General features: G+C 38.3%; 78 protein-coding genes, 3 tRNA genes, 5 pseudogenes and 1 riboswitch. Of the genes and pseudogenes, 20 read left to right on the top strand and 66 right to left on the bottom strand.

What is annotated here, in order from left to right; genetic code table 11:
* The 5 genes and pseudogenes from B7695_RS03605 to B7695_RS03580 all read right to left on the bottom strand — a co-directional run.
* Positions 1-398, bottom strand: a pseudogene (locus B7695_RS03605) (Rpn family recombination-promoting nuclease/putative transposase); the annotation flags it as partial.
* Between the two features lie 7 nt (positions 399-405).
* On the bottom strand, positions 406-1,392 hold the full coding sequence (locus B7695_RS03600; protein WP_084889739.1) for an Rpn family recombination-promoting nuclease/putative transposase: 987 nt from the start codon (positions 1,390-1,392) through the stop codon (positions 406-408).
* Between the two features lie 100 nt (positions 1,393-1,492).
* A complete protein-coding gene (locus B7695_RS03595; protein ID WP_084889737.1) occupies positions 1,493-3,181 on the bottom strand; it encodes an alpha-L-fucosidase in 1,689 nt (562 codons plus the stop codon).
* Between the two features lies 1 nt (position 3,182).
* On the bottom strand, positions 3,183-6,971 hold the full coding sequence (locus tag B7695_RS03590; RefSeq protein ID WP_084889735.1) for a glycoside hydrolase family 2 TIM barrel-domain containing protein: 3,789 nt from the start codon (positions 6,969-6,971) through the stop codon (positions 3,183-3,185).
* 523 nt (positions 6,972-7,494) lie between these two features.
* Positions 7,495-12,165, bottom strand: a complete 4,671-nt coding sequence (locus tag B7695_RS03580) for a ZmpA/ZmpB/ZmpC family metallo-endopeptidase (RefSeq protein WP_084889733.1) — start codon at positions 12,163-12,165, stop codon at positions 7,495-7,497.
* A gap of 202 nt (positions 12,166-12,367) precedes the next feature.
* Here B7695_RS03580 and B7695_RS11620 point away from each other — a divergent pair, with 202 nt between their 5' ends.
* Complete coding sequence (locus B7695_RS11620) at positions 12,368-12,493, top strand: hypothetical protein (RefSeq protein ID WP_257994389.1); 126 nt, start codon at positions 12,368-12,370, stop codon at positions 12,491-12,493.
* Positions 12,494-12,519: 26 nt separating this feature from the next.
* Here the strand turns inward: B7695_RS11620 and B7695_RS03570 are convergent, their stop codons facing one another.
* Positions 12,520-13,404 (bottom strand): SPFH domain-containing protein, encoded by an 885-nt coding sequence (locus tag B7695_RS03570; RefSeq protein ID WP_004235732.1) that lies wholly within the window; start codon positions 13,402-13,404, stop codon positions 12,520-12,522.
* A gap of 258 nt (positions 13,405-13,662) precedes the next feature.
* Here B7695_RS03570 and B7695_RS03565 point away from each other — a divergent pair, with 258 nt between their 5' ends.
* Positions 13,663-14,520 (top strand): 5'-nucleotidase, lipoprotein e(P4) family, encoded by an 858-nt coding sequence (locus B7695_RS03565; RefSeq protein ID WP_142358854.1) that lies wholly within the window; start codon positions 13,663-13,665, stop codon positions 14,518-14,520.
* Positions 14,521-15,494: 974 nt separating this feature from the next.
* Here the strand turns inward: B7695_RS03565 and adcA are convergent.
* The 16 genes and pseudogenes from adcA to B7695_RS03480 form a co-directional block, all read right to left on the bottom strand.
* Positions 15,495-17,000: a zinc ABC transporter substrate-binding lipoprotein AdcA gene (gene adcA, locus B7695_RS03560; protein ID WP_084889731.1), complete on the bottom strand. Its 1,506-nt coding sequence runs from the start codon at positions 16,998-17,000 to the stop codon at positions 15,495-15,497.
* Between the two features lie 9 nt (positions 17,001-17,009).
* Positions 17,010-17,816, bottom strand: coding sequence for a metal ABC transporter permease (locus B7695_RS03555; RefSeq protein ID WP_000950038.1), 807 nt, complete (start codon positions 17,814-17,816; stop codon positions 17,010-17,012).
* Positions 17,809-18,513 carry a metal ABC transporter ATP-binding protein gene (locus tag B7695_RS03550; RefSeq protein WP_084889729.1) on the bottom strand — a complete coding sequence of 235 codons (705 nt, stop codon included), beginning with the start codon at positions 18,511-18,513 and terminating at the stop codon, positions 17,809-17,811. The genes B7695_RS03555 and B7695_RS03550 overlap by 8 nt, the downstream gene beginning before the upstream one ends.
* Positions 18,513-18,953, bottom strand: coding sequence for a zinc-dependent transcriptional regulator AdcR (adcR, locus tag B7695_RS03545; RefSeq protein ID WP_001249308.1), 441 nt, complete (start codon positions 18,951-18,953; stop codon positions 18,513-18,515). Before adcR ends, B7695_RS03550 begins: the two co-directional genes overlap by 1 nt.
* 149 nt (positions 18,954-19,102) lie before the next feature.
* Positions 19,103-20,371: a D-alanyl-lipoteichoic acid biosynthesis protein DltD gene (gene dltD / locus B7695_RS03540; protein WP_084889727.1), complete on the bottom strand. Its 1,269-nt coding sequence runs from the start codon at positions 20,369-20,371 to the stop codon at positions 19,103-19,105.
* Positions 20,364-20,603: a D-alanine--poly(phosphoribitol) ligase subunit DltC gene (gene dltC / locus B7695_RS03535; protein ID WP_000351967.1), complete on the bottom strand. Its 240-nt coding sequence runs from the start codon at positions 20,601-20,603 to the stop codon at positions 20,364-20,366. The genes dltD and dltC overlap by 8 nt, the downstream gene beginning before the upstream one ends.
* Positions 20,604-20,616: 13 nt before the next feature.
* Positions 20,617-21,861, bottom strand: coding sequence for a D-alanyl-lipoteichoic acid biosynthesis protein DltB (gene dltB / locus B7695_RS03530; RefSeq protein ID WP_084889725.1), 1,245 nt, complete (start codon positions 21,859-21,861; stop codon positions 20,617-20,619).
* Positions 21,858-23,408: a D-alanine--poly(phosphoribitol) ligase subunit DltA gene (gene dltA, locus B7695_RS03525; protein WP_084889723.1), complete on the bottom strand. Its 1,551-nt coding sequence runs from the start codon at positions 23,406-23,408 to the stop codon at positions 21,858-21,860. The genes dltB and dltA overlap by 4 nt, the downstream gene beginning before the upstream one ends.
* Before the next feature lie 20 nt (positions 23,409-23,428).
* The gene (locus B7695_RS03520; protein WP_000813667.1) at positions 23,429-23,560 is read right to left on the bottom strand and encodes a teichoic acid D-Ala incorporation-associated protein DltX; all 132 of its coding nucleotides are present in this window, start codon (positions 23,558-23,560) and stop codon (positions 23,429-23,431) included.
* Positions 23,561-23,870: 310 nt separating this feature from the next.
* Complete coding sequence (locus tag B7695_RS03515; protein WP_084889721.1) at positions 23,871-25,049, bottom strand: ryptide export MFS transporter; 1,179 nt, start codon at positions 25,047-25,049, stop codon at positions 23,871-23,873.
* Positions 25,050-25,260: 211 nt separating this feature from the next.
* Positions 25,261-26,838, bottom strand: a complete 1,578-nt coding sequence (locus B7695_RS03510) for an ATP-binding cassette domain-containing protein (protein ID WP_084889719.1) — start codon at positions 26,836-26,838, stop codon at positions 25,261-25,263.
* A gap of 356 nt (positions 26,839-27,194) precedes the next feature.
* Positions 27,195-28,058, bottom strand: coding sequence for a helix-turn-helix domain-containing protein (locus B7695_RS03505; protein WP_084889717.1), 864 nt, complete (start codon positions 28,056-28,058; stop codon positions 27,195-27,197).
* 468 nt (positions 28,059-28,526) lie between these two features.
* On the bottom strand, positions 28,527-29,231 hold the full coding sequence (locus B7695_RS03495) for an MIP/aquaporin family protein (protein ID WP_016398345.1): 705 nt from the start codon (positions 29,229-29,231) through the stop codon (positions 28,527-28,529).
* A 69-nt stretch (positions 29,232-29,300) separates the two neighbouring features.
* On the bottom strand, positions 29,301-31,127 hold the full coding sequence (gene glpO / locus B7695_RS03490) for a type 1 glycerol-3-phosphate oxidase (protein ID WP_084889716.1): 1,827 nt from the start codon (positions 31,125-31,127) through the stop codon (positions 29,301-29,303).
* A 41-nt stretch (positions 31,128-31,168) separates the two neighbouring features.
* Positions 31,169-32,677 carry a glycerol kinase GlpK gene (gene glpK / locus B7695_RS03485; RefSeq protein ID WP_084889714.1) on the bottom strand — a complete coding sequence of 503 codons (1,509 nt, stop codon included), beginning with the start codon at positions 32,675-32,677 and terminating at the stop codon, positions 31,169-31,171.
* Between the two features lie 159 nt (positions 32,678-32,836).
* Positions 32,837-34,263, bottom strand: a pseudogene (locus tag B7695_RS03480) (helix-turn-helix domain-containing protein).
* A gap of 164 nt (positions 34,264-34,427) precedes the next feature.
* On the opposite strand from B7695_RS03480, the gene hslO reads away from it, so the two are divergent.
* The 3 genes and pseudogenes from hslO (at position 34,428) to B7695_RS03465 (ending at position 36,820) form a co-directional block, all read left to right on the top strand.
* Positions 34,428-35,300: an Hsp33 family molecular chaperone HslO gene (gene hslO, locus B7695_RS03475; protein WP_000357838.1), complete on the top strand. Its 873-nt coding sequence runs from the start codon at positions 34,428-34,430 to the stop codon at positions 35,298-35,300.
* Positions 35,287-36,267 carry a tRNA dihydrouridine synthase DusB gene (dusB, locus tag B7695_RS03470; RefSeq protein ID WP_192855723.1) on the top strand — a complete coding sequence of 327 codons (981 nt, stop codon included), beginning with the start codon at positions 35,287-35,289 and terminating at the stop codon, positions 36,265-36,267. The genes hslO and dusB overlap by 14 nt, the downstream gene beginning before the upstream one ends.
* 1 nt (position 36,268) lies before the next feature.
* Positions 36,269-36,820, top strand: a pseudogene (locus B7695_RS03465) (cysteine hydrolase family protein).
* Here B7695_RS03465 and B7695_RS11390 read toward each other — a convergent pair.
* From B7695_RS11390 to B7695_RS03430, 7 genes are all read right to left on the bottom strand, one after another.
* Positions 36,775-37,095: a hypothetical protein gene (locus B7695_RS11390; RefSeq protein ID WP_239822262.1), complete on the bottom strand. Its 321-nt coding sequence runs from the start codon at positions 37,093-37,095 to the stop codon at positions 36,775-36,777. The pseudogene B7695_RS03465 and the gene B7695_RS11390 overlap by 46 nt on opposite strands.
* Before the next feature lie 67 nt (positions 37,096-37,162).
* The gene (locus B7695_RS03455) at positions 37,163-39,430 is read right to left on the bottom strand and encodes an ABC transporter permease (RefSeq protein WP_084889710.1); all 2,268 of its coding nucleotides are present in this window, start codon (positions 39,428-39,430) and stop codon (positions 37,163-37,165) included.
* Positions 39,427-40,104 (bottom strand): ABC transporter ATP-binding protein, encoded by a 678-nt coding sequence (locus B7695_RS03450; protein ID WP_084889708.1) that lies wholly within the window; start codon positions 40,102-40,104, stop codon positions 39,427-39,429. The genes B7695_RS03455 and B7695_RS03450 overlap by 4 nt, the downstream gene beginning before the upstream one ends.
* Positions 40,105-40,112: 8 nt before the next feature.
* A complete protein-coding gene (locus B7695_RS03445; RefSeq protein WP_049521398.1) occupies positions 40,113-40,889 on the bottom strand; it encodes an AAA family ATPase in 777 nt (258 codons plus the stop codon).
* Positions 40,889-41,815 carry an AvrD family protein gene (locus B7695_RS03440; protein WP_084889706.1) on the bottom strand — a complete coding sequence of 309 codons (927 nt, stop codon included), beginning with the start codon at positions 41,813-41,815 and terminating at the stop codon, positions 40,889-40,891. Before B7695_RS03440 ends, B7695_RS03445 begins: the two co-directional genes overlap by 1 nt.
* A 170-nt stretch (positions 41,816-41,985) precedes the next feature.
* Positions 41,986-42,591: a response regulator transcription factor gene (locus B7695_RS03435; RefSeq protein WP_033689555.1), complete on the bottom strand. Its 606-nt coding sequence runs from the start codon at positions 42,589-42,591 to the stop codon at positions 41,986-41,988.
* On the bottom strand, positions 42,569-44,329 hold the full coding sequence (locus tag B7695_RS03430; protein ID WP_084889704.1) for a sensor histidine kinase: 1,761 nt from the start codon (positions 44,327-44,329) through the stop codon (positions 42,569-42,571). Before B7695_RS03430 ends, B7695_RS03435 begins: the two co-directional genes overlap by 23 nt.
* Positions 44,330-44,458: 129 nt before the next feature.
* Here B7695_RS03430 and B7695_RS03425 point away from each other — a divergent pair.
* A pseudogene (locus B7695_RS03425) lies at positions 44,459-44,686 on the top strand (tRNA dihydrouridine synthase DusB); the annotation flags it as partial.
* 70 nt (positions 44,687-44,756) lie between these two features.
* Here B7695_RS03425 and B7695_RS03420 read toward each other — a convergent pair.
* Entirely contained in the window at positions 44,757-45,440 is a 684-nt protein-coding gene (locus tag B7695_RS03420; protein WP_084889700.1) for a hypothetical protein, read from the bottom strand.
* 278 nt (positions 45,441-45,718) lie between these two features.
* On the opposite strand from B7695_RS03420, the gene B7695_RS03415 reads away from it, so the two are divergent.
* The gene (locus tag B7695_RS03415; RefSeq protein WP_084889698.1) at positions 45,719-45,949 is read left to right on the top strand and encodes a hypothetical protein; all 231 of its coding nucleotides are present in this window, start codon (positions 45,719-45,721) and stop codon (positions 45,947-45,949) included.
* Between the two features lie 70 nt (positions 45,950-46,019).
* On the opposite strand, the gene B7695_RS03410 is transcribed toward B7695_RS03415, so the two are convergent.
* The 14 genes from B7695_RS03410 to B7695_RS03345 form a co-directional block, all read right to left on the bottom strand.
* Positions 46,020-48,452 carry an ATP-dependent Clp protease ATP-binding subunit gene (locus B7695_RS03410; protein WP_084889696.1) on the bottom strand — a complete coding sequence of 811 codons (2,433 nt, stop codon included), beginning with the start codon at positions 48,450-48,452 and terminating at the stop codon, positions 46,020-46,022.
* A gap of 1 nt (position 48,453) precedes the next feature.
* Positions 48,454-48,912: a CtsR family transcriptional regulator gene (locus B7695_RS03405; RefSeq protein ID WP_001211275.1), complete on the bottom strand. Its 459-nt coding sequence runs from the start codon at positions 48,910-48,912 to the stop codon at positions 48,454-48,456.
* Between the two features lie 118 nt (positions 48,913-49,030).
* Complete coding sequence (locus B7695_RS03400; protein ID WP_084889694.1) at positions 49,031-49,759, bottom strand: ABC transporter ATP-binding protein; 729 nt, start codon at positions 49,757-49,759, stop codon at positions 49,031-49,033.
* The gene (locus B7695_RS03395) at positions 49,759-50,766 is read right to left on the bottom strand and encodes an ABC transporter substrate-binding protein (protein ID WP_061864811.1); all 1,008 of its coding nucleotides are present in this window, start codon (positions 50,764-50,766) and stop codon (positions 49,759-49,761) included. The genes B7695_RS03400 and B7695_RS03395 overlap by 1 nt, the downstream gene beginning before the upstream one ends.
* Positions 50,767-50,803: 37 nt before the next feature.
* Positions 50,804-51,562, bottom strand: a complete 759-nt coding sequence (locus B7695_RS03390; protein WP_192855722.1) for an ABC transporter permease — start codon at positions 51,560-51,562, stop codon at positions 50,804-50,806.
* Positions 51,525-51,815, bottom strand: a complete 291-nt coding sequence (locus B7695_RS03385; RefSeq protein ID WP_042901884.1) for a thiamine-binding protein — start codon at positions 51,813-51,815, stop codon at positions 51,525-51,527. The genes B7695_RS03390 and B7695_RS03385 overlap by 38 nt, the downstream gene beginning before the upstream one ends.
* A gap of 70 nt (positions 51,816-51,885) precedes the next feature.
* A riboswitch (TPP riboswitch) is annotated at positions 51,886-51,988 on the bottom strand.
* An 82-nt stretch (positions 51,989-52,070) separates the two neighbouring features.
* Positions 52,071-53,183, bottom strand: coding sequence for a choline binding-anchored murein hydrolase CbpD (gene cbpD, locus B7695_RS03380; RefSeq protein ID WP_084889690.1), 1,113 nt, complete (start codon positions 53,181-53,183; stop codon positions 52,071-52,073).
* A gap of 192 nt (positions 53,184-53,375) precedes the next feature.
* Complete coding sequence (locus B7695_RS03375) at positions 53,376-53,642, bottom strand: Veg family protein (protein WP_000128619.1); 267 nt, start codon at positions 53,640-53,642, stop codon at positions 53,376-53,378.
* Positions 53,639-54,997, bottom strand: a complete 1,359-nt coding sequence (dnaB, locus tag B7695_RS03370) for a replicative DNA helicase (RefSeq protein ID WP_084889688.1) — start codon at positions 54,995-54,997, stop codon at positions 53,639-53,641. The genes B7695_RS03375 and dnaB overlap by 4 nt, the downstream gene beginning before the upstream one ends.
* Positions 54,998-55,040: 43 nt before the next feature.
* Positions 55,041-55,493, bottom strand: a complete 453-nt coding sequence (rplI, locus tag B7695_RS03365) for a 50S ribosomal protein L9 (protein WP_000864213.1) — start codon at positions 55,491-55,493, stop codon at positions 55,041-55,043.
* Positions 55,490-57,463: a DHH family phosphoesterase gene (locus B7695_RS03360; RefSeq protein WP_084889686.1), complete on the bottom strand. Its 1,974-nt coding sequence runs from the start codon at positions 57,461-57,463 to the stop codon at positions 55,490-55,492. Before B7695_RS03360 ends, rplI begins: the two co-directional genes overlap by 4 nt.
* A 135-nt stretch (positions 57,464-57,598) precedes the next feature.
* Positions 57,599-58,147 carry a ribosome hibernation-promoting factor, HPF/YfiA family gene (gene hpf / locus B7695_RS03355; RefSeq protein WP_084889684.1) on the bottom strand — a complete coding sequence of 183 codons (549 nt, stop codon included), beginning with the start codon at positions 58,145-58,147 and terminating at the stop codon, positions 57,599-57,601.
* Between the two features lie 79 nt (positions 58,148-58,226).
* Positions 58,227-58,889 (bottom strand): ComF family protein, encoded by a 663-nt coding sequence (locus B7695_RS03350; protein ID WP_084889682.1) that lies wholly within the window; start codon positions 58,887-58,889, stop codon positions 58,227-58,229.
* The gene (locus B7695_RS03345) at positions 58,886-60,184 is read right to left on the bottom strand and encodes an ATP-dependent helicase ComFA (RefSeq protein ID WP_084889681.1); all 1,299 of its coding nucleotides are present in this window, start codon (positions 60,182-60,184) and stop codon (positions 58,886-58,888) included. Before B7695_RS03345 ends, B7695_RS03350 begins: the two co-directional genes overlap by 4 nt.
* A 56-nt stretch (positions 60,185-60,240) precedes the next feature.
* Between B7695_RS03345 and B7695_RS03340 the strand changes: the two genes are divergently transcribed.
* The 3 genes and pseudogenes from B7695_RS03340 (at position 60,241) to cysK (ending at position 62,088) form a co-directional block, all read left to right on the top strand.
* Positions 60,241-60,876 carry a YigZ family protein gene (locus B7695_RS03340; RefSeq protein WP_084889680.1) on the top strand — a complete coding sequence of 212 codons (636 nt, stop codon included), beginning with the start codon at positions 60,241-60,243 and terminating at the stop codon, positions 60,874-60,876.
* A 93-nt stretch (positions 60,877-60,969) separates the two neighbouring features.
* Positions 60,970-61,065: pseudogene (locus B7695_RS11775) on the top strand (PH domain-containing protein); the annotation flags it as partial.
* Positions 61,066-61,161: 96 nt separating this feature from the next.
* Positions 61,162-62,088, top strand: coding sequence for a cysteine synthase A (gene cysK / locus B7695_RS03335; protein WP_084889679.1), 927 nt, complete (start codon positions 61,162-61,164; stop codon positions 62,086-62,088).
* 121 nt (positions 62,089-62,209) lie between these two features.
* Here cysK and tsf read toward each other — a convergent pair whose 3' ends face one another.
* The 12 genes from tsf to yfmF all read right to left on the bottom strand — a co-directional run bounded on the left by tsf (position 62,210) and on the right by yfmF (position 73,392).
* Positions 62,210-63,250, bottom strand: a complete 1,041-nt coding sequence (tsf, locus tag B7695_RS03330) for a translation elongation factor Ts (protein WP_050391223.1) — start codon at positions 63,248-63,250, stop codon at positions 62,210-62,212.
* Positions 63,251-63,328: 78 nt separating this feature from the next.
* Positions 63,329-64,108: a 30S ribosomal protein S2 gene (rpsB, locus tag B7695_RS03325; RefSeq protein WP_000268466.1), complete on the bottom strand. Its 780-nt coding sequence runs from the start codon at positions 64,106-64,108 to the stop codon at positions 63,329-63,331.
* A gap of 225 nt (positions 64,109-64,333) precedes the next feature.
* On the bottom strand, positions 64,334-65,521 hold the full coding sequence (gene pcsB, locus B7695_RS03320) for a peptidoglycan hydrolase PcsB (RefSeq protein ID WP_084889678.1): 1,188 nt from the start codon (positions 65,519-65,521) through the stop codon (positions 64,334-64,336).
* Positions 65,522-65,614: 93 nt separating this feature from the next.
* On the bottom strand, positions 65,615-66,109 hold the full coding sequence (gene mreD / locus B7695_RS03315; RefSeq protein WP_084889745.1) for a rod shape-determining protein MreD: 495 nt from the start codon (positions 66,107-66,109) through the stop codon (positions 65,615-65,617).
* Complete coding sequence (gene mreC, locus B7695_RS03310) at positions 66,109-66,927, bottom strand: rod shape-determining protein MreC (protein ID WP_084889677.1); 819 nt, start codon at positions 66,925-66,927, stop codon at positions 66,109-66,111. Before mreC ends, mreD begins: the two co-directional genes overlap by 1 nt.
* Positions 66,928-66,986: 59 nt before the next feature.
* Positions 66,987-67,781 carry an energy-coupling factor transporter transmembrane component T family protein gene (locus tag B7695_RS03305; protein WP_084889676.1) on the bottom strand — a complete coding sequence of 265 codons (795 nt, stop codon included), beginning with the start codon at positions 67,779-67,781 and terminating at the stop codon, positions 66,987-66,989.
* On the bottom strand, positions 67,774-68,613 hold the full coding sequence (locus B7695_RS03300; RefSeq protein ID WP_084889675.1) for an energy-coupling factor transporter ATPase: 840 nt from the start codon (positions 68,611-68,613) through the stop codon (positions 67,774-67,776). Before B7695_RS03300 ends, B7695_RS03305 begins: the two co-directional genes overlap by 8 nt.
* On the bottom strand, positions 68,598-69,425 hold the full coding sequence (locus B7695_RS03295; protein ID WP_084889674.1) for an energy-coupling factor ABC transporter ATP-binding protein: 828 nt from the start codon (positions 69,423-69,425) through the stop codon (positions 68,598-68,600). Before B7695_RS03295 ends, B7695_RS03300 begins: the two co-directional genes overlap by 16 nt.
* A complete protein-coding gene (gene pgsA / locus B7695_RS03290) occupies positions 69,422-69,967 on the bottom strand; it encodes a CDP-diacylglycerol--glycerol-3-phosphate 3-phosphatidyltransferase (protein ID WP_084889673.1) in 546 nt (181 codons plus the stop codon). The genes B7695_RS03295 and pgsA overlap by 4 nt, the downstream gene beginning before the upstream one ends.
* A 10-nt stretch (positions 69,968-69,977) precedes the next feature.
* A complete protein-coding gene (rodZ, locus tag B7695_RS03285) occupies positions 69,978-70,820 on the bottom strand; it encodes a cytoskeleton protein RodZ (protein ID WP_192855721.1) in 843 nt (280 codons plus the stop codon).
* 41 nt (positions 70,821-70,861) lie between these two features.
* Positions 70,862-72,145, bottom strand: coding sequence for an EF-P 5-aminopentanol modification-associated protein YfmH (gene yfmH, locus B7695_RS03280; RefSeq protein ID WP_084889671.1), 1,284 nt, complete (start codon positions 72,143-72,145; stop codon positions 70,862-70,864).
* The gene (yfmF, locus tag B7695_RS03275; RefSeq protein WP_084889670.1) at positions 72,142-73,392 is read right to left on the bottom strand and encodes an EF-P 5-aminopentanol modification-associated protein YfmF; all 1,251 of its coding nucleotides are present in this window, start codon (positions 73,390-73,392) and stop codon (positions 72,142-72,144) included. The genes yfmH and yfmF overlap by 4 nt, the downstream gene beginning before the upstream one ends.
* 158 nt (positions 73,393-73,550) lie before the next feature.
* On the opposite strand from yfmF, the gene yaaA reads away from it, so the two are divergent.
* Both yaaA and recF read left to right on the top strand, forming a co-directional pair.
* Complete coding sequence (gene yaaA, locus B7695_RS03270; RefSeq protein ID WP_061425833.1) at positions 73,551-73,919, top strand: S4 domain-containing protein YaaA; 369 nt, start codon at positions 73,551-73,553, stop codon at positions 73,917-73,919.
* 2 nt (positions 73,920-73,921) lie between these two features.
* On the top strand, positions 73,922-75,019 hold the full coding sequence (gene recF / locus B7695_RS03265; protein ID WP_084889669.1) for a DNA replication/repair protein RecF: 1,098 nt from the start codon (positions 73,922-73,924) through the stop codon (positions 75,017-75,019).
* Positions 75,020-75,067: 48 nt separating this feature from the next.
* Here recF and guaB read toward each other — a convergent pair whose 3' ends face one another.
* Both guaB and trpS read right to left on the bottom strand, forming a co-directional pair.
* Positions 75,068-76,546: an IMP dehydrogenase gene (gene guaB, locus B7695_RS03260; RefSeq protein WP_084889668.1), complete on the bottom strand. Its 1,479-nt coding sequence runs from the start codon at positions 76,544-76,546 to the stop codon at positions 75,068-75,070.
* Between the two features lie 151 nt (positions 76,547-76,697).
* The gene (gene trpS, locus B7695_RS03255; protein WP_000165457.1) at positions 76,698-77,723 is read right to left on the bottom strand and encodes a tryptophan--tRNA ligase; all 1,026 of its coding nucleotides are present in this window, start codon (positions 77,721-77,723) and stop codon (positions 76,698-76,700) included.
* Positions 77,724-77,928: 205 nt separating this feature from the next.
* On the opposite strand from trpS, the gene B7695_RS03250 reads away from it, so the two are divergent.
* Positions 77,929-79,551, top strand: coding sequence for an ATP-binding cassette domain-containing protein (locus B7695_RS03250; RefSeq protein ID WP_061425837.1), 1,623 nt, complete (start codon positions 77,929-77,931; stop codon positions 79,549-79,551).
* Positions 79,552-79,610: 59 nt separating this feature from the next.
* Positions 79,611-82,154 carry a YfhO family protein gene (locus B7695_RS03245; RefSeq protein ID WP_084889667.1) on the top strand — a complete coding sequence of 848 codons (2,544 nt, stop codon included), beginning with the start codon at positions 79,611-79,613 and terminating at the stop codon, positions 82,152-82,154.
* A 28-nt stretch (positions 82,155-82,182) separates the two neighbouring features.
* On the opposite strand, the gene B7695_RS03240 is transcribed toward B7695_RS03245, so the two are convergent.
* A complete protein-coding gene (locus tag B7695_RS03240; RefSeq protein WP_084889666.1) occupies positions 82,183-84,825 on the bottom strand; it encodes a YhgE/Pip domain-containing protein in 2,643 nt (880 codons plus the stop codon).
* Between the two features lie 127 nt (positions 84,826-84,952).
* Between B7695_RS03240 and B7695_RS03235 the strand changes: the two genes are divergently transcribed.
* A complete protein-coding gene (locus tag B7695_RS03235) occupies positions 84,953-85,495 on the top strand; it encodes a TetR/AcrR family transcriptional regulator (protein ID WP_084889665.1) in 543 nt (180 codons plus the stop codon).
* A 40-nt stretch (positions 85,496-85,535) separates the two neighbouring features.
* On the opposite strand, the gene B7695_RS03230 is transcribed toward B7695_RS03235, so the two are convergent.
* The 7 genes from B7695_RS03230 to rlmH all read right to left on the bottom strand — a co-directional run bounded on the left by B7695_RS03230 (position 85,536) and on the right by rlmH (position 88,720).
* A tRNA-Asn gene (locus B7695_RS03230) sits at positions 85,536-85,609 on the bottom strand.
* A gap of 5 nt (positions 85,610-85,614) precedes the next feature.
* Positions 85,615-85,686: transfer RNA gene (locus B7695_RS03225), tRNA-Glu, on the bottom strand.
* 51 nt (positions 85,687-85,737) lie between these two features.
* Entirely contained in the window at positions 85,738-86,490 is a 753-nt protein-coding gene (gene comE / locus B7695_RS03220) for a competence system response regulator transcription factor ComE (RefSeq protein ID WP_000866069.1), read from the bottom strand.
* A complete protein-coding gene (comD, locus tag B7695_RS03215) occupies positions 86,487-87,812 on the bottom strand; it encodes a competence system sensor histidine kinase ComD (protein ID WP_084889664.1) in 1,326 nt (441 codons plus the stop codon). The genes comE and comD overlap by 4 nt, the downstream gene beginning before the upstream one ends.
* Before the next feature lie 20 nt (positions 87,813-87,832).
* Positions 87,833-87,958, bottom strand: a complete 126-nt coding sequence (gene comC / locus B7695_RS03210; protein WP_084889663.1) for a competence-stimulating peptide ComC — start codon at positions 87,956-87,958, stop codon at positions 87,833-87,835.
* 165 nt (positions 87,959-88,123) lie between these two features.
* Positions 88,124-88,197, bottom strand: a tRNA-Arg gene (locus tag B7695_RS03205).
* Positions 88,198-88,240: 43 nt separating this feature from the next.
* Entirely contained in the window at positions 88,241-88,720 is a 480-nt protein-coding gene (rlmH, locus tag B7695_RS03200; protein WP_084889662.1) for a 23S rRNA (pseudouridine(1915)-N(3))-methyltransferase RlmH, read from the bottom strand.
* Positions 88,721-88,902: 182 nt separating this feature from the next.
* Here rlmH and htrA point away from each other — a divergent pair, with 182 nt between their 5' ends.
* The 5 genes from htrA to B7695_RS03175 all read left to right on the top strand — a co-directional run bounded on the left by htrA (position 88,903) and on the right by B7695_RS03175 (position 94,046).
* A complete protein-coding gene (htrA, locus tag B7695_RS03195) occupies positions 88,903-90,084 on the top strand; it encodes a serine protease HtrA (protein ID WP_084889661.1) in 1,182 nt (393 codons plus the stop codon).
* A 57-nt stretch (positions 90,085-90,141) separates the two neighbouring features.
* Positions 90,142-90,900, top strand: coding sequence for a ParB/RepB/Spo0J family partition protein (locus tag B7695_RS03190; protein WP_084889660.1), 759 nt, complete (start codon positions 90,142-90,144; stop codon positions 90,898-90,900).
* Positions 90,901-91,116: 216 nt separating this feature from the next.
* A complete protein-coding gene (dnaA, locus tag B7695_RS03185; RefSeq protein ID WP_084889659.1) occupies positions 91,117-92,478 on the top strand; it encodes a chromosomal replication initiator protein DnaA in 1,362 nt (453 codons plus the stop codon).
* 157 nt (positions 92,479-92,635) lie between these two features.
* A complete protein-coding gene (gene dnaN / locus B7695_RS03180) occupies positions 92,636-93,772 on the top strand; it encodes a DNA polymerase III subunit beta (RefSeq protein ID WP_084889743.1) in 1,137 nt (378 codons plus the stop codon).
* 64 nt (positions 93,773-93,836) lie between these two features.
* Positions 93,837-94,046, top strand: coding sequence for a DUF951 domain-containing protein (locus tag B7695_RS03175; RefSeq protein WP_084889658.1), 210 nt, complete (start codon positions 93,837-93,839; stop codon positions 94,044-94,046).
* Positions 94,047-94,123: the final 77 nt, after the last annotated feature.

Below are 94,123 nucleotides of genomic sequence, written 5' to 3'. Positions count from 1 at the left end.
TCAGCGACGGTCATTCCCAATTGTTCACTTGCAACCTCAGCTGTCAGAAGGCCTTGACGGACTAGATTTACTAAACCTACTTTTAATCCCTGTTCAATGCCTTCTTCTCGTCCTTGTTCACGACCCTCTGCACGACCACGTTCAAGACCACGCTCTAAACCTTGTTCAATACCTTCAGCCCTAGCTGTTTCCAGGGCATAATCATGTGCTAACAAGGCTTGTTCTTCGCGCATACGTAGTTGACTAAACATTTTCCTGTCCTCCTCGGACCAGCTCTTGTAGTCTAGCAGTTGGTCTGCCTGGCTGATGGCTCGCTCGGGCTGTTGGGTAAAGGGTTTATTCCCAAAAAACTCCAACCACGGCTTGCGAATCTCATCTTTGCTGGTTTCTCTGTATTTTTAGGTCTTATTTATGATGGTTTTTCAATAGCTCCTCAAACTCAGCGACGGTCATTCCTAATTGTTCACTTGCAACCTCAGCTGTCAGAAGGCCTTGACGGACTAGATTTACTAGCATAGACAAACTTCCTTCAACTTTTCCTCGTTCAAGTCCACGCTCTAAACCTTGTTCAATACCTTCTTCTCGTCCTTGTTCACGACCCTCTGCACGACCACGTTCAAGACCACGTTCTAAGCCTTTTTCTTCAGCTTGTTCCAAGGCATAGTCATGCGCTAATAAGGCTTGTTCTTCTCGCATACGTAGTTGACTAAACATTTTCCTGTCCTCCTCGGACCAGCTCTTGTAGTCTAGCAGTTGGTCTGCCTGGCTGATGGCTCGCTCGGGTTGTTGGGTAAAGGGTTTATTCCCAAAAAACTCCAACCACGGCTTGCGAACCTCGTCTTTGCTGGTTTCTCTGTATTTTTTTAGTTCTAAGAAAGCCATCTTTACTAGATGATTTTCTTGTCCATTGTTTGTAATTGTTAAAGCCTCACCTGTCGTGTCCTCGCGCATGCTAAAGCTGTGAAAAGCTAGGTCATCTGAGAAATAATTGCTGTCCACAATTGCAATAGCATAAACTGGTGCGATGTGTTTGTAACTCTGGTGGGTGTCACCTTCACGTTGACGAATTTTTTCAAGATTCTGATTGACCTGACTGCACAAATAAGCCCATAAACGATTAATGAAAAAATTCTGATGATGCACCTGAATCTCAATAATTACTTGCGTGCCATTGTCCAACTCCGCCAAGACATCAATACTTGTATAGAAATCCTGCGCTGAGTACGGCAGGGAAGGCAAGACGTGAATGTTACTTCCCTCCAAAATCGTCACATTTGTTGCTGGTAAGTCCAGCATATCGCGAATAAATTGACAAGTGATTTCTGGATTGCTAAAGATTTTCTTAGCAACCAAGTCATTGGTTGGGCTGATGCCCGGATGTCTTAAAGTCATCCATTTCCTCCTTCTATTATACCATAGTTTTAAATCTAATTTTGCTAGATTCGATGGTTCTATCTATTTATTCGAAAAGGAAATGAGTTGTGAAGATATTTTATCTCGTTTCAACTAAAATATGAGCTTGATCAACCAGTTGTCCATCAACAGTCAGATTCAGATAGAAATCCAAGGTCTTATCAGCAGCAAAATACAGGGTTGGTATGCTCAAGTCTTTTTTGCTTTCCCCTGCTTGGAATTGAAGGACTTGAATCTCGTCCTGATAGGCGACACCATGGACACCTGTCCCCGGTTGAATCGAAATCTTAGCTTCCAAAGGAGTATGACTTTCGCTACGTTCAATCCTAAAATGAAGAGTCTCTCCCTTTGCCACAGATAGGCTTTTTTCTGCAAATGCTAGTCCCTGAACAACTTCTTTTTGTGATAAGCTAGGAGTTTTATAGAGGGAAATCTTGGTCAATACAGGCATAGATTGTGCCTCTGTAATTATCACGCGCACCTTCTGTGCCTCTACTAGCGGACCTCGCAGGAGGCACTTATGACCGACTGTAAAGCCCATGCCAAATTCCTGCCAGACACCATCCACCTCTACTTGCACATGAAAAGCAGCGATTCGTTGCCCTAGCTTCAAATCTTCTCTTAACTCAATGACATCGAAAGTTTTAGGCGCTCCTAAGTCGAATTCTAGCTGGATGGGCAAGTCTGCATCGCTTGCCCATGAACTAGTCTCAAGACCGTCTGTCAAATGGCGACAGGCAAAGTCTGCGGAAAGAGCAGGACCAGATACCTTAGCTCCCAGAGCCAAATCTTCTTTATAAAGCTCATTGCGATAGGCCGTAAATTCATAGAGGCGTTCAATATCCTTTGCATCAAATAGCCCAGCTTGATTCGGCGGAATATTGAGCAAGAGTGGAGTTCCCCGGCCCACCGAGTGAAAGTAGATTTCGACCAACTCCTCAAGAGACTTAGGATCCTGCTCTTCATGGTAAAACCAACCCGGCCGGATGGAAACATCTGCCTCTCCGATCGAAAAAATCGTGCCCGAGGGATCTCCGTGCTGAAGATAGTCCAGCTCTGCTTCTGTTCCTAGTTTGTCAGGATCCACCTTTTGCCACAGTAGATCACCTGCATACCCTCGTTCATTACCAATCCAGCGTATACTGGTTCCTTCTGTTGAAAAAATTAAGCAATCTCCCTGCAGGTCACGAATGGTTTCAAACCATTTCTCAAATTCATAATTGACCTTTTGAGCGCCCTCTCCTCTAGCACCATCCAGCCAGACCTCAGCAAATTTCCCTCCATTTCCATAGGCAGGATTTGATAAAATCTCCTTCAATTGAGCCAGATAATAGGCATTGTAGTCCGCTTCTCGCTCCACATGATAGAGGGGACTGTGGGCATCCCACGGCGATAGGTAGACCCCTATATCCATATCAAACTCTGTGGCAGCTTGGGATACTTCAAGGAGCAAGTCCCCCTCTCCATTCCTCCAAGGACTAGCCTTAACCGAATAATCTGTATGAGCCGTCGGATAGAGGACAAAGCCATCGTGATGCTTGACCACCAAAATCAACTTCTGAAAGCCCGTCTCCTTGAGCACACGCACCCACTCACGCGCGTCTAACTGTGTCGGGTTAAAGCGTTCAGGATCCTCCTGACCTGTCCCCCATTCCTGATCATAAAAGGTATTAGGTCCAAAATGGATAAAGGCTGCTAGTTCATCCTCTAAATACGCTAGCTGGGCCTGACTAGGCAAGGGCCCATGCGGTTTTATTTCTCTTACCATACTACTTCCTATCTACATTTTTCTTAACTTTTTTGGCATGTACTTGCAATTCTGTTAACGCTAGGGGACTGGTCAAGCCTTCAAATCGAAGACGAAGAGCATAAGTTTCCACCTTGTCAAATTCAAAATGAAGCTCTTCATCCTTGTCGCTTGAAACTTTTCGGATAGCTGATACAGGGCGCCAATTCTTTTCTTGTTTGAGAGCAGAATCCTTATCCAAATGGTTGGGAGTCCGAGGCAAGCTAGGCTCATTCCCCACATAATAATCAATAAAGGTAGGATCCACCGCCACGTAGTCTTGATTTTCAACATAATACAAGGTCACATTATCCACAAATCGAGGTTTTAAAATCCCTGCATCTCCAAAAAGAATGCCGACGCTGGCTTGCTCTGACTTAGCAATCCATGTATTGGCTGTTGATTTCTTCCGAGCAATAACCTTGTCATTGAGGTAAGAGACTGGGTGATTCGTTTCTGAGTGGGAAGCAAAGACCAGAGGCAGGTTGGATCCTGTCCACTGATTGGAAATGACTTCCCCATCTACACTTGCATCTGTCACATGAATGGTGACTGTGGCTGGCAACTCACAGCCCGCTACTTGCCCTGTGAGCACACATTCTCCTACCTGAGCATAGACTTGAGGTTCGAGTTCATCCCAAGTAACCTTAGCCGTATCTCGTCTGCCATCTGATAAGACTAGCTTAACTCGATCTGGTAAGTGTGGAGCTTCCTTGACAAGTGTCCAAACCCTTTCAGGCTCAAGAGCGCAAATCCCTTGGACACAAATCTGAGCAGAAGCCTTTATATCCAGCCCCTCAAGATGACCAGATACCGTAAATTCATGAAAGCTTTCCAGATCTTCTTCCGAGATTGCCTCCCAAACAACCTTTACTCGTTTTGCACTACCGGACTCATAGTCCACCAAAACTGAAGATGGCAGCTGTGGATAAGTTCCCTTAGCTGTATACAAGCGAAGTGGTCGTACAGAAACTGCTTGCCCTAGTGAGGTATTTTCTGCCACCTGCAAATGAGTTTGATAGGTTTTCCCTTGATAAATAGCACTGATAACCAAGTCGCCTGCAGACAAGCAATGAAGCACTCCCTGCTTAATAATGGCGTGGGCACTACCACTCGTCTCCCAAATTACTTCACTATTCCCCACCTTGTTCACAGGGTTATCCACAATTTGTGGATAAAGTCCAATAGCTGGGGAATCTCCTTCTTGTAATCCGGCCTGCTTGTCCACTCGAATCTCAAATAAGCGCTTATTTTTTACTGGCTGGCAAGCCAAAGCCTCTCCCACTAAGAGATCAAAACTTGCTGGCTCTAGCCCTCTGGCACTAGCCTTTACTCTGACTAGACCTACCTGCTCCAAGCTCTGAACTAAGAGGACACCTCTGCCATGAAAGGCTTTCCGCTTAAACCGACCATTTTTCTGGGCTTGGTAACGTTCACGACTGGCCTGCCTGCCATTATCCACACCCACAATACGAGCAGGGCCCTCAATTTTAAAATGAATCTGATTGGAAGCAGTCGGCACCCAATTTCCATCCTTGTCCAATACATCAAAATAGAGATAAAGGAGGTCTTGTCCATCTGGTTCCAGTTGTGTTTTCTCGGCATGTAGCCCGATTTGAACTGGCTTACCTGCAGTCACCACCCTATCTTCTGCCACAATCTGACCTTGACGGTCATAGGCCACAGCACGCAATTCTCCTGGTTGATAAGGCAAACGCCATTCGAGATAAAGTTGGTCAGAAGCTTCTCCCTCTTGGTATTTTCTACCATCTGAAGTCCATTTTTCCTGAAAAGTCTTTCTCCCCTGAGATTTTCCATTGAGAAATAACTCTACAGAACTAGAATTTGAATACACTCGAACAGGGATATCCCCATACTTATCCACAACTTGTTGATAACTCTGGTGGATTTGCCAATTCCAATGGGGCAGGATATGAACCATAGGATGCTGATCTAGTTCCAACCACTGACTTTGATAGAAATAATAGTCATTTTTAGGAATCCCTGCCGTGTCCACAATCCCAAAATAGGAACTCTTGACGGGCGTGTCATTTTGATTGTGCCAAGGAGTTGGCTCACCGATATAGTCCACTCCTGTCCAGATAAACTGACCTGCATAGTCTAGCCGATTTCGATCTGCTATCCAAGAAGCCGTCGCCGTCTTCCCCCAAGGAACCCGATCATTGCCATAGTCCGACTGTTCAAAATTCCGCACGCGACGATTATCTCCAACCCATTCCTTATCTGGTCGAAAATAGCTGTCACGCGTCCGTGTAGCTGATGAGGTTTCAGATCCATAAAGTCGCCACTTGGGATGTCTTTTTCGAATCCCATCAATATTATCTTCCGAGTAATTCAAACCCACCACATCCAACAAATCAGCTATCTTTTCATGACCTCCAGAACCATCTCCGAAGCGGAACTGATCCATTCCCATGGTCACAAAACGGCTATCATCAACCTCCTTAACCCTTTCTAGCAAGCGTTTGATCGTCTTCAATGAATGAGCATCTCCATTTGCTTCACTGACTTCATTTCCCAAGGACCACATAAAAATTGCTGGATTGTTCTTGCCACGCTCAATCATGGTACGTAAATCGTAATCTGACCAGAAATCGCCTTCCCTCGCTTCTGGATGAGTTGCTTCTTCCTCAAAAAAGCGACCATAGTCATATTCTTTCTTGACCCCATACCAGGTATCAAAGGCTTCTTCTTGGATGAGTAGGCCCATTCTGGCAGCCAGATCCAGCAAGATACTACTAGCTGGATTATGGGTAATTCGGATAGCATTGACCCCCATTTCCTTCATCTGGCGCAAGCGTCTCTCGGCAGCTGACCTATTTTCCACAGCTCCCAGCGCTCCGTAGTCATGGTGGAGACAAACCCCATGAATCTTCAACCAGCGACCATTTAGAAAGAAGCCATTATCCGCTTGCCAATCCATATAGCGGTAACCAAAGGTCTCCTCTTCTTCATCAACCAAGACGCCATTTTTATAAAGACGAGTCTTCAATTGGTAAAGGCAAGGATGATCAATATCCCAAAGCAAAGGTTGGAAAATTGATATGGCTTGTTGGAAAGAATATTTGTCCCCAGACTCAATTACTACAGAGTCTATCGCCTGCCAGTCTGACAGCTGTTGTCCATCATACCAGATACTCTGTTCCAAATACACCGACACGGACTGAGGCCCATCATTTGAAACCTTGCTTTCAAGCTGGGTTTCCACCCATCCATCTCTTTGTTCCTCGAGCTTGGGACTTTCTATCTTAATCCCATATAAATCTATATGAACTGCATCTGTAATCAATAATTTTACTTCTCGGTAAATACCGCTACCAGAGTACCAACGACTGCTAGGTTGCTGATTCTCCACAAAAACCGCAAGCTGGTTGGCCGTCCCATCGTTTCTTAGATAAGGAGTGATATCATAAGAAAAGGGTGTATAGCCATTGGGATAATAGCCCAGCACTTGCCCGTTGATATAGACTTGGGCATTCATGTAAACTCCATCAAACAACAAACGCACCGATACAAGACTGGCATCTTCTTCCAAGTAAAACTGCGTCCGGTACCAAGCCTGACCCCCGTTTAACTGACCACCCTCATTTTGCGCTGGCGAATACTGGTCAAAATCATTGTAAATACTCCAGTCATGTGGCACTTGAATAGCCTGCCAATTTTCCCTCTGAAAATTCGACGCCAAGGTCTCTTCTTTCCCCACCTCTTGGCTAAAAAACCAGTGATTTCGTAAAACTTCTTCTCTTCTCATACAAACATTCCTCTTTAAACGACTCGCTTTACTTGACTATAGCATAAAACAAAAGCGCTTTCAAGACTTCTTCCATCACTCCCTAAATCCTCAGAAAAGATTCTATAATTTGTGGAGGAGTCTGAAAATCACTCCATGTTCATATAAACTGTCATTTTCAAGAAACAAGGTCATACTCTTCGAAAATCTCTTCAAACCACGTCAGCGTCGCCTTACCGTAGGTATGGTTACTGACTTCGTCAGTTTTATCTACTACCTCAAAACCATGTTTTGAGCTGACTTCGTCAGTTTCATCTACAACCTCAAAACAGTGTTTTGAGCTGACTTCGTCAGTCTTATCTACAACCTCAAAACGGTGTTTTGAGCTGACTTCGTCAGTTTTATCTGCAACCTCAAAGCTGTACTTTGAGCAACCTGCGGCTCGCTTCCTAGTTTACTTTTTGATTTTCATTGAGTAGCAAATCTGACAAGAACCAAAAAACACCCCTCTGAATGTTCATTCCAGAGAGATGTTCCTTTTGTCTTAGCTATTGTAAATCGATTGTCTAAAGTCATCTGAATCTTTGAGATAAGCTTTATAAATCGCTTTTTTCAGTTTTTGAACTGGAGTTTCGATAAAGGTATAGGTGCGCGCAGTTGTTTTGCCTGCCTTAATCTGTTTCAACTCCTCTTGGACAGCTTTCTGCATCAAGTCGCTTAACTTCTGACTTGTCAGCCTTACTTCCTGACCTTCATATTGGATTGTCAAAGGTTTCAATTGATCAATCTTAGCTACCCTTTCCTTAAACTGTGCTTTTTTGAACTCAGCATAGCTCTTACCATTCAAAATGTTATTGAAAATGTAAGTATCAGACAAAGGCTTGTTTTCAGCCTCTGCTGCTTCTTTAAACTGATTTGACACATAAGGAACAAATCCTTCATAGTAGCCCAAAGTAGCCATCAATTCAAAGGCTTGTTTTCTAAAGGTGATATCCCCACTCATACCAGAGTCATTTTGACTAACACCATAAATGGTATCAAACATATCCACTAAATAATATCCATTTGCTGCAATTTTACCTTTATCTGAAAAACCAGCAATGATATAACGATTGACCAGGATATGATTGTCAATCAAACTATCAATATCTGTCAATTTTTTGGCATCTTCTAAGGTCAGAGCTTGAATCTCCTCACTCTTATGAGTTGGTTTAACTGATGGATTACGGTAATCTACCCAAGTTCTAGGACCTGTTGAAGTGATTGGCATTATTTTTTTGAAATAACTCATCTTGTCTTCTGCAGATAAGTTTCTACTTGCCTCTGCTTCTAGATAATCTAGAGTATAAAGAACATCAAAACTTCCCTTCATATAAGATTTCAAATCTTCTGCCGTTTTAAATCGATCAGGTGTTTTATTGTAAAATCCATTCTTATCACTCTCATCATATACAAAGTTGAGATTGAAATAAGTATCCTTTTCTGGATTATAGGAGTTTTCAAAAATACCACGCGCATAAAACTCTGCTCCTGTACCATCTCGACGACCGTGATTATTAAACAAGACAGTTCTATCTAGTAAGTGCGTCATTTCATGAGAATAAGTCGCTGAACCTCTATCATCCAAAACCCTATCTATAAAGTAACGGACACCTAATCCATTGGCTTCAGCTCCCACCTTACTTACTGGAGAATAGTAATTCATAGGAGTCATAAATTGGTCGACCCCCTTATCAGCTCCACTACCAGTAGCTGGTGACCAAGTGCTATCAATCTGGGCATTCGGATTACTTGTATATTTCTTCATCGTATCAATAATCAAGCGATTTGTCAGCAACTTATCACGATTTTCCGGTTTTGTTATACGATAAAGAGTATCAACATAGTTAGCTTGTTGTACAGCGGCTTTTTCAATTAAAGACTTGACTCTAGCAAGTTCAGCCTGATACTTAGTTGGATTAGACTGGGCAAGAGAAGTATCTATATAGGAACCAATATTACCATAAGTAATCGTCGCCATATTACTAATCACGTAAACATTTGGTTCTTTCACATTCAAAAGTCCCAAAATAGCAGCCATATTAGCCTCTTGTTTACGAGGATCCTTTTCCCCAGCTGTCAACTTGCTATACAGCCCGACATGCGCTGAAGGATTTTCCTTAGATGATTTTTCAACAATCATAGCTTGGCTAGATTTTTTAAGCCAAGTATCCTCATCATCTGACGTAAAGAGTTGGCGATTGCTGTCTAAAAATTCCTTCAAGCTAGCCTTACCTGTAATGGTAGATAAATACTTTGTAAATGTTTGAGGACTATTGGTCAACTTCATCTCTTCATAAGACATGGATCCTAATTTTTTCAAACTATCCAAGGCAGTCATTGTCTTATTGCCAAATGAACTTGGATTAAAGGCCAGAATATCACGAATATTCGTGTCCCCAAATTGAATATTATAAAAACGATTGATATAAGACAGTCCCAACAAGATCTGCTCTTTGTATTGCTCAAGCTCTTGTTTGACCTTACTGCGATTTTCAGGGGTATCTCCTATAATTCCCAAAGTATGCGAGGCAATCTTTTTAAAACTTGACTCAGCTTGCGTCTTCGTCTGATCAAAGCTTTCTTGAATTGACAGTTTTTGAAGATACTCTGTACGCAACATATCTTTGACTTCTTGGTCAGTGATATTTGGGTGTGTTTTTCTGAGCGCAATTCTCTTTGTTATAATATCTCGAGGATCATAGACAGGCTCCAACTGTTCTTTTAGTTTACTGTCATGTAAGAAGTCTACTGATCTCGCGCTTGTGGTAAGAGCAGACACATCCACAGCATCTTCTCTCTCACTATTAGCCGGAAGTAAGTGTGGTTTATCCTCCTGACTACCAACTAAAATAACTCTCGATTTCATTGGTTTTGTTATTTGACTCACTTCTTGAGGATTAACCAATTCGCCAGTTTGTTCATTGATAGCGTATGTTCTGGTAAGTGTATTCTCACCAACTTCTCCTTCAGAGGCTACCTTTTCTATATTTTTAGTAAGAGAAGAATCCTCTCTTCGCTCCTCAGTAACAGCAATCGGTTGTATTACTTTTTCCACATTACCAACTTGAATCACTTTATCGACTGCTGGATTTACTTGTCTAGTAGTGTCAGATACCGTCACCTGACCTGTTGCCTTATCTAATTGATAAGTCGTCCTAGTTTCCACCGAACCATCACGCCCTGCAACCGCTACTTTCTCTTGTCTGAACTCCAAAGCAGGATTCACCTGGTAGATCGTTTTATGAGATAGGACAGTAGTTTCAACACTCGGTTTAGTTCCAACTTCTACAACTTGATCAACTTTGTTAGCTACTATTTTGACAGTTTTATTCTCAGAAATATTTCCACTTGCTTGATCTTTAGTATAGGTAGTAGTAACTTGTTCTTGTCCCTCAACACCCGGAATTTTTACTCTTGTAACGCCGTGGTCTAGTTCCTCATTCTTTTCATAAACGGTTTCATAAGGAACAGCTTTGGTCTCCACTTTGGTCTGAGGAAGTTGAGTGTCTTCTTTATACTCTGGGAGAGACTCCTGTATCTCAGGCTCACCGGAAACGCCACCTTCATAAGACGGAAGGGACGGCTCTACCAAAGGCTCACCCGAAACACCACCTTCATAAGAGGGAAGGGACGGTTCCACCAAGGATTCACCAGAAACACCGCCTTCATAAGACGGAAGAGATGGCTCTACCAAAGGATCGCCGGAAACACCGCCTTCATAAGAGGGAAGCACTGGTTCTACCAAGGACTCACCGGAAACACCGCCTTCATAAGAGGGAAGGGACGGTTCCACCAAGGATTCACCAGAAACACCGCCTTCATAAGAGGGAAGCACTGGTTCTACCAAGGACTCACCGGAAACGCCACCTTCATAAGACGGAAGGGACGGCTCTACCAAAGGCACACCCGAAACACCACCTTCATAAGAGGGAAGGGACGGTTCCACCAAGGATTCACCGGAAACACCACCCTCATAAGAAGGAAGGGACGGTTCCACCAAGGATTCGCCAAAAACATCGCCTTCATAAGATGGAAGCGCTGGTTCTACCAAAGATTCACCAGAGACGCCGCCTTCATAAGAGGGGAGAGTTGGTTGGACTTCCGGGGCTAGGCTTATGCCATTTTCTTGAGGTTCCTTCTCTTTTGTCCCGACCAGAATCACCTGAGTAACTGGTTCACGAAGCACTTCTCTCCCTACTTCATTGCGCGTAACCACACCATCAATAATCCTTACTTCTGTTAAGATTCGTTCTTGTCCCTTGGCACCTTCTATAGAAATTCTTTTTTCTCCCTTAGCCAGAGTTGGATCAGACTGCAATTGAGTTTCAAACTCTATCTCCCCTACCCTAACTTCCAGTTCTGGCTTGTCTTCAATAACAGTTTTCATTCCTTCATCTGGTACTTTTTTAGACTCAATACTCATACTTTTTTCAGGAGTTGGATTTAAAACAGGCTCAACTGCGTAAGATGGTTGAGGAGATTGCACAAGATCTTTAGTCGAGCTAAAATGAGATGCCAACTGTGGTACAATCTTCTTAGATTGAGGTTCTGAACTTTCCTCCTTTTGAGATAATACTGGCGACTCTACCTTATCAACAGAAAGTTCCTTGCTACCACTATCTCTTACCAAATAATATCCCGTAAATTCATATCCTTGGACTCTTTCAGGGCTTGGTAGAAACTGACCTTCTACTCTCTTAACAAGGGCTGGTTGCAATTCTACCAGATTTTCTAAAGCAGAGATGGATGCTCCCCAACCACCAACAGCAAAGACGCTCACAAGGAAGTAAGACGCTCCCTTTTTTCTCTTGATTAAAGTGAAGGAAAGCAATAATAATCCTGCTCCCAAGATAAACATCCCATCATTAGAAAACAGACCTGTTTCTGGTAATCTTGTAGCCAATTTTCGATAGACAAAATAGTATTCTTTTCCCTCTTTTACCTCAATCTTATTTTCTTCAAACCATTGCAACTCAGATTTCAGCTTTTCAGGTAAATCCTGCTCATCCAAGTAATGACTTGAAATTAGTGTTGAAGTCGTTTCTGTAGCCTGTACGGGTTGAACCCCCATACCAGCAAAAAATAAACTCGTTCCTAGCAAAACCGAACAAGCTCCTATTGTATATTTTCTCAAAGAAAAACGCTGCTTTCTCTCAAATTGAAATTCTTTCATTCCATATCCTATCATTCATTATTACTGTATATTTAGTATATCAGAAATAGTTTGTATTCACAAATCTTTCTAGTTATTCCCTTATCATTCCAAGTTAAGGGAGACAACATACAATAATTTTAGTTAAATGTATATCAATGTTCTTTGCTTTTCTTAACAAATGCAATGCAAAAAGAGCCTGTTGCCAGGCTCTTTGTACTCAATGAAAATCAAAGAGCAAACTAGGAAACTAGCCGCAGGTTGCTCAAAACACCGTTTTGAGGTTGTAGATAAGACTGACGAAGTCAGTTACATATATCTACGGCAAGGCGACGCTGACGTGGTTTGAAGAGATTTTCGAAGAGTATTAGTCTATTATTTCTTCTCAGCACGGAGGGCTGACAAGATTTGAGTACGGATATCATCTACACCATTTGGCGTATTTGGTAAAAAGATAGTTTGGTTTCCTTTAGAAGCAAAGGTATTCAAGGTATCCAAATACTGGTTGGTCAAGAGGATGGACATGATTTGTTCTTCTGTCATACCAACATTGGCTTCCTTGAGTTCGGTGATAGACTCTGCCAATCCATCCACAATAGCCTTACGTTGTTGGGCAATCCCCACACCATGAAGGCGGTCTTTCTCTGCTTCGGCTTCAGCTGCAGTGACGATTTTAATCTTGTCTGCTTCCGCCAATTCTTGCGCTGCGACCCGCTTACGTTGCGCAGCATTGATTTCATTCATGGATTGCTTGACTTCTGCATCTGGCTCTACCTTAGTAATCAAGGTTTTCACAATAATATAACCGTAAGTAGTCATTTCTTCTGCTACTTGATGTTGAACTTCAAGGGCAATCTCATCTTTTTTCTCAAACAATTCATCCAAGGTTAATTTTGGAACAGAAGAGCGAAGGGCATCTTCGATATAAGATTTAATCTGAGATTCTGGACGCATGAGTTTATAGTAGGCATCTGTTACGCTCTGCTCATTGACACGGTACTGAGTCGCTACATTCATCATAACGAACACATTGTCCTTGGTCTTAGTCTCAACCACAATATCGCTTTGCAACAAGCGTAACTGGATTCGTGCCGCAATCGAGTCAATCCCAAAAGGCAAGCGAATATGAATACCGCTATTGGCAACCTTTTGGTATTTCCCAAAGCGTTCAATAATCGCCACCGACTGCTGACGAACCACATAAACTGTACTCAGTGTGACTATCACCAATAGGAGCACACAAACCACCACAAAAATCATCAAAAATGTTGCCATTATCGTGACCTCCATCATTATTTTTTCCTGTATTATAGCACATTTAAAGAAGGTTGTGCAGTTTTTACTGCAATTTTTCCTGAAATGTCAATAATTAGAGGTGAAACTGCATTTCAAGTTAGCAATCGCTTTTTTTATTATATTAACTTCTATAGAATCTACATCCATAGTCAGAGAATGACTTGCCTTAACTTTTCTCTCGTGCTATACTATTTATTGAAATTAATGAATAGGAGATATTTCATGAAAACAGCAAAAACTACTGTTACAATCCTTTCTGCACTTGCTTCTGTCGTCTTATTGGCTAGTTGTACAACAAAGTCTACAGAAACACAGACAAGCAATAATAGCTCGTCTGATAATCAAGTTACAATGACATATGACCAACTACGGTCAAGAGAAAACACTATGTCAACCCTTTGGTATCAAAAATCAGCTGAAACTAAAGCTTTATACATACAGGGTTATAACGTTGCAACAAATCACCTAAAAGAATTGCTCAAAACAGAATCAGACAAACCTTACTCTATCGTTTTAGACTTGGATGAAACTGTCCTAGATAATAGCCCTTATCAAGTACAAAATGTCAAAGACGGTACAGCATTCACACCCGAAAATTGGGATGTTTGGGTTCAAAAAGCTACAGCAAAAGCTGTCCCAGGTGCCAAAGATTTTCTTCAGTTTGCTGATCAAAACGGTGTCCAAATCTACTATATTTCTGACCGCTCAGCTAATCAAGTAGATGCTACCATTAAAAATCTTGAAAGTGAAGGAATTCCTGTTCAAGGACGTGATCATCTCATGTTCTTAGAAAGCGGTGTAAAATCCAAAGAAGGTCGTCGCCAAAAAGTTCAAGAAAAAACAAATCTTATCTTATTGTTTGGTGATAACCTTGTAGACTTTGCAGATTTTTCTAAGACTTCTGAATCTGACCGTGATAAACAACTTGAAGAATTGCAAAAAGAATTCGGTGAAAAATTCATCATCTTCCCAAATCCAATGTACGGATCATGGGAATCAGCTGTATACGGTGGTAACAAACTAGATGCTAAAGGTCAAGTAGAAGAACGCCAAAAAGCCTTGCAAGGTTTTGATAAATAAAACAAATAAGCTGATTCTACATAAAATTAGGCTAACTTACAATCTTCAAAAAGTGGATAGGAAGGAATTCTGATAATCAGAAAACTTTCCTATCCACTTTTTTAATTGATATAACATCAAGCTTTTATACATCTGATACTATACATTTTTTGATTTTAAAGACTTTTTGCCTATCCCCTATATTTCAAGAATTAAGTGACCTTGATGATCTGAATGTAGTGTGGTATAATATTTTTGTCATCGGTTACCGATTACGTTCCTATGGGTTCGTGAGAAGAGGTGAAACTAATGAGCCTTATCATAGAGCTCGCTCTTACTATTATAGCGGACGTCATAGCAGGAATTATCTTGTATTTCGTCTGCAGATGGCTAGATAGTAAGGACTAGACCGAGTGACTAGCCTATCAACACCCGTTAAATCGCTAAGATACGTCAAAAAAGCCCTTAACTACGGCCATAGTTAGGGGCTTTGGTGTTCTAATGAACCTTATCAACTAACTACATTTTAGCATATAAGCCCAGATATTTCAAGAGTTTTATTTATTTTGATGATCTAAATTTAGTGTGGTATAATACTTTTGTCATCGGTTACCGATTACGTTCCTATGGGTTCGTGAGAGGAGGTAAAACTAATGAGCCTTATACCAGAGCTTGCTCTTACTATTATAGCAGATGTTATAGCTGGAATTATCTTGTATTTCGTCTGCAAATGGCTAGATGGTAAGAAGTAGACCGAATGACTAGCCTATCGACACCCGTTAAATCGCTAAGATACGTCAAAAAAGCCCTTAACTATGGCACTAGTTAGGGGCTTTGGTGTTCTAATGAACCTTGCCTATCGATTTTATTCTAACATACAGGTCCAGATATTTCAAGAGTTTTATTTATTTTTTAAAGTTCTAAAAGGTCTATAATGAAGTTAGCCATCTAGTACCCAAAAACCGACTAGCTCTTATGAACTAGTCGGTTTCTCATCAATGCGCCAACATTTCTTGGGCGATTTCTTGGCCAGATAGGTTATCTGGATAGTAGGTTGGCCAGTTATCCATTTCTTCAAAGAGGGCTTCTTGGCTTGTGCCTCCAAAGAAGATATGGAAATGTTCTGCCTTAACTGGGGCGATATTGTGGTCGCTAAACTGAACATACTTGAACTGTCCAACATCCGCATCTGTCGCTTCAAAGAGGAAGCGCACACCACGATTGCCTTTCTTATAGGTCAAGATTTTCTTACCAACATACTTGTAAGTATATTTCTTGCTTTGTCCACCTTGAACAAATTCCATAGTATTATCAGTAATGTTGATCTTATTGACATCTGTCTGATAGCCTTTTGTATAGTAAGCCTTGTACTCAGCCTGGGTCATCTTACCAGTCAACTTAGCCTTGTAGTCAAAGACTTGATCAAACGTGCCATCTTCAAGGAAAGGATAAACTGATTGCCAGTTACCTGCATAGTCACTCAAGGTGCGGTCCTTGACATCTGCATCTTCAAAGTAACCATTTTGGACTGTCTTGGTATCCTCTGCCTTTTCAGGCTCAATTGCTGGACCTTCTTGGTCTGTTGTTTGTTTCAAAGCTTTGAGGTTTTTCTCCATGATAGAGATATAATTTTCTCCCGCCTTGGTATCTTCTTCTGTCAGACTTTCTAAAGGATTGAGAACATCTGTTTTGACACCTGCCTCTTTTGAAAGTGTATTAGCAAGGGCTTGTGAAGCATTTTCTTCAAAGTAGATATAGGCGATTTTATTTTTCTTGACGTACTCTGTCAATTCTGCCAAACGAGCAGCTGATGGCTCTGCATCTGGTGAGAGACCTGAGATTGCGACTTGTTTGAGTCCGTAGTCCAAAGCAAGGTAGTTAAAGGCTGCGTGTTGCGTTACAAAGCTCTTTTGTTTGGCTTTGGATAAGCCTTCTGCATAAGCCTTATCCAAGGCTTGCAATTTTTCGATATAGGCAGCCGCATTCTTCTCAAAGGTCTCTTTTTTATCAGGATAATCTGCTGACAAGCTGTCGCGGATGTGCTCTACAAGTTTAATGGCACGAACTGGTGATAACCAAACATGGGGGTCAAACTCATGGTGATGTCCTTCTTCTCCATGGTCATGGTCTCCCTCTTCTTCCTCACCACCTGGCAAAAGCAACATATCGCCTGTTGCCTTGATGGTTTTGACCTTTTTCTTATCCAAAGTATCTAGCAATTTAGGAACCCATGTTTCCATGTTTTCATTTTCATAAACGAAGGTATCTGCATCTTGTATTTTGGCAACTGCCTTGGCAGACGGTTCATATTCATGGGGTTCTGTACCAGCACCGATGAGGAGTTCTACATTAGCAGTATCTCCTGCAACTTGCTTGGTAAATTCATAGACAGGGTAAAAGGTTGTCACAATATTTAGTTTGCCATCTGCCTGTTTTTGATTGGAACAAGCCACTAAAAACAAGGCACATAGACTGGCTAGTAATAAGCTAATTTTTTTCATCTTAGTCTCCTATTTGATAAAACGTCTCACTAAACTAATTAGCAAGAAAACAGTTACAAAAATAATGGTAATACTTGCACTTGCAGGTGTTTCTGCATAGTAGGAAATGTAAAGTCCTGCTACCATTCCCAAAAAGCCAATCGCACTGGCAAGCAGCATAACCGATTTAAAGTTTTTCCCCAGACGCAGGGCAATACTAGCTGGCAAGACCATAATGGTCGACACCAGAAGAGCTCCCGCAGCTGGAATCATAAGAGCAATGGCCACCCCTGTCACCATGTTAAAAAGAATAGACATGGTACGAACGGGCAAGCCATCCACAAAGGCCGTATCCTCATCAAAGGTCAGGATATACATAGGACGAAGGAAGAGAAAGGTCAAAATCAAAACAACCGCCGCAATGACAAAAAGGGAAATAACCTGCTCCTCACTAATAGTCACAATCGAACCAAAAAGGTACTGGTCCAAACTCATAGAACTAGAACTTTTCCCCTTGCTCATGACAATCAGAGAAACAGCCAGACCTGTTGACATGAGGATAGCTGTCCCGATTTCCATAAAACTCTTGTAAACCGTACGGAGATACTCCAGAAAGACAGCCGCAATCAAGACAATAGCAATAGTAGAAACAGTTGGAGAAATCCCTAGGACCAGACCAAAGGCTACACCTGAAAGCGAGACGTGGCTAAGAGTATCACTCATCAAACTCTGACGGCGCAAGATAAGGAAGGTTCCCAATACTGGAGAGAAAAGACTCATGGCAATAACAGCCAGAAAGGCACGCTGCATAAAGTCGTAAGATAATAAACTAAGCATGGCCCACCTCCTGATCATTCTCATGAACGTTGAAACAACGCCATGGCGAGTCTTGGTTACGGACTAGATGAATATTGCGGTCCGCATAATCCTTAACTTCTTCAGGGTCATGGGTGATCATCAAAACAGCCTTGCCATGATGATGGGCGCTGTGGTGCATGAGTTCGTAAAATTCATTTTTACTTCCTGCATCCATCCCCGTTGTCGGCTCATCTAGGATAAACACATCTGGGTCAGAAGCAAACATACGCGCAATCACCGCTCGCTGCTTTTGTCCCCCAGATAGAGACCCCAAGCGTTTGTCTCGGTGTTCCCACATACCAACTGAGTCCAGACTAGCCTTGATATGCTCCTCATCATGAGCATTCAAGCGACGGAACCAACCCTTTCGCGGATAGCGACCCGACTTGACAAATTCATAAACCGTACTTGGAAAACCTGCATTAAAACTGGCAATCTGTTGAGGGAGGTAGGCTATTCTCAATTTCTTACCCTGCATATTTGTCTTTGAAATGGTTACCTTACCAATGCGTGGTTGGAGAATTCCAAGACTGGCCTTAATCAGTGTCGTCTTAGCCGCTCCATTTTCCCCTGTCAAGGTAACAAATTCCCCACTATCAACACTATAATTGATATGTTCAAGAACGGGCTCCTTATCATAATAGAAGGATAAATCCTCTACCGTAATGTATCTCATTATTTGATTTCTCCTACTAAAGCAGTCAAAAACCGCTGAATCACTTTTTGTTCATTTGGAGTAAACTGAGTCGCCACTTGTTCATAGGTTAAAAGTGTATGCTCATGGTGATGATGGTGCTCCTCAGCGATTGGACGAGCCAAATCAGTCAACTGATAAAAAATTACACGCGCATCCTTAGGATCTTTAGACGTTTCCAACATCCCTTCCTTGACCAAAGACTTAATGGCCTTGGTAACTGCTGCCTGACTGACATTGAGGCGACGCGCCAATTCTGAATTTGTTAAAGATTCCTCTGATAAAAGCATGAGAATATGCTCCTGGGTATTGGTCAGGGCCACCTCGCTAGTGCAATGACCTATTAGGATTTCATGCTGATTTTCCGCCTGCAAAATCACCTCATTCAAAAAAGCATCAATATCCTTCGCTAGCTGTCTCATATCTGACTCCTTTCCTTTTGAACTTCTCTTTTTTAAGAGAAAAATACTATTCTTTGACATTTTATTTACCAGTTAATTATATCACAAGCAAAAAAAGAGTCAAGAAAAAACGTGAAAATAGGCTTCATTCTTGAACTCTTCTATATTATCTATTGAAATTCTTTGACATCTCCATCATAAGTCGCCCAATCTTTGCTGAAAAAGCGTTCATTCAGATGGTAAGTCGGAGCTGGTGTGGGATTGGATAGGAAAGGATCAACGGCCTTGTCAAAAGCCAACCAACCCAACCAACCAATATGAATTGTATCTTTTACAAAATAAGGTTCAGCACCATTTTTTGAAAAATCTGCTATATTGGTAAAACCTTGGCTTTCTAACTGGTAACGAATTTTTTCAACTGCGTGTTGATACATATCTTGATTTAATCCTGTATAATCCATCCATTTTTTATTAACAGGTTGAATCACAAACAATACATTCACTTTTGAATTCGCAAATTGATTTAAGACTAATTGCAAGTCATTATATTCGGATGATTTTAGAAAATTATAATTTTTCTGATAATCCTTCCACTTGTTTAAATCTTTCTTTACTTGCGTATCATAGAAACGATTTTCCATTCCCATATCATTATTCGTGGTATTTGCTTCAGCATCTTTTACAGCAATTTCTCTCAATGCATCGTAGGAAAATTTATCTGGTAAGTCTTTTAAATACTTCTCCACACGATCTCTATATTTTTCTCCATCATTCACTGACAATTGTCCAAATAGAAATGATTGTTTTTGGTTGAATCGTGCCAATGTATCTATAAGTGTCTTATCTATTTCTGAGAGTTGCTCACCCTCGGTTATTTTTTTGACTATATCTCCCAATACTACATCAGGATACTTTTTCATTAAACGCTTGGCAGCGTAACGACTTGACACATCTCCAGACTGATTTTCCAAAAAAGCGCCCAATTGATCCGTGTTAAAATACCTACGAAAAACTGCAGGTTCATACTCTGTTTCTGTGAACCACTGAGGAGAAATAACAAAAACAGCTTGTTTATTTTCTAGCTCTGGCAATATTTGCTGCATACCAAAGTACTGATTTAAAGAAGCTGCTCCTGCTTGACCTAAAAAATAGGGTCTATACGAACGATTGTACTTCTCCGCTAAAACAGCTGGATGCATACTATCAAATCGAATCCACTCACTGGAACCAAAAAAGGGAATGAATCGTAGACTTGGATCCGAAAGAGCTCTCACTTTCTGAAATCTTTCTCTGAAACTTTGTGTACTAATCGCTGCTGCATATCGTTTTTCTTCTGATAAATTATAACTTCTACTATTAGGGTAAAAGAATATCAGTAGAAAAACCAACAAACCAGCTATCAAGACCGGTCCGAAGATCATCCATAAGCGTTTAAGCATTTTGTAACTCCACAATACCAGCTATGATTTTATTAGCCGTATTCCAGTCGTCGCGACCAAACTCTGTTACAGGAACACGAATGTCAAAACGGTTTTCAATCTCCACAATCAATTCAACCGTTCCCATACTATCTAAAACACCTGCATCAAAAAGATCTTCATCCATCATGTCAGAAACATCTTCCATAAACAACTCATCAATAATTTCGATAACTTCTGATTTGATATCCATATTTTATTTCCTTTTATTTTTTAAACCATAAATCATTCAAAAATCCAGAAAAGATTAAGAATGACAGCATGACGACATGGAAGGTGATAACCATGCCAAGCAACTGAATCCAGCGATTCTCAGGTAGAGCAGGCTTCCCTGCTTTTTTCCGTTCCTTATTGAGTGTTTTTTTCTTACGAACCCAAGCGTCATTGATGACCATTCCAATCCCATGAAAGAGTCCATAGGCGATGTAGTACCAGGTCACTCCATGCCAAAATCCCATAATCAGCATATTTACAATGTAGGCCACACTTGGGGTTACATTACGATTTTTAAAGACCTTCTTTCTGGTCAATACCATGACCATTCGCATAAAGACAAAATCACGGAACCAGAAAGAAAGACTCATGTGCCAACGATTCCAAAATTCCTTTAAATCCCTTGATAAAAAGGGTTTGTTAAAGTTGATGGGACTACGGATTCCTATTAAATTTGAGATGGCTAATGCAAACATAGAGTAACCTGCAAAGTCAAAGAAGAGCTCCAGACCAAAGGTATACATAACCGCTAAAGCATAGAGGTTAAAGAAGCCACCTGACTGCAGGGCTAGATCCTTCAAAGGAGGGAGTAAGGTCTCTCCTAAAACATGAGCTAGGATAAACTTATACAAAAAGCCCCACATGATATAGCGAACAGATTCATCCAGCATATCCATCAACTCATCTCGCTCAGGAATAGTCTGATAATTTTCATTGAAACGTTTAAAGCGATCAATTGGACCACTTGAAAAAGTTGGCATGAAGAGAAGGAAACGGAGGAATTCCCAGAGGGTAAAATCCTTAATCACTCCATCTCTCAGCTCGATGATAATCCCAACCGAACGAAAGGTCAGGTAAGAAATTCCCAAAAATCCAAGAAAAGACTGCGTTCCATTGATAGCCGGCTGCACCTTGACAAAGATAATCGGAAGGAGGGACAGAAAACTAACTAAGTAGAAGACCCACTGGCCATCCTTACTTTTTCGATAATGCTTGTAGAAGAGTACGAGCAATATTTCCCAGCACAGATAAATACCCAAGGCAGTCAATTGGTTAGTCTTCCCACCTACCAACATAGTGACGATGAAGAAGAGACTAACCAACACTTCATACCAGTCAAAGCGTTTCTTGAAAAAGAGACCGATAAAGATGGGCAAGGTTGCAGCAATCACATAGACAAAATACTGAGGATTGCCATATGGCTCTAAATGAGGAAGCTGTTGAAAGAACTCCATCATCTCTTGTTCACCTCGTTAATCAATCCTTTGATGTCAATCTTCCCATTTGGAGTCAGTGGCAAACTGTCTCGATAAAGGAATTTAGACGGCATCATGTAGGACATCATGATATCTGTTAAATCTTCCTTGATAGCCTTGGTAATATCAATATCTCGCTCAAACTGCTCACGAACACCGTCTTTCAAGATGACATAAGCCAATAGATTTTGCACCTTGTGGTCTTTATTATAACGTGGCACAGCTACAGCAGACTCGATAAAGCGAGACTTATTGAGATTTTGAGAGACATCTTCTAACTCAATGCGGTAACCGTTGAACTTAATCTGGAAGTCCATGCGTCCACCGTAGAGAAGCAAGCCCTCATCTGTCATGGTTCCCACATCGCCTGTGTGATAGGCTGGCAGACCTTCAAACTCAAAGAAGGCTTCTGCTGTTTTTTCAGGATTGTTCATATAGCCTTTTGAAACAGCTGGTCCAGAAACAATGATTTCTCCCTGTTGACCATTTGGCAATTTATTGCCGTCCTCGTCAATGATAAAGGTTGGAGAATCAGTCTTGGTATAACCGATTGGTAGGCGTTTGAGAGTCGCCAACATCTCATCTGTCACGGCAACTGCTGACAGAGCCACTGTCGCTTCTGTTGGACCGTAGGCATTGATAATACGGGCATTTGGGAAACGCTCGCGCAGTTTTTGAGCTGTTTTGACCGTCAATTCTTCACCATCAAAGTAGAAATGCGTGATTCCTGGCATTTTCTCACTGTTAAAGTCTTCAGACAACATGGCCATATCCGCAAAGGATGGTGTTGAAGTCCAGATAGCGATTGGCAATGAAAAGATGGTCGCAAAGAGTTGCTTAAAGTCCTGAGTAATGGCAGAAGGAAGAGCGAAAAGCGTACCACCAAGTGCCAAGGTCGGTGCCCAGTACATGACAGACAGGTCAAAAGAATAAGGCGGTTGAGCCAGCATTTGCGGACGACTTGGCGTCGCAAATTCCTTATCCGTAATCATCCAGTTAGTAAAGCTGAGGAGATTATCATGGGAAATCTGCACTCCCTTTGGCTTACCAGTAGTACCAGAAGTAAAGATAATGTAGTAATTATCATCTCCCTTGACTGGATGCGTGATTTCATAGTTATTCCCTTGAGCAAAGGCTTCTTGAACCTGATCCAGAGTCATCATCGGTGTAGAAACCTGCTCCAATGGAAATTCTGAAATGGCAATAATCAAACTTGGCTCTGCTACTTCTAAAATAGCTGAAACTCGCTCCAAGGCCGAATGGCTATCAATTGGAATGTAGGCGTGACCTGACTTAGTCAAGGCTACAAAAGTTGCCAACATTTCATATTCTTGGCCACCAAAAACGACCACAGGAGACTTCTCAGGCAAGCCTAGTTGATCAATGGCTGTAGCCAAACTATCCGAATCAGCCTTTAAATCTCCATAAGTGTGTTCCTGCCCCAAAACATTGTAAACAGGATAGCTAGGCTGTGTCTGAGCAAAATGCTCAATGGTTTCAATCATATCTACTATTGGTTTATTTGACACAATAGGAATTCTCCTTCAAGTTAAAATTCATTATAGATAAAGCTTCCTTGACCCTGACCAAGATAGCTAAAGAAGTAAAGCAGCCCTAGAAAGATAAGAAAATACAAGGCTGTCCGACCAAGAAAGAGGTACAATTCTTTTCTCTGTTTCATCAAGAAAAACCATTCATTTCTGTAATTTTTCGCTAAAATAAGAGTGATTCTTACTAGCTTATTTTTCTACCATTGTACCATTTTATAGGGTAATTTTTCAATTGTTTACCGTACATTTTCACTGCATTTAAGCTAATTTTAAAGATTATGCGGTTTTTCTATGAATATTTTAAATAGATAAGTCTAGGTAAAAACTCCATTTCAGTAGAAAATGAAGTAAATATCCCCATAATAAAACGCACAATATCAGGTTTTTCAACACCTGATACTATGCGCTTTTCTGATTTTTAAAGACTTTTTACCCGGTCTCTCATTTAAAATAGTCTCGTCTGATATAAATTAAAATAGCTTCTATCATCAGACAAATGGCTGATAGCCAAAAACTGATGCTAATACCAAAACTCTCAGTAATATAGCTCATTAGCAAAACAAATACTGAAAATGCTAATGTCGAAATCACTTCAAGAACGGAATAGACATTAACCAAATAATTTTCCTCTACTGTTTCCTGAAGAAATACACTTTCAGGAACTTCTTTTAGTTGCGATAACATACCAACTAAAGCTGAAAATACTAAAAACATCTGTGCGTTTGGAAAATATAGAATAGTCAGTGTCACTATTACCATGCCTACAAGAGAAAAAAGAATACTTTCCCATTTAGCAGCAAGAAACTTTTCAGATAGCCTAAAAGCAATGAAGCCACTAATTATAATCCCGATAGAGTATGCTGTATTAGAATATCCCCAGTAACTTTCCGTTTCATTTAATAGCTCAGTTACAAAGACAAGTATGATAGAAGAAACCCAAATCGTATTTGAGAAAATTTCCAATAAATTTGCTGATACAAAAAGTCTTAATCTAGGATCTCTAGCAACTAACTTCCAACCTTTGAGTAAAATTTCAAGATTAGTTTCTGAATCTAACACCTCCACTTCAGCCTTAGGAAGCAATAACATCAGAAAGCTAGAAATGATATACAAGATTAAAATGATAAACGTGGTAGGTAAGAGACCAATTGTTGCAAACAAGAGTCCACCTAATCCCCAACCCACTAACTGAACAGCTTCACCACTCATTGATAAGGCTGAGTTAGCCTTACCCAAATCGGTCGCATAGCGCGGCACAATAGCATAGGAAACGGGTGCTGCAAAACCATCTAATATGGAAATTACAACAACAAATAGATAGATCACCAAAGGCGCTACTGATTGCATTACGGTAAACATTCCTACCAGTATCGTTAATAATATAGTCTTTCCAAATTGAGATAAAGATAAAACCCTATTTAGCGCTAACCTTTTAGTAACTAAAGGAACTAAAAGACTTGCAACAAAAGAGGATATTCCTATTAAAATAGGAACTAGTGATGTGGCAATTACTGATTTTGAAATAATGTATATGTTCGCAATGATTGTTACTCTAAAGAAAATATCTGCTAAATTTGCAAACAATTGAGAGACTAACAACTTGATAAATGAATTAGACATATAGCGCTCCTATAACATAAAAATATTTAACTGATAAATGGTATAGTAGACTTTGTTTGATAACTATTTGACACAAGATTAGGTGGTCAGAAATTGAATTTTTAACATTCCAACTTAGCCATAGTTTTTAGTTCTCACATCTTTAAATCAGCTAAAACAATCCATAATATAGCATATATATTATAGCTTGTAAGATGCCGAACAAGTCTATTTATTTTATTCTATATTTTCCCAAATCAATTACTTGATTATAAACCGTTTCTGAATCAATATGATGAGCAACTTCAATCAAAATGATAGGCAACTGCAAAAGTAACTGGCGCACTTGATATGCATTGTCCTTGTCTAAGGATGATGTAACCTCATCTGCCAACACAATGTCTTTTTTCCGAAGCAGACAGCGAACTAATTCAAGTCGTAAACGTTGTCCACCTGAAATGTTTTCTCCATTATTTATCAGTTGATAATCCAAGATATTGGTGATTTCATTCGTTAAACCAACTTGTTCTAGGCAACAGAGTAATTCTTTGTCTGAAATCTCCTGTCCTAGTGTTAAATTTTCTCGGATTGTCCCATGTCTGAAAAATGGATTCTGAGAGATATAAGCGACATTCCCTTGATAATGAGTAAATTCTCGACCCGATTTATCACGTACAATAATTCTACCACTATTCGGACTTATCTTTCCTGCTACCAACTGTAGGAGAGTTGACTTTCCGGTACCACTAGCTCCCTTTATTAAAACTTTACTCGGCTTAGTTAATCTAAGTGACAAATCATAAAAGAGCACTTGCTCTCCAACCTGTTTTGAAACGCCCTCCAAAACTAGCTCAGCTAAAGATTCGACTGCCTGATATGATGTTTCTAAACAAGATTCTTCCAATAATGAAAATATTTTTTCTTTCACTGTTTGCGATCGCTGTATATCAGATATGCTATACATAATTCTTTGAATAGGTCCGCTAAGATTCATTGTAGCTATATACATAGAGACCAAACTAGCTGTTGTTAACTCTATACCGCTCTTTTGTAATAAAAGACCAAGTGCAAGAGGTAGTACCTGACTAAGGAATTCTAAAGGACCATTGAAAAAATAAACGACATTGCTAGTCCATTCATTTTTCCAACGAGCATTCTCGTAACACTCGTTGTTTTTTCTCATCTTAGCAAAGTTTTCTTTACTAGCGCCATAAAAATATATCGTATCTGCTCCCTTAAAAAAATCTCCTACAGATAGATGAAAAGCTTTTTGCATTTCCGAAAAATTTGCACCACTTTTCATTAAACAATTATTCATTACCCATTGAGGCAATGGTCGAAGAAAAGAGAACACGATAAAAACAAGACCAAGCCAAAAATTTTGCACCAAAATAAAAACAATCGTTGTACAAAGTATAAAAACTCTTCCAACTATCATATCCAGGGGTAAAAAGAAGCGATTATAGAGCAGTTCCATATCTTGTGTAACAATTGAAACTTTTTCATCATATACAACATTTTCTTTCAAAAATAGTTTCTTAATAAGCTGATCTTTTAAACGAATTTGCAGATGACGCTGCAGATTATTACTGACAAAATTTGCTAGCAACATCGTGCTATAAAAAAACAGGTGCAGATACAGGCCATATAAAACAAAGTATGAAATTGTACCAATTGTAAGTTGATCTTCACGAATATTCAATAGCTTATCCAATAACAATGGCTTTATTAGAGCCATCCCGCTATTCAAAAGTACTCCTATTAAAAAATAGATAAAAATATTAGTTTTAATGTATTTTAGAAATTTCATAAATAAGCCTATCTAAAAGAAAGCGAATAGATATAAAAGCCTCAGTCTAAAAGTTATAAACAAATTAACTCCAACTGAGACTATACAATAATTTAATTAACCTATATATGATGCTGTTTATTAAGAGTGATTATTGTTACTATTGAAAATAATTCTCCTGTTTCACTTTTCTTTCTTAAAATATATGGAGATAGAACTTGCATATTAAATACCTCAAAATTCATAATTATGGTGACAACTTCGAAAAATCCTATCGCTCAAATACAATGAACTGATAAAACAACCGTAATTGAAATTTCTAAAGACAATTCTACCAAAATATCATTTCGAGATACTTCCTTTCCCATATCTGCGTATTACTTTTTACTTGCTAAAATTTTTTCTAAGTGCCTTTCATAATTCTTTGCCAAATGGTTACTTCCCGCTAATTTCATTGCTCCAATACACTTCCTCATTTCAATAATTGCTTTACAATCCATCTCTTTTTTGTAGCGATACAGATGTTGTGCATACTGAAACACCAACCGTTCATAAATTTCTATCTCGGTGAAAAAGCATTGATTCAGTTGCTTTTCAAAATACAAAGCATCAAGAAATTTTCCTCTTTCAATACATGTGATATATCCGTTCAATAGCATAGATGAAATCAGTCGTCTATTATTAGGAATTTCTTTATAAAAATCAGAACGTCTAGACATCTCTCTAGCCAAAACCATAAAGACATCGTGTTTTAAGACATCTAAAGTATTTGAAAAAATCAATAATTCATAGTATCCCCAATATTCAACACTAAAGAGATAGTCAGTTAGATAAGATAAATCATCACCAGAATAATAAGCTTCTCCAGATAAATCTTGTAAACGAATTTTTAATAAAATAATGTTAAGCTTATGAAATTTCTCTTGTTTAGAATCTGACTCTATCTGAGAATAAAGTAATTTTTTCAACCCATCAACATCATGATTTGATACAAAATGCCTAACCTTTGATAAGAGTTCGTTCAGTTCATCACGATGAAAATCATGAACAGCATACATAAATTCATCAATAGGCATGTTAATTTCATCCAAAATAGCCATAAATTTTGAAATGGTTAAATCAGTCTCTCCCTTTTCAAAACGTGAGAGCTGTGATGTTGATATACCAGCTTTTTCGACATCTTTTAAGCGAAACCCTCTAGATTCTCGAAACTTTTTAAAAATTTCTCCAAATTTTTTCATAATATCTCTCCAACAAGCATATATGGGAACAGTTTTTGATTTTTAATATTTTAACATAAAATGGAGGAAAATAAAAGTGAGGTATTTCACATGAAAAAACAAAAGCTATTGCCTTTATTATTCCTAATTTTGGGAGGAATTATGATTATCGTTGTTGGCTAGTACTAAGAAATTAGTTACTAGAATACTTATATCTTCAATCAAAAAAAGTGATTGGAGAAAAAGTCTTAAAAATCAGAAAAACGCATCATATCAGGTGTTGAAAAACTTGATATGATGCGTTTTATTATGAGAAGATTTACTTCATTTTTTGCTGAAATTGGGCTCTTGCCTAAGCTCTATCAAAATAATTGTTTTCTAATATTCTTCGAAAATCAAATTCAAACCGCGTCAACGTCGCCTTGCCGTACTCAAGTACAGCCTGCGGCTAATTTCCTAGTTTGCTCTTTGATTTTCATTGAGTATAAACTAGAAAAGGGAAAATACAAGAACAGCCAATGCTGCTCCGATAACAGGCCCCACAACAGGAATCCAGGCATAAGACCAGTCTCCATCTCCCTTGTTTGAAATTGGAAGGATACTGTGCATGATACGAGGTCCAAGGTCACGCGCAGGGTTCAAGGCATAACCTGTTGTCCCACCTAGTGATAGACCGATACCGACAATCAAGGTACCCACTGCAAAGGTTCCGATACCTGCCTGAAAATCGTAAAGACCCAAAGCAAAGATTGTCAACACCAAAACAAAGGTTCCAAGGATTTCACTAATCAAGTTTGATACAGTATCTTTGATAGCTGGTCCAGTACTGAAGGTTGCCAAAATATTGCCTGCATTTTCTTCTGCCTCATAATGCGGTTTGAATTGCAACCAAACCAAAATCTGACCGAGCATAGCCCCTGCGAACTGGGCTAAGATATAAGGCAAAACGGAAGCCCAAGGCAGACCACCTTTTAAGGCCACACCGATTGTCACAGCTGGGTTTAAATGAGCTGGACTGAGCTTGCCAGATACAAATACTGCAACCGCAACTGCAATTCCCCACCCCATGGTAATCACAATCCAACCTGAGCTATTGCTCTTGGTTTTTGGAAGAACCACACCTGCAACAACACCATTTCCTAGAAGAATCAGGATTAAAGTTCCCAAAAATTCTCCAAATAATTCATTCATCATCTTTCTGTCTCCATTAAAAAGAAGGGGCGGGCGACAAGGAGTCCTGCCCTCCACCTCTTTTATTTTTTCTTATTTTTTTAATTCTGCTAAATCGTTGTTAGCGAGAGCCACTTCGACATCCGCACGGTAAGCTGCTTTTTCTTCTTCTGACCAATCATAGAATCGTCCCATTTCATCCAAAACTGGCTCAACGATGCTGTCCAAACTATCACGCATAAAGAGCATATGGTTGGTACGACGAAGAAGGAAGTCAACTGGGCTAAGAGCCAACTCATTGCGCATTGCATAGTGAAGTGACAAAGTGTCTGCCAAACTGAGACCTGGCACTTGTTCTAAACTATGAGCAAGGGCAAAGACTTTCGGTGCATTTGAACCGTAAAGATTTGCTAGGTAATGAGCTTCCTTGCTATCCAAACCACGTGACACTCCAAGTTGCGCAAAGACTTCGATTTCTGAGTCTACATTTGCTGGGTTCAATTCCCCACCTGAAACAGGGTAAGTCTTCGAGTTGATGAGTTTAAAGCTACGGTCAAATTCTGCTTTGAGGATGTCAACCACGCGCTCCATAGCTCCTTCAGCCATCTTACGGTAGTCTGTGATTTTACCACCAGCAAGAGTCAAGAGACCATTATCATCTCGGTCCAAGCTCGATCCACGAGAAACTGCAGATGGGTCCAAATGTTTCTCAGAGGTACTGCTTTCAAGCTTGCTGACAGCAGATTCAACATCTTCACGTGTTTTTTCTTTAGAGAGGTAAGACTCAACAGTCGCAATCAAAGTGTTAAAGCTTTCATCACTGATTGTACCGTTATTTCCTCCATTGTAGTCAGAAGCGCTATTGCCTGCGATCAATGGACGAAGACCTGCCCAGCTGCTTTCGATATCATCAATGGTGATGTTGGCTTCTGGGAAGCGGTTGTTGACAATGCCAAGTAGATAATCTACATCTTCCTGCGTCACTTTTGGATGTTCCAAATCGCCTGTGTAGTCTGTATCGGTTGTACCAAAGTAAGTCTTGTTTTCACGTGGGAGGACAAAGACCATCCGGCCATCACCCAAACCTGTGTCAAAGTAAACTGGCTGTGAAACCTTGATCTTGCTTGAGTCCACGACTAGGTGAACTCCCTTAGTTGGACGCATTTGTGAGAATTGCGTTCCCTTATTAGACAAATTGCGCACCTTGTCGCTCCAAGGACCTGTTGTGTTAATCACCAGACGGGCCTTGATTTCAAAGACTTGGTCTGTCAAGAGATCACGGGCTACAACACCTGTAATCTTGCCACTTTCGTCAAAGAGGAAGCCTTCTGCCTTCACGTGGTTGGCAATGAGGGCACCATCTTGGTTAGCACGTTTGATGTTTTCGATCACGAGACGCGCATCGTTGTTACGGAAGTCAAGGTAAACCCCACCTCCTACCAAACCTTCTTTCTTCAAGTTTGGCTGGCGTTCCAAAACTTCTTCCTTGCTCAAAACCTTGTTAGCAGCTGGCGTGTTATTAACCCCTGCCAAAAGGTCATACAAGTCCATAGCTACTTTAAGACGGAAAAGGCTAAAAGTAGCTCCATCTTCATCGTAAACTGGTAAGAGCATTGGGTCCGGTTTTGGAATATGTGGAGCAATTTGTTGTACCACTGCACGTTCTGAAACCGTATCTGATACTACTTCTACGTCAAATTGCTTAAGGTAACGAAGACCTCCGTGAACCAATTTTGTTGAACGGCTAGATGTTCCTTCTGCAAAGTCCTGCATTTCAATCAAACCAGTATCTAGACCACTAGCTGCCGCCTGCAAGGCTACACCAGCCCCTGTGATTCCTCCACCGATAATCAAGAGGTCTAGGGTACGTTCCTGCATTTTTTTAATTGATAATTCACGTGTTTTCTTTGAAAATTCCATATTTACACACTTTCTAACTGAGTCGCTTTATTCTTCCAGTATTAGTCGTCTACTTCCGCAAAGACTTGAGTCGCTTTTACAGCTTTCTTCCAGCCCTTGTAGAGTTGTTCCTTGCGAGATTCGTTCATTGATGGCTCAAAGAGTTCTCCAGTCTCATTCAAGAGCTTCAACTCATCCAAGTCTTTCCAGTAACCAACTGACAAACCTGCTAGGAAGGCTGCTCCTAGAGCTGTTGTTTCCAAGTTTTTGGCGCGTGCGATATCGATTCCCAAAATATCAGCTTGGAACTGCATGAGGAAATTGTTCATAGCTGCACCACCGTCCACTTTCAAGACTTGAATAGCTGTCTGAGCATCCACTTGCATCGTATCGATGATGTCACGTACTTGATAAGCGATTGATTGTAAGGTAGCCTTGATAAAGTCTTCTTTAGTTGTTCCACGAGTCAAACCAAAGACAGAACCGCGAGCATTTTGGTTCCAGTATGGAGCACCTAGACCTGTAAAGGCTGGCACGACATAGACTTCATCATTGTTGTGAGAATCACGAGCGTATTTTTCAGATTCTGGTGAATTTTCAACCATGCGAAGACCGTCACGAAGCCACTGAATAGCACTTCCTGCGATGAAGATTGAACCTTCCAAGGCATAGTAAACCTTGCCGTTAATTCCGTAACCAATCGTTGTCAAGAGGTTGTTTTCAGACAACTGCATCTCTTCCCCAGTATTCATGATGATGAAAGAGCCTGTTCCGTAGGTGTTTTTAACCATCCCAGGTTCAAAGGCCAACTGTCCAAAGAGGGCTGCTTGTTGGTCCCCAGCCATACCCGAGATTGGTACTTGTCCACCGTAGAAATGGAATGGAGCTGTCTGACCGTAAATTTCAGAGTTAGAACGAACTTCTGGCAGCATAGCCTTAGGAATATTGAGGATTTCCAAAATCTCATCATCCCATTTGAGTTCTTTAATGTTATAAAGCATGGTACGAGCCGCATTTGAGTAGTCCGTCACATGAGCTGCACCGTCAGTCAATTTCCAGACCAACCAAGTATCAATGGTACCAAAGAGCAATTCCCCTTTTTCTGCTCGCTCTTGAGCGCCCTCTACATGATCCAAAATCCAACGAACTTTAGTCGCTGAGAAGTAAGCATCGATGATCAAACCAGTCTTTTCATGGAATTTTTCTACATAACCTTGGCTTTTTAGTTGTTCAGCCAAAGGTGCTGTCTGACGTGATTGCCAAACGATAGCGTTGTAGATAGGAAGTCCTGTTTTCTTATCCCAGACGACCGTTGTTTCACGTTGGTTAGTGATTCCTATTGCCTCAATTTGATTTGGCTTGACACCACTTTCGATGAAAGCACCCGCAATAACTGACTGGACTGAGTTCCAAATTTCATTAGCATTGTGCTCAACCCAACCTGCCTGAGGGAAAATCTGAGTAAACTCTTTTTGGCTCGAGCTGACCTTTTCTCCTTTTTTGTTGAAAATAATGGCACGAGAGCTTGTAGTCCCCTGGTCAATGGCCATGATGTATTTTTCTTGTGACATGTGCTGTCCTCCTGATAAAGATCTTGAGGATGTTTCCTCTTTACACTTACTAGTATACAAAATAAAGCGCTTTCTTGTTTATCAACTTTTTTTAATTTTTAAAAAAATGTGAGGAGATTGTGTAAATTTCACAAAAAAGACCTGGAACAACCAAGCCTTTTAAGTGAATAATATCTGACGAATCCCTGCCAAATCTTCCATATCCAAATCATTTTTTAAATAATAGACTGGTGTCTGCTCCTTCTTATGAATCGGGTTATTGGTAACCAGCAAATCATAATGCCGACTAGGCTCATAGGCTTCAATGCTAATAAAACGATTGTATTCCAAATACCGTTTCAAAATGGCTGCCATCCTTGAAAAGACAAGAAAACCAGATGTCAAATCCAGACCAATCCGCATATGCTGGCCACCATTTTCAGCCATATATTCGATTAACTGGAGCCATTCCCAGAGAATTTTCTTATCCAAATCCATCCCCTGCTGAAAGGCAGGTAGAGCATGAAAAATCTCCTCTGCGTTCCCCTAAAATCATGTTCCATCAACAAATAAGGATGACGATTCTCTAACTGGTACTTGTAGCGGTCCTGTAAAATATAGCCCTTATAGAGATAGACTTGAGCGCAAAGCTGACTGAGTTCATAGGTAACGTGATCCTCTGTATAATCACCCAGCAACTCCTCCTTCTTCATCTCTTGAATCAATTGCGTCAGTAAATCTGCCAACTGCCCTCCAAAACCAAGAATATACTCCATTGTATGAAGAGGAAGAATGCGATGGGATAGGAGGAAAGAGAAGAATATCATCATCTCACCATCCTCAGTTCCTAGAGGAAGGTGTAGTCCAGCGAAAAAGGACGGAGCCTTTCGATGCAAACGAAGGTAGAAAATATTGTCAAAATACCCTCGCATTTTTTCTTCTATCACTTGAAACTGACAAGCATTGACCCGAAGACGTTGTTGACTGATATGAGCCCAGAGAACCAAGTCCAATTTCTGCCCCGAAGACAAACTTGCACCGCAGATCTCTTCTAAACTGGCAATCTCCTGTTTTCTCTCTGGTTTCTGCATATGGCCTTCCCATTCCTGACTGGACCAGACCTTGCGGAAAAGACAGAAATAGAAATAGCGTATCTGATGCTCTGGACCTCGCCAACGTCCATTTTGGATGGATAAATCAAATTCTGACAAAATCTGATTTAAACTAGCTAAGTTGCGACCAAGTGTTGCCTCACTAATCATCAATTCTTGAGCCAGCTGATGGGCTAAAAACTGTTGATGATAGAGAAGATAGACCACAATCTGGTATTTAATAGCATTTTCCAAAAACAAGCTCCGGATATCTCTCCCCTTGGTAGCTGCACCGATAGACAGACGCAGATTTTCATCTTCTAAGGATATGTTTAGCTCTAAGCCACTGTCCGAAGCCTTGTCATTGAGCAGGGTAACATATTTGGTTAGAGTTGCTTTTGAAAATCCTGTTTCCTCCATTACAGCCTTGACGGTCGTCTGAGACTCTTGTAATAGAAAGGAAAGGATTGAAAATTGGCCAGATTCAGCCTTTTCCATCAAATCTCCTAAATACATTTGTTACCCCTTTCATTTTCTACCTTAAGCATAGCATAAATCTTACAAATGCTGAAATAATCTGTTTCTCTTTTTATTTTCATGCTGATTTCCTGGTCCATTATCCTAAAAATCAGCAAACACACGGCTCCCCCTTTGGGCATTTTTATGCTAAAATAGTAGCTATGGATAAAATTATTAAAACTATATCAGAAAGCGGAGCCTTTCGTGCTTTTGTCCTTGACAGCACAGAAACCGTCCGCACTGCTCAAGAAAAACACCAAACCCAAGCTAGCTCAACTGTAGCGCTTGGTCGAACTCTTATCGCTAGCCAGATTCTCGCAGCCAATGAAAAAGGAAATACTAAACTAACAGTTAAGGTGCTGGGATCTAGCTCCCTAGGTGCTATCATCACCGTCGCTGATACCAAGGGGAATGTCAAAGGTTACGTTCAAAATCCTGGTGTCGATATCAAAAAGACTGCAACTGGTGAAGTCCTAGTCGGACCTTTTGTTGGAAATGGTCAATTCCTCGTTATCACAGACTACGGCATTGGAAATCCTTACAACTCTATGACTCCCCTCATCTCTGGAGAAATCGGTGAAGATCTGGCCTTTTACCTGACCGAAAGCCAACAGACCCCTTCTGCTGTCGGCCTCAATGTCCTTTTAGACGAAGAAGACAAGGTCAAGGTTGCAGGTGGTTTCCTAGTTCAAGTCTTGCCAGGAGCCAAGGAAGAAGAGATTGCTCGCTTTGAAAAACGCATCCAAGAAATGCCAGCTATCTCAACGCTTCTCGAAAGTGAAGACCATATCGAAGCCCTCCTCAAAGCTATCTACGGTGACGAGGCCTACAAGCGTCTTTCTGAAGAAGAAATCCGTTTCCAATGTGACTGTAGCCATGAGCGCTTTATGAACGCTCTTGCCAGCCTTCCAAGCTCAGACTTACAGGAAATGAAAGAGGAAGACCACGGGGCAGAAATCACTTGTCAATTCTGCCAAACGACTTACAACTTTGATGAAAACGACCTGGAGGAACTCATTCGTGACAAATCTTAATACACCTTTTATGATTGGCAATGTTGAGATTCCCAATCGTACTGTTTTAGCACCTATGGCTGGTGTCACCAACTCAGCCTTTCGTACTATCGCAAAAGAGCTTGGTGCTGGACTCGTTGTCATGGAAATGGTCTCTGACAAGGGCATCCAATACAACAACGAAAAAACCCTGCACATGCTTCATATTGATGAAGGCGAAAACCCTGTCTCTATCCAACTTTTTGGTAGTGATGAAGACAGCCTAGCACGCGCAGCAGAATTCATCCAAGAAAACACTAAGACCGATATCGTGGATATCAACATGGGCTGCCCAGTTAACAAAATCGTGAAGAACGAAGCTGGCGCTATGTGGCTCAAGGATCCAGACAAGATCTACTCTATCATCAACAAGGTCCAATCTGTCCTTGATATCCCCCTTACTGTCAAAATGCGTACAGGCTGGGCTGATCCATCTCTTGCAGTAGAAAATGCCCTCGCTGCTGAAGCAGCAGGTGTTTCTGCCCTTGCTATGCATGGCCGTACCCGCGAACAAATGTATACAGGTCATGCAGACCTTGACACCCTTCACAAGGTCGCTCAAGCTTTGACCAAGATTCCATTCATCGCAAACGGTGACATTCGTACGGTCCAAGAAGCCAAACAACGCATCGAAGAAGTTGGTGCTGACGCAGTTATGATTGGCCGCGCTGCCATGGGAAATCCTTACCTCTTCAACCAAATCAACCATTACTTTGAAACAGGAGAAATCCTACCTGATTTGACCTTTGAAGATAAGATGAAAATCGCCTACGAACACTTGAAACGCTTGATTAACCTCAAAGGAGAAAACATCGCAGTTCGTGAATTCCGTGGACTCGCTCCTCACTACCTTCGTGGAACATCTGGTGCAGCTAAACTCCGTGGAGCCATTTCACAAGCTAGCACTCTGGCAGAGATTGAAGCCCTCTTGCAGTTGGATAAGGCTTAAAATGGTTCATACTGCTCTACTGATTATCGATATGCAAAAAGCATTTGATAGACCTATCTGGGGAGAACGGAACAACCCTCAAGCTGAACACCAAGCATTGAGGCTACTGGAATACTTTCGTAAACACGATCTTCCAGTCTTACATGTTCAACACATATCTGACAATCCCTAGTCGCAATTTCATAACAAACAAAATCAGGTGTTTAAAAGTGGATTTGAGCCAGTTACTGCAGAACCTGTCTTTCAAAAAACGGTTAATAGCGCCTTTATTGGAACAAATCTTGAAACATATTTACGAAGAAATCAGATTTGTCATTTAGTCCTTGTTGGTTTGACTCTGCCTCATTGTGTGTCTACTACGACACGAATGGCAGCAAATCTTGGTTTTGAAGTCACTTTACTAGCAGATGCTACTGCCAGTTTTACCCTATCTAACAAAAACGGTCAGGCCATCTCTCCTGAGACTATCCATGAGATTAATCTCCTTTCTCTACAAGATGAGTTTGCTCAAATTCTTACTACAGAAGAATTTTTAACCCAAGTGCAAGTATAAAATAATCCGTCAACTCTTATTGAGCTGACGGATTTTGAATGCAGTAATGTAGTGAACCGAAACACAAATAGGTAAATTTGGACCTTATACTCTTCGAAAATCTCTTCAAACCACGTCAGCATCGCCTTACCGTAGGTATGGTTACTGACTTCGTCAGTTCTATCCACAACCTCAAAACAGTGTTTTGAGCTGACTTCGTCAGTTCTATCTACAACCTCAAAGCAGTGCTTTGAGCAGCCTGCGGCTAGCTTCCTAGTTTGCTCTTTGATTTTCATTGAGTATTAGAACTGATGATTAACAATTATTCATAAATGTCTATAGATTCACTCAGAACTGACTATACTAGTCTACCCCCTTTAGAGCACTAATCATGTCAATCTTTCTCATACGAAGACTAATAAAATAAGCAGTCCCTAAGGATGTAAACCAAACCAATAACGTAGCAGAAGCAAGGACATACATACTGACATAAGCGGTATACTCAATTCGAATCGTCGAAAATGTTGCTACATATTCTTTCAAAAACCATATGCCTAAAGGAATTCCTACTAGCCACCCAATAAAGGTAGTTAGTATAGTCTCAAAAAGTGTTACCATCTGTAGATATTGATTAGAAAACCCTAATACTTGTAATGTAGCATAGTCTCTCATTCTCTCTACAAAGTTTAAAGAGCCCAGATTATAGAGAACAATAATAACAAGCAATAAAGCAAAGCCAATGATCATTAGAAATACACTCATCAAACTAGCTACAAAATCATAGGCATTTTTTTCTTGGCTTTCTTTTTCAATGATAGATAGAACACCTTTGTCTTGCTTAATAGTGTCTTGATCTACCTCTGACCCAACTAATAAAGTATGTGGAGTAAAATCTCCCCCTGCTTTTTCAAAGACTCTAGCATGAAGATAAGCCCCTTGATTGGTTTCACTTGTGACAATCCCTTTTACTTCAAACTTGTAAGTATGACCATCTTGATAAGGAGTTACAGTTAAAAAATCTCCGACTTTAATACCTGCCAAACGAGCAAATGATCTAGTTACATACAAACCATCATCTTTCAAAGATTCAGCACTCTCTGTTTTTGCTTGTATCATATCTCCATCATCAAATATAATCAATAAACGGTTGTATCCATCATCTGGACTAAAATGTGCTTGTGAAATTTGTACACCTTGCCCACCATATTTAGACTTAGAAGTAGGATAATCCGCCACGGTCAGTCGTTTTGAGTAAGAAAAATCTTCATTATATGCCTTATCAACAAGATGATTCATGGACACAGGCATACCAATTCCAGCAATCAGTAACATCATACTTCCTGCAACTCCCACGATTCCCATCAAAACTCGAATACGATTAAACGAGGCATCCCGAATTGCCCATCTTGAAGGATAAGAAATTCGTTGCCAGATAGAGGAAAACCTTTCCACAAAGACAGGTTTAGCAAGTTTTTCTTTACCTCTTAAAAATATTGCTGGTAAGCCTCTAGCTGACTCTCTAGAAGCTAAATAGGCAGCTAAAATACAAATTATAATGACCACAATACCAACGACTATTGATGAAGATGAATAAGAGATTTGCCAATTTGGAAGTGTAAACATTGACTTTTGAGTTTCTAGTACAAACCATGACATCAAGGGAGATATAGTAAATCCTGTGAAACTTCCTAATAAACTTACTACTAAGCCAAATAAAATATAATGTAAACTGATAGCCTGATTTGAAAAACCTAAAGCCTTTAATACAGCAATCTCTTTTGTTTGGCCATCAATCAAACGCTGAATAGTTGTAAACATAGCTAAAATAGCTAACAGAATAAAGATAAAAGAAAATAAGTAAGATAAGTTTCTAATTTGCCCCACTCGATCAGTAGCTTCTGATATTTCAGTTAAACTTTTTTGATCTTGATAAGAAACTAAATCGCCCCCAAAAATAGACTCTAAATCTCCTCGCAAATCCACCTTAGAACCGTAAATTTCTAAGGCATTATCTGACGATAAACCCAGAATTCCTTTTGCGATTTCATTATCTGCAATATAACCGTAGGCATCATTGTCAGGATTTGGAGCTATATATTCCATACTACCTGTAAAATAAATCTTATCTGTCGCCTGAACAAATCCTACAATTTCTAAATCTATCTGTTTCCCCCTTGATGAAATAGAAATTGAATCTCCAATCTGTAAATGATTCTTCTTCGCATAATTCCCATCAATCCAAATCGAATCTTGTTTTCCCTCAGAAAAAGGACTTCCTTCTGTTACTGTAACCAGTTGATTATCTGTAATCGTTTCAAGATTGATTCGTCCGTCAGTCTTGTCTAAACGAACAATATTAGCAAAGCCTTTCTTTTTACTGACAACTTTTTCAACAGAAGATAAGAGTTCAACCTGCTTAATTTTTGATTCATCAATTTGTCTCGCTTGAACCCAAACAACAGGAAGTTCAGATTGTTTCAAATAACTCTCTAGACTCTTTTCAAGTCCATGCCAAGCTCCTTGTAGCCCTACAAAGATTAATACACTTAATAGAGACATCAGAAAAACAGAGAAAAATTGTTGCCAATTTTGCCGGAGATCTCTTAATAATTTTATATGAAGATACCTCATCCCAGCACCTCTTCATTATTCTCTATTTTTTCAATACTTCCATCTTTCAAATATATAACTCGATCTGCAAATTTAGCAAACTCTCTATTATGTGTAACCATTACAACTGCAGCATTCCCATTTCTAGAAACTTCCTTCAATAAAGTTAAAATACTATCACCTGTCTTTGAATCTAACGCTCCTGTAGGTTCATCACACAATAATAGACTAGGCTCTTTAGCCAATGCCCGTGCAATTGATACACGTTGCATTTCACCTCCAGAAAGTTGATTAGGAAAATTATTTTTTCTATGAAGTAAACCAACTTGATCTAAATACATATCAATTTCTTTATTGTTTTTCACTAAATTGGCTGCAATACCTATATTCTCCTTGGACGTTAAACTTGGAACTAAGTTATAAAATTGAAAAACAAAACCAATCTTATCTTTTCGATAAGCAGATAATTCCTTATCCGTAAACTTTGTTACTAGTTCCTCATCAAATATAAAGGTTCCTGATGTCGCACGATCCATCCCACCAAGTAAATTTAGTAACGTACTTTTCCCTGAACCTGATGGACCTAAAATAACTGTAAATTTCCCTTTCTCAATGGAAAAACTAACTTGATCTAAAGCACGAACTTCTTGCTCCCCCACCTTATAAATCTTACTAATATTTTGAAACTGAATCATACATACTCCTAATATCTTGTCATAAATTTTATTTTTTCCTTTAATGTAGGCTCTTCATACTGCTCTATAATACGTTTAGATACTGCTTCCCTGTTTTCTCGTATAACCTTTTCAGCTAAGGAAATAGCCTCATCTACTGGAACAACTATTGGCAACTCATAATGTTGAATGATCTGATTTAACCGTTCTTTCTGACTACCTTTGACACAATAAGGTGTTAGACCCAAATTCCTATAAGCTTCATATAATTCCTCATCTGATAAATTTCGATACTCTTCAGATACTGGTCTATGCCCATCTGGATCCATTGCAAACTCTACTGGTAAATGAACAACATCTGTATACCACAATTTCGCATGATTCTTAGAGACAACCCCATAGGCAGTCAAATATTTTTTGAAAAATCGTCGACCTGGAATACCTAAAATAGATTTCATCAATCGATGAATGAATGCTGATCCTGGGTTAATTCCTACCCTCATTCGAACAGTCCCGTAAATCCATTCATTCAATACTGACCCATCTGATAGAAAACTTCCATGCTCCTTGTATAAAATTCCTTCTGTACGAATTCTCTCTTCAAAACGCTTTAACCCCAGTGCCATTAACTCAGTTGATGACATATCCTGAAATCTTCTTCCAGGATATAAATCTGTCAAAATTTCCCTCGCAGATAAAGCGTCAATTAAGGGAAGTCCCGTTGCAATCGAAAGAGCTGTAGCAGTTGTTGTCTTACCTGTAGAATAAGTTCCTGATATGACTAACCTTAATTCTCTATTTCCCATCACTGTCCCCCTCCATCAGGTAATTTTTGAGCTATTTTACTTTTAAAGACTACCTTATGATCTACATCATTCCCAGACATTTCGTAGACTTTCCAATGCTCTTCTCTAATTTTTAATAATCTATTTTTTGAAACACTACCACTAAGCTCTACTACTCCGTTCAAAATTGGTGAATTCAAGTCTGCACTCACTTGCTTCATCCACATGGTATTGCTCTCTTCTCGAGATATCTCTTCTATATGGTAGGCTAACATCTCTGCCATTTGAGAAAAAATAATCAGAAGCTCTAACAAACTATAATAATTCTGTTCTAGACTACCTACACCACTATATTCAATATCTTTGATCAATACTTGCTCTGCTTTACAAGATATACTACTATCTGAAAATTCAACATCGTATATATCATGTTGTCTATCTCTTAAATGCGTTGATAAAAAATCTCTACCTTGTTCTCCTATAGCAACTACATTTTCCATACATTCTAATAATTGATAGCCTAAACAAACTTTCATATCCATTACCAAGCAATCAAATTCAATTACTTGGTTCGTCATTTTGAAATTTTGTAATTCTAATTTTAAATTTACCAATTCTTCTATAGCTTTTATTCCTGACTTTATCTCAAAATGGCTTAACCTATACTGATTTAAGCTCACTCCCATTCTTTTCAGTATTTCACTTCCAAATAAATGAGCTAATACTATTCCATCTAATGTACTCAGGTGCTGCTGTATGATTTCAGATTGTTTATTAGACCACAAACCTTCTTGATGAAGAGACCCAACCCCTTCTAAAATATTTTTCAACTTATACTCAATGAAAATCAAAGAGCAAACTAGGAAGCTAGCCGCAGGCTGTACTTGAGTACGGCAAGGCGACGCTGACGTAGTTTGAATTTGATTTTCGAAGAGTATTAACTTCATAAGTCGTCCTCTTATACCCTCTACCAAAATAGCGATTTCTATTATCTCCAAGTAAATAATCTACTGTTAGCATATCCTTCTCCAATCTATTAAACTGACTCTATCTTAAACAAAAAAAGACAAGAAAGAATCCGTAATTTACGAAAACCTTCTTGCCTTTTTAGGATAAATTATAAAGATACGAGATTTAATCGAATAGCCTCACGTACAGCTCCAACTCTACTCGTCACTCCCAACTTTGAACAAATATTTGAAACATGGGTATCCACCGTTCTCCTGCTAACAAATAAACTATTTGCTATCTTTTCATTAGAATATTCTTTTACAATAAGTTCCAATACACTTAACTCCGTATCTGTCAATAGATTATTTTCTTGCTTTTCTAACAAACCATCTGGGATAACGTGATTTCCCTTATAAACAGCATAAATTGCACTTTTAACATCCAAATAAGAACTTTCTTTGGGTAAAAAAGCTTGAATCCCAAAGTCCATCGCTCTCTTATGTAACAAAGTGTCATAAAATCCTGATAAAAGAACTATCTTGGGAACTGTATTCAGAAATCTATTTATTTGACTAATAACATCAAATGCCGTTACTCCTTTCAACATAAAATCCATGACTAGCACATCTACCTTTTCATGCTTGAGACAAAGAAGTAAATCTGCTACTTCTGTATAGGAACCAACAATTTTAAAATCATCTTCCTTTAAAAAATAGTTCTCCAATCCTTGTAATACTAAACTGTGATCATCAATCAAAACCAAACGAATCATTTTTCTTCCCTTCTATAGGTATTCGTATCCTCACACTTGTAGGTTCTATATTTATCTGAACAGTTCCCCCCAATAAATGAACCTTCTCTACAATTCTATTTAAACCAAAATGATGTTCATTAGACTGATAGTTTCCCTTAAAAATACCATCATCTATAACTTCAATTGATAAAATCTTTTCTTTTGTAGATAAATCTACAGTAATTTCTCTAGCATTCCCATGAAGAATACTATTATTTACTAGTTCTTTAACTGTCCTTAATACAAACGTGCCCACTTTATCATTAACTTTTTCTTCATCTATTGAAAAAGTTGTCATAATCGAAACAGTTTCCATCTTCATGAATTGGTTTAATATGCTAGTAATAGATTCTTTCAGCCCTAATTCATGCACCATTAAAGGATAGATATTGGAACATAAATCTCTTAATTCAAAGACAATATCATCTAACATCTCTAATAAAGCTACCCTATTAATTTGTTCACTAATTTCTAACTGCTTTTTATAATAAATAACCTTCTGAATTGTAGTATCATGTATAAACGTTGCAATTTCTTCCCTCTCCAATTCAGTAGCTACAAAAGTATGAAAACTACTAAAGATTCCCTCCATTTTATGGCTAATCAACATCATTTTCCTTATTTCAGGTAACAAAGCTAGCGAAAAAAGAAAAGTGTAAAGAACGAAAAAAATTGGAGAAAATTCTCTTAACAACAGACTAAAAAGAATAATTAGACTAGTAAAAAAAACGGCAAATATCAAGTTATATATGAACGGGTTCCACTTCCAAGCAACATATATCAGTCGCTCTAGTATCAAGTTATTTACAATAGAGAACAAAATAAGCAACAATAGAGGAATACTATAAATAAACGAAACTTCCTTACCAATCGGAAAAATATATCCAAAAAATAAAGGAAATAAGGCAAGAACTGCTAAAAATAAGGTATGAATTGGCAACATTTCTCTTATCTGAGAGTAATTTATAAGCATCTTTAACAGTAGGATAACTAAAAAGAAAAATACTAAATAAAATACCCCCCTAGAAAAAAAGATGGTCAAAAAATCAATGGGCTGTATAAGATTATAGACATACAAAAGTTGAGTTATGAGTGAATAGCCCAGTATAATACGAGAAAAGTTAGAAATGGTTGAACCTTTTATCTTCAAGACTAACACTCTAATGAAGATATCCATGAATAATGGAAATAAAGTCAAATATGAAATTAATAGACTACGACCAAATACATCTCCTATACTTGATGGAATAATCGATAATAACATCAGACTAGTGTAAATAATAAAATAAAAATATCGTTTCCCAGTTTTTCCTCTACTTCTGCCTTTTATGTATAAGCGAAATAACAGTAGAATCAGAAAAGCAATGATTGATAAAACAAGAAAGATAATTTGGCTTGATCTCCCAGATTCTATTATTAAAGTCTTTGAAATTCCTCTATCTAATACTGTCACAGAATGAAGCGGTTCAACAATTAAAAATCGAGATAATAAGAAATTACTATCTGGACTCTGACCGTCTATTTGTATAATTGATGACCCTATTATCTCTTGATGATTTGCAAAGCTTCCCAGATTATGGACTTGTCTAACTATCCACTCATTATCATATTTATCTACGGTGATTCCACTGTACGTTCGGTTAAATATTGAAAACGAAAAATAAAAAAAGAAAATAAATAACAAAACAAAATAAAATCGAAACATTTTTGACTTCATTGTTTGCAACACTCCACATTTCACTTGATATTGATGTTTATTCTACCATTTTTTCATTCAATAAGACAGGTTTTATAATTAAATTTATTCTTTTTTCTTTCGAGATATAACTGATACAATCTTCTAGTAGGTAAAATCCTACTTGATTTGACTTTTGAAGATAAGATGAAAATCGCCTACGAACACTTGAAACGCTTGATTAACCTCAAAGGGGAAAATGTCGCAGTTCGTGAATTCCGTGGACTCGCTCCTTACTACCTCCGTGGAACATCTGGCGCTGCCAAACTCCGTGGAGCCATTTCACAAGCCAACACCCTAGCAGAGATTGAAGCCCTCTTGCAACTGGATAAGGCTTAATAGTTTAAAACCCGTAACTCTCTTAAAGGTTACGGGTTTTTGACTGTAAAAATTCAAATACTGAGGGTTATTATTGACTCAAAGCAACACTGGAAACCTTGCCATCCGCTCCTGTTGTAATTTGGATGATTTTTCCTCCACCGATTTTGGCATTATACTTACCATCATCAAGAGTATAAGAATAGCCTCTGATAGAGTAGTTTTCTTTCTTTCCATCAGCAGATTCTACTGTGAATTGACCTCCTGATGAAACTGTAATGGTTTCACCATTGGCTCCCTTCCAATTGCCCGCTGCAGCTGAGAAATCACCATCTACCATGGTTAAAACACCCTTGTAGCGTTTATTTTGCTCTGCTTGCTTGTCTTGAAGTTTGCGGTCAGTTGTAGAATCATAGCTTGACTGGTTAGACTGAGCTTGAGAGCCTTGCTGAGTTGATGGTGCCTGAGATGGGGCTTGTTGACTAGGAGCTGCTTGTTCTTGTCTTGATTCAGATGCTGGTTTCGCTTGTGACTGATCTGCCGTTGTAGAAGACTGACCAGAAGATGCCTGAGCCTTTTCAGATGAAGCCGAGCTTGAAGATTTTTGTGTCTTGCTTTCTTTGCTAGAAGAAGCTGCTTTAGAACTTGATGATTGACTTGTCTTGGCAGAGCTACTGGTTTGAGTGGTTTCGTTTTTATTTCCACAAGCTCCCAGTAGCAAGGTAGAAGCCAATACAGTTGCTGCCATCAATTTGATATATGTTTTCTTTTTCATTTCTCTACTCCTTTGTAATATTTTTGAAATGTTAAGAAATCTTTTTGTAATATAATTGTAACATTGGGATTTAAATATGTCAACAATTTATCTAAACTATTTTAAAAATCTTAAATACTTTAGATACATTTACTCCTCCTACTCTTCTATTCGTAATAAAACAGAAAAACAGGAGATTTTCCTATTAAAAATTTGAATTTGTTTTTGTGTAATCGCTTACATTGCGTTAAACAAAGGAATATAATAACATTGAAATAGGATATAGGAGGTATAGGTTTATGTCAAACAAGTATTACAAATATCTGCCTTGGTTGATTTTGGGAGCTATTGGCTCTGATCAATCAGCCACTTACTATGCGCGAACTGCATTTGATGTCTTCTATCTGACTACAATCTTTTTGATTATCTATATCGCTTTGTTATTTTTACATGAGAACTATCTCAAGTATCGATACAAAGACTTCTTTACTCACATGTTGAGCAATTCTAAGAAAGATGGCCATCCCTAAAACAGTCGCAACAGAAAAACATCTCACTATGGTACATAAAGAGGTCGGGAACTTTATCCCGACCTCGTTTTTATGCAATATCAAATTTTAACTGGCCTGCTTTAACACCAATCTTAAGTGTGCTGCCTGCCACCAAATCTCCCTTAAGAAGAAGTTCTGCCAACTTGTCCTCCACTTCTGTTTGCAGGGTTCTGCGAAGTGGACGAGCTCCCATCTCTGGGTCATATCCTTGATTTGCCAACAATTTCAGTGCAGAAGCTTGCAATTTCAAGTCAATACCTTTTTCAGCCAAACTTGCTACTAAAGGTTTGACCATAATCTTCACCACTTCCTGCATATGGTCGCTAGAAAGGCTATGGAAGACCACCTTTTCATCAATACGGTTGATAAACTCAGGTCTATAAGCCTTTTTCAACTCTTCAAACATGCGTTTTTCCATATTTTTCTGGTCAAAACGAATGTCCTTGGCCCCAAAACCGACAGTCTTGTCATCACGAAGGGCTGTCGCACCAAGGTTTGACGTCATGATGATAATAGTATTTGAAAAGTCAACCTTGCGTCCCTTACTATCTGTCAAGACACCGTCATCCAAGACCTGCAAGAGAACATTAAAGATGTCTGGGTGGGCCTTCTCTACTTCGTCAAAAAGGAGAACGGAATATGGTTTGTTGCGAACCTTCTCGGTCAACTCCCCACCTTCTTCATAACCCACATAGCCCGGAGGAGCCCCATTGAGACGGCTGGCTGCGAATTTCTCCATATACTCACTCATATCAAAGCGGATAAGGGCTGATTCGTCATCAAAAAGAACTTCCGCCAAAGCCTTGGCTAATTCAGTCTTCCCAACACCTGTAGGCCCTAAGAACATAAAGGAACCAATCGGGCGCTTATGACTACGAATACCTGACTGATTACGGCGAATGGCACGGCTAATGCTTGAAACTGCTTGTTCTTGACCGATGACACGTTTGTGCAGTTCAGCTTCCAAGTTCAGGTATTTCTTAGCATCAGTCTGAGTCAGTTTTTGGACTGGAATACCTGACAAACGACTCAAGGTGGTCAAAATATCAGCCTCTGTCACCAAGTCTTTATAGATAGGTACTTCCTCTTCTTTTGCGATTAGCTGGGCTGCCTGTTTCCACTTGCCATCCATCAAAGCCTTGTCAGCTGGACTCAAACCTGAATCGTCTGCTTTTACATGCTTAGCCTTATTTTGCACTGTTGCTGCTGCTTCATCCAAGAGGTCGATAGCAGAGTCTGGCAAGTGACGACTAGTCAAGTAACGATGAGCCATCTTAACCGCTGTTTCAACCGCTTCATCTGTGATTTGCACACGGTGATGTTTCTCATAAGTCGCCTTCAAGCCTTGCAAAATGGTCATGCTGTCTGCTACACTTGGCTCTTCAATCGTTACTTTAGCGAAACGACGAGAAAGGGCAGCATCTTTTTCGATATGTTTTTGGTATTCTTCCTGAGTAGTCGCACCAACCGTTCTCAAAGTTCCACGCGCCAAGGCTGGCTTCAAGATATTGGCCGCATCTAGAGTTGAGTCAATCCCGCTCCCAGAACCCATGATGGTATGAAGTTCATCGATAAAGAGGATTACTTGGCCATCTTCTTCAATATCCTTGATGATATTATTCATGCGTTCTTCAAAGTCACCACGGAAGCGTGTCCCTGCAACGACATTCATCAAATCAAGCTCTAACACGCGCATCTTAGCCATTTCCGTAGGAACATCCCCACTAGCAATACGCTGGGCAAGACCAAGCGCCAGAGCAGTTTTCCCGACACCAGCATCTCCAACCAAGACAGGGTTGTTCTTAGTCTTCCGGCTCAAAATTTGAATCATACGCGATATTTCCTTGTCCCGACCGATGACTGGTTCTAACTTGCCAGAACGCGCTTGCTCTGTTAAATCATGCGTATAGTCCTCGAGTCCACCACTCGGAGTCTGGGGCATCCCCATCATATTAGCCATAGAATTTTGCTTGTCAGCTACAGTACGATGGCGTTGGCGTAAAGCCTTGAGATCTTCACGAGTCCAGCCTGCACGTTCTTCTAAATTTCGACGAAGAGCAGCAATCTTGACCTGATCTTTCTTGTCTTCATAAGAAAAACCAGCCCTCTCCAAGATACGGGTCGCCAAGGCATTGCCATCATGCAAAATCGCATAGAGGACATGCTCTGTCCCTAGCACCTTTGCATGGACCACTGATGCCACATATTCTGCTTCATCAAAAAGGACCTGCAAACGATGAGAAAACGGCAATTCCGTAAAAGTTTCATCCTGGCTATAGTCCGTTTCAGTCAGTTCCAAAGCCACCTCTTCTAAACGGTCCATCTCATATGGGTAATCATTTAAAGTTGCCCCTGCCACACTATAACTGTGATTAGACATAGCAATCAACAAGTGCCAAGACTCTAGGTAACGAGCTCCAAAATGGCCAGCAACCATGTAGGCACTTTCGATACATTCATTCAATGCTTTTGAATAGTTCATCTTACTTCCCTTTTCTATCTACCTCTTGTATGACCTGTCGTAGCATGTTTGCACGAAGGACTGGAGCTTCTTCTCCCAGAACGCGATCTAAAGCTACTGCCACCAGCAAATTCATCTCCTGCTTGGTCATCAATTCCTGCTCAACCAAAAGCTGGAGAATATCCTCATAAATTTCTTGACTAACTCGCTCGCCAATCGAATAAAGTAGCTCCCTGAGCATTTCATGATGACTAGAAAACTCAATCCGTCCTATACGAATATAGCCTCCGCCACCACGCTTACTTTCAACCAAGTAGCCTCTACTTTCCGTAAAGCGTGTCTTGATCACATAGTTAATCTGACTGGGAACAACCTGAAAAGTATCTGCCAACTGACTCCGTTGCAACTCCACAATTCCAGATTGATCTAAAATCGCCTTGATGTAGGCCTCAATATGATCCGATGTATTTTTAAATCTCATTACAAACCCACCTCTCTCTTTAAACCTTGACTATCTTTGACTATTATACCGAAATTTTCTCATTTTTAAAAGAAAAAGGGCGCTGGTAAAGGATAATCTTCACCAACTCCCTATTTTTCTACTTATCTAAGCCTAATTCTGCCAAGATTTGACGTTTGTAGGCAATCTTTTGGACTTCCTTGTCCTCATCTTCAGACCAATCTAGTTTAACTTCTGAAACAATCTGCCCAGGGCGATTTTTCAAGATATAGATGCGGTCGCTGAGACTGAGGGCCTCCTCGATACTATGCGTGATGATCAAAGTTGTTAGCTGCAACTGCTTGTGAATCTCAAGGTACCAAGCGTGTAGTTCCATCTTGGTCATCTCATCCAAGGCGCTAAATGCCTCATCCAAGAGAAAGAGCTTGTGCCCGAAAAGGTAGGTCCGTAGTAAGGCTACACGCTGGCGCATCCCCCCGCTGAGTTCATGGGGATACTTGTCCCGTACAGCTGTCAACTGGAAGGTCGCAAGAATTTCATCTGCGCGAGCAATAGCTTCCGCCTTATCCACCTTTTGAATCAAGAGGGGCAGGATGATATTGCCAAGCACCGTCTTGTGTTCCAAGAGGAGATCCTTTTGCAACATATAACTCACGCGCCCCTTGGGATTTTCTTCACCATCAAGGACAATTCTCCCTGACTGAACTTCTAAAATCCCAGCGATTAGATTAAAGAGGGTGGTCTTTCCAACACCACTTGGACCTAGAATAGAAACCACTTCACCTGAAGTCACCTGTAGGTTGATATCCTCTAAAATCCTCTCTTGACCATAGGCATAACTGACGTGTTCTAGTCTAATTTCTGTCATTATTTCACAAATTCATTGGTAAAGCCTTTGTCTGTCAAGTCTTCTTTAAGGATACCATTTTCTTTATCCCATTTGTAGAAGGCATTCCAGCGAGCTGCATCAAATTGTCCCCATTTTTCCTTGTCGCTTGCGTATTCTTTTGACAAGTATTTTTGAGATTCGATGACAAAGTCACGTTTTTCCTTGAGTTCAGGTGCATTTTTGATGAGGATATCAGCTGCTTCCTCTGGATGCTCCATGGCATATTGGTAACCTTTTTTGATAGCTTGGATGACTTTACGAGCTTCTTCTTTATTATCTTTCAGATAGTCGTTGTTTGCGATGATAACTGGTGAGTAGTAGTCAAACTCCTTGACGTAGTCTTTCAAGTACATAAAGTTAGCCTCTACGCCTTGAGATTTAGCAAGAATTCCATCCCATCCATAGTAGATCCATGCAGTATCAAATACTCCATTAGCAATCGGTGTGATTGAGTTTGAGTCGTTGTTTGGTACTTTTTCTACCTTCTCAAAGTCCCCACCTTGTGATTCTACCAATGTTTTCAACATAGCAAGTTCAGTTGGGTCATTCCAAGTCCCGTATTTCTTACCAACCAAGTCCTTTGGACTAGCTACATTATCAGATTTACGAGAGATGATTCCTGATGTATTGTGTTCAACAATAGCTGCAACGGCAGTAATTCCTGCACCTTTTTCCAATTTTTTAGCCATGTAGTCTTGGAAATACACTGCAAATGGTGCCTTACCATTAATGACTAAGTCAGAAGAACTTTCTTCTGGTGGTAATTTCAAATCAACATCCACTCCAGCTTCTTTGAAATAACCTTTTTCCTTGGCAACATAAAGTCCTGTGTGGTTAGTATTTGGTGTCCAGTCTAGGATAAAGTCAATCTTCTTGAGTTCTGCCTCCTTGTTGTCCTTAGAAGCAGTTCCTTGACCACAAGCTACAAGCACAACAGCTACAAGAGCTGTCACAAGCGTTAAAAACACTTTCCATGTTTTTTTCATTTTGATTTCCTCTTTTCTTTTTTGAAACATTCTAATTCTACGAACGTTTCCATTTAATAACATATTTTTCACTAATATCGACCAACTTCATACCCAAAAGGCTGATAATCGATACCAGAATAATAATAGCAAACATGGTATCATACTGAAACAGTTTCTTGGACTGAATCATATAAACACCAAGACCCTCAAAGCCTCCCAACCACTCAGATACCACTGTTGTGATAAAGGCGTAGGAGACACTGACCCTCAGACCTGCATAAAAGTAAGGCAGGCTGACTGGGATTTTAAAATGCCACAGGATTTGCACAGGATTTGCCCGCATCAGACTAAACAGGGTCAGCATATCCTTGTCACAATGCCTAAAACCGTCTAAAATACTGACAATGATAGGAAAGGTTGTCGTCAAGATAATCAAGACAATCTTGGGCAAAATCCCATAACCGAGCCACAAGACCAGAATAGGAGCTATTGCAATGGTCGGAATAGTCTGAACGACCACCATCATAGGGTAAATCAGGTCATTGAGCCAAGTCAAACTGTCCATAAGCACAGCCATGAGACAGGCAATCAAGACTCCCAAAACCAGCCCCAGTAAAGCCACTCTCAAGGTCGCCCAGCTATGGTGCCAGAGAAATTCTCTGTCACGAACAAAGGCCTGGAGAATTTCAAGAGGTGTCGGCAGGATAAACTTGGGGAGCAGTTTAAGAAAACCTGCTAACTGCCAGATTGACAAGACTCCGAGAAAGCCCAATAGACTAATGTGTCGTCTCAGTATACTTTTCAAGTTTCTCATCAATACTTAAAATCTCTCCTACATTTATTTTGACATTGGCAAAGACATTATCTGCCTCCTGCCCAGCCACTTCTAGCGATTCTTTAAGAATGCGCATGAGCTCAGCAAACTCCCCTTCCAAGACCGTTTCAAATGGTGTCACTACCATGGTCACTTCTTGAGCTTGCAGATAAGCAATAACCTGATCGATAACAGCTATCCGATCAATCCCCTGTGATAGGGGTAAAACTTGCAAGGCAATGCTTGCTTTCATAACAACCTCCTCTTCTCGTTTTTCTCTTTATAAAAAGAAAAACCTTTACCATATATGGAAAAGGTGCAGAATTAGACTAAGTATCGTTCCCTACGCTGGCATTACCCAGATCAGGTGCGGTCGAAGTTTAACACTTCCTCTCAGACTGTACACAGACTCCCATATATTATATGGACATATGATAGCGCAAAACAAAAAAAAAGTCAAGGAAACTGCTTACAGAAAAGAGCAGGAAAAATTTCCTACTCCCATTTTCTATACTCGTTCTCCATCACTGTTTACTCTGTAGCCATCCACCGTCGTATTAACAGCTAAGGCACCTGAAGAGTAAGAATAATACCACTTACCATAGACTTGATACCAGCCTGTTTTCATTGCCCCTGAACTATCCAAATAATACCACAGACCATTTTCCTTTAACCATCCTGTCTGCATTTCACCAGATGATTTCAAATAATACCAGCTAGAACCGTCTTTCAACCAGCCCGTTGATTTAGAACCATTTGATTTGAAATGATACCAACTACCATTTATTTTTTTCCAACCAACAGTCAGAACATCATTGGAACTACCTTCTGTTTGATTCTGCGATGACGCAACCTCCTCTAACTGAATATAACGACGACTTCCACTATAAGATATATAACTCAACCACTTGTACCCATCTTTTTCAAGTACCTGATCATAATGAACACTCTCACCTGGAGAATAATATGCAATTGAAGTTGCACTAACTAAAGGTTGATTTTTTATAGCTGCCTTATTCTTAAAATAATGAGTTCCTCCTGTCGAAGAAGGTTGACTATTGAATACTTTGCCACTACTTACTACATTACCCCCATCCAAATCTTTAAAATGAATAAATCCTGTCATCGTATTCGCTTTTATAATTCGTTTATTGTAGGATCCTGTATAACCATAGTTGTATTCCTCAATTTCTATATTATCCCCCATTACATTTGAAACCCAGGCAACATGACCATATCCTCCTGCAGTAGACCAAGCAATAGAGCCAATCGTTGGTACACTATCTACACGATAGCCTTCACGACGAGCACGATAGCCCCATTCATTCGCATTTCCATAAGCTCCTGGAATCTCAAAACCATTGACACTACTCAAGCGAAAGGCTGCAAATGAAGTACACTGACGAGAGTACATGCGCCACTTGTCAATTGCCTGACTCCCATTTTTATAGTAAGCAGGATAATCATCCCCACGCGCAATCGATCCATTTCCTCCAGAATAAGCATATACACTATCACTCGCTACTAGCATCAATCCTACTGCTAAAAAAGGAACAACCTTTTTAACTGATTTTCTAAAAGAAAATCCTGTCTCTATTACTTTAAATGATGAACTTTTCATTCTTCCTCCTTGAAATAGTATAGTACTCAATGAAAATCAAAGAGCAAACTAGGAAGCTAGCCGCAGGCTGTACTTGAGTACGGCAAGGCGAAGCTGACGTGGTTTGAATTTGATTTTCGAAGAGTATAAATCGAAGATTACCTTCACTTAAACTATTCGAAGAAAAAAGAAAAAGTGAGAAAATTTCTCACTTTAGTCCAGATAATGAATCAAATTCTTTTCAGTAAGGATATCTGAGTAAGTAAAGGATTCAACGTAAACATTAGCTTGTTTATCTCCTTCAACATTTCCAAATTCAACGATAAATAGGGATGGATAAACCTCAATTAGCTTACCCAATCTATTTTTTTGGCGCTTACGCCCATTTTCCAAAGTCATTTCGATTACATGACCCTCATGCGCCTTGATTTCCTCTTTAATTTTTTTCATCTTAGCTACATCTGTAAATGCATCTGTCATCTTATTTCCTCCCTTTTTGAAATACTTGAAAATTTATTGTATTCTTTTTGGAAAATTAATTCCACTGTTCCACGAGCTCCACTACGGTTTTTCTCGATAATAACTTCTACCTTATTATTTGGTATGCCTTCCTCTTCTTCACCACCACGCTCATAGTAGTCGTCGCGATAAAGAAAGGCTACGATATCAGCGTCCTGCTCAATAGACCCAGATTCACGAATATCAGACAAGACTGGCCTCTTGTCCTGACGTTGTTCTACACCACGAGAAAGCTGACTCAGAGCAATTACGGGAACTTTCAGTTCCTTGGCTAAAATTTTCAACTGACGTGAAATTTCTGAAACCTCTTGTTGACGATTTTCCCGACCAGTTCCCGTGATAAGCTGCAAATAGTCTATTAAAATCAAACCAAGATTTCCAGTTTCTTGAGCCAGTTTACGAGAACGAGAACGAATCTCTGTAATCCGAATCCCTGGCGTATCATCGATATAGATACTTGCATTCGCTAGATTCCCTTGAGCAATGGTATATTTTTGCCACTCCTCATCAGTCAATTGACCCGTACGGATAGAATGCGATTCTACCAAACCTTCTGCCGCCAACATACGATCCACTAGACTTTCCGCACCCATTTCGAGCGAAAAGATAGCAACCGTTTTGTCCAACTTGGTCCCAATATTCTGTGCAATATTCAAGGCAAAGGCTGTCTTACCAACCGCTGGACGGGCTGCTAAGATAATCAACTCCTCTTCATGCAGACCAGTCGTCATATGATCTAAATCACGGTAGCCTGTCGCAATACCTGTAATATCGGTCGTTTGTTGCGAACGAGCTTCCAGATTCCCAAAGTTGACATTCAACACATCTCGAATGTTCTTAAATCCACTTCGATTAGCATTTTCGCTGACATCAATCAGGCCTTTTTCTGCCTGAGCAATGATTTCATCAGCTGGTTGCGAAGCCTCGTAAGCTTGATTGACAGACTCTGTCAACTTGGAGATTAATCGACGTAGCATGGCCTTCTCTGCAACAATCTTAGCATAATACTCCGCATTAGCAGAAGTTGGCACAGAATTGACAATCTCAACCAAGTAAGACAGACCACCAATATTCTGCAAATCACCTTGATTATCAAGAATAGTACGAACCGTTGTTGCATCTATAGCATCGCCACGATCGGATAAATCGACTATAGCTTGGAAAATCAAACGATGGGCATACTTAAAAAAGTCCCGAGACTCAATATATTCTCGAACAAAAACAAGCTTACTCTCGTCAATAAAGATAGCCCCTAAAACGGATTGCTCAGCTAAGATATCTTGAGGTTGTACTCGTAACTCTTCTACTTCTGCCATCAGACTTCCCTTCCTTTTACAATCTTGTCAAGAAAGTGTAAATTTACCCTTCTTTCACACGAAGATTGATCACACTTGTGATATCTTGATAGATTTTCACTGGTACATCAATCAAACCAACTGCTCGAATCGGAGCTTGTACTTGAATATGACGTTTATCAATCTTAATTCCAAATTGCTTTTGCAGTTCTTCTGCAATCTTCTTATTGGTAATGGAACCAAAGGTACGGCCATCTGGACCAACCTTTTCAACAAATTCTACAATAGTTTCCTCTGCTTCTAGTTGGGCTTTAATTGCTTTTGCTTCTGCAATCATCTCAGCGTGAGCTTTTTCTTCAGATTTTTGTTTACCACGAAGTTCACCTACAGCTTGAGCAGTCGCTTCTTTGGCTAGATTCTTTTTGATAAGGAAGTTTTGCGCATACCCTGTTGGTACTTCCTTAATTTCGCCTTTTTTACCTTTTCCTTTAACATCTGCTAAAAAGATTACTTTCATTCTTCTTTCTCCTTTTCCTTTATTTCATTTAATACAATTTCTGTCAGTTTTTCACCTGCTTCTGACAAGGTTAAATCCTTAATTTGAGCTGCTGCTAAATTAAAGTGGCCTCCACCTCCCAGCTCTTCCATAATCCGTTGTACATTCAATTTACTACGACTTCGAGCTGAGATAGATATAAATCCTTGTGTATTCTTTGCAAGAACAAAACTCGCTTCAATACCTGACATGGCTAACATGGCATCTGCTGCCTTACTAATAACAACTGTGTCATAGCATTTCGAGTCCGTAGCCTCTGCTATCAATACATCTGAACCTAATTTACGCCCCTGTAAAATCAGTTCATTGACCTCACGATATTCTTCAAAATCTGTCGCAGCGATTTCTTGGATAGCAATACTATCACTTCCTCTCGTTCTGAGATAGCTAGCAACATCAAATGTCCGACTAGTCACTCGTGAGGTAAAATTTTTAGTATCCAGCATCATACCAGCCATTAAAACACTTGCTTGCATACGACTCAAACGATTTTTCTTAGAATTCTGGAACTGAATCAATTCTGTTACCAACTCACTGGCACTGCTTGCACCACTTTCGATATAAGTAATAACTGCATTATCTGGGAAATCCTGATCCCTTCGATGGTGGTCAATGACGATGGTTTGGGTAAATAAATCATAAAATTCTTTCGATAAAGTTAAAGCTGTCTTTGAATGGTCTACAAGAATCAACAAAGAACGATTGGTCACCATCCCCATTGCCTCCTTGACAGACAACAACTTCGTAACTCCTTCTTTTTCTAAGAATGAAATAGCACGTTCAATATCCGGAGACATTTGTTCTTCATCGTAAAGAGCATAGCTATTTTGAGTCACATTGCTGGCAAATAACTGCATACCTACAGCAGAGCCCAAAGCATCCATATCCAGATTTTTGTGACCAACTACAAAAACCTGATCTACACTTCTAATTTTATCTGAAATAGCTGTCATCATAGCGCGCGTACGTGTCCTTGTACGCTTAATTGACGCCGCAGATCCACCACCAAAATAAACGGGATTTTTCGTTTCGTCATTCTCCTTGACAACCACCTGGTCGCCACCACGCACTTCAGCCAAGTTCAAGTTGAGTAAAGCAACTTTCCCTATTTCATCATGATTTCCATCACCATAAGAAAATCCCATACTTAAGGTCAATGGCAACTGTCTCTGTTTCGACTCTTCTCTGAAAGCATCGATAACAGAAAATTTATCATTCATCAAGCCCTCAAGCACCGTATAGTCCGTAAACAGATAAAAACGATCCATACTCACTCGACGGGAAAACATGGCATATTTACCAGCAAATTCTGAAACAAAATTGGCTACAAAACTATTGATATGACTAATATCAGACTCCGATGTTTCATCTTCTAAATCATCATAGTTGTCAACGGAAACGATCCCAATAACAGGCCGACTCGTTACTAACTCAACAGTCGCTTCATATTCACCAGACACATCAAAGAAGTAAAGAACCCCAGACACCTTGTCCATATGAACCGAATAACGGGTCTCACCCAAGGTAGCATAAGAACCTGGGTTCCCCACAGAAGCCTTGATAATTGTTTGAATTAATGCCACATCAATCTCGCCCACTTCATTAGTCAAAATCAATTCAGCATAAGGATTAAACCATTCAACGTCACCTGACGACAAGTCTAATTTAATTACCCCAACAGGCATCTGTTCTAACAAGGTTGTCAAACTATCTTCAGCTTGGTGGTTTACATACTGGATTTGTTCTACTTCACTCCTTGAGTAGTAGTCTCTTTGATGGATGAATAGTAAAATATATGAACCCAAAATAAGTAGCAAAAGAAATAGCGTTACCAGTGTATTCGTTACAAAAACAAGTTGCACAGATAGCACTCCGAACGCCACTATTCCTAATATTAAGGGGAAAATAGGACTTACATAAAATTTTTTCATTCCAAACCTCTTGGCACCCATTATACCATAATAACCACCAAAAAGCGACTTTTTAAAAGTGTAATCAGTAATTCTATCAACTATAAGAAAAGGAAGGTTTACAATTCAGTAAACCTTCCTTTACACATATTGAAATTAAAATTCTTTAACTTCTAACAAACCAATTTCGCCATCCTCACGACGATAAATCACATTAGTTGTTTGATCTTCAACATCCACATAGATAAAGAAATCATGTCCCAACAAATCCATCTGTAGAATAGCTTCTTCCAAATCCATTGGTTTTAAATCAATTTGTTTTGAACGAACAACTCTAGACTGGACAACATTTGGATCTTCCACCAAGGCATCTGTAAATAATTGACTAGTTGCTACCTTGTTTTTATTTTTACGCTCAATTTTTGTTTTATTTTTACGAATCTGACGTTCAATTTTATCGGTTACAAGGTCAATTGAACCATACATATCTTGAGACACATCTTCTGCACGAAGAGTAATTGAGCCAAGCGGAATCGTCACCTCCACTTTAGCCGTTTTTTCACGATACACCTTCAAGTTAACTCGAGCATCCAACTCTTGTTCAGCTTGAAAATACTTTTCGATCTTTTCGAGTTTAGAAACTACATAATCACGAATTGCTTCTGTTACTTCTAGGTTTTCACCACGGATACTATATTTAATCATATGAGTACCTTCTTTCTAAACATTTTTGTTTTTCTGATTTCATTATAACGCTTTCATTTTATTTTTGCAAATTTTTTCCTCATCTTACAAGGGAAAAAGTTTTTACATCCTCAGCACCAGCTTCTTCCAGCAATTTCTTCACACGATTTATAGTTGTTCCTGTAGTATAAATATCATCTATAAGTAGGACTTTCTTAGGAATGCTGAATCCACTTTTAATAAAGAAAGGAAGTTCTGTCGTCAAGCGTTCTGAGCGACTTTTAGAAGAACTAGCTCTCTCTTCTCTTTTCTCTAATAAATCCAGATACTTGAAACCTGCTGCTTCAACTAAACCTTCAACCTGATTAAATCCTCTATCAAGCAATCTTTCAGGACTTAGGGGAATTACAACAAATTGATACTCTTTGTACTTTCTCAACTCCTCACTTAAAAATGAAGCGAAAACTTTTCTTAAAAGGAAGTCTCCATCAAACTTATACCGACTAAAAAAATCTTTCATAGCTTGATTGTAAGTAAAAATCGCTCTATGGGAGACCTCAATTCCCTCTTTACACCAAAGTTGACAATCTTGACACTTTGTTGACAATCCTATTTTCATACAGTTTGGACAGTGCTCTTCTCCAATTCTCTCAAAAGTAGAATCACAGTCTGAACAAAGACAAGAGTCATCATTCCTCAAAAGCAAGAGACTACTAAAAGTTAAAACAGTCTTCATTATCTGCCCACATAACAAACACTTCATAAGCCTGCCTCCTTGTTCATCTGCTGAATTTCCTTAATTGCCTTCTTGATCGAAGCATTTAATCCGTCATGAAAGAAAAGCAAATCTCCTGTCGGTCTATCCATACTTCGTCCAACTCGTCCACCAATTTGAATCAAACTGGACTTGGTAAACAGACGATGATTGGCCTCTACTACAAAAACATCCACACAAGGGAAGGTAACTCCTCGCTCCAAGATTGTCGTACTGATAAGTATTGTCAGTTCTCCATCTCGAAAAGCCTGCACTTGCTCTAATCGATCTTCTGTTACAGAAGAAACAAAACCCATTTTCTCATTTGGAAATTGCTCCTGTAAGATTTCTTTTAGCTGCTCCCCTTTTTTAATTTCTGATGCAAAAATGAGTAAAGGATAACCTGTCTTTCTCTGTTTCTCAATATAAGACTTTAACTTTGGTGACAAACGATTCTGATCCAAATAGCGATTAAAATCCGATAACCAAACTGGTTTAGGAATAATCAATGGATTCCCATGGAATCGTCTAGGCAAGCTCAGTCTTTTTAATTCTCCTAAACGGACTTTCCTATCTAATTCATCTGTCGAAGTCGCTGTTAAAAAGATTCTCAGCCCATTCTCCTTTACACTATTCTTGACAGCATGGTAAAGCGTTGGATTATCAACATAAGGAAAGGCATCTACTTCATCCACTATCAGTAAATCAAAAGCTTGATAAAATTTCAATAACTGATGAGTCGTCGCAACAACTAATGGTGTTCGAAAATAAGGTTCCGATTCTCCATGTAGGAGGGCTACCTCACAAGAAAAATCATTTTGCAGGCGCTTGTACAGCTCCAAACAAACATCTATGCGAGGACTGGCCAAACATACTGCACCACCTTCATCAATCACTTTAGCCACTACTTGATAAATCATTTCTGTCTTTCCAGCTCCTGTAACCGCATGAACTAAGGTTGGCTCCTGCTTGTCTACCGCTCGAATTAGTCCCTGTGATACCTTCTCTTGAAAAGGGGTTAATTGACCACGCCATTTAAGAACATCTTGCTTCAGAAAATCCTCCTGCGGAAAATAGTATAAATCTTGATCACTCCTGACACGCTTCATCAGTAAACACTCCCTACAATAGTAAGCACCGATGGGCAAATACCATTCATCTAAAATAGCACTATCACAACGTTGACAGAAAAGTTTCCCTTTCTCCTTTCTCATTGCTGGAAGTTTCTCTGCCAACTGACGTTCTTCTTCAGTTAATTCATTCTCCGTAAACAAACGACCGAGATAATTTGGATTTACTTTCATACTTCTTTATTCGTAAAAATCTAGCACTTTAGATAATTTTTTAGTACAATTAAATCATGGAATTTAGAACAATTAAAGAGGACGGTCAAGTCCAAGAAGAAATCAAAAAATCCCGCTTTATCTGTCATGCCAAGCGTGTTTATAACGAAGAAGAGGCTCGTGACTTCATTACCACCATCAAAAAAGAACACTACAAAGCGACGCATAACTGCTCTGCATTTATTATTGGAGAACGTAGTGAAATTAAACGTACAAGTGATGATGGTGAGCCCAGTGGTACTGCTGGCGTTCCCATGCTAGGGGTACTAGAAAATCACAACCTCACCAATGTCTGTGTGGTAGTGACACGCTACTTTGGTGGCATTAAACTAGGCGCTGGAGGACTAATTCGTGCTTACGCCGGCAGTGTTGCCTTAGCTGTCAAAGAAATTGGTATCATTGAAATAAAGGAACAGGTGGGCATTGCTATTCAAATGTCTTACGCTCAGTATCAAGAGTACAGTAACTTCCTTAAAGAACATAATCTCATGGAACTGGATACAAACTTTACAGATCAAGTCGATACAATGATTTATGTTGATAAAGAAGAAAAAGAAACTATTAAAGCTTCACTTGTGGAATTTTTTAATGGAAAAGTCACTTTAACTGATCAAGGTTTACGTGAAGTTGAGGTTCCTGTAAACCTAGTGTAAATAATAGATAATACAGTGTTTCACTGATATTTTCATCGCTACTTTAATTAGCAACATAAAAAGATGCTTGCCAAGACCTACTAGAAAATGAAGCAATTCAAAAAGAAAACGGATAGCGTTCTCCTTCACACCTATTTACTAGAATTAGCCTATCACAATCGCTTAAAAATTAATGGCTTAGACCTGTGATATAAAAAAATCCTATCACTTCGATAGGATTTCTATATTTTACAAATGGTATAGATAGCGTTATACTAGAGATATCTTATACAAAGAGGTATTCATATGTCTATTTATAACAACATTACTGAACTAATCGGTCAAACTCCGATTGTTAAACTCAACAACATTGTGCCAGAAGGTGCTGCAGATGTCTATGTAAAGCTTGAAGCATTTAATCCTGGTTCTTCTGTAAAAGATCGTATTGCTCTTAGCATGATTGAAAAAGCGGAACAAGACGGTATTCTAAAACCGGGTGCTACTATTGTTGAAGCAACAAGTGGAAACACTGGTATTGGACTTTCATGGGTAGGGGCTGCTAAAGGGTATAAAGTCGTTATCGTTATGCCTGAAACTATGAGTGTGGAACGACGTAAGATTATCCAAGCCTATGGTGCTGAACTCGTCCTTACTCCTGGTAGCGAAGGAATGAAAGGTGCTATTGCTAAGGCTCAAGAAATCGCTGCTGAACGTGATGGTTTCCTTCCTCTTCAATTTGACAACCCAGCAAATCCAGAAGTACACGAAAGAACAACAGGAGCTGAAATACTAGCTGCTTTCGGTAAAGATGGACTAGATGCCTTTGTTGCTGGAGTGGGTACCGGTGGAACGATTTCTGGTGTTTCTCATGCACTCAAATCAGCAAATTCAAACATTCAAGTTTATGCAGTGGAAGCTGATGAATCTGCTATTCTATCTGGTGAAAAACCTGGTCCTCACAAAATTCAAGGTATCTCAGCTGGATTTATTCCTGATACACTTGATACTAAAGCCTATGATGGTATCGTTCGCGTAACGTCAGATGATGCTCTTGCACTCGGCCGTGAAATTGGTGGAAAAGAAGGTTTCCTTGTAGGGATTTCTTCAGCTGCAGCTATCTACGGAGCCATCGAGATTGCCAAAAAATTAGGTACAGGTAAAAAAGTCCTTGCTCTAGCACCAGATAACGGTGAACGTTATCTCTCTACAGCACTCTATGAATTTGAAGTTTAGTCTCCTAAATACAATTGGCCCTTATTATAGGGCTTTTTATTTTTACCTTGAAAATAGGAAGTTCTCCCTATAAGGATCGACTGCATAGAAAAAAGGAAGCAAATTTACTTCCTTTCTATAATTAGTTATTCAAGGCTGCTGCCATTGTAGCTGCAACTTCAGCTTCAAAGTCGTTTGCAGCTTTCTCAATACCTTCACCAACTTCAAAGCGAGCGAACTCAACTACTGAAGCGTTAACTGATTCAAGGTATGCTTCAACTGTCTTGCTGTCATCCATGATGTAAACTTGTGCAAGAAGTGTGTAAGCTTGGTCAACTTTAGTGTTGTCAAGCATGAAGCGATCCATTTTACCTGGGATGATTTTATCCCAGATTTTTTCTGGTTTGCCTTCTGCAGCCAACTCAGCTTTGATGTCAGCTTCAGCTTGAGCAATCACTTCATCAGTCAATTGAGATTTTGATCCATACTTCAAGTGTGGAAGAGCTGGTTTGTTAACCATTGCACGGCTTTCGTTATCTTGGTCGATAACGTGGTTCAATTGTGCCAACTCATCTTTAACAAATTGCTCATCCAATTCTTTGTATGAAAGAACTGTTGGTTTCATAGCAGCGATGTGCATTGAAATTTGTTTAGCAAGTGCTTCGTCTCCACCTTCGATTACAGAGATAACACCGATACGTCCACCGTTGTGTTGGTATGCTCCGAAGTGTTGTGCATCTGTTTTTTCAATCAAAGCAAAGCGACGGAATGAGATTTTCTCTCCGATAGTTGCTGTTGCAGATACGTATGCGGCTTCAAGAGTTTCACCTGAAGGCATTGTCAAAGCAAGAGCTTCTTCGTTGTTAGCTGGTTTTCCTTCAACGATTGCTTTAGCTGTTGCGTTTACCAACTCAACAAATTGAGCGTTTTTCGCAACGAAGTCAGTTTCAGCATTTACTTCAACAACTGCTGCAATGTTACCGTCAACATAAACACCAGTCAAACCTTCTGCAGCAACACGGTCAGCTTTCTTAGCTGCTTTTGCCATACCTTTTTCGCGAAGCAATTCAATCGCTTTTTCGATATCGCCTTCCACTTCAACCAATGCTTTTTTAGCGTCCATAACACCAGCACCAGATTTTTCACGCAACTCTTTTACAAGTTTAGCTGTAATTTCTGCCATTTTGATTCTCCTATATTTTTTAAAAATAGGAGAGCCGGGCTAAGCCCCGCCCTCCTAGGTAATTACTATTTGTATAAATTAAGCGTTGTCGCCTTCTACAACTTCAACGATTTCTTCAATTGAATCTGCTTGAGTTTCTGAAGCTGCAAATTCTGCTTCAACTGCTACTGCATCCTCACCTTGACGTCCTTCGATGATAGCGTCAGCCAATTTAGCTGTAATCAATTTAACAGCTCGGATAGCGTCATCGTTAGCTGGGATGATTACATCGATATCATCTGGATCAGTGTTTGTGTCAACCATCGCTACAACTGGGATTCCCAATTTTTTAGCTTCTTTAACAGCGATTTGCTCTTTATGTGGGTCAACTACGTACATCACATCTGGGATACGAGGCATATCTTCGATACCACCCAAGAATTTTTCAAGACGTGCACGTTGTTTGTTAAGAAGTGCAACTTCTTTCTTAGGAAGAACTTCGAAAGTTCCATCTTCTTCCATACGTTTGATTTCTTTCAAACGAGCGATACGTTTTTGGATTGTTCCCCAGTTTGTAAGAGTTCCACCCAACCAACGGTGGTTGATGAAGTATTGACCTGAACGTACTGCTTCTTCAGCAACTGCATCAGCTGCTTGTTTCTTAGTACCAACGAACAATACAACTGCATCGTTAGCTGCCGCATCACGCATGAAGTCGTATGCTTGGTCAGCGTATTTTACAGTTTGTTGCAAGTCGATAACGTGGATTCCGTTACGCTCTGTAAAGATGTATTTAGCCATCTTAGGGTTCCAGCGACGAGTTTGGTGACCAAAGTGTACACCAGCCTCAAGAAGTTGTTTCATTGAAATTACTGCCATGAGTATTTCTCCTTTTTGTTTTTTCCTCTTCTTGACTTCAACTTGCAAAACGACCCAAGGGCAACTGCTTCACAATTCATCAAGAATGAGTATTATCGTTCACACGACAATTTTCATTTTACCATACTTTTCCAACATTTTCAAGCTATTTTGATATAATTTTTAATAGGGATTGTCCCTGGTAAAATCTGAAAAAGAGGGCTCTATTCGAGTCCCTCTCTCTAATTAGTCTGCATAAATATATGTCACAAAACCTTCAGAAGTCGTTGTTGGATTGAACCATCCACGGTGATTTCCAATTGTACGATTACCTGCATAATTTGATTCTGATACTTGAATACTTGTTGATGATGAAACAGCTGTAACTACTGCTACGTGTCCATATCCACCATCATTCCAACATGCAATCGCACCAACTTGAGGTGTTGAACCTGTACGGAATCCTGCAGCAGCTGCGCTTGTAGCCCACTGTGCTCCATTACCCCAATAGTCTCCAGCCCAAGGTGCTAATGTTTTAACTCCCCATGTACATTCTCCAATTGGATAACTTGAAGCATTTGTACTGTATGTTGGACGTTGTTTAACTGCTACAGGAGTATATGTTGTTGATTCCGAAGAAGCTACAGCTTGAACCTGTGCTGCAAATGTCGTATTTCCAGAAGCAACAACTGTTTGTTGTTGGCTTGCTTGTTTTGCTTTATAAGCTGCTTCTGCCTCTGCTGCTGCCTTTGCTGCCGCTACTGCTTCTGCTTTTTTCTCTAGCAAACTTGCTTTTTCATCTTCTGCTGTCGCTTTTTCAGCAGCAAGATTTAATTCTGCAGCTTTCAACTCAGCTTGTTTTGTTGTTAGAGCTTGAGCATCATCAGACAACTTCTGTTGATTTGCAATAACTGTATTAATTGCGTCATTGTTTGCCACTTGCTTCTCAGAAATTGCTTTTTTATCTGCTTTTTGTTGTTCCAACATTTTGTTGTTAGCAGATACAATTTCATTCATTGCTGCAACACGTGAAATAGCTTCTGTAATTGATTTTGAGTTTACGATTGTATTAATGTAGCTAGTTGCAGCTCCATTTGTTTGAGCACTACGAGCTTGCTTTTCCAAAGAATCATTACGAGACACAATATTTTTAGAAAGTTCTGTAATCTCATTCTCAAGTTTTTTAGATTCTGCTTGTAATCTATCATTTTCAGCTTGCAAGTTAGATTGCTCAGCTTGAATAGCTGATACTTGCTCCTGAATTTGGTCAACTTGTTTTTGGGCTTCTTGTTGTTGTGCTGTTAAGTTACTAATTTTATTATCTTGAGCAGCAATTTTGTCATCAGTCGTTTCTGCATGCGCAGTTGTTAAAACAGCTACTTGAGAAACCATTACTGTACTTAATAAAAGTGACGCTAAGATTTTTTTCTTCATATTACGTAGATACTCCTTCTTTTAAAGACAATAATAGTATACCAAAAAAAGGCCTAATGAATATTACGCCTTTGTTACATTTTTGTTTCTTTCTTATAGATAATATCTTTCAAAAATAAACTGAAAAATAAGCATCCACGCAAGATTTAAAATCATGGATGGTACTAGGCTATAAACGATAAAAATCGGCAGACTATCTAGAGTTAAACCTACCGCTAATGCAAAGAGATAAGCTCCCATATCAAATAGAAAACTCATAACAATCATAGCCAAGATTCTTGTCCAACGATTCAATAAAATAACACTATTCAATTTATGAAGAAAGGCTCCCAATAAGATAAATAAGAGAGTTGCAATCCCTATTAGATGGAAAAAGTAAACATCGTAAACCAAGCCTATCACAAAACAATAGACTAGGTAGAGATACTCTGATACTTCTATCGTCTCAAATAAGAGAAATAAAAACAGAAAATGACTAGCCAAATGTACATGGGGGAAAAATGAGCCCAGAAGCTGGCTAATATGGGCGTCAATTAGAACAAAGAAAGGAAGCAATAAAAACACTCCAACCCGCTTCAACTGTCTCATCATGAATTCCCCACTAATTCTATCACATCCACATTATGAGTATCTGCACTCAATTTAACAGTTACTTCTCGTGTCAAATAGTCTGTACTATGCGTTGTGGCAACCACTTCACCAACAGGAATATCCGCAACGTTAAAGTTTCCTAATCCACCCGTTGTCACCTTATCGCCTGTACTAATATCGCTATTACTATTTAATTGACTAATTTTAAGAACTTCATTTTCCTTGTCGTAGCCAACAATAATTCCATAAATTGTGGTAGTGCCGTGTTGAATTTTAACAGAAATCTTATCAGCATTTTCCGTATTAGTCAGAAGGTTGACTATAGTAGAGTTCTCCTCTACTTTTGAAACACTCCCAATCAAGCCACCATTTGCAATAGCTAACATGTTCTCAGAAGCCCCTTTTGATTTACCTACATCTAAGGTCAATTCCTGCTTCCAAGATACCGGAGAACGCATAATAACATCTGCTGCCAAAGTCTTTGTAGCTTGCAACTTGGACTTCATACCAAGCAGTTGACGCAATTGTTCATTTTCTGTCTTTAAACTTTCCGCCTCATTTGATTTCACTTCTAATTGGTAAATCTGTTTCTTCAAACTTTCATTTTCATTATATGTTCGTGTCAAATGAGCCAAATCTGATTTGACAGAATCAAACCACTGAAAAGGTTTTTGTACAACTCTATCAACCAATGAGATTCCATCTCCTAATTTTGTCACAATTGTACTTGAATAAGTCGTCGCTAAGAGAGCTGACACAAGCAGAACAGTGACAAAAACAATAATGACATATTTTGATTTTTTAAAACGGTTCATATCCCTACCTTTATATCAAAAACTGTTACAGTAACTTTTTTATCGATTCCTGAAATCTACTAAGATTTTAAGAAAAATAAACAACAACCAAGTACGAGAACAACAAGAATGGTCAGCGTATCCTTTCGAGTCCATTTCAATTGTCTGTATTGACTTCTGCCTTTTCCACCCTGATAACCACGCGCTTCCATGGCGATAGCCAAGGAATCTGCACGTTTTAAACTTGTCGCAAAAAGAGGAATCAAAATGGGAATCATCGCCTTTACTTTTTGAACGATGCTTCCTTCACCAAAATCCACTCCACGTGCTTTCTGCGCATTCATAATCCGCGTCGTATCATCCATCAAGGTTGGGACAAAACGCAAACTCATAGACAGCATCAAACCAATTTCATGAACTGGAACTTTCACACGCTTTAAAGGCGCTAACAAAGCTTCGACAGCTGATGCCAAACTTAAGGGCATGGTCGTTAAGGTTAACAAAGTTGAAAAGAGAATAATCAATACAAAACGACAAAAAATAATCCCAGCTTGTTGCAAAGCATAATCCGTGATTCTCACAAACGAAAACTCAAATAAAACATTCCCATTAGAAATGAAAAAAAGTTGAAAAATAGTTGTGAAGGCAATCAAGAAAAACATAGATTTCAAGCCCTGAATAAAGAATGAAAGAGATACTCCGGACAAGGCAATAAAGATCCCTGTCGCTATAAAAAGAATTAAATTCGTCAAGGGATTATTAGCCCAAAAAACGATTAAAATCAGTAGCATCATAGCCAGTAATTTGCTACGTGGATCCAACCGGTGAACAATCGAATCTCCTGGAATATAACGCCCCAAAATCATACTATCCATTTAGCGACTCCTTGAACTCCTCTATCTTAATCGGTAATCGTTTAAATGATACGCCTCTATCAGCCAATCGTTTACAAAAGGCCGTAATTTTAGGTACTCCCAACTGCACTTCTTCCATAAAGACAACATCTTGAAAGACATCACTTGGTTTACCAAACTTAACTAAACGTCCCTTTTCCATTACATAGACTTGGTTCGCATATTCAGCAACATCATCCATCAAATGCGTTACCAAGACAATGGTCATCCCTGACTGGTGGAGTTTTTTGAACAAATTCATCAGCTCTTTTCTTCCCAGAGGATCTAGGCCTGCTGTGGGCTCATCTAAGACTAATATGGCTGGTTCCATGGCAAGTATGCCTGCAATGGCGACACGTCTCATTTGTCCACCTGATAGCTCAAACGGACTGCGATCAAAAAGTGATTCATCAATTCCAACAAGAGCCAGTTTCTCACGCGCAATCTTCACAGCATCTTCTTCAGAAACACCAAAATTTTGCGGTCCAAAAGCAACGTCTTTCAAAACCGTTTCTTCAAAAATCTGATTTTCAGCAAACTGAAATACCAAGCCAACCTGTTTTCTAATTTGACGAATATCTTTGTTTTTAGAAGTCGAAGTGATTAAGGTATCAAAAACTCGCACACTCCCTTGACTTGGAACCAATAAACCATTTAAAAGTTGTAAAATAGTTGATTTGCCACTACCTGTGTGGCCAATTAAAGCCGTATAAGAACCATCTTCAATCGTCAAAGAAACATCCGACAAAGCTGTTGAAGCTAAGGGAGTCCCTTCTTGATATGTAAAACTCACATTTTCTAGAGCAATTCCCATAGCTTATCCTCTAGCTCACTTTCTGTCAAATAATTTTCAGGTAAATCATAGCCATTCTGACTCAAAGAATGTTTTAATTGATTAGCAAAAGGATCGTCTAATCCAATTTGATCTAAATCATTTCGAGAGAAAAGTTCTCTTGGACTACTAGTTGATTCAATCGACCCTTTTTTCATGACCAATACGCGGTCACTCATGGCAACTTCTTCCAAATCATGTGTAATGGAAATGACCGTCATATCATAGTCTTTTCGAATTCCTTTTACTGTCTCAATCAGTTCTCTACGCCCCTCAGGATCCAACATACTCGTTGCTTCATCTAGAATTAGAATAGCTGGTCTTAGGGCTACAACACCTGCAATGGCCACACGTTGCTTTTGGCCACCTGATAGACGCGCTGGCTCTCTCTTTTTAAAGTCTAACATGCCAACCAAATCCAGAGCTTCTTCCACTCTCTTTTTCATTTCTTGACGAGAAAGTCCCTGATTTTCCAAACCAAAGGCAACATCATCTTCAACAGTCGCTCCAACAAATTGATTGTCTGGATTTTGAAAAACCATACCGATTTGACGACGTATATTCCAAACATTTTCCTCAGTCAGCAGTTGGCCATCAATTACAATCTCTCCGGATTCTGCTTCCAGTAAGCCATCAATTAAGCGAACCGTCGTTGATTTACCACTACCATTATGCCCTACAATCGAAAGCCATTCTCCACGTTTCACGTGAAACGTAATATCCTTCACATCATAGTATTCCTGACTTTCCTTATAACGAAAAGAAAGATTTTTTACATCAATTACTGATTTCATTTCGAACCAAATGTCCCTTTAAATATATAGGCACTACCCTTGAAATAATCATAGCCAGAGTAGATAGTGAAAAACAAGGCTACATAAAGTAGAACTTGACCAATCAAAGTCCAATGTAATAGCAAGAAAATAATGGCAAACATCTGACTGAAAGTTTTAATTTTTCCAGGCATTGCTGCTGCTAAAACTGTCCCGCCAGTTTCAACCAATAAAAGCCTTAAACCTGTCACAGCTAACTCACGACAGATAATCACTGCAACAATCCAAGCCGGAGCTATACCTAACTCAATCAACATAATAAAAGCCGACATAACTAGTAACTTATCCGCCATAGGATCTGCAAATTTACCGAAATTACTGACCACATTCCATTTACGAGCTAAATATCCATCTAAATAGTCGGTAATACTGGCAACAGCAAAGATAATAGCTGCCACTATATGACTCTCTATCGAATTTCCTATCGTTAGAATAAAGATAAAAATAGGTATAAAGAGAATTCGACCTATTGTTAAGAGATTGGGAATTTGTTCTTTTTTCATTCGTTTTTCCTTAATTTTTAGTAAAGGTTACAGTGATTTGTCCAGTCTGAGCTGTTAATTTCGATAAATCAACAGTCTGATTATCTACTGTCAAAGCAACACCTTTTACAACACCTAACGTAATTGTTACAGGACTTTTAGTTGCAACTGTTGTTTCCGCACTTTTCTTCTCTGGCGATAAGGTTACACCGCCCTCAAGTTCGCTTTCTGAAACGCTGACCCAACTTGTAACATCTGAAACTGCCAATTGCAATTTAACTGTTTCCTTACTTGTCTTATAAGCGATTTCTACATGATTTCCTTCGCCTGATACACTTATAGCTGATTCTATACTAGAAGAACTGCTAGATGAACTACTACTCGAGGAGTGGGGAACAGAGCTAGTTGAACTTATTGAACTTGTTGATTGAACCACACTGTAATTAGAAAGAGAAGGCCCCTCTGGTTGAGTTTGAATATAGTTCCAAACATAATAGGTCACAAAAATTAAAATCGATAAAGCAAAAAGGATAAAATAAAATAAAGGTAAAAATGATGTTTTTTTCTTATTTTTCTTACTTGAACGTCTGCGCCCTGTCAACTCATCTTCATCAACATCCACTTCCTCATAAGTAATCATACTCCCAGAATCATAAGCATCCAAAACAATTTGGTCATCTAACTCAACAGCCCATGCATATTTTCTCAAGAAAGAACGCGTGTAAAAAGGACTTGGAAGTTGATCGAAATCGTCTGCTTCCATTGCTTCCAACATATCTAACTGGATTTCTGTCTTTTTCTGCAATTCATCTAAACTCAATCCCTGATTGATTCTAGCTAATCGTAAAACCTCTCCAATTGTTTTTTTTCTCATACTTGTCATCCCTTCTTTCTAGTGTCTATTATGATAGGTTACTACGATGGGAATATTGTAAAATCAACTATGTCACCATCATCTATTAAATGATGTCCAGCATCAAGGACATCCTCTAAAGTAATTTCCTGTAAAATCTTTGGTAAATCAAAAATTGTCTCACCATGTTCAAAAGCATCATATTGCGTTGCAATAAATTCAAGAGAGTTCATGCTACTGAAAAATTCTCCAAACATCTCTCTTTTGATAATATCTAAATGATCCTCTGTAATATCTAAATCCTTTGTAAAATTACGAATGGCCTTCCTAAATTGATGAGATAAAGCAACTGGCTCTTTCGCATCCATTGTCAACATAACAAAATGAAAGCGACTTGTAACTTCAACTTCAAGAGATAAGGATGTGTCAATTTTACCTGATTCATATAATTTTTGAAAACGATCCGAAGTCCAACCAAACATCATTGCAAACAATAATTTTAATAAAATATGATGTCGATAGCAATCCGCCTCAGCAACTTCTCGCTTACCTCTAACTCCAATCGCTAGTTTGGGAGAAGATACTTCCATTCTCATACTGTCTGTTTGCTTTACAGCCTGTAAAACAATTTTTTCTCTTACTACTTCCTGAACATCTAAATCTTCCAGTTCTTTTCTTTCAAAATAGTCCTGTACTTGATCCACATCAAAATTACCAACTAAAAACAGAGACATGTTTACAGGTTTGTAAAACCTTGTAAAATTTTCTTGCAAATTAGTTAGATTGATTTGGGCAATGGACTCCTCACTTCCAACTATATCAGTTGCTAAAGGTGTGTCAGGATACAAATTCGCTAAAGTTGAAAAGAATAAACACGAATCTGGATCATCTTGATACATTTCTCGTTCTTGCTGAATAATATCCTGCTCTCTTAAAATGGAATCTTCAGTAAAATGTGCTGATGTTACCAATTCATCAAGTAACTCTAAATTTTCTAAAAAATGATCCGTTGCTGAAAAAAGATAACTTGTTTTTGTAAAGCTTGTAAAGGCATTACTATCTGCACCTAGACTCGTAAAAGCTGACATCAAATCGCTAGAATCTTTTCTCTCAAACAATTTATGTTCAAGAAAATGAGCAATTCCTGCAGGATATTGTTTTACATCTCCGTCAACTTCTGTGACAAGCGTATCTACCGAACCAAACTGTACAGTTACACTCCCGTAAACCTCTTTAAATTCCTTTTTAGGTAAAAGAGCAACTGTCAATCCATTTGACAAACGAGTTCGATAAACCATTTCTTTTACAGCTGGATAGTATTTTTCTTCAAAAACAACCTTTGTCATTCTATTCCTTCCATAAAGTAAATCGCCTGTAGTTTCACATTATTAGCTGCTCTACAAATAGCATCTTTGTCAACTTGCTCGAGATTTGCAATCCAACTTTTAAAGTCTGCTGAGGATTTTCCAAGTAAGGCATTTTGATAAGTACGTTCAATCAATGAACCTTGATTATCTTGAGAAAGTAATAAAGACCGACGAATCATTTCTTTGGTCTGCTCTAACTCAAGTTCTGTAAAATATCCTTTTTTTAAATCAAGCAGTTGATTATTCATCATTTTACGAGCCTGGTTCCGATTTTCTCGATCGATACCAGCATATATCCTCAAGAATCCACTAAATAAATCGAGCTGACTTGAAATAGTATAAGCCAATCCAGCATTTTCACGGACATTTGTAAATAGTTTAGAGTGAGCAAATCCACCCAGTAAACCATTCATTACAATCATGGGTAAATGTTGCTCATCGCCATATTCAGAAGGGCAATGATAACCTAATTCCAAAATGGATTGTCCCACATTTTTCCGAACCATACCTTCTTGCAGGATATTGGAATAAGGCTGACAATACTGAACCGTCACATCTCCTTCTCGACCTTTAAAGCCAAATGATTCTAATACATTTTGAATTTCAACTTCATTAAAATCACCTAGGAAAAAGAAATCGATTCGATCATTGGCCAAAAATTCTTGGAAACAAGAATAAGAACTTTGTGGAGTTTCATCTAAAATACGATTTCGTAAATCACTATATTCCAATTGGAGACGTTCATCATGAAAAAACAATTTATCCAATTCTTTATGTGCAAAATAAAAAGAATCATCCATATCAGCTGCTAAACTTGCTAGCAATTGCTTTTTCTCAATTTCAAATAAGGACGGATCAAATCCATTATCAACTAGCATGGGTGAAAAAAGAGTTTCTTTTACTAGTTCCAAAATCTGAGAAGTTAGCACATTTTTCCTACTTAAAAACTCATCACGAACATAGGTAAATGTCAATTCTACAATATGACTTTGCCCTCTTCTGAAACAATTAGTTGACATATCTGTGCCGTATAGACTGGCTAAATGTCTCCTCAAATCTTGAGAAGTGGGGTACATCTGATTAGCAGTCTCTAGCATACTCGCACTCAACATGCGACCTGCAATCGTATCAAGGGACAATGGAGCGGTAAAACGCACGGCGATTTTGTTCGTTTTAAACTTTTTTGATTGGATAAAATGTGTTGAAATTCCATGCACTAACTCCATGATTTACCTCCTTATATACAGACTTCTATTATATCACGAAAACCTGAAATTTTCTTGTTCTCTGTAACACTTTTGAAATAAAAATCGCTTACATTTCTCCCTATTTCTCTCACTATTTTTAGGAAAATATGGTATAATACCAAAGATTGAGGTGAATTATGGAATACAAATTATTTGAAGAATTTATTACCCTCCAAGCACTACTCAAAGAACTTGGAATTACACATAGCGGAGGAGCTATCAAATCATTTCTCTCTGAACATTCTGTTTACTTTAATGGGGAATTAGAGAGTCGTCGCGGTAAAAAACTTCGTATTGGCGATAAAATTGACATCCCTGACATGAATATTGACATCTTGTTGACACGACCTACTTCTGAGGAGCAAGATGAATACCAAGCTGATAAAGTTGAAAAAGAACGAATCACTAAACTCGTCAAAGAGATGAATAAGGGAGTAAAAAAAGACAAATCGAAACCTGCTTCATCACCAAAAAGCAAACAAGCTCCGCGATTCCCTGGTAGATAATCATGTGGCTACAACACCTATCTCTCAAGACTTTTCGTAACTATAAAGAGACGAAAATAGACTTTAATCCTAAATTAAATGTCTTTTTAGGACGCAATGCGCAAGGTAAAACAAATATGTTAGAGGCTATCTATTTTTTAGCCTTAACGCGTAGTCATCGAACTCGAACAGATAAAAATCTCATTCATTTTGATGAGGAACAGCTTCATCTTTCAGGTCTTGTTCAGAAAAAAAATGGAGCCATTCCTCTCGAAATTGAACTAACACAAAAAGGGCGTGTGACAAAAGTTAATCATTTAAAACAGGCACGCCTTTCAGATTATGTCGGACATATGAATGTTGTCTTATTTGCTCCTGAAGATTTACAACTAATTAAAGGAGCACCTTCAGTTCGACGAAAATTTATTGATATGGAGCTTGGACAAATTAAACCAATCTATTTATCAGATTTAACCAATTATAACCATATTCTTAAGCAAAGAAATACCTATTTAAAATCAGCTCAAACAATAGATGAAACCTTCCTTTCAGTACTAGATGATCAGCTAGTTGATTATGGATGTCGTGTAATGAATCACCGCTTAGATTTTATTAAAAAACTAGAGCATTTTGGCCGTAAGAAACATTTTGAACTTTCTAATCAGATTGAAGAACTGTCAATATCCTATCAATCTTCTGTAAAGCCAATTGACAAAGCAGAGTTATCAGAATCTTTCAAAATTGCTTTAGAAAAAAGTAGGTCCAGAGATTTATTTAAAAAGAATACTGGTGTTGGGCCTCATCGAGATGATATTTCTTTTTATATAAATGAGATGGATGCTAGTTTCGGAAGTCAAGGCCAACATCGTAGTCTCGTCCTTTCTATAAAATTAGCAGAAATCGAATTAATGGAAAGTATTACTACAGAATCTCCGATATTATTGCTTGACGATGTTATGAGTGAACTTGACAACACTAGACAGTTAAAATTATTAGAAACGATTTCTCATTCAATCCAAACCTTTATCACAACAACAAGCTTAGATCATCTTCAAAATCTGCCAGAAAATCTAAGTATCTTCACTATTCAGGATGGTAAAGTTACTGTAAATGAAAATTGACAACATTTTAAAAGAACTCCTGTTTTTACTGGAGTTCTTTTCATTTTTTTACATAGAATAATTTGGTGCCTCATTAGTAATTTGTACATCATGAGGATGGCTCTCTTTCAAACCAGCACCAGACATTTCAATAAATTGAGCATTATCGTGTAGTTCTTTAAGGTTAGCTGCACCACAGTAACCCATACCAGAACGAATACCACCAATCATTTGGAAGACAATATCAGCTGCAGCACCTTTATAAGCAACACGACCTTCAATTCCTTCTGGAACGAGTTTGTTTGCTTCATTGACAGAACCTTGGAAGTAACGATCGCTTGAACCTTTCTTCATAGCAGCAATTGATCCCATACCACGATAAGTCTTGAACTTACGTCCTTGGAAGATTTCAGTTTCGCCTGGAGCTTCATCAGTTCCAGCAAACATTGATCCAAGCATAACTGCATTTCCACCTGCAGCAAGGGCTTTTACAATATCTCCAGAATACTTGATTCCACCGTCAGCAATGATCGTTTTACCATATTCACGCGCAACAGCTGCAGCATCATAGATAGCTGTTACTTGTGGAACACCAACACCAGCAATCACACGAGTAGTACAGATAGAACCTGGTCCAATACCAACCTTGACAACGTCTACACCTGCTTCATAAAGGGCACGTGCACCTTCAGCAGTAGCAATATTTCCAGCAATCAAAGTACGATCTGGGAAATGAGCACGAATCTCAGCAATTTTACGCAAAACACCTGCAGAATGACCATGTGCAGTATCAATAACAATCGCATCCGCTCCTGCTTCAAAAAGAGCCTCTGCACGTTCAAATGTATCTGAAGTAACACCTACTGCACCTGCAACTAGTAGACGACCAAACTCATCTTTAGCAGCATTTGGAAACTCAATAACTTTTTCAATATCTTTGATAGTAATCAAACCAGAAAGACGACCTTCTTCATCTACCAAAGGAAGCTTTTCAATACGGTGTTCTTGAAGAATACTCTCAGCTGTTGCAAGATCTGTACCCACAGGAGCAGTAACAAGATTTTCACTAGTCATATGATTTGAGATTGGTTGGTTATAGTCTGAAATAAAACGAAGATCTCGGTTTGTCAAAATACCAACTAATTTACGATTTTCAAGTGTTTCAACAACTGGAACACCACTGATACGGTAACGTCCCATAAGCTCATCAGCTTCAGCAATTGTATGTTCAGGTGTCAAGAAGAACGGATCAATAATAACTCCATTTTCAGAACGTTTTACCTTGCGAACTTCTTCTGCTTGTTGAGAAATTGACATGTTTTTATGGATAACTCCGAGACCGCCTGCACGAGCAATAGCAATGGCCATTTGACTCTCTGTTACTGTGTCCATAGCAGCGGTAATAATTGGGATATTTAAAGTCAAATTATCTGCCAATTTAGTTGTTAAATCTGCATCGTTAGGCAACACATGACTTTCAGCTGGAATAAGCAATACATCATCAAAGGTAAAACCTTTTTTCAAAAATTTAGTGTCCCAATTAGACATTCGAAGTTTCCTCTTTTCTTTATTTTTGAGCTTGACTCTTTTTATATTGTATCTATCATACCATTCTATAAAAATTTGTCAAATGTTACAGGGGTAAATAAAAAACTATCTTTTCTTCGAGATAGAAATGATAGTTTCTTGTAAAATAAACTTAGTTAAAGTAATGAAGTCCCATTGCCCCTTTAACCTCAGATAGGGTTTGACCCGCAACTTCACGCGCTCTTTCACTACCTTTTTGAAGCATATTATAAACTTCTCCCATATCCTTAGCAAATTCGATACGGCGCTCACGAATAGGACCCAGTTCACGTTCTAATATTTCAAGTAAATAACGCTTGGTCTTCACATCACCAAGACCACCTCGTTGATAATGTTCTTTCATGTCAGCGATTTCTTGAGCATCTTCTGGACGACCAAAAACATCTAGATAATGGAAAACCATATTTCCTTCAATTTTACCTGGATCCTCAACACGAATATGATCTGGATCTGTATACATACTCATTACTTTTTTACGCAAAGTATCCGCATCATCAGCTAAATAAATACCATTATTGAGTGATTTAGACATTTTAGCATTTCCATCTAAACCAGGCAAACGCCCTGCTCTCTCATTTTCTGGATAAATACCTTCCGGCTCTACCAAGACATCACAGTTATATGCATTATTAAAAGAACGAACAATCTCGCGAGTTTGCTCAATCATTGGTTTTTGGTCTGTCCCAACAGGAACATAGTTAGCCTTGAAAGCTGTAATGTCAGCTGCTTGAGCTATTGGATAGACTAAGAATCCTGTCGGAATGCTTTCTCCAAATCCTTTCTGAGCAATTTCTGTCTTAACAGTTGGATTACGCTCCAAACGTGCTAATGACACCAAATTCATATAATACATAGACAACTCAGCTAATTCTGGAATTTGGCTTTGAATAAAGATAGTTGATTTACTTGGATCCAATCCAACTGCAAGATAATCCAAAGCCACATTTCCGATAGACTCTACAATAGTTTGAGGATCTTTGGCATGATCTGTCAAGGCTTGTTGGTCAGCCAAGAACACAAACATATCATACTTATCCTCTTCCTGTAATAATACTCGATTTTTGAGACTTCCAACATAATGTCCAATATGCAATTTTCCTGTTGGACGGTCTCCTGTTAAAATAATGGGTTTAGTCATTTTATTCTCCTTCGATATGGTCCCTTCAATTATAGCATTTTTTTAATGAAATAACCGTAATTTATCAAAATAAATCAGCCTTGCTATTTACAGATTTCTGTAAAGTGTGCTGTAAATTTAATTTACACAAAATTGACAGATAAAAATTTGAATATTTCCGTATTTTCTAGTAGAATAAATATATTACACATATAGGAGAAAAACATTGCTTACAGTATCTGATGTTTCACTACGTTTTAGTGATCGCAAACTTTTTGATGATGTCAATATCAAATTTACAGAAGGAAATACTTACGGATTAATTGGTGCTAATGGTGCCGGAAAATCAACCTTTTTAAAAATTTTAGCTGGAGATATCGAACCTACTACTGGTCACATCTCTCTTGGTCCAGATGAACGTCTCTCTGTTCTTCGTCAAAATCACTTTGACTATGAAGATGAACGTGCCATTGATGTTGTTATCATGGGAAATGAAAAACTTTATAGCATCATGAAAGAGAAAGATGCCATCTACATGAAGGAAGATTTCTCAGATGAGGACGGAGTCCGTGCTGCCGAACTTGAAGGAGAGTTTGCCGAGCTTGGAGGCTGGGAAGCAGAAAGTGAAGCCTCTCAACTCCTTCAAAACCTAAATATCCCAGAAGAATTGCACTATCAAAATATGAGTGAATTGGCTAACGGTGAGAAAGTAAAGGTTCTCCTAGCCAAAGCACTTTTTGGTAAACCAGATGTCCTTCTTTTGGACGAGCCTACCAACGGTTTAGACATCCAATCTATTACTTGGTTAGAAGACTTCTTGATTGACTTTGATAACACCGTTATCGTAGTATCCCACGACCGTCACTTCTTAAACAAAGTATGTACTCACATGGCCGACCTTGACTTTGGAAAAATAAAACTCTATGTCGGAAACTATGACTTCTGGAAGGAATCTTCTGAACTCGCTGCTAAATTGCTAGCAGACCGTAATGCCAAAGCAGAAGAAAAAATTAAACAATTGCAAGAGTTCGTTGCTCGTTTCTCTGCTAATGCTTCTAAATCAAGACAAGCAACATCACGTAAGAAAATGCTTGATAAAATTGAACTTGAAGAAATTGTGCCATCTAGTCGTAAATATCCATTTATCAACTTTAAAGCGGAACGTGAAATTGGTAATGACCTCTTGACAGTGGAAAATCTAACTGTAAAGATTGATGGTGAGACTATTTTAGATAACATCAACTTTATCTTGCGTCCAGGTGATAAGACAGCGCTTATTGGACAAAATGACATCCAAACGACTGCATTAATTCGTGCAATCATGGGGGACATTGACTATGAAGGAACTGTCAAGTGGGGAGTAACTACTAGCCGTTCTTACTTGCCAAAAGATAACTCGGCAGATTTTGCAGGAGGAGAGTCAATCCTTGACTGGTTGCGTCAATTCGCAAGTAAAGAAGAAGATGACAATACTTTCCTACGTGGCTTCCTCGGCCGTATGCTCTTCTCTGGAGATGAGGTTAACAAACCTGTAAATGTCTTGTCAGGGGGAGAAAAAGTTCGTGTCATGCTTTCAAAACTCATGCTCTTAAAATCAAATGTCCTTGTACTTGATGATCCAACCAATCACTTGGACTTGGAATCTATCTCAAGCTTGAATGATGGATTGAAAAACTTTAAAGAATCAATCATCTTTGCCAGCCATGACCACGAGTTTATTCAAACTCTAGCCAACCATATCATTGTCTTGTCTAAAAATGGCGTCATTGACCGTATCGATGAAACCTATGATGAATTCCTAGAGAATGCAGAAGTACAAGCAAAAGTTAAAGAACTTTGGAAAGACTAAAAAAATTCAAAACTCAGTTGGGTTAACCAGCTGAGTTTTCTAACATTTTATGAGGTAACATGAAATTATTTTTTAAAACATACTGGACCTATTTTGTTTCTTTCATCATTCCCATAATCATTATGATAGGAGTATATCTATCTCAAGGTATCTACTGGAATAGCGATACATCTCCACTATTAGGAGATGGGTTTCATCAATACGTTATTTTTGATATAGCTCTAAGAAATATCCTACACGGAAATGGTAGTTTGTTCTACACCTTTACAAGTGGCCTCGGATTGAATTTCTATGCCCTATCTAGTTATTACTTGGGTAGTTTCCTTTCACCACTAGTTTACTTTTTTGATCTAACGAATATGCCAGATGCTGTCTATCTGACAACTCTCTTAAAATTTGGATTGATTGGACTGTCAACTTACTTTAGTTTAAATAAATTATTTCAATCGATTCCTAAGCCTTTAAAACTAGCTTTATCTACTTCCTATGCTCTGATGAGTTTCACTGTCAGTCAATTAGAGATAAAAACCTGGCTAGATGTTTTTATCTTGATTCCTTTAATTATAACTGGTTTACAGCTACTTATCACTGAAAAGAAATTCATATTGTACTTTACAAGTCTGTCAATCTTATTTATCCAAAACTATTATTTTGGATATATGACAGCATTATTTCTTATTTTCTGGTATCTCTGTCAAATTTCGTGGAACTTTAAAACCCGAAAATCATCTGTTCTTGATTTTGTTGTGACCTCCTTTTTAGCTGGTATGGCTAGTTTGATTCTGACTCTTCCTACTCTGTTTGATTTACAGACACATGGGGAAAAATTAACTGAAATTACAAAGTTTCAAACTGAAAGTAGCTGGTATCTTGATCTCTTTGCTAAACAATTCATCGGTTCCTTTGACACAACAAAGTATGGGGCCATCCCAATGATTTTTGTTGGACTACTTCCCTTTATTTTGACTATTTTATTTTTTACGATGAAATCTATTAAGTTTCACGTGAAACTTATCTATGCAATTTTCTTTGCATTTCTAATTGCAAGCTTTTATATAGAAGCTCTTGATTTATTTTGGCAAGGCATGCATACTCCAAACATGTTTTTACATCGCTATGCTTGGATTTTCTCTACCTTGTTAATTTACACAGCAGCAGAAGTCTTAAATCGTCTGAAAGAACTTAAAGTCTGGAATTTTTTAGTTTCGCTTTTTCTTGTAGTAGCAGGATTTTTAGCTACCATCTATCTAAAATCACATTATTCTTTTTTAACAGATTTGAATATTCTGCTTACTCTTGAATTTTTAGTTGTCTATTCTCTTTTACTCCTTGCAGTTATCAAAAAATTTATCTCTGTAAATCTATTTGCCATTCTAATCTCTTTATTTATAATGGTTGAAATGAGTTTAAATGCTTCATCTCAAATAGACGGAATTGCTAAGGAATGGGGTTTTGCTTCTCGAAATGCATATAATCGAGATATCCCAGCTATGGAATCTTTCTCAACATATATTGGAAATCAATTTACTCGTACTGAAAAACTACAAACTCAGACAGGAAATGACAGTATGAAATTCAACTATAATGGAATCTCTCAATTTTCATCTGTTCGAAATCGTTCAGCAAGCTCTACTTTGGATAAACTTGGTTTTAAATCCTCTGGGACTAATCTAAATCTCCGTTATACCAATAATAGTATTTTGGCTGATAGTTTATTTGGTATCCAGTACAATATCTCAGACAGTCCTATTGATAAATATGGTTTTAAAGATATCTATCAAAAAGATAATCTTACCCTATATGAAAATCAATTCTCTCTCCCGATTGCCTTTGCTAGTCAATCTGTTTACAATGATGTCAAGTTCAATGAACATACCTTGGATAATCAGGCCTCATTTTTAAATCAACTTGCTAACGTCGATTTTGATTATTTTTCTCCAATCCCTTATGACAAAACAGAAAATACTAATGATTTGATTAGTGTCACAAGCTCTTCAAATGAGGATGCAGCAATCCAGTATCAAATTGAAGTGCCAGAAAACAGCCAAGTTTATCTTTCTTTCACAAACCTTCACTTTTCTAATGATAAACAAAAGAAAGTTGACATCCTTGTCAATGGGGAAAAGAAAACTTTTACAACTGATAATGTCTTCTCCTTCTTTAATCTAGGATATACTAAAGAGAAAAAAACTTTCAATATTAATGTTAGTTTCCCTGGAAATCCACAAGTATCATTTGAATCTCCTACCTTCTATCGTTTAGATATCAAAACTTTCACCGAGGCAATTCAAAAAATTAAAGAACAACCTGTCACAGTATCAACTTCTAAAAATAAGGTCTTTGCTACATATGATGTCAAACAAGATACATCTATTTTCTTCACCATTCCTTATGACAAAGGATGGTCTGCCTACCAAGATGGTAAGAAAATAGAAATTAAACAAGCTCAAACTGGTTTTATGAAAGTTGACGTTCCTAAGGGAAAAGGAACTATTACACTTTCCTTCATTCCCAATGGGTTTATTACTGGAGCAATCTGTTCCTTTACTTCTCTTTTAATATTTGGAATCTATAATCACAAACGAAAGCCATCTAAGACATAAAAAATCGACCAGTTAATCGGTCGATTTTTTAATCTTCTTCCATTTTCTTAGGTTGGTATGCTAGCATACCTAAACCAGTAAATAGAGCTAGTATCACAGCAAGGAAAATGACTTGATAATGAATATTCCCTGTCATAGAAATTGTTTGTCGTAATCCCGAAACCGAATAACTCATTGGTAACCAAGGATTAATAGTTCTAAAGAAATCATTTGTCAAAGCAAGTGGATAGGTACCTGCACTTGATGCTAACTGTAATAAAAGCAAAATAAGAGAGAAGAAAGCTCCTATACGGTTATTCCATGTTGTTAAAGCGGTCACCATGGACATGAATACTAAACTTGTTAGGATAATGAGAATAAATGTTCTCATCTCATGATTTGCAATTAAACCAATAAGATGAACTCCTCCATATACCAAAATTCCTGCTAAAACAGCTATAATACCATTTATTTCAGCTCGAGATTTCAACCAAGCCCAACGGCTCTCTGAATGACGTCCTGAAGGCAACTTCGCAAAGATCATATTTGTTGATATTGCTGCAACAAAAAGAGCAACTGATATCATATAAGGAGCCATTGCGATTCCATTTACAGGAACTTGGTCATTGTCTGTTTTGAAAAGATTGAGTGGATTTGACAAAATCTCTGCATTTTTAGATTCCGTTGATGCTGATTTAAGTTGATCACTAGCATTACTTAGTCCTTGTCCTAAAGAAACAACTCCTGTCTGTAAACCTTCCAATCCAGAAGCTAACTTTGTTCCACCTTCTGCTAGTTTCCCAGCTCCATCTGCCAATTTATTAGCTCCACTTTCTAATTGAGAAGCACCTGAAATTAACTGACTAGATTTGTCAGCTAGTTGGCTAGAGCCTGACTGCAATTTATCAACTCCTGCTATCAATTCTTGACTCTTTTGATTCAATTGATTGGAGCCAGTTGATAATTTTTCAATACCAGACACTAATTTTGGAGTTTTTTCAACTAATTGACTAACTCCTGCTGTCAAGTTAGAAGATTTTTGTGTCAAGGTAGTTGAGCCTGAAACTAGTTGATCCAAACTACCTGTCAAGGTGGCATTTTTTTCACTTAGTTGACTTGCGTCTTGAGAAATTTTATCAACACCTGCAGTATATGCGTTTACACCTAATGCAATCGACTGACTGTCAGGAACTAATTTACTAGTAACAGCTCCTTGTATCTCTGTTAATCCACTTGACAATCCTGTCAAAGAAGTAGAAGCAAGCGGTAATACTTTATTAGCTTGATTTTTTAAAGTCGAAAGATTTGAAGATTGATTTTGTAAGTTTTCTAAACTTCCCTGTAAACCTTGTACTAAAGCTATAATTGACTGAGCTGATTGAATACTATCAGTCGAATTTTGAGATACAGAAGCGCTTATCTCAGCTTGTTGCTCACTTGTCAATGATTGGTAAGCTGCTGTCGATTGAATATTGGCTAATGTAGTTGCTTTTTCAGACTGAACACTTGCTAACATTTGATTAGAAAGAGATACTATACTTGATAAAACAGAATCTAATTGTTTTGTATCTTCAACATCAATATTTTGAATAACTTGATTTAACTGATTCAGACCAGAAGATAATTGATTAATTTGATCTTTTTTCCCAGACGAAGCATCTAACTTGCTAGAAAGTTGTTGAATCCCTTCACTTAATTGCTCCACCCCCATTCGAAGGGTAGCTGATTGATTAGATAACTGACTAGCACCTGTTGCAAGATTTCCCACTCCATTTGTATAGGCACTAACACCAGATGAAAGTTGATTAAGACCAGTATTGAGCTGAGAAACACCGCCAGTATAGGCTTCTACACCAGTATATAATTGATTGATTCCTCCTACTAATTCAGGACTTTTAGAAGCTAATTGACCTAACCCACTATCTAATTGACTCACTGCACCAGTATATGTAACTAAACCACTATTAAAATTCCCTAAGCCAAGATGAAGTTGTTCAACACCAGAAACATAAGAGGATAATCCTTTAGTAAACTGCTCCGTTCCATTTGAAAATGTTAAACTTGAATCTGCTAAAGAGTGTAGGTTAGTAGTCAATGTTTGACTTCCTGTCACTAATTGATTAGCTCCATCAGTTAATTTTTCACTACCTGAAGCTGCTTGACTCATACCATCCTTTAAATCGACCATTTTATTGAATAAAGCTTTAGTATAGGTCTCGGTTACATTGGTAGAAACATTCTGCTTTAATTGTGTCATAGCAGAATCGCTCATCTTGCTAGCAATAAAACTATGACCACTTGAAGTATGATAATCGATTTGCATTTGCTCTGGATGATCCGTTAAAATAGAAGCTGCTTTTTCAGATAAATCACTTGGTAAAGTTACTACCATATAGTAATCGCCATTTTCTAAACCCTTCTTACCTTCTTCTTCATCTACAAAATGAAAATCCAAGGTTTTATTTTCTTTTAAATTGGACACCATGTCTTTTCCTATAGACATGCTATTACCATTATAGGAAGCCTCTTTATCATTATTGACAACTGCCACAGGTAAGTCCGATAATTTCCCATATGGATCCCACATTGAGGATAAAAATATGATATTGTACAGAGCTGGAATAAGAGAAATCCCTATCATGACAATAATAAAGATTGGTTTTTTAAAAATTGCTTTCCATTCTTTAAACATAGTTTCTCCTTTTTTAAACATATTGTCTAAAATTTTGATATAATAGATTATACATTAAAAAATCTAAATTACAAGATAAAAAATCTATTTTTAGACATATAGTCTAATTTGTTTACAAGAAGGAAATATGCAAGAAAGTAACAAACGCTTAAAAACAAAGCGAACTATTGAAAATGCTATGGTACAATTACTAATGGAACAACCATTTGATCAAATTTCTACTGTCAAGTTAGCAGAAAAAGCCGGAATTAGTCGTTCCAGCTTCTATACGCACTATAAGGATAAGTATGATATGATTGAGCACTATCAAAGTAAGCTATTCCATACATTTGAATATATTTTTCAAAAACATGCTCATCACAAAAAAGATGCTATTTTAGAAGTATTTGAATATCTAGAGTCAGAACCACTTCTGGCTGCTCTGCTTTCTGAAAACGGGACTAAAGAAATTCAAAATTTCTTACGAAATAAACTTCATATCATGCTCAGCACAGATTTACAAAAGCGATTTATGCAACTAAATCTCAATACCACTGAATTAGAATATAGTAGCATCTATCTAACTCATGCACTTTTTGGTGTCTGTCAAACTTGGATTGCACATGGAAAAAAAGAAAGTCCTCAAGAAATAACAAACTTCCTTATGAAGATGCTTGGTGATACAAATTGATACAAAAAGAGGAACACAGTTGTGTTCCCTTTTATCTATACTCCGCCAGTAGGACTCGAACCTACGACATCATGATTAACAGTCATGCGCTACTACCAACTGAGCTATGGCGGATAAAATAGTCCGTACGGGATTCGAACCCGTGTTACCGCCGTGAAAAGGCGGTGTCTTAACCCCTTGACCAACGGACCTTCTATCTGTAGCAGATATAACCATTATATCAATTTCTTACTAATTGTCAATCACTTTTGAGATTTTTTCTCTAGAATATCTTTTAATTTTCTAATTTTTAATCTTGAAATAGGACAACGATGATCTTCATAGAAAACAACTTCTAGATTCTTTCGGTCAATTTCTCTGATATTGCCTATATTTACCAAAAATGACTTATGAGGAGAATAAAATCGCTGAGTATGTTTGTCCTTTTCCTGAATATCTGTCATTGTTCCATAGAACTCTTTTGCAAAATTCTTACCAATAATGCGTAATTTATGAGAGACCCCTGTCGTTTCAATATACAAAATATCATGGTAAGGAATTTTTAAATCATTCCCCTTGTAATTGTAATCAAAATAATCTACAACATCTTCATTTTCAAGTAACATACTCTTCGTGTAGAAAATATTTTGCTCAATTCTCTTCTTAAACATCTCATCATTGATATCCTTATCAACAAAATCTAGGGCTGATACCTGGTATTTATAGGTAAGAGTCGCAAACTCTGATCGACTGGTGATAAAGACGATAATAGCGTAAGGATTGTAATGACGAATGAGCTGAGCAACCTCAAATCCTTTTTTCTCAATTCCATGAATATCGATATCTAGGAAATAAAGCTGATTTACTTCATCGTTTTCAATGTATTCTTCAAATTCACGGACTTTTCCCGTTGTCTTGTATGATATTGGAATATTCGATTCTTTCGAAATTTCATCCAATATTCTTTCTAGTCTCACTTGATGTTCAATAACATCTTCTAAAATTAAAACTTTCATTCAAATTCCCTCTTAAATCTAATAATTTGTCTAAATGTACTGCCTTCCATCTCTGTTTCTAAAATGATGTTGTTGTACTTATCTAGTAGTTCTTTCACATTATTTAATCCTACCCCGCGATTTCTTCCCTTAGTGGAGAATCCTAAAGCAAATAGATCTCCTGAAGGAGTCATCGTCATTTTACATGAATTCTGAATCACAATAACTGTTTCAGTTTCCATCTTAATAACTGCTACTTCCATCTGCTTTTTATAACTATCAGCCGATCCTTCGACAGCATTATTCAATAAAACGCTCATGATACGAACCAAATCCAATAGTTCAATTGGGAGCTTGGTAATCGTATCTTTTACTTCCAGTGTAAACTCTACACCATTATTTCGAGCATAAACAATTGACTGAGCAACCAAACTTCGTAAAGCTGAATCTTCTATGTTGTTCAAATCAAAGTAAGTGTACTTATCTGAACGCAGTTTGTAATTAGCTTTGACCAAAACTTCATTGTAAACTCTGTCAATTTCCTGTAAATTACCACTGTCAATTGCCATCTGCATGCTGACAAGCATTCCAGCATAGTCATGTCGAAAACCACGGATTTCATTATACAGTCCGACAATTTCATCTGTATAGTTTTGTAAATGTTTCTGTTCAAATTTCTTCTGCTTCAAAGCAATCTCTTTTTCTATTTGTTCTTTATGCGAATTCATTGCAAAGAAGGTCAAAAGTAGAGAAATAAAGACAATAGATGACAAAATACTTCCAAAACTATTCAAATGTTTAATCGTACTTACCATATTTGAAACGAAAGATACAATATGGAGCAGTAGTAAGGCAAAAAATACTTTTTTCAAGAGAGGATAAAGGTAGTCCTTGTCAAAATAGGCTATTTCCAAATGGAAATAATGAATGATTTTTAAAACAACAAAATAGGTCAACAACGTTACAACGAAAAAGAATGAGTCATGATATTGTAAAACAAAATTGTCTCCTGTTAGAGAGGAGAACATTACGGACAGAAAGTTATGAGTGCTCTCATATAAAAGAGATAGCAGTAAACTTAGGAATAGTCCTCTATCCCTCTCATACTGTTTAATCCATCGAAAATAGAAATATAAGCCCAAAGGAAATAAAAATCTTGCAATCCCTAACCCATCTAAATATAGGAGGTAAAAAGGAAGTTCAAGTACTGCTTCTACTAATAATGTATAAGCACCAAAAACATATAGTTCTTTTCTATTTATTTGACCTTTACAAATTAGACGGTAACTGTGACTAATAATTAAAAAATGAACAATAACTGTCCCAAATCCAAGTAAATTCATTACTCTTTCCCCTTATTTCATTACTTTTTTCTTGGGAAAAGAAAACCAAGGAGGCTTTTTGACAGCCTCATCTCCCCACCTTTAATCTTTTGTAAGTCTTTTTCCTTCAAGGCTACAAACTGTTCCAATTTAACTGTGTTTTTCATAATAAAATCTCCTAAAACGTTTTTTTCTTGTAAGCTAACTTACAAAAACTATTATACAAAATGAAATTACATTTTAGATAAAATTCTCTCAACTGTCATTTTTTTCTCCCCAAGTGTACTTTTTTAAGAAAAAAGCCGGGAAAATTCCCAGCTTTGCTACTATATTGATCCCAGCAGGATTCGAACCTGCGACCGTTCGCTTAGAAGGCGAATGCTCTATCCAGCTGAGCTATGAGACCTAACACAATTATTCTACCAAAAATTCAATTAAAAGTCAATTTTCTATTTATGATAGGGCGAGCCTTGCTGAATCGTAAAAGTGCGATAGATTTGTTCAACAAGGACTAGTCTCATTAACTGATGGGGCAAGGTTAAGCGTCCAAAACTAACAGAAAGATTGGCTCTCTTTTTTACATCCTGTGCTAATCCCAGACTCCCTCCAATAATAAAAGTAAGAGTAGAAAATCCTTTTATAGAAGCTTCTTCTAACTGCTTACTAAATTCTTCTGATGAGAAAGTTTTCCCTTCGATAGCCAAGACAATAACGAAATCACGGTCACCAACTTTTGATAAAATTCTCTGACCTTCTATTTCTAAAATCTTTTGATTTTCTGAATCACTGGCCTTATCTGGTGTTTTTTCATCTGCTAGCTCAATCATTTCAAGTTTAGCAAATCGAGAAATTCGTTTTGAATACTCTGTAATACCATCTTTTAAATACTTTTCTTTCAGTTTCCCAACTGTTACAACTTTAATTTTCATGACTCTATTCTAACATATTCTCTATTTTTTCACATCTTATTCACAAAACAAAAGGTTAAATTTCACCTAGAAAATCACAGATTTTTAAAAGTTATCCACAATCTGTGAAAAACTTTTGTGTTTAAGTTATAATTAAGCTAGTCAGTTTATACTTTCAATAATTCAAAAATATGGAGGCAAATATGAAACATCTAAAAACATTTTACAAAAAATGGTTTCAATTATTAGTCGTTATCGTCATTAGCTTTATTAGTGGAGCCTTGGGTAGCTTTTCAATAAACCAACTAACTCAAAAAAGTGGTGTAAGCAACTCTAACAACAATAGCACCATTACACAGACTGCCTATAAGAACGAAAATTCAACAACACAGGCTGTTAACAAAGTAAAAGATGCTGTTGTATCTGTTATTACTTATTCAGCAAACAGACAAAATAGCGTATTTGGTAATGATGATACTGACACAGATTCTCAACAAATCTCTAGTGAAGGATCTGGAGTTATTTATAAAAAGAATGATAAAGAAGCTTACATCGTAACCAATAATCACGTTATAAATGGCGCCAGCAAAGTAGATATTCGTTTGTCAGATGGAACTAAAGTACCTGGAGAAATTGTCGGAGCTGATACTTTCTCTGATATTGCTGTCGTCAAAATCTCTTCCGAAAAAGTGACTACAGTAGCTGAATTTGGTGATTCTAGTCAGTTAACTGTAGGAGAAACTGCTATTGCTATTGGTAGCCCATTGGGTTCTGAATATGCAAATACTGTCACTCAAGGTATCGTATCTAGTCTCAATCGAAATGTATCTTTAAAATCTGAAGATGGACAAGCCATTTCTACAAAAGCCATCCAAACTGATACTGCTATTAACCCAGGTAACTCTGGTGGACCACTGATTAATATTCAAGGACAGGTTATTGGAATTACATCAAGTAAAATTGCCACAAATGGAGGAACCTCTGTAGAAGGCCTTGGTTTCGCAATTCCTGCAAATGATGCTATCAATATTATTGAACAGTTAGAAAAGAACGGAAAAGTGACTCGTCCAGCTTTGGGCATCCAAATGGTTAATCTCTCCAATATTAATACAAGTGATGTTAGAAGACTTAATATTCCAAGCAGTGTAACATCTGGTGTAGTTGTTCGTTCTGTACAAAGTAATATGCCTGCAAATGGTCACCTTGAAAAATACGATGTTATTACAAAAGTAGATGACAAAGACATTGCTTCATCAACAGACTTACAAAGTGCTCTTTACAATCATTCTATCGGAGACACCATTAAAATAACCTACTATCGTAATGGTAAAGAAGAAACTACATCTATTAAACTTGACAAAAATTCAAGTGATTTAGAATCTTAATTGACATCTATGTAAAGAAAACTTTACATAAGAGAAAAGATGTGTTAGTGTATAATCATGGAAAAATTTGAAATGATTTCTATCACGGATATACAAAAAAATCCTTATCAACCTCGAAAAGAATTTGATAGAGAAAAACTAGATGAACTAGCACAGTCTATCAAAGAAAATGGGGTCATTCAACCGATTATTGTTCGTCAATCTCCTGTTATTGGTTATGAAATCCTTGCAGGAGAGAGACGCTATCGGGCTTCACTTTTAGCTGGTCTAAGGTCTATCCCAGCTGTTGTTAAACAACTTTCAGACCAGGAGATGATGGTCCAGTCCATCATTGAAAATTTACAGAGAGAAAATTTGAATCCAATAGAAGAAGCACGCGCCTATGAATCTCTCGTAGAGAAAGGATTTACCCATGCTGAAATTGCAGATAAAATGGGCAAGTCTCGTCCTTACATCAGCAACTCCATTCGTTTGCTTTCCTTGCCAGATGCCATCCTATCAGAAGTAGAGAATGGCAAACTATCACAAGCCCATGCGCGTTCTCTCGTTGGGTTGAATAAGGAACAACAAGACTATTTCTTTCAACGAATTATAGAAGAAGACATTTCTGTAAGGAAATTAGAAGCTCTTCTGACAGATAAAAAACAAAAGAAACAGCAAAAAACTGATCATTTCATACAAAATGAAGAAGAACAGTTAAAAAAACTACTCGGATTAGATGTAGAAATCAAACTGTCTAAAAAAGATAGTGGAAAAATCATTATTTCTTTTTCAAATCAAGAAGAATACAGTAGAATTATCAACAGCCTGAAATAAGGCTGTTCTTTTATTTTTTTATCTCACAAGCTTATCCACTATTTTTTTCGATAAAAAGCTTAATAAATCAATAGTTTCTGATTTTATCCCCAACCTGTGGATAAAACTTGGTAACATTGTGGATTATTTTTCACAGCTTGTGGAAAATTCTTACTATCTATGGTAAAATAAGTCTAGCATTAAACTTTTAAACAATTAGTAAAGGAGGAGAACGGATTGAAAGAAAAACAATTTTGGAATCGTATCTTAGAATTTGCGCAAGAAAGACTAACTCGATCCATGTATGATTTCTATGCTATTCAAGCTGAACTCATCAAGGTAGAAGAAAATGTTGCTACTATATTTTTACCACGATCTGAAATGGAAATGGTCTGGGAAAAACAACTAAAAGATATCATTGTAGTAGCTGGTTTTGAGATTTATGATGCTGAAATAACTCCCCACTATATTTTCACAAAACCTCAAGATACGACTATCTCACAAGTTGAAGAAGCTACAAATTCAACTTTATATGACTATAGTCCAAAGTTATCATCTATTCCTTATTCGGATACTGGATTAAAAGATAAGTATACCTTTGATAATTTTATCCAAGGGGATGGAAATGTTTGGGCTGTATCAGCTGCTTTGGCTGTCTCTGAAGATTTGGCTCTGACCTATAACCCTCTTTTTATCTATGGAGGACCGGGACTTGGTAAGACTCACTTATTAAACGCTATTGGAAATGAAATTCTAAAAAATATTCCGAATGCGCGTGTTAAATATATCCCTGCTGAAAGTTTTATTAATGACTTTCTTGACCACCTAAGACTTGGAGAAATGGAAAAGTTTAAAAAGACCTACCGCAGTCTTGATCTTTTGTTAATCGATGATATCCAGTCACTCAGCGGAAAAAAAGTCGCAACTCAGGAAGAATTTTTCAATACCTTTAACGCCCTTCATGACAAACAAAAACAGATTGTCCTAACGAGTGATCGTAGTCCAAAACATTTAGAAGGGCTCGAGGAGAGGCTTGTCACGCGCTTTAGTTGGGGATTGACACAAACTATCACACCCCCTGACTTTGAAACACGTATTGCCATTTTACAAAGTAAAACGGAACATTTAGGCTACAATTTCCAAAGTGATACTCTAGAATACCTAGCTGGGCAATTTGATTCAAATGTTCGAGATCTTGAAGGAGCCATCAACGACATCACTTTAATTGCCAAAGTAAAAAAAATCAAGGATATCACTATTGATATTGCTGCAGAAGCTATTAGAGCTCGCAAACAAGATGTTAGCCAAATGCTCGTCATCCCAATTGACAAAATTCAAAATGAAGTTGGTAACTTCTATGGAGTTAGTGTCAAAGAAATGAAAGGAAGCAGACGCCTTCAAAATATTGTTTTAGCCCGTCAAGTAGCCATGTATTTATCTAGAGAACTAACAGATAATAGTCTTCCAAAAATTGGGAAGGAATTTGGTGGAAAAGATCATACAACAGTCATTCACGCACATGCAAAAATTAAATCTTTGATTGATGAAGACGATAATTTACGTTTAGAAATTGAATCAATCAAAAAGAAAATAAAATAACTTGTGGATAACTTTCGCTTTTTTATCTTTTTTATCCACATTTTTTAAACAAGGCAAAAAACTTGGTATGCCTCACTTTTAGTCTGTTTTCCACAGATTTCACAGACTCTATTATTACTATTATCCTTCTAATACTAAAATAAATAAAGGAGAATCCATGATTCATTTTTCAATTAATAAAAATTTATTTCTACAAGCATTAAACACTACTAAGAGAGCTATTAGTTCTAAAAATGCCATTCCTATTTTATCAACTGTAAAAATTGACGTGACCAATGAAGGTGTTACTTTAATTGGTTCAAATGGTCAAATTTCAATTGAAAATTTTATTTCTCAAAAAAATGAAGACGCTGGTTTGTTAATTACTTCTTTAGGTTCGATTCTTCTTGAAGCCTCTTTCTTTATCAATGTGGTATCTAGTCTACCTGATGTGACTCTTGATTTTAAAGAAATTGAACAAAATCAAATTGTTTTAACCAGTGGCAAATCAGAAATTACCCTAAAAGGAAAAGATAGCGAACAATATCCACGAATTCAAGAAATTTCAGCAAGCACTCCTTTGGTTCTTGAAACAAAATTACTCAAGAAAATTATCAATGAAACAGCTTTTGCGGCAAGTACACAAGAAAGTCGTCCAATTTTGACAGGTGTTCACTTCGTATTGAGCCAACACAAAGAGCTAAAAACAGTTGCGACAGACTCTCATCGTCTAAGCCAGAAAAAATTGACTCTTGAAAAAAATAGTGATGATTTTGATGTCGTGATTCCTAGCCGTTCTTTACGCGAATTTTCAGCGGTATTTACAGATGATATTGAAACTGTAGAGATTTTCTTTGCCAACAACCAAATCCTCTTTAGAAGCGAAAATATTAGCTTCTATACTCGTTTGTTAGAAGGTAACTATCCTGATACAGATCGTTTGATTCCAACAGACTTTAACACTACAATTACTTTTGATGTGGTAAACTTACGTCAGTCAATGGAACGCGCTCGCCTTTTATCAAGTGCGACTCAAAATGGTACTGTGAAGCTTGAAATTAAAGGTGGAGTTGTTAGCGCCCATGTTCACTCTCCAGAAGTTGGTAAAGTAAACGAGGAAATCGATACTGATCAGGTGACTGGTGAAGATTTGACCATTAGTTTCAACCCAACTTACTTGATTGATTCCCTCAAGGCTTTAAATAGCGAAAAGGTGACTATTAGCTTTATCTCAGCTGTTCGTCCATTTACTCTTGTGCCAGCTGATACTGAAGAGGACTTCATGCAACTTATCACCCCAGTTCGTACAAATTAAGTGAAAGAGGTTGAGCCTAGCTCGCCTCTTTTATGATATAATCAAAAAAGAAAAGGAGAGTAGTATGTATCAAGTTGGAAATTTTGTTGAGATGAAAAAACCACATGCTTGCACAATCAAGTCAACAGGAAAAAAAGCCAATCGTTGGGAAATTACACGTGTTGGGGCAGATATCAAAATCAAATGCAGTAATTGTGACCATGTTGTCATGATGGGGCGCTATGATTTTGATCGAAAAATGAATAAAATTATTGACGGTAAATTCCCAAACTAAGTTCCACCGCTAATCCAAGTGGAAGTTAGTCTGATAAAAATTGTAAAAACCAGTGGAAATCCGTGTCAGGGTAAGTT

The organism is Streptococcus mitis (assembly GCF_002096845.1).
Taxonomy (GTDB): Bacteria; Bacillota; Bacilli; order Lactobacillales; family Streptococcaceae; genus Streptococcus; species Streptococcus mitis_A.
The sequence above is the reverse complement of the archived record's forward strand: the minus strand, read 5'-3'. Positions and strand labels throughout refer to the sequence as shown.

Excerpts from the sequence above, each read along its gene's own strand:
- B7695_RS03350 (WP_084889682.1), bottom strand. The coding sequence starts at position 58,889 with ATGAAGTGTTTGTTATGTGGGCAGATAATGAAGACTGTTTTAACTTTT.
- htrA (WP_084889661.1), top strand. The coding sequence starts at position 88,903 with ATGAAACATCTAAAAACATTTTACAAAAAATGGTTTCAATTATTAGTC.
- B7695_RS03390 (WP_192855722.1), bottom strand. The coding sequence starts at position 51,562 with ATGAGAAACTTGAAAAGTATACTGAGACGACACATTAGTCTATTGGGC.
- B7695_RS03395 (WP_061864811.1), bottom strand. The coding sequence starts at position 50,766 with ATGAAAAAAACATGGAAAGTGTTTTTAACGCTTGTGACAGCTCTTGTA.
- B7695_RS03565 (WP_142358854.1), top strand. The coding sequence starts at position 13,663 with ATGAAAACAGCAAAAACTACTGTTACAATCCTTTCTGCACTTGCTTCT.
- B7695_RS03550 (WP_084889729.1), bottom strand. The coding sequence starts at position 18,513 with ATGAGATACATTACGGTAGAGGATTTATCCTTCTATTATGATAAGGAG.
- dnaB (WP_084889688.1), bottom strand. The coding sequence starts at position 54,997 with ATGGCAGAAGTAGAAGAGTTACGAGTACAACCTCAAGATATCTTAGCT.
- B7695_RS03570 (WP_004235732.1), bottom strand. The coding sequence starts at position 13,404 with ATGATTTTTGTGGTGGTTTGTGTGCTCCTATTGGTGATAGTCACACTG.
- yfmH (WP_084889671.1), bottom strand. The coding sequence starts at position 72,145 with ATGACAAAGGTTGTTTTTGAAGAAAAATACTATCCAGCTGTAAAAGAA.
- dltC (WP_000351967.1), bottom strand. The coding sequence starts at position 20,603 with ATGGATATCAAATCAGAAGTTATCGAAATTATTGATGAGTTGTTTATG.
- rlmH (WP_084889662.1), bottom strand. The coding sequence starts at position 88,720 with ATGAAAATTAAAGTTGTAACAGTTGGGAAACTGAAAGAAAAGTATTTA.
- dltB (WP_084889725.1), bottom strand. The coding sequence starts at position 21,861 with ATGATGGAGTTCTTTCAACAGCTTCCTCATTTAGAGCCATATGGCAAT.
- B7695_RS03590 (WP_084889735.1), bottom strand. The coding sequence starts at position 6,971 with ATGAGAAGAGAAGAAGTTTTACGAAATCACTGGTTTTTTAGCCAAGAG.
- cysK (WP_084889679.1), top strand. The coding sequence starts at position 61,162 with ATGTCTATTTATAACAACATTACTGAACTAATCGGTCAAACTCCGATT.
- B7695_RS03520 (WP_000813667.1), bottom strand. The coding sequence starts at position 23,560 with ATGAAACAGAGAAAAGAATTGTACCTCTTTCTTGGTCGGACAGCCTTG.
- rplI (WP_000864213.1), bottom strand. The coding sequence starts at position 55,493 with ATGAAAGTAATCTTTTTAGCAGATGTTAAAGGAAAAGGTAAAAAAGGC.
- comC (WP_084889663.1), bottom strand. The coding sequence starts at position 87,958 with ATGAAAAACACAGTTAAATTGGAACAGTTTGTAGCCTTGAAGGAAAAA.
- B7695_RS03235 (WP_084889665.1), top strand. The coding sequence starts at position 84,953 with ATGCAAGAAAGTAACAAACGCTTAAAAACAAAGCGAACTATTGAAAAT.
- B7695_RS03495 (WP_016398345.1), bottom strand. The coding sequence starts at position 29,231 with ATGATGAATGAATTATTTGGAGAATTTTTGGGAACTTTAATCCTGATT.
- B7695_RS11620 (WP_257994389.1), top strand. The coding sequence starts at position 12,368 with ATGAAAATCAAAGAGCAAACTAGGAAACTAGCCGCAGGTTGCTCAAAA.
- mreD (WP_084889745.1), bottom strand. The coding sequence starts at position 66,109 with ATGAGACAGTTGAAGCGGGTTGGAGTGTTTTTATTGCTTCCTTTCTTT.
- yfmF (WP_084889670.1), bottom strand. The coding sequence starts at position 73,392 with ATGGAGTTAGTGCATGGAATTTCAACACATTTTATCCAATCAAAAAAG.
- B7695_RS03190 (WP_084889660.1), top strand. The coding sequence starts at position 90,142 with ATGGAAAAATTTGAAATGATTTCTATCACGGATATACAAAAAAATCCT.
- B7695_RS03385 (WP_042901884.1), bottom strand. The coding sequence starts at position 51,815 with ATGAAAGCAAGCATTGCCTTGCAAGTTTTACCCCTATCACAGGGGATT.
- adcR (WP_001249308.1), bottom strand. The coding sequence starts at position 18,953 with ATGAGACAGCTAGCGAAGGATATTGATGCTTTTTTGAATGAGGTGATT.
- B7695_RS03510 (WP_084889719.1), bottom strand. The coding sequence starts at position 26,838 with ATGAAATTTCTAAAATACATTAAAACTAATATTTTTATCTATTTTTTA.
- B7695_RS03375 (WP_000128619.1), bottom strand. The coding sequence starts at position 53,642 with ATGACAGATGCATTTACAGATGTAGCTAAGATGAAAAAAATTAAAGAG.
- B7695_RS03415 (WP_084889698.1), top strand. The coding sequence starts at position 45,719 with ATGTCAAACAAGTATTACAAATATCTGCCTTGGTTGATTTTGGGAGCT.
- B7695_RS03240 (WP_084889666.1), bottom strand. The coding sequence starts at position 84,825 with ATGTTTAAAGAATGGAAAGCAATTTTTAAAAAACCAATCTTTATTATT.
- B7695_RS03305 (WP_084889676.1), bottom strand. The coding sequence starts at position 67,781 with ATGGATAGTATGATTTTGGGGCGTTATATTCCAGGAGATTCGATTGTT.
- dnaN (WP_084889743.1), top strand. The coding sequence starts at position 92,636 with ATGATTCATTTTTCAATTAATAAAAATTTATTTCTACAAGCATTAAAC.
- B7695_RS03580 (WP_084889733.1), bottom strand. The coding sequence starts at position 12,165 with ATGAAAGAATTTCAATTTGAGAGAAAGCAGCGTTTTTCTTTGAGAAAA.
- tsf (WP_050391223.1), bottom strand. The coding sequence starts at position 63,250 with ATGGCAGAAATTACAGCTAAACTTGTAAAAGAGTTGCGTGAAAAATCT.
- B7695_RS03300 (WP_084889675.1), bottom strand. The coding sequence starts at position 68,613 with ATGGGAATTGCTCTAGAAAATGTGAGTTTTACATATCAAGAAGGGACT.
- pgsA (WP_084889673.1), bottom strand. The coding sequence starts at position 69,967 with ATGAAAAAAGAACAAATTCCCAATCTCTTAACAATAGGTCGAATTCTC.
- B7695_RS03430 (WP_084889704.1), bottom strand. The coding sequence starts at position 44,329 with ATGAAGTCAAAAATGTTTCGATTTTATTTTGTTTTGTTATTTATTTTC.
- B7695_RS03555 (WP_000950038.1), bottom strand. The coding sequence starts at position 17,816 with ATGCTTAGTTTATTATCTTACGACTTTATGCAGCGTGCCTTTCTGGCT.
- rpsB (WP_000268466.1), bottom strand. The coding sequence starts at position 64,108 with ATGGCAGTAATTTCAATGAAACAACTTCTTGAGGCTGGTGTACACTTT.
- B7695_RS03360 (WP_084889686.1), bottom strand. The coding sequence starts at position 57,463 with ATGAAAAAATTTTATGTAAGTCCTATTTTCCCCTTAATATTAGGAATA.
- B7695_RS11390 (WP_239822262.1), bottom strand. The coding sequence starts at position 37,095 with ATGAAAATCAAAGAGCAAACTAGGAAGCTAGCCGCAGGCTGCTCAAAG.
- adcA (WP_084889731.1), bottom strand. The coding sequence starts at position 17,000 with ATGAAAAAAATTAGCTTATTACTAGCCAGTCTATGTGCCTTGTTTTTA.
- B7695_RS03410 (WP_084889696.1), bottom strand. The coding sequence starts at position 48,452 with ATGAACTATTCAAAAGCATTGAATGAATGTATCGAAAGTGCCTACATG.
- B7695_RS03455 (WP_084889710.1), bottom strand. The coding sequence starts at position 39,430 with ATGAGGTATCTTCATATAAAATTATTAAGAGATCTCCGGCAAAATTGG.
- B7695_RS03450 (WP_084889708.1), bottom strand. The coding sequence starts at position 40,104 with ATGATTCAGTTTCAAAATATTAGTAAGATTTATAAGGTGGGGGAGCAA.
- B7695_RS03595 (WP_084889737.1), bottom strand. The coding sequence starts at position 3,181 with ATGGTAAGAGAAATAAAACCGCATGGGCCCTTGCCTAGTCAGGCCCAG.
- mreC (WP_084889677.1), bottom strand. The coding sequence starts at position 66,927 with ATGAACCGTTTTAAAAAATCAAAATATGTCATTATTGTTTTTGTCACT.
- yaaA (WP_061425833.1), top strand. The coding sequence starts at position 73,551 with ATGGAATACAAATTATTTGAAGAATTTATTACCCTCCAAGCACTACTC.
- B7695_RS03420 (WP_084889700.1), bottom strand. The coding sequence starts at position 45,440 with ATGAAAAAGAAAACATATATCAAATTGATGGCAGCAACTGTATTGGCT.
- glpO (WP_084889716.1), bottom strand. The coding sequence starts at position 31,127 with ATGGAATTTTCAAAGAAAACACGTGAATTATCAATTAAAAAAATGCAG.
- B7695_RS03405 (WP_001211275.1), bottom strand. The coding sequence starts at position 48,912 with ATGAGATTTAAAAATACATCGGATCATATTGAGGCCTACATCAAGGCG.
- B7695_RS03345 (WP_084889681.1), bottom strand. The coding sequence starts at position 60,184 with ATGAAAGTAAATCCAAATTATCTCGGTCGTTTGTTTACGGAGAATGAA.
- cbpD (WP_084889690.1), bottom strand. The coding sequence starts at position 53,183 with ATGAAAAGTTCATCATTTAAAGTAATAGAGACAGGATTTTCTTTTAGA.
- B7695_RS03295 (WP_084889674.1), bottom strand. The coding sequence starts at position 69,425 with ATGAAATCAGTAATTGATGTAAAAAATCTTTCTTTTCGTTATAAGGAA.
- hslO (WP_000357838.1), top strand. The coding sequence starts at position 34,428 with ATGGATAAAATTATTAAAACTATATCAGAAAGCGGAGCCTTTCGTGCT.
- guaB (WP_084889668.1), bottom strand. The coding sequence starts at position 76,546 with ATGTCTAATTGGGACACTAAATTTTTGAAAAAAGGTTTTACCTTTGAT.
- rodZ (WP_192855721.1), bottom strand. The coding sequence starts at position 70,820 with ATGAGAAAAAAAACAATTGGAGAGGTTTTACGATTAGCTAGAATCAAT.
- B7695_RS03245 (WP_084889667.1), top strand. The coding sequence starts at position 79,611 with ATGAAATTATTTTTTAAAACATACTGGACCTATTTTGTTTCTTTCATC.
- B7695_RS03440 (WP_084889706.1), bottom strand. The coding sequence starts at position 41,815 with ATGAAGTTAATACTCTTCGAAAATCAAATTCAAACTACGTCAGCGTCG.
- B7695_RS03505 (WP_084889717.1), bottom strand. The coding sequence starts at position 28,058 with ATGAAAAAATTTGGAGAAATTTTTAAAAAGTTTCGAGAATCTAGAGGG.
- comD (WP_084889664.1), bottom strand. The coding sequence starts at position 87,812 with ATGAATTTACTTGGATTTGGGACAGTTATTGTTCATTTTTTAATTATT.
- pcsB (WP_084889678.1), bottom strand. The coding sequence starts at position 65,521 with ATGAAGAAAAAAATCTTAGCGTCACTTTTATTAAGTACAGTAATGGTT.
- B7695_RS03175 (WP_084889658.1), top strand. The coding sequence starts at position 93,837 with ATGTATCAAGTTGGAAATTTTGTTGAGATGAAAAAACCACATGCTTGC.
- glpK (WP_084889714.1), bottom strand. The coding sequence starts at position 32,677 with ATGTCACAAGAAAAATACATCATGGCCATTGACCAGGGGACTACAAGC.
- B7695_RS03515 (WP_084889721.1), bottom strand. The coding sequence starts at position 25,049 with ATGTCTAATTCATTTATCAAGTTGTTAGTCTCTCAATTGTTTGCAAAT.
- B7695_RS03340 (WP_084889680.1), top strand. The coding sequence starts at position 60,241 with ATGGAATTTAGAACAATTAAAGAGGACGGTCAAGTCCAAGAAGAAATC.
- B7695_RS03400 (WP_084889694.1), bottom strand. The coding sequence starts at position 49,759 with ATGACAGAAATTAGACTAGAACACGTCAGTTATGCCTATGGTCAAGAG.
- trpS (WP_000165457.1), bottom strand. The coding sequence starts at position 77,723 with ATGACTAAACCCATTATTTTAACAGGAGACCGTCCAACAGGAAAATTG.
- hpf (WP_084889684.1), bottom strand. The coding sequence starts at position 58,147 with ATGATTAAATATAGTATCCGTGGTGAAAACCTAGAAGTAACAGAAGCA.
- comE (WP_000866069.1), bottom strand. The coding sequence starts at position 86,490 with ATGAAAGTTTTAATTTTAGAAGATGTTATTGAACATCAAGTGAGACTA.
- B7695_RS03445 (WP_049521398.1), bottom strand. The coding sequence starts at position 40,889 with ATGGGAAATAGAGAATTAAGGTTAGTCATATCAGGAACTTATTCTACA.
- B7695_RS03600 (WP_084889739.1), bottom strand. The coding sequence starts at position 1,392 with ATGACTTTAAGACATCCGGGCATCAGCCCAACCAATGACTTGGTTGCT.
- recF (WP_084889669.1), top strand. The coding sequence starts at position 73,922 with ATGTGGCTACAACACCTATCTCTCAAGACTTTTCGTAACTATAAAGAG.
- dltD (WP_084889727.1), bottom strand. The coding sequence starts at position 20,371 with ATGCTTAAACGCTTATGGATGATCTTCGGACCGGTCTTGATAGCTGGT.
- B7695_RS03435 (WP_033689555.1), bottom strand. The coding sequence starts at position 42,591 with ATGATTCGTTTGGTTTTGATTGATGATCACAGTTTAGTATTACAAGGA.